This window comes from Actinoplanes sp. NPDC051537 (assembly GCF_055586105.1).
The window spans coordinates 1-84,506 of record NZ_JBVJIU010000002.1; the positions used below are offsets into that span (position 1 = coordinate 1).

Annotated in this window: 58 protein-coding genes; 19 read left to right on the plus strand and 39 right to left on the minus strand. The window is 73.1% G+C overall.

The annotated features are described in order from the left end of the window. Nucleotides 1-127 precede the first annotated feature (127 nt). The 4 genes from ACZ6TB_RS03925 to ACZ6TB_RS03940 all read right to left on the minus strand — a co-directional run bounded on the left by ACZ6TB_RS03925 (nt 128) and on the right by ACZ6TB_RS03940 (nt 5,024). Nucleotides 128-1,324: a 3-deoxy-7-phosphoheptulonate synthase gene (locus ACZ6TB_RS03925; RefSeq protein WP_465550310.1), complete on the minus strand. Its 1,197-nt coding sequence runs from the start codon at nt 1,322-1,324 to the stop codon at nt 128-130. Between the two features lie 25 nt (nt 1,325-1,349). Next, nucleotides 1,350-2,942, minus strand: coding sequence for an FAD-dependent monooxygenase (locus tag ACZ6TB_RS03930; RefSeq protein WP_465550312.1), 1,593 nt, complete (start codon nt 2,940-2,942; stop codon nt 1,350-1,352). A gap of 70 nt (nt 2,943-3,012) precedes the next feature. Beyond that, on the minus strand, nt 3,013-4,716 hold the full coding sequence (locus ACZ6TB_RS03935; RefSeq protein WP_465550314.1) for a solute symporter family protein: 1,704 nt from the start codon (nt 4,714-4,716) through the stop codon (nt 3,013-3,015). Further along, nucleotides 4,713-5,024, minus strand: coding sequence for a DUF485 domain-containing protein (locus ACZ6TB_RS03940; protein WP_465550316.1), 312 nt, complete (start codon nt 5,022-5,024; stop codon nt 4,713-4,715). The genes ACZ6TB_RS03935 and ACZ6TB_RS03940 overlap by 4 nt, the downstream gene beginning before the upstream one ends. 196 nt (nt 5,025-5,220) lie before the next feature. Between ACZ6TB_RS03940 and ACZ6TB_RS03945 the strand changes: the two genes are divergently transcribed. Then, nucleotides 5,221-5,958 carry a DUF6081 family protein gene (locus ACZ6TB_RS03945; protein WP_465550318.1) on the plus strand — a complete coding sequence of 246 codons (738 nt, stop codon included), beginning with the start codon at nt 5,221-5,223 and terminating at the stop codon, nt 5,956-5,958. Here the strand turns inward: ACZ6TB_RS03945 and ACZ6TB_RS03950 are convergent. Genes ACZ6TB_RS03950 through ACZ6TB_RS03990 form a run of 9 tightly spaced genes read right to left on the minus strand, consistent with a single transcriptional unit; the run spans nt 5,951 to nt 14,681 of the window. Continuing rightward, nucleotides 5,951-6,652 carry an SDR family NAD(P)-dependent oxidoreductase gene (locus ACZ6TB_RS03950; RefSeq protein ID WP_465550320.1) on the minus strand — a complete coding sequence of 234 codons (702 nt, stop codon included), beginning with the start codon at nt 6,650-6,652 and terminating at the stop codon, nt 5,951-5,953. The two genes, ACZ6TB_RS03945 and ACZ6TB_RS03950, sit on opposite strands and share 8 nt — an antisense overlap. 2 nt (nt 6,653-6,654) lie before the next feature. Then, a complete protein-coding gene (locus ACZ6TB_RS03955) occupies nt 6,655-7,296 on the minus strand; it encodes an isochorismatase family protein (protein WP_465550322.1) in 642 nt (213 codons plus the stop codon). 19 nt (nt 7,297-7,315) lie between these two features. Beyond that, nucleotides 7,316-8,101: a 2,3-dihydro-2,3-dihydroxybenzoate dehydrogenase gene (locus ACZ6TB_RS03960; RefSeq protein ID WP_465550324.1), complete on the minus strand. Its 786-nt coding sequence runs from the start codon at nt 8,099-8,101 to the stop codon at nt 7,316-7,318. Beyond that, complete coding sequence (locus ACZ6TB_RS03965) at nt 8,102-9,283, minus strand: FAD-dependent monooxygenase (protein WP_465550326.1); 1,182 nt, start codon at nt 9,281-9,283, stop codon at nt 8,102-8,104. Between the two features lie 14 nt (nt 9,284-9,297). Then, the gene (locus ACZ6TB_RS03970; RefSeq protein WP_465550328.1) at nt 9,298-10,614 is read right to left on the minus strand and encodes a phenylacetate--CoA ligase family protein; all 1,317 of its coding nucleotides are present in this window, start codon (nt 10,612-10,614) and stop codon (nt 9,298-9,300) included. Further along, entirely contained in the window at nt 10,611-11,369 is a 759-nt protein-coding gene (locus ACZ6TB_RS03975; RefSeq protein ID WP_465550330.1) for an amidohydrolase family protein, read from the minus strand. Before ACZ6TB_RS03975 ends, ACZ6TB_RS03970 begins: the two co-directional genes overlap by 4 nt. Continuing rightward, nucleotides 11,369-12,472, minus strand: a complete 1,104-nt coding sequence (locus tag ACZ6TB_RS03980; protein ID WP_465550332.1) for a 3-dehydroquinate synthase II family protein — start codon at nt 12,470-12,472, stop codon at nt 11,369-11,371. Before ACZ6TB_RS03980 ends, ACZ6TB_RS03975 begins: the two co-directional genes overlap by 1 nt. Nucleotides 12,473-12,500: 28 nt before the next feature. Beyond that, the gene (locus ACZ6TB_RS03985; protein ID WP_465550334.1) at nt 12,501-13,325 is read right to left on the minus strand and encodes a 2-amino-3,7-dideoxy-D-threo-hept-6-ulosonate synthase; all 825 of its coding nucleotides are present in this window, start codon (nt 13,323-13,325) and stop codon (nt 12,501-12,503) included. 15 nt (nt 13,326-13,340) lie between these two features. After that, the gene (locus ACZ6TB_RS03990) at nt 13,341-14,681 is read right to left on the minus strand and encodes an aspartate kinase (protein ID WP_465550336.1); all 1,341 of its coding nucleotides are present in this window, start codon (nt 14,679-14,681) and stop codon (nt 13,341-13,343) included. Between the two features lie 147 nt (nt 14,682-14,828). On the opposite strand from ACZ6TB_RS03990, the gene ACZ6TB_RS03995 reads away from it, so the two are divergent. Then, nucleotides 14,829-16,829 carry an anthranilate synthase family protein gene (locus ACZ6TB_RS03995; RefSeq protein WP_465550338.1) on the plus strand — a complete coding sequence of 667 codons (2,001 nt, stop codon included), beginning with the start codon at nt 14,829-14,831 and terminating at the stop codon, nt 16,827-16,829. Here the strand turns inward: ACZ6TB_RS03995 and ACZ6TB_RS04000 are convergent. Together ACZ6TB_RS04000 and ACZ6TB_RS04005 are read right to left on the minus strand one after the other, a co-directional pair. After that, nucleotides 16,768-17,469: a response regulator gene (locus ACZ6TB_RS04000; RefSeq protein ID WP_465550340.1), complete on the minus strand. Its 702-nt coding sequence runs from the start codon at nt 17,467-17,469 to the stop codon at nt 16,768-16,770. The genes ACZ6TB_RS03995 and ACZ6TB_RS04000 overlap by 62 nt on opposite strands. Continuing rightward, nucleotides 17,466-18,692, minus strand: coding sequence for a sensor histidine kinase (locus ACZ6TB_RS04005; protein WP_465550342.1), 1,227 nt, complete (start codon nt 18,690-18,692; stop codon nt 17,466-17,468). Before ACZ6TB_RS04005 ends, ACZ6TB_RS04000 begins: the two co-directional genes overlap by 4 nt. A gap of 200 nt (nt 18,693-18,892) precedes the next feature. On the opposite strand from ACZ6TB_RS04005, the gene ACZ6TB_RS04010 reads away from it, so the two are divergent. Continuing rightward, entirely contained in the window at nt 18,893-19,339 is a 447-nt protein-coding gene (locus ACZ6TB_RS04010; protein ID WP_465550344.1) for a DUF6220 domain-containing protein, read from the plus strand. Further along, nucleotides 19,336-21,264, plus strand: a complete 1,929-nt coding sequence (locus tag ACZ6TB_RS04015) for a multicopper oxidase family protein (protein WP_465550346.1) — start codon at nt 19,336-19,338, stop codon at nt 21,262-21,264. The genes ACZ6TB_RS04010 and ACZ6TB_RS04015 overlap by 4 nt, the downstream gene beginning before the upstream one ends. Before the next feature lie 22 nt (nt 21,265-21,286). On the opposite strand, the gene ACZ6TB_RS04020 is transcribed toward ACZ6TB_RS04015, so the two are convergent. Then, on the minus strand, nt 21,287-21,751 hold the full coding sequence (locus ACZ6TB_RS04020) for a DUF6069 family protein (protein WP_465550348.1): 465 nt from the start codon (nt 21,749-21,751) through the stop codon (nt 21,287-21,289). A 129-nt stretch (nt 21,752-21,880) separates the two neighbouring features. Here ACZ6TB_RS04020 and ACZ6TB_RS04025 point away from each other — a divergent pair, with 129 nt between their 5' ends. Both ACZ6TB_RS04025 and ACZ6TB_RS04030 read left to right on the plus strand, forming a co-directional pair. Continuing rightward, a complete protein-coding gene (locus ACZ6TB_RS04025; RefSeq protein ID WP_465550350.1) occupies nt 21,881-22,948 on the plus strand; it encodes a sensor histidine kinase in 1,068 nt (355 codons plus the stop codon). Continuing rightward, nucleotides 22,945-23,628 carry a response regulator gene (locus tag ACZ6TB_RS04030; protein ID WP_465550352.1) on the plus strand — a complete coding sequence of 228 codons (684 nt, stop codon included), beginning with the start codon at nt 22,945-22,947 and terminating at the stop codon, nt 23,626-23,628. Before ACZ6TB_RS04025 ends, ACZ6TB_RS04030 begins: the two co-directional genes overlap by 4 nt. Here ACZ6TB_RS04030 and ACZ6TB_RS04035 read toward each other — a convergent pair. Genes ACZ6TB_RS04035 through ACZ6TB_RS04075 form a run of 9 tightly spaced genes read right to left on the minus strand, consistent with a single transcriptional unit; the run spans nt 23,571 to nt 32,774 of the window. Beyond that, nucleotides 23,571-24,371, minus strand: a complete 801-nt coding sequence (locus tag ACZ6TB_RS04035; RefSeq protein ID WP_465550354.1) for a polyprenyl synthetase family protein — start codon at nt 24,369-24,371, stop codon at nt 23,571-23,573. The genes ACZ6TB_RS04030 and ACZ6TB_RS04035 overlap by 58 nt on opposite strands. Next, nucleotides 24,368-25,258 carry an aromatic prenyltransferase gene (locus tag ACZ6TB_RS04040; RefSeq protein WP_465550356.1) on the minus strand — a complete coding sequence of 297 codons (891 nt, stop codon included), beginning with the start codon at nt 25,256-25,258 and terminating at the stop codon, nt 24,368-24,370. Before ACZ6TB_RS04040 ends, ACZ6TB_RS04035 begins: the two co-directional genes overlap by 4 nt. 29 nt (nt 25,259-25,287) lie before the next feature. After that, entirely contained in the window at nt 25,288-26,463 is a 1,176-nt protein-coding gene (locus ACZ6TB_RS04045; protein WP_465550358.1) for a hydroxymethylglutaryl-CoA synthase, read from the minus strand. 2 nt (nt 26,464-26,465) lie between these two features. Continuing rightward, nucleotides 26,466-27,527 (minus strand): hydroxymethylglutaryl-CoA reductase, encoded by a 1,062-nt coding sequence (locus tag ACZ6TB_RS04050; protein WP_465550360.1) that lies wholly within the window; start codon nt 27,525-27,527, stop codon nt 26,466-26,468. After that, complete coding sequence (gene fni / locus ACZ6TB_RS04055) at nt 27,524-28,597, minus strand: type 2 isopentenyl-diphosphate Delta-isomerase (RefSeq protein ID WP_465550362.1); 1,074 nt, start codon at nt 28,595-28,597, stop codon at nt 27,524-27,526. Before fni ends, ACZ6TB_RS04050 begins: the two co-directional genes overlap by 4 nt. Further along, nucleotides 28,594-29,691 carry a phosphomevalonate kinase gene (locus ACZ6TB_RS04060; protein WP_465550364.1) on the minus strand — a complete coding sequence of 366 codons (1,098 nt, stop codon included), beginning with the start codon at nt 29,689-29,691 and terminating at the stop codon, nt 28,594-28,596. Before ACZ6TB_RS04060 ends, fni begins: the two co-directional genes overlap by 4 nt. Further along, nucleotides 29,688-30,698, minus strand: a complete 1,011-nt coding sequence (gene mvaD / locus ACZ6TB_RS04065) for a diphosphomevalonate decarboxylase (RefSeq protein ID WP_465550366.1) — start codon at nt 30,696-30,698, stop codon at nt 29,688-29,690. The genes ACZ6TB_RS04060 and mvaD overlap by 4 nt, the downstream gene beginning before the upstream one ends. Further along, complete coding sequence (gene mvk, locus ACZ6TB_RS04070; protein ID WP_465550368.1) at nt 30,688-31,686, minus strand: mevalonate kinase; 999 nt, start codon at nt 31,684-31,686, stop codon at nt 30,688-30,690. Before mvk ends, mvaD begins: the two co-directional genes overlap by 11 nt. Next, a complete protein-coding gene (locus ACZ6TB_RS04075) occupies nt 31,686-32,774 on the minus strand; it encodes a polyprenyl synthetase family protein (RefSeq protein WP_465550370.1) in 1,089 nt (362 codons plus the stop codon). Before ACZ6TB_RS04075 ends, mvk begins: the two co-directional genes overlap by 1 nt. 333 nt (nt 32,775-33,107) lie before the next feature. Here ACZ6TB_RS04075 and ACZ6TB_RS04080 point away from each other — a divergent pair, with 333 nt between their 5' ends. Further along, complete coding sequence (locus ACZ6TB_RS04080; protein WP_465550372.1) at nt 33,108-34,427, plus strand: helix-turn-helix domain-containing protein; 1,320 nt, start codon at nt 33,108-33,110, stop codon at nt 34,425-34,427. 23 nt (nt 34,428-34,450) lie between these two features. Here the strand turns inward: ACZ6TB_RS04080 and ACZ6TB_RS04085 are convergent, their stop codons facing one another. Then, the gene (locus tag ACZ6TB_RS04085; protein WP_465550374.1) at nt 34,451-36,493 is read right to left on the minus strand and encodes a LuxR C-terminal-related transcriptional regulator; all 2,043 of its coding nucleotides are present in this window, start codon (nt 36,491-36,493) and stop codon (nt 34,451-34,453) included. A gap of 492 nt (nt 36,494-36,985) precedes the next feature. Here ACZ6TB_RS04085 and ACZ6TB_RS04090 point away from each other — a divergent pair, with 492 nt between their 5' ends. The 6 genes from ACZ6TB_RS04090 to ACZ6TB_RS04115 all read left to right on the plus strand — a co-directional run bounded on the left by ACZ6TB_RS04090 (nt 36,986) and on the right by ACZ6TB_RS04115 (nt 45,884). Then, the gene (locus tag ACZ6TB_RS04090; protein WP_465550376.1) at nt 36,986-39,163 is read left to right on the plus strand and encodes an MMPL family transporter; all 2,178 of its coding nucleotides are present in this window, start codon (nt 36,986-36,988) and stop codon (nt 39,161-39,163) included. A gap of 148 nt (nt 39,164-39,311) precedes the next feature. Next, on the plus strand, nt 39,312-40,358 hold the full coding sequence (locus tag ACZ6TB_RS04095; RefSeq protein ID WP_465550377.1) for a polyprenyl synthetase family protein: 1,047 nt from the start codon (nt 39,312-39,314) through the stop codon (nt 40,356-40,358). Further along, on the plus strand, nt 40,358-41,317 hold the full coding sequence (locus ACZ6TB_RS04100; protein WP_465550379.1) for a UbiA family prenyltransferase: 960 nt from the start codon (nt 40,358-40,360) through the stop codon (nt 41,315-41,317). Before ACZ6TB_RS04095 ends, ACZ6TB_RS04100 begins: the two co-directional genes overlap by 1 nt. Further along, complete coding sequence (locus tag ACZ6TB_RS04105) at nt 41,301-42,905, plus strand: AMP-binding protein (protein WP_465550381.1); 1,605 nt, start codon at nt 41,301-41,303, stop codon at nt 42,903-42,905. Before ACZ6TB_RS04100 ends, ACZ6TB_RS04105 begins: the two co-directional genes overlap by 17 nt. 1 nt (nt 42,906) lies before the next feature. Beyond that, a complete protein-coding gene (locus tag ACZ6TB_RS04110) occupies nt 42,907-43,686 on the plus strand; it encodes a transmembrane-type terpene cyclase (RefSeq protein ID WP_465550383.1) in 780 nt (259 codons plus the stop codon). An 11-nt stretch (nt 43,687-43,697) separates the two neighbouring features. Further along, nucleotides 43,698-45,884 (plus strand): MMPL family transporter, encoded by a 2,187-nt coding sequence (locus ACZ6TB_RS04115; RefSeq protein WP_465550385.1) that lies wholly within the window; start codon nt 43,698-43,700, stop codon nt 45,882-45,884. 165 nt (nt 45,885-46,049) lie between these two features. On the opposite strand, the gene ACZ6TB_RS04120 is transcribed toward ACZ6TB_RS04115, so the two are convergent. Further along, the gene (locus ACZ6TB_RS04120) at nt 46,050-46,694 is read right to left on the minus strand and encodes a dihydrofolate reductase family protein (RefSeq protein ID WP_465550387.1); all 645 of its coding nucleotides are present in this window, start codon (nt 46,692-46,694) and stop codon (nt 46,050-46,052) included. A gap of 107 nt (nt 46,695-46,801) precedes the next feature. Between ACZ6TB_RS04120 and ACZ6TB_RS04125 the strand changes: the two genes are divergently transcribed. Continuing rightward, a complete protein-coding gene (locus ACZ6TB_RS04125) occupies nt 46,802-47,746 on the plus strand; it encodes a LysR family transcriptional regulator (RefSeq protein ID WP_465550389.1) in 945 nt (314 codons plus the stop codon). On the opposite strand, the gene ACZ6TB_RS04130 is transcribed toward ACZ6TB_RS04125, so the two are convergent. Then, complete coding sequence (locus tag ACZ6TB_RS04130) at nt 47,730-49,259, minus strand: vanadium-dependent haloperoxidase (RefSeq protein WP_465550390.1); 1,530 nt, start codon at nt 49,257-49,259, stop codon at nt 47,730-47,732. The genes ACZ6TB_RS04125 and ACZ6TB_RS04130 overlap by 17 nt on opposite strands. 114 nt (nt 49,260-49,373) lie before the next feature. Further along, nucleotides 49,374-49,757 (minus strand): VOC family protein, encoded by a 384-nt coding sequence (locus tag ACZ6TB_RS04135; RefSeq protein WP_465550392.1) that lies wholly within the window; start codon nt 49,755-49,757, stop codon nt 49,374-49,376. A gap of 123 nt (nt 49,758-49,880) precedes the next feature. Here ACZ6TB_RS04135 and ACZ6TB_RS04140 point away from each other — a divergent pair, with 123 nt between their 5' ends. Beyond that, nucleotides 49,881-53,096 carry an AfsR/SARP family transcriptional regulator gene (locus tag ACZ6TB_RS04140; RefSeq protein WP_465550394.1) on the plus strand — a complete coding sequence of 1,072 codons (3,216 nt, stop codon included), beginning with the start codon at nt 49,881-49,883 and terminating at the stop codon, nt 53,094-53,096. A 7-nt stretch (nt 53,097-53,103) separates the two neighbouring features. Here ACZ6TB_RS04140 and ACZ6TB_RS04145 read toward each other — a convergent pair whose 3' ends face one another. After that, entirely contained in the window at nt 53,104-58,713 is a 5,610-nt protein-coding gene (locus tag ACZ6TB_RS04145; RefSeq protein WP_465550396.1) for an RHS repeat-associated core domain-containing protein, read from the minus strand. A 17-nt stretch (nt 58,714-58,730) separates the two neighbouring features. Beyond that, nucleotides 58,731-65,339, minus strand: coding sequence for a LamG domain-containing protein (locus ACZ6TB_RS04150; protein ID WP_465550398.1), 6,609 nt, complete (start codon nt 65,337-65,339; stop codon nt 58,731-58,733). Between the two features lie 171 nt (nt 65,340-65,510). Here ACZ6TB_RS04150 and ACZ6TB_RS04155 point away from each other — a divergent pair, with 171 nt between their 5' ends. Continuing rightward, nucleotides 65,511-68,222: an ATP-binding protein gene (locus ACZ6TB_RS04155; RefSeq protein ID WP_465550400.1), complete on the plus strand. Its 2,712-nt coding sequence runs from the start codon at nt 65,511-65,513 to the stop codon at nt 68,220-68,222. Between the two features lie 4 nt (nt 68,223-68,226). Here the strand turns inward: ACZ6TB_RS04155 and ACZ6TB_RS04160 are convergent, their stop codons facing one another. The 3 genes from ACZ6TB_RS04160 to ACZ6TB_RS04170 are packed head-to-tail and all read right to left on the minus strand — an operon-like array spanning nt 68,227 to nt 72,462. Next, on the minus strand, nt 68,227-69,408 hold the full coding sequence (locus ACZ6TB_RS04160) for a Dyp-type peroxidase (RefSeq protein WP_465550402.1): 1,182 nt from the start codon (nt 69,406-69,408) through the stop codon (nt 68,227-68,229). Next, nucleotides 69,405-70,595, minus strand: coding sequence for an EfeM/EfeO family lipoprotein (locus tag ACZ6TB_RS04165; protein WP_465550404.1), 1,191 nt, complete (start codon nt 70,593-70,595; stop codon nt 69,405-69,407). The genes ACZ6TB_RS04160 and ACZ6TB_RS04165 overlap by 4 nt, the downstream gene beginning before the upstream one ends. Nucleotide 70,596: 1 nt before the next feature. Then, nucleotides 70,597-72,462 carry a cellulose binding domain-containing protein gene (locus ACZ6TB_RS04170; protein WP_465550406.1) on the minus strand — a complete coding sequence of 622 codons (1,866 nt, stop codon included), beginning with the start codon at nt 72,460-72,462 and terminating at the stop codon, nt 70,597-70,599. Nucleotides 72,463-72,645: 183 nt separating this feature from the next. On the opposite strand from ACZ6TB_RS04170, the gene ACZ6TB_RS04175 reads away from it, so the two are divergent. Next, nucleotides 72,646-74,967: a sialidase family protein gene (locus tag ACZ6TB_RS04175; RefSeq protein ID WP_465550408.1), complete on the plus strand. Its 2,322-nt coding sequence runs from the start codon at nt 72,646-72,648 to the stop codon at nt 74,965-74,967. A 46-nt stretch (nt 74,968-75,013) separates the two neighbouring features. Here the strand turns inward: ACZ6TB_RS04175 and ACZ6TB_RS04180 are convergent, their stop codons facing one another. Beyond that, complete coding sequence (locus tag ACZ6TB_RS04180) at nt 75,014-76,978, minus strand: cellulase family glycosylhydrolase (RefSeq protein WP_465550409.1); 1,965 nt, start codon at nt 76,976-76,978, stop codon at nt 75,014-75,016. A 79-nt stretch (nt 76,979-77,057) separates the two neighbouring features. Between ACZ6TB_RS04180 and ACZ6TB_RS04185 the strand changes: the two genes are divergently transcribed. Continuing rightward, nucleotides 77,058-79,505: a glycoside hydrolase family 94 protein gene (locus tag ACZ6TB_RS04185; RefSeq protein WP_465550411.1), complete on the plus strand. Its 2,448-nt coding sequence runs from the start codon at nt 77,058-77,060 to the stop codon at nt 79,503-79,505. Between the two features lie 4 nt (nt 79,506-79,509). On the opposite strand, the gene ACZ6TB_RS04190 is transcribed toward ACZ6TB_RS04185, so the two are convergent. The 4 genes from ACZ6TB_RS04190 to ACZ6TB_RS04205 all read right to left on the minus strand — a co-directional run bounded on the left by ACZ6TB_RS04190 (nt 79,510) and on the right by ACZ6TB_RS04205 (nt 82,590). After that, complete coding sequence (locus ACZ6TB_RS04190; RefSeq protein WP_465550413.1) at nt 79,510-80,529, minus strand: synaptic vesicle VAT-1 family membrane protein; 1,020 nt, start codon at nt 80,527-80,529, stop codon at nt 79,510-79,512. A gap of 68 nt (nt 80,530-80,597) precedes the next feature. Next, the gene (locus ACZ6TB_RS04195) at nt 80,598-81,251 is read right to left on the minus strand and encodes a fasciclin domain-containing protein (RefSeq protein WP_465550415.1); all 654 of its coding nucleotides are present in this window, start codon (nt 81,249-81,251) and stop codon (nt 80,598-80,600) included. Nucleotides 81,252-81,335: 84 nt separating this feature from the next. Further along, nucleotides 81,336-82,058, minus strand: coding sequence for an anti-sigma factor (locus ACZ6TB_RS04200; RefSeq protein ID WP_465550417.1), 723 nt, complete (start codon nt 82,056-82,058; stop codon nt 81,336-81,338). Continuing rightward, nucleotides 82,012-82,590, minus strand: coding sequence for an RNA polymerase sigma factor (locus tag ACZ6TB_RS04205; RefSeq protein ID WP_465550419.1), 579 nt, complete (start codon nt 82,588-82,590; stop codon nt 82,012-82,014). Before ACZ6TB_RS04205 ends, ACZ6TB_RS04200 begins: the two co-directional genes overlap by 47 nt. A 163-nt stretch (nt 82,591-82,753) precedes the next feature. Between ACZ6TB_RS04205 and ACZ6TB_RS04210 the strand changes: the two genes are divergently transcribed. Continuing rightward, a complete protein-coding gene (locus tag ACZ6TB_RS04210; RefSeq protein ID WP_465550421.1) occupies nt 82,754-84,421 on the plus strand; it encodes a DUF1996 domain-containing protein in 1,668 nt (555 codons plus the stop codon). Nucleotides 84,422-84,506 lie beyond the last annotated feature (85 nt).

The following is an 84,506-nucleotide window of genomic DNA, read 5'->3' on the forward strand; positions in this document are numbered from 1 at the left end:
ACCCGCACCCTACGGTCCGCGGATTGGCGACCTGTCCTACGCCTTCATCCAGCGCAAGAGGAGCGGCAAGCGCCCACACCCCCCCGCCGGCTGCCGGCGACGCCCGCGGGCGTCGCCGGCAGCTTTGTCAGTGGCTGGTCCCCTTCGCCCACGCCTCGACGACCTCGACCGCCTGGTTGGGATTGAGCCGCGGGTCGCAGAGCGAGGTGTAGTGGCGCGCCAGCTCGTCCTCGCCGACGGTGCCGCCGACGCATTCCGTCACGTCGGCCGCCGCGACCTCCAGGTGGAGACCGGCGGCGTACCGGCCGTTCTCCTCGAGGATGTCCCGGGCCAGCAGCGCCTCGGCGACGATGTCGGCGAGGTGGCGGGTCTTCAGGCCGCCCGGCGACTTCACCGTGTTCCCGTGCATCGGATCGCACAGCCAGATCACCGGGTGGCCGGCGTTCGCCACCCGGCGCACCAGCGGCGGCAGCGCCTCCCGCACCCGGTCCCGGCCCATCCGCGGGATCAGGACGAGCCGGCCGGGCTCGCGGTCCGGGTCGAGCGCCTCGCACACCTTCACGATGTCGTCCGGGTCGGCCGTGGGCCCGACCTTGCAGCCCACCGGGTTGGCCACGGCCGCGAGCAGCGCGACGTGCGCCTCCCCCGGCCGGCGGGTCCGCTCGCCCACCCAGGGCAGGTGGGTGGAGCTCAGGTACCGCTCGCCGGTTTCCGGGTCGCGGCGGATCAGCCGGGACTCGTAGTCGACGACCAGGGCCTCGTGGCTCGACCAGGGCCCGGCCGCGCCGTCGCGGCGCCGGGCCGCCCGCATCACCCGCTGCACCCGGTCGGCGGCCTCGTAGGCCCACACCATGCGCCGCGGGTCGGCCCGGCGCGTGTCCGGCGTGGCGAGGTCCGAATTGATCAGGTGGCCGCGGAACGACGGGATGCTGATCGCGTCCAGCAGCTCGGTCGGCTGCGAGCGGGGCTTGGCGAACTGGCCGGCCATCCGGCCGATCCGGAGGACGTCGCGGCCGGCCAGCTCGCCGAGGCGGCCGCCCAGCCAATCCAGTACCCCCAGCTTCTCGGTCGTGTGCCGGGGCGTGCATTCGTAGAAGCTCTCGGCGCAGTCGCCGAGCTGGAGCACGAGTGAGCCGGTCGTGGTCAGTCCGGCCAGGGACGCGCGCAGCTGCCCGATCTCCGCGGCCGTCACCAGCGGCGGGGCCGAGGCGAGCGCGGCGCAGGCGTCGGGATGGGCCGGGTGGTCCTGCCAGTCGGGTTGCTGGACCGCCGGCATGCCGTCCCACGGCTCGTCGAGGGCGAGCGTGGGGCTGTGGTGCAGCATCTGTCCTCCAGTCGAGAGATCTCAGCTAGGCGCCCCGGACGCGCTCGATGACGGCGTCCATGTCGGATCCGGCCCGGTTGCCGCGCCAGGCGACGTGGTGGTCGGGCCGGACGAGCACGAGGTCGCGTTCCCAGACCTCGCGGGCGCCGGGGTCGGTCACCGGCACGTGCCGGACCGGCACGCCGGCGGATGCGGCCGCCGCCAGCAGCGGCGCGGCCCGCCCGTCGCCGGCGAAGTCGATCAGCGTGAAGGACCGGCCGAGACGATCGAGGATCGGCTCGCCGCCGGTGAGGTGGACGCTCGGCGCCCGGCCGCCGGGCCAGGTCGTCGGGGTGTACCGGTCGGGGCTCCACGGTGGCTCGGGCCCGTCCGGGCAGACGACGGGCGAGTCCCGGTAGCGGTAGCCCAGCTCGATGCCGCGGTACTCGTTCTCCCCGCGGGCGGCGGTGAGGAACGCGGCCACGCCCGCGGGCGGGGTGCCCCCGCGCAGGAGCTCGCCCGCCCTCAGGTGCACGGCGAGGTGCCGATGTGACGTCTGCATGGTGGTCCGGCCGACCGGGCGGCGCTCGGCCTCGTAGCTGTCCAGCAGGGCGGGGCCGCCGAAGCCGCGGAGCAGGGCGACGACCTTCCAGGCGGCGTCCATCGCGTCGCCGATGCCGGTGTTCATCCCGTACGCGCCGGTGGGGAACATGCGGTGGGCCGAGTCGCCGGCGAGCAGCACCCGCCCGGCCCGGTAGCGGTCGGCGAGCAGGAAGCCCGGCCGCCAGCGGGAGGTCAGCAGCACCTTGTCGATCTTGAGGTCGGCGCGCATGGTGTCCAGCAGGTACGCCGCCGGGTCGGCCGGCAGGGAGTCGAACTCGTTCGCGTCGATGCCGTTGACGTGCGCGGTCCAGGTGTCCACCTCGTCCTGCGCGATGATCACGTAGCGGAACGCGAAGTAGTGCCAGAAGCGGCCGTGCCGGTGCAGCGTGCCGAGATCGCGGCTCTTGAAGTGGACCATGAAGGCGCCGGGCAGCCCGGGGACGTCGAAGCCGTCCGCGCCGATGCCGACCGTCTCGCGCACCCGGCTCGACGCGCCGTCGCACCCGATCAGGTAGCGGACGCGCAGCCGGGTCTCCTCGCCGGTCAGCACGTCGGCGAGGCGGGCGGTGACCGCGTCGTCGTCCTGGGTCAGATCCTCGAACCGCAGGCCCTGCCTCAGGTCGATGAGCGGGTCGCGCCGGCAGGAGGCGCGCAGCACCGGCTCCAGGTCGACCTGGGATATCCGCTGCCCGGGCTCGGCCGGCTGGGTGCCGTCGTTGTGCTCGGCGATGCGCCGCCACTCCTCCGCCACCGACGGCAGCTCCCAGCGGGTGATCGGCTCGCCGGCGAGGCCGGTCGACCAGATGACGTCGGACCGGTGCCCGGGAGCGACCCCGGCGGCCCGGACCGCGCCGGCCAGGCCGAGCTGCCGGAGGAACTCCATGCTGCGGGCGTTGACGTAGTCCAGCTTGGGGTGGACGGAGGTCTCGAAGCCCTGGTCGGCCAGGACGCAGGGCACGCCCTGGCGGGCGAGCGCGAGGGCGGTGACCATGCCGACCGGGCCGGCGCCGACGACGAGAACGGGTACCGGATCCACGATGGGCCTCCCGACGGGGGTGTGGGGCGGCTCGGGCCGCCCCACACGGTTCACGGTTGATGGAGAGTCGTCAGCCGGAGGTCAGGCTCTCCCGGTCGCGCGGGAGCTCCGGCTCGGGCTCCGGCGGCAGGTCCCGGCCGGGTGGCAGGATCGCGCCGGTAAGGGCGCGCACCTGGGTCTCCGCGAAGCGGGCGTCGTTGCGCTCCTTGCTGCTGAGCGAGCCGAGGAAGCCGAACAGGAAGCCGAGCGGCACCCCGACCATGCCCGGCTCGAAGTCGACGATCTTGAAGTCGGCGTCCGGGAAGATGGCGGTCGGGTCGCCCGAGACGCCGTTGGAGAACACGACCATCAGCACGGTGACGACCAGTCCGCCGTAGACCGTCCAGAGCAGGCCGGCGGTGTTGAAGCGCCGCCAGAACAGCGAGTAGATGACCGACGGCAGGACGCACGCGCCGGCCAGGTCGATCGACGTCGGGATGAAGATGTGGGTGAGCTGCGTCAGCATCGCCATGCCCAGGACGAGCGAGACGATGCCGACCACCAGCACGGTGCGCCGGATGTCCTTCAGCTCGGCCGCCGCGTCGAGCTTCCGGCCGCGGGCGACGTTGATGTCCTTGACCACCGTCGTCACGGCGTTGAGCAGCAGCGTCGCGAAGATGACGCCGACCGACAGCAGGGCGATCCCGCCGAGCAGGCCGGACGCCCAGGAGCCGCCGAGGTCGTCGACGATCCGCGGCAGCGTGATGTCGCGGTGGGCGGAGATGACACCGATGCCCTTGCCGCCGAGGATCGCCACCGCGCCGAGGCCGACGACGATCATGCAGGCCCAGAACGCGACCGTGATGATCGAGGCCCAGCCGGCCGAGCGTCGCGCCTCGCGCCCGTTGGTGGCCACGAAGTAGCGGGTGAAGATGAACGGCATGGCGACCGCGCCGGCCGCGATGGACAGCGTCTTGGAGAGGTGGACCCAGGGGTCCTGGCTCGAGTGGTAGGTGGAGTTCTCGCCGAAGAGCCGCCCGACGCTCAGCAGCCCGTAGCCGCGCTTGTCCGGCGCCGCTTTGGCCTCGGCGTCGTTGAGCAGGTGGACCAGGTTCAGCTTGTACTTGGCCAGGATCACGATGGTCAGCACCACGATGAACGCGATCATCAGGCTGACCTTGAGGACCAGCATCCGGGTGACGCCGACCATGCCGCCGACGTACACCAGCGCGATCGCGATCAGCCCGACGACCGCCACCATGATCGCCACCAGCGGCTTGTTCACGGTGGACTGGGTGCTGAACATGCGGGTGGCCACGAAGCCGACCGAGGCCAACGCGATGATCATGAACATCGTGTAGATGAGCAGCGTAATCACGGCCGAGGCGATCCGGGCCGGCCGCTCGCGGGCCCGCAGCGAGAACAGGTCGGCCATGGTGTGGCCGCCGACGTTGCGCACCGGCGCCGCGTAGTAGAGCACCGCGGCGATGGTGGAGATGGTGAACGCGGTCAGCAGGAAGATGGCGTCCAGGCCGTTGAGGGCGACGTGGCCGACGATGATGATCACCGTCGAGTACATGACGCCGCCGGCGACCATCGCGAGCGCGTTCTGGCCGACGCCGACGCGCCGGCCGGCGAGCAGGAAGTCGTCCGGGTTGCGGATGCGGCGACGGGCCGTGAACACCAGGGCGGCCACGGCGACGGCGAGAATCAGCGCCGCCGCGGTGGCGATCCCGGGCGCGGCCCAGTCGTTGTCGACCGGTGGCGGCGGCGGTGCGGCGAGGATCCCGCTCATCGGCTCGCCCCTTCCAGCTCGGCTCGGATCTGCTCGCTGACCGGGTCGAGCCGGGTGCGGGCGAATCGCATGGTCACCGCGGCCGCCGTCACCACGAGGGCGAGCGACAGGACGATGAAGAGCAGCCCGACCGTGAACGGGCCGCCCAGGCCGGTGCGGAAGAAGCCCGGAGCGAAGGCAGCCAGCAGCACACCGAGCACCCACCACCCGTAGAAGGCGATGCTCGCCCACCGGACGAAGGCATTCGATCGGCGCCGCAAGGCCTGGAACTGGGCGCTGTCATACACGGCGGCATAGGGGTCGCCCATCACACCTCCTCGGTTCGAGACGTCGTGCTGACGACGTCGTGGCGTGGCGGTACAGCCGCAGTCTCGGGCGTCGCGCGTACCCCGGTCATGGCTTGTTCACGGGGTTTCCGCCACGCTCGCGCGAATTGGCGTGCCGCCGGTCGAACCCCGTGAACTCGTGATGTCACCGGCGGGAGGCGGCGCGGATGGTGGTCCCATGACGGCCGCGCTCGAGACCAGCTGGACGTACGACGACTTCACCGCGCGCGAGCTCGACCCGGCGCGCTGGCGGATCATGTCGATTGCGGGCGCCGACGGGCGGATCCACCAGTACCGGGACCGCAACGCCCGGGTGCGCACGGGCGACGGCCGGCTGGAGCTGACCGTCCACCCGTTCAGCCGCTTCCACGACACCGATCCCCGGCAGAACAACGCCAAGCAGATGTACCGCTCGACGCGCCGATTCGGCGTCCCGGCCGCGGGCCGGCTCACGTTCGAGGCCGAGATGGCGGTGCGCACCTACGGCCAGGTCCCGTACGACCTGCTCGACGCGTTCGGCACGGTCAACCTCTTCGACCTGGAGACCGGCGTGGTGCTCAACGCCGCCGCCACCAACGACACCCTCTACGCGGTGGTCGAGCGGCTGGTGCTGCCCGGCGTGAGCCGCCCGGACGAGCACTTCATCCACCGCGTGGTGCTGGACGTGCCGACCGAGCCCGGCCAGACGCACCGCTACGCCCTCGGCTACCGGGCCGAGACGGCCGAGGTGGAGTTCCGGGTGGACGGCCGGCGCGCGTACTGGACGCGGCTGCCGGTGCCGGTGACCGGCTTCACCGCCGGGATGGCGCTGTTCTCGGCCCGCGACCTGGCCCGCTTCCCGCGCGCGCAGCGCGAGCACGGGCAGGGCGCCACGGGCCGGTGGGGCCCGTGGCGGATCACCGCCGGGGTCAGATGAGGACCTCGCCCCCGTCGATGGCCAGGTTGACCCCGTTGATCGCCCGGTTCCGCAGCAGGAAGTCGATCGCCTCGGTGCAGTCCCGCGTCGTCACCGGCCGCCCGGTGAGCGCCCGGCTCGCCGCGGCCTCGCGCGCGGCCGGCTTGTCGCTCCAGAACGGCGTGTCGGCGACGATGCTCGGGTGCAGCGCGTTGACCCGGATCGGCGCCAGCTCGGTCGCCAGCGTCCGCACCATCGCGGTGACGCCGCCGTTGGCCGTGGTCACGGTGGTCGAGCCGGGGTAGGGCCGGTGGCTGGCCAGGCCGCCGAGCAGCACCACCGCGCCGTCGCCGGTCATCCGGGAGGCGAGGGCGCCCAGGACGGCGGTGTAGCCGACCAGCTTGACCGTCAGCAGCCGGACGGCGTCGCCGGGACGGTATTCGCGCACCGTGTTGTGGTCGCGGTCGAGTGCCGCGAGCACCAGGTGGTCGACGCGGTCCACATCGGCCAGCGCGGCCGCTATCCGGTCGGTCTCGGCCAGGTCGAGGACGAGCCCGCGGGTCCATCCGCCGATCTCGTCGGCGACGTCCTTGGTGCGCCCGGCCGACCGGCCGGTGATGATCACGTCGTCTCCTCGCTCGGCCCGGGAGCGGGCGAAGTCCCGCCCGATCCCCGACGTTCCCCCGATGACGACGACTTGCAGGCGATCGGACACGGTCAGAGCCCTTCCAGTTCGGCCAGGACGGCGGCGGTGGACAACGGCACGGCGCAGCGGCTCGCGGCGTAGCGCAGGGCCATCAGGTGGTCGTCGAGCGACAGGTCGGCCAGCGCGTCGGCCACCAGGAACGGCTGGATGTCGCGGCTGAAGGCGTCGGTCGCGGTGACCAGGCAACCCATGTGCGCGTACACGCCGCAGATCAGCAGCTGGTCCCGGCCGGCGCGACGCAGCCGCTCCTCGAGGTCGCTGCGGAAGAAGGCGCTGTAGCGCCATTTGGTCAGCACGGTGTCGCCGGGCTCGGGGGCGAGGTCGACGGCGATGCCCCGGTCGGCCTCGTCGCCGCTCATGCCGTCGCCCCAGAAGTCGCGCAGCAGGCCCCGGTCGCCGGTGCTCATGCCGCCCGGCTGGGCCGTGTACAGCACCGGCATCCCGGCCGCGCGGGCCGCCGCGAGCAGCTTCATGACGTTCGGGATCAGCTCGGCCAGCGGGGACTGCCCGGCCGGGAACGGGCGCAGGAAGTACCGCTGCATGTCGTGCACCAGCACGGCGGCCCGGCCGGCGCGCGGGCGCCAGGCCACCGCCGCGCCGGGCAGGTCGCCGTCGCCGGGCATGCGGTAGGGCGCGATCGGGGTCATGGCCATGGTCTCGCCTCCTCAGGGGTCAGACGTGCAGGGCGGCGCCGCCGTCGACGTACAGGTCGTGCATGGTGACGTGGCCGGCCTGGTCCGACACGAGATAGGCGACCGCCTCGGCCACGTCCCGCGGCCGGGCCAGCTTCCGCAGCGGGATGCCGACCTTGTACGCGGCCGGCGACCCGTCGATCAGGGCGCGCGGGTCGGCGTCCTCGCCGAGCATCGCGCGCAGCATCGGGGTGTCGGTCGAGCCGGGCGAGACGACGTTGCAGCGGATGCCGTAGCCCGACAGCTCGAGCCCGAGGCAGCGGGTGAACTGGGCGGACGCGGCCTTGGAGGCGGCGTAGGCGGCCATCTCGGTGCGCGGCACGCCGGCCGCGTTCGAGGCCACGGTCACGATCGCCCCGCGGCGGCGGGCGACCATCCGGCGGGCCACCGCGCGGGACACATGGAAGACCCCGCCGGCGTTGACCGCGAACGTGTCGCTCCACTGCCGGTCGGAGAGGTCGACGACCCGGCCGGTGTGCAGCACCCCGGCCGTGTTGACCAGGATGCCGATCGGGCCCAGCTCCTCCTCGACCCGGCCGACCAGCGCGTCCACCGCCGCGCTGTCGCACACGTCGACGGGATAGCCGCGCGCGGTCTCGCCCTCGGCCTCGAGCTTGGTGACGACGGTGGCGAGCGCCTCGGCGTTGCGGTCCACGGCCGCGATCCGCGCGCCGGCGCCCGCCAGCACCCCCGCCACGGCGGCGCCGATGCCCTGCCCGGCCCCGGTGACCAGGGCGACGGCCGACTCTATTCCGGTCAGTTCCATTCATGCGCTCCCGCTGATCGTGGTGGCCTGCTCGGCGTCGTACCCGAAGAGCCAGTCGTGCCGGTCCAGGCCGGAGGTGGCCCGGGCGGCGGCGTCGCGGTGACGCTGCGCGTCGCCGTCGGCGAGGTGGAAGGTGGTGGCATTGGCGCGGGATCCGTTCTGGATCCGGGTGGTACGCGGCAGGCGGAGTCGCTCGTAGCGGAGCAGCGCCGCCTCGACGCCGCCCGGGCCCGCCGCGGCCAGGCAGCCGGCGAGCACGAAAGCGTCCTCGATCGCCTGGTTCGCGCCCTGCGCCTGGAACGGCAGCATGGGATGCGCGGCGTCGCCGATGACCACCACCCGGCCCGCGCTGAGCCGGTCGATGCCGTCCCGGTCGTGCAGCGCCCACCGGCCGACCGTGTCCGCCGCCGCGATCAGCCGGGTGACGTCCGGATGCCAGTCCGCGTAGGCCGCGGCGAGGGCGGCCACGTCGCCGCGGGCCGACCAGGACTCCTCGCCCCACTCGGGCTCGGCGACGGTCGCGCCGAAGCTCACCCATCGGCCGGCCGCGACCGGGTAGCACACGCAGTGCCGGCCCGGCCCGAGCCAGAGCTGCACGCGCGGCTCCGCGAGCAGGTAGCGCACCCGCTCGGCCGGAACGAGGCCGCGGTAGATGGTCTGCCCGGAGTAGCGCGGCTTGTCGGTGACGATCTGCTCGCGGGCGATCGAGTGGATGCCGTCGGCCCCGACGACCAGGTCCGCGGTCACCGTCGTCCCGTCGGCCAGGTGCAGCCGCGCCTCGTCGCCGTCCTGGGTGACGGCCGTCAGCCGCGCGCCGAGGCGCACCCGGCCCGGCAGCGACATCGCCAGCAGGGCGCTGTGCAGGTCGGCGCGGTGCACGGCGAAGTACGGCGCGCCGAACCGGTCGCGGCACAGCTCGCCTAGCGGGGTGCGGTCCAGCAGCCGCCCGTCGTCCCAGCGGCGCATCTCGATCGCCCGCGGCGTGACCGCCACGGCGCTCAGCCGATCGCGCAGGCCGAGCCGGTGCAGGAGCCGGGTGGCGTTGGGCGCGAGCTGGACCCCGGCGCCGACCTCGGTCAGCCGCTCGGCCTGCTCGTAGACGTGACAGTCGATCCCGGACCGGTTCAGGGCGGCGGCAAGGGTGAGGCCGGCGATCCCGGCGCCGGCCACGGCCACTCTCATCAGGTGGTCGCCTCTCAGTAGTAGAGGAGCGCTTTGCCCCAGTCCTCGCCGGGCCCGAACAGGCTGCGCGGCTTCACCACGTCCGGCATGCTGGTCAGCGCCTCGTGCGGGATGAGCGATCCGGGCGGCAGGCCGGTCACCTCGCCGCCGATCCCGAAGGCGTCCCGCACCGCCGCCGTCAGCTCGGCCTCGGCGGCGGCCCGGTGCTCGGCGGCCACCTCGATCTCGATGCGCAGCGCCGCCGGCTCGGCCTTCGCCCGCCAGAACATCACCCCGTAGGACTCGGGCAGCGAGAAGACGACCTCCTCGAGGCGGTGCTGGGTGACCGTCGCGGCGCCCACCCGGTAGCCGAACGCCGCCCGCCCGAGCACGCGGACGGTGGGCAGCTCCCAGCCGCACGCGCAGTCGTCGTACGACACCGAGACGTCGTCCTCGAGGTTGTAGCGCAGCAGCGGCATCGCCTCGCGGTACAGCGGCGTCACCACGAGCTGCCCATCGCCCTCGGCGCGGACGTCGCCGGTCGCCGGGTCGTACACCTCGAACAGCGCCCGGTCGGCCCACAGGTGCATCCGCCCCTGCGGACACTCGCCGGCCAGGCTGCCGGTCTCGGTCGAGCCGTACTCCTCGATCACCGGAACGTTCCAGAGCCGGCCGATCCGGCGGCGGCGGGCGTCGGTGAGCGGCTCGCCGCCGACGAAGAGGGCGCGCAGGGCGGGAAAGTCGGCGCCGGGCCGGTGCCCGGCCGCGGCCGCGGCGGCCGCCCAGATGAGGCATTCGGTGGGTACCGACCAGGTGAGCGTGACGTCCAGGTCGTGCAGGACACGGACCACCCGGGCGTACGGCATGGCCAGCGACCGGTTGTCGCCCGGCACCACGGTCGCGCCGTGCAGCCGTCCCGCGGCGTGCGCCAGGTGGCCGGTGAGCAGCAACGCGTACGGCGTGCGTACCAGGAAGACATCGTCGGCCGACATGCCGATCCACTTGCGGGCGAAGCGCTCGGCCAGGTCGACCCAGTCCTCGGCGGTGTAGTAGGACGGCGTCGGCCGGCCCGCCGTCCCGCTCGACTCGTGGTAGGTGACCAGCCGCTTCTTGTCGACGGCCAGCATGCCGAACGGATAGTTGTCGCGCAGGTCCTGTTTGGTCGTCAGGGGCAGCCCGGCGAGGTCCTCGGCGGTGACCGGCAGCGCGGCCCCGCCCAGCCGGCCGCGGTAGAACGGCGAGCGGGCGGCCCAGCCGACGGTCTGCGCCAGCTGCTTCTCCTGAAGGCGCCGCAGGTCTTCCGGCCCATGCCACTGGCCGAGCCGGGGCAGGCTCGAGTGCGGGTCGTTCACGGCCTCTCCTCTCCTAGCAGTCGATGCCCGTTGTCCCAGGCGACCCGCCGCCATCGCTCCGGCGGCAGGTCGAGCGCGCGGAACTTGGCCAGCTCCACGGACGGGTGCTGAAGCGGATACTCCGAGCCGAAGACGACCCGGTCCGGGCCGAGGCGGTCGAGCGCCGCCCCGGCCACGCAGCTGTAGCCGCCCGAGGTCTCGAGCACGATGGTGGGCACGTCGCGGATCAGGCTCAGCGCGTACAGGTCGATGTTGCCGATGCCGCTGTGCCCGAGGACGAAGCTCACGTGCGGGAACTTGCCGGCCAGGCCGCAGAGGTCGGCGACGCCGGCGCCCGGCCGGTCGAGGCAGACGACGTAGACCGCGTGGCCGGTCTCCCCCGCCACCTCGACGAGGCCGGCCACCCGCGGATCGTCGAGGCCGACGCCATGGACGGCGGGCGAGATCTCCAGGCCGCGGAATTCGTGGGCCCGGCGCCGGTACTCGGAAGGCGGCCGGTGCGGGTTGGCGAACCAGAACGGCACGAGACGGTCGCCGGTGCCCGCGCAGGCGTCGAGCACGGCGTCGTTGTCGGCGTCGGTCTCGACGTGCCCGCCCTCGATCAGCTGGCGGGACAGGCGGTCCAGGTCGATCGTGCCGCCCGCGCAGACCACCGCCCGGGTCAGCCCGCACGCGTCCATCATGGACAGCAGCCGCTCCCGGGCGCCGGGCCTCGGCGCCAGGCGCACGTGGAAGTCCAGGACCGGGACGGTCATCACTTCTCGATGCAGAACTCGTCGATCGGGTAGCCGACGTGCCGCTGCTCGACCGGCAGGCAGCCGAGCACCTTGGTGCCCTCGGTCAGCTCCGTGACGTTGAGGACCGTGCCGCCGGGGCCGAGCACCCGCACGTGCCAGTCGTCCTGGACGATGAGGTTGACCTTTACGCCGGAGGGCGCCACCGCGTCGATCGCGAGCAGCGGGCGTGTCTCGATCTTGACCCGGCCCACGGTGACCACCCGCGACCGGCCCTGCGAGTCGACGGCGAGAACCCGGCCGCCCGAGGTCAGCTCGCTCAGGTAGTTGGTGCGGCCGCCGGCCGACAGCGTGTACGAGTGCAGCGCGCCGGCGTTGACCCGGAACGGCCGGGTCGGCATGTAGGGCAGCGGATGGGTCTCGCTGCAGCACAGAATCATGCCGGTGGAGTGCGAGCCGACCAGGATGCCCTCGTCGAGCCGGAAGTTCGTGCAGGTGTCCACGCAGGCCCGCTCGCCCATGCCGACGCGCCGGATCCCGGTGACCTCGAGCTCGACCAGCGACAGGTCGGCGGCCGTGCTCAGCGCCGCCGTCCGGAGCTCGGTCGCCTCGCCCGGGATCCGCGGCGCCAGCATCACCCCGTCGGACCCGTGCTCGAGGACGCCGAAGACGATCTGCGCCTCCTCGACGTCGGCCACCTGGGTGATGATGCTGCCGTCGGCGGCGGCCGCGGCGGCCAGCACGATCTCCAGCGGGATCTTGGTGGGGTCCCGGAAGTACAGCAGGCTCCAGCGGTCGAGGCGGGCCGCGCGGCAGGCGTCCTCGAGGCTGCCGGCGTCGGTGATCTCCACGTACCGGCCGAACTCGACGTTCGGGTACTGCTCGGCCAGCACGGCCGGCTCGCCGTGCCGCTCCGGTTCGACGATGACCAGGTCGGCGAGCTCGACCTTCTCCGGCAGCGGCAGGCCCCGCGGGAACAGCACCTTCTTGACGGTCGGCGGCAGCGGCTCGAGGTCGGCCGGGTCGGCCGCCACGATCGCGTCCACCCTCTGGTGCAGGGCCTCTTCGACGATGGCCTCCTTGGCCTCGCCGAGGTCACGGATGTCCAGCCAGCAGAGCTTCACAGGGGTCTCCTTGAGGACGGTCGATGGGTCAGGACGTGAAGGCGAGCCGCTCGCCCACGGAGTACTGGTTCGGGAGCGGACGCGACTCGTGCACCCGCTGGGCGAGGGTGGCCGCCATCCAGCCCGGCCGGTCGGCCTGGAAGACGTTGCGGCCCATGGCGACCCCGGCCGCCCCACCGCTCAGCGCGTCCGAGACGTAGGCCAGGACGGTCTCGGTGTCGGCCGCGCGCGGACCGCCGGCGACGATGAGCGGGATCGGGCACGCCTGGACCACGTCGGCCATCAGCCCCGGCGTACCGGGATAGTCGGTCTTGACGATGTCCGCGCCGAGGTCGGCGGCGAGCGTCGCGGCGTGCGCGATCAGCTCCGGGGCGCGCGGGTCGGCGATCTTCGGGCCGCGGGCGTAGATCATGGCCAGCAGCGGGACGTTCCAGCGCTCGCACTCCCCCGCCACCGCCGCCAGGTCGGCGATCTGCCCGGCCTCCTGCGGCGAGCCCAGGTTGACGTGCACGCTGACCGCGTCGGCGCCCAGGCGCAGCGCCTCCTCGGCGTGGCCGACCAGGTACTTGGCGTTCGGGTCGGGCGCGTGCCGGGTGCTCGCGCTCAGGTGCACGATCAGCGACATGTCGCCGAACCAGTCGTGGTCGACGTGGCGGAGCGTGCCCTTGTGCAGGACCACGGCGTCGACCCCGGTACCGGCGATCTCCCCGAGCAGGGCGTTGAGACCGGCGCCGCGCAGCGGCCCGTCGGTGACGGAGTGGTCGAGCGGGACGACCAGCAGGCGCCCGTCGTCCTGCCCGAACAGCCGGCGCAGGCGCAGCTGACGGGCGAACGGTGCATTCAGTACGGCCACGTTGTCCTGCCTCTCTCAAGCGCGGCCGGCGATGACGGCCGTGGTCCCGGCCGGCTCGTGCCGGTCGAGCTGGAACTCGCGGTGCAGGGTCTCGACGGCATCGACGACGCGCTCGCGCGGCACGATCACCGACAGCCGCATCTGGGACGTGGAGATCCAGCTCGTCGGGATGCCGGCCGCGGCCAGGGCCGCCATCAGCCGGGCCGTGTACTCGGGACGGCTGAGCAGCCCGATCCCGACCACGGAGACCTTGCCGACGTTCTCGTCCAGATGCACGCCACCGCCGAAGGCCGTCGTCAGCTCGTGCAGCGCGTCCCGCACCGGGCCGGCCTGGCTGCGGCGGATCGTGAAGCCCATCCGGAACTCGCTCTCGTACGGCCCGGACCGCGCCACCAGATCGACCACCGTCCCGTGCGCGGCCAGCACCGCGAACACCTCCGGCGCCAGGTCGCGGCTCGCGTCGCGGCAGTGCACGAGCACCCGGGCCACGTCGGTGTCGTGGGTGACCGCGACGACGGCCCGCCGGGTCTCCAGCGGCCGGTCGTCCGGGTCGTTCGTGACGATCGTTCCCGGCGCCTCCGTTGACGCGTTGCGCACGCACACGTCGACCCCCTCCATGACGGCCAGTTCGATGCAGCGGGTGTGCAGGATCCGGGCGCCGGCGAAGGCCATCTCCGCCATGACACCGGGCGGGATGCGCGGCAGGCGGCGGGCCGCGGGAAGGATCCGGGGATCGGCCGTGAAGACGCCGTCCACATCGGTGTATATCTCGCAGGACGAGGCCCGCAGCCGGGCCGCCAGCGCGACCGCGGTCGTGTCGGAGCCGCCGCGGCCGAGCGTGGTGACGTCGCCGGCGCGGTCGATCCCCTGGAAGCCGGTGACCACCGCGACCGAGCCGCCGTCCAGCGCGGCCTGCACGCGGGCCGCCCCGATCCGGGAGATGAGCGCGTCGCCGTGCCGGTCGGTGGTCTCGATGCCGGCCTGGTGCCCGGTCAGCGAGATGGCCGGAATCCCCAGATTGGCCAGGGCCAGGGCCATCACCGCCGCCGACTCGAACTCCCCCACCGCCAGCAGCTGGTCGAGCTCGCGGGAGGGCGCCGACGCGCCGACGTCGGCGGCCAGGCGCAGCAGATCGTCGGTCCGGCTGCCCCGGGCCGAGACCACCACGGCCACGGCCGAGCCCCGCTGCCGGGCCGCCGCGACGCGCACCGCCGCCCGGCGTACGCCGTCAAGGGTTTGCAAAGAGGTTCCGCCGTATTTCTGAACCAGCACATCCACGGTCGTTTTCGCCGCCCTCGTCGAACTGGTATTGCCGTCGACAGTAGGTGGCCACGCGGCTACCGGGCCACTACTCACGCGAGTAGTGGCCCGGCCGTTGGGCCGTTCACGCCAAAGGCGCCGGGCGCGTTACCGGAAATACGGGATGGTGCTTTCACGTCATGCGCGGCGCCAATTTCTCACCGCACTATCGGCAGGGTGAGCCGATCGGAGAAGAGGAGCGATATGGACGGGACCGAGACCGGCCTGGCCGGGCTCGGGGCGGACGGGCAAGCGTTCGCCCTGCTGTACCGGCCCGGCACGGACCCGAACCACGTGGAGATCCTGACCGGCGACCTGGTCGGCGCCGACCGCCTGGCCGACCTGCCGCTGCCCGGCGCGCCGGGGCCCGGCGAGGGCCACGACCTGCTCGTGGCCGTCCCCTACCGGCAGGTCGCCGAGCGCGGGTTCGCCTGCCACGACGACGGGGCGCCCCTGGTCGCGCTGCGCGTGCGCGACCAGGCCCGGCTCGGCCGCGACCAGGTGCTGGCCGGCCTTCCGACGCAGCGGGCACGGGTCTCCGACGCCGGGTTCGACCTGAGCGACGAGGACTACGCCACGATCGTCAAGCGGGTGCTGGCCGACGAGATCGGGCAGGGCGCCGGGTCCAACTTCGTCATCCGCCGCACCTTCACCGCGCGGCTGGACGGCTATTCCGCGCGGACCGCGCTGGCGATCTTCCGCCGGCTGCTGGCCGGCGAGGCCGGTTCGTACTGGACCTTCCTCGTCCACACCGGCGGTGAGACGTTCATCGGCGCATCGCCCGAGCGGCACGTCAGCATGATCGGCGGAACCGTCTCGATGAACCCGATCAGCGGCACCTACCGGCATCCGGAGAACGGCCCCGACATTTCCGGGATCCTGCGGTTCCTGAACGACCCGAAAGAGGCCAATGAGCTTTATATGGTGGTCGACGAGGAACTGAAAATGATGGCGCGAATGTGCGCGGACGGCGGACGCGTGCACGGGCCATTTCTCAAGGAAATGGCGCGGCTCACCCACTCCGAGTACATCCTCACCGGCCGCAGCGACCGGGACGTGCGCGACGTCCTGCGCGAGACCCTGCTGGCGCCGACCGTCACCGGAAGCCCGCTCGAGAACGCGTTCCGGGTCATCACCCGCCACGAGGCCACCGGCCGCGGCTACTACGGCGGCGTCCTCGCCCTCATCGGTCACGACGCGACCGGCGGCCGCACCCTCGACTCGGCGATCATGATCAGGACCGCCGAGATCGACGTCGCCGGCCGGCTGCGCCTCGGGGTCGGCGCGACCCTGGTCCGCGACTCCCACCCGGAGTCCGAGGTGGCCGAGACCGAGGCCAAGGCCGCGGGCGTGCTGGCCGCGCTCGGCCTGACGCCGGGCGGCGCCCGCGCCCGCCGTGCCGCCCTCGCGGCGCGACCCTCGCCCACCGCCGACCCGCGGGTCCGCCGCGCGCTCAACGACCGCAACGCCACGCTGTCGCGGTTCTGGCTCGACGGGACCGCGCGCACCGGCCCGGACCCGGCGCTGGACGGGCGGCGGGTGCTGGTCGTCGACAACGAGGACCTCTTCATGGGCATGCTCGGCCACCAGCTGGACGCGCTCGGCCTGCACACCACGATCCGGCGGTTCGACCAGCCGCTCGAGCCGGACGGCTACGACCTCGTCGTCGTCGGTCCCGGACCGGGCGACCCCGGCGACCCGGCCGACCCCCGCATGCGCCGGCTGCGCGCGCTCACCCGGGACCTGCTCGCCGGACCGGTCCCGTTCCTGTCCATCTGCCTCGGCCACCAGGTGCTGGCCGCGCGGCTCGGCCTGAGCCTGGTCCGGCGGGCGGTGCCCAACCAGGGCGTGCAGAAGCGGATCAACCTCTTCGGGCGGCCGGAGCTGGTCGGCTTCTACAACACCTACACCGCCCGCTCGGACCGGGACGCCCTCGGTCCGGTCGAGATCAGCCGGAGCCCGATCACGGGCGAGGTGTACGCCCTGCGCGGTCCCGGCTTCCGGTCGGTGCAGTTCCACCTCGAGTCGATCCTCACCCAGCACGGGCCGCGGATCCTCGCCGACCTGCTGACCTCGCTGCTGGAGGAGCGGGCCGCCACCGGTGGGGCGGAGCGGGCCGCCACCGGCGGGGAGGAGCGGGCCGCTACCGGCGGGGCGGCGCGTCGTCCGGGTGCGGGCTCACCAATCCCGTCTGGAAGGCGATGACCACCAGCTGCGCGCGGTCCCGGGCGCCGAGCTTGCCCATCGCGTGGCTGACGTGGGTGCGGGCGGTGGCCGGGCTGAGATACAGCTCGGCGCCGATCTCGTCGTTGCTCAGCCCCTGGCCGACCAGGGCCAGCACCTCCCGCTCGCGCTGGGTCAGCACCGTCAGCCGGTCCTCGCCGGCCTTGGTGACCGTGCGGGCCGCGGTGTACTCGGCGATGAGCCGGCGGGTGATCCGGGGCGCCAGCAGCGCCTCGCCGGCGGCCACGACCCGGATCGCGTGCAGCAGCTCGGCCGGTCCGGCGTCCTTGAGCAGGAAGCCGGACGCGCCGGCGCGCAGGGCCTCGAAGACGTACGCGTCGGTCTCGTAGGTAGTCACGATCAGCACCCGGACCTTCTCCAGCCCGGCCGTCCGCGCGATCTCCCCGGTGGCCTGGATCCCGTCGAGCTTGGGCATCCGGATGTCCATGAGCACGACATCCGGCCGGCTCGCGCGCACCAGCTCGACGGCCTCGATCCCGGTGGTGGCCTCGCCGACCACCTCGATGTCGTCCTCCATGTCGAGCAGCAGGCGGAACCCCGAGCGCACCAGTCCCTCGTCGTCGGCGAGGAGCACCCGGATCGGCGCGTTCTCCACCCTCACCGATGCACCGCCTCGGCCGGCGCCAGCGGCAGCCGGGCCTTGACCTCGAAGCCGCCGCCGGGCAGCGGGGTGGCGGCCAGATCGCCGCCGAGCAGCAGGCAGCGCTCGCGCATGCCGAGAATGCCGCGGCCGGGCGCGGCCGGCACCACGGCATGCGCCGCGGCCAGGCCGGCGAGCTCGTCCCGGCGGGCCTCGTTGGTCACCCGGACCTCGAGCGAGTCGATGCCGTAGTTCAGCGCCACCGTCACCCGGGTCCGGCCGACGTGCCGGATCACGTTGGTGATCGATTCCTGGAGGATCCGGTAGGCCGCGCTGCTCACGGCGCTCGGCGGCGGCGAGGGCGGCGGCGACACCTCGAGCTTGACGTCCAACCCGGCGTCGCGGGCCTTGCTGGTCAGCTCGTCGATCTCCTCGAGGCCGGGGTTCGGCGCCCGCTCGTCGTCGGGGTCGCGCAGCACCATGAGGATCGCCCGCAGCTCACGCAGCGCCTGCGAGCTCATCTGCTCGATCGTCTTGAGCGCCTCGCGGGCCCGCTCGGGCCGCTTGTCGAGCACGTGCGCGGTGACGCCGGCCTGCACGTTGATGATGGCGATCGCGTGGGCGACGGTGTCGTGCACCTCGCGGGCGATCCGCAGCCGCTCGGCGTCGGCGCGGGCTCGCGCCTCCTCCTCGCGGGTGCGCTCGGCCAGCTCGGCGCGCTCGACCGCCTCGGCCGCGATCACCCGCCGGGAGCGGACCGACTCGCCGAGGGCGGCGCTCATGATGCTGGCCCCGATGCGGAAGAACACCCAGCCGATCGCGGCGCGGGGCTGGAGGTCGGTGGCGGCGCTGAGCCAGCACACGGCGAGGGCGGCGATGCCGAGGCCGGCGATCCAGAGCGAGCGCTTCCCATCCCCGTACGCGGTGAGGGTGTAGAGCGCGACGAACAGTCCCAGCCAGCCCGGCCCGTCGGGGAAGTCCAGGGTGTAGTAGATCGCGCTGGCGACCGCGGTCGTGGCGAACACGGCGACCGGCCACCGGCGGCGCACGGCCAGGACGGCGCCGCTCACGATCAGCAGCACGAAGCCCAGATGCCCGAGGTCGGACAGCGGGCGCATGACCGTGTCGGGCTCGGCGGACACCCGGCGGAGCGACCCCTGCACCTGCATCACCGTGATGAACGCGGCGATGATCAGATCCTGGGCCGGCGCGGGCAGGCGGAGCGGCAGGGTTCGTTCCGGCATATCGCCATCGTAGAGAGCCGGGCCCCGATGCGGCCTCCCGTCACACGCGCGGTCATCTACGACGAGAAGCGCGGTTCGGGCCGGGTGGTCTACGTCGGAACGCGTAGCCGGTCCCCATCCGTCGGCGGAAGACCGGCGTCCGCCGCGCCGCAAGGATGAAAAGCGGCACGAAGACCCTCCCCGACTCGAAGGGCTCTCCCATGCGCAAAGCATTCGTCGGACTGGCGGGCTTGTTGATGCTCGCCATCGTCGGGCAGTTCTTCCTCGCCGCCTCCGGCGCCTTCGACACGGCGCCCACCGATGAGGCGTTCCGGCCGCACCGCATCCTCGGCATGGTCACGCTCCTGCTGGCCGTGCTGCTGACCGTGGCCGCCGCCCTGTCCCGGATGCCGGGCAAGGTCATCGGCCGGGCCGGCCTGATCGCCGGGCTCGGCGTCCTCCAGGCCGTGATCGCGATCATCGCCAAGGCGTTCGACGACGGCGGCCAGACGACCACCGCCGGCCAGCTCATCTTCGGCCTGCACGCGGTGAACGGCCTGGTCATGATGGCCCTGGCCCGCAACGTCATGCAGCACGCCCGCGGCCGGGCCACGACCGGCCCGGCCGAGGCCGCGCCCGCCGCGTCGTCGGCGCGATCGGCGTCATGACCACGGTCCAGTGGATTCTGCTGGATGACGTCGTTGCCCTGCTGAGCGTCGCCGCCTGCTTCGCGGCCGCGGTGCTGGCCGCCACCCGGCGGCCGGGCCCGGCCGCCGGGCTCCTCGCCGGGGCGGTCGCGATCACGCTCGCCCGGGTGGTGACGGTGGCCGTGCTGGCCGGCCGGGGCTGGTGGTTCGTGCAGGAGAAGGTCCTGCTCGGGCTTCCGCTGGCCGCGGTCGCGCTGGTGATCGCCGTGCTCACGGCCGGGCGCCGGCTGTGGCCACCGGCCCGGCGACCGGTGGACGGGCCGCCGGCGGGCGACCTCGTCGCGCTGTTCACCACCGGGTACGCGACGCTCGCCGGCCTGCTGGTGACGCTGCTGGCCGGCTACCCGCTCGACGGGAGCACGGCGCTGATCACGGTGTCGCTGGTCTGCGCCGCCACGCTGCTGACCGCACGGGTGATCGCGGCGCCGGCCGAGCGGCCCGGCGGCGCGGGCTCCCCGGCCCTGTCCCGGCGGCGGCTGCTCGGCGCCGTAGCCGCCGGCGCCGGGCTCACCGGGACCGGCCTGCTCTTCCGCGCCCCACCCCAGGTGACCACCGGCGGCGGACGCCCCGCCGCCGCCGGTGGTCGGGGCACGCCCGTCTCGGTCGCCGACCTGCGTGGACCCACCACGCCGGCCGCGGGGGGCGTCATCCGGCGGCACACCGTCACCGCCCGGACCGCCCGGGTGCGTCTCGCGTCCGGCCCCGACGTCGACGCCTGGACCTACGAGGGGCAGCTCCCCGGCCCCGAGATCACCGCGACCGAGGGCGACCTGGTCGAGGTCACGCTGCGCAACGCCGACATCGAGGACGGCGTCACCGTGCACTGGCACGGCTACGACGTGCCGTGCGGCGAGGACGGCGCGCCCGAGGCCACCCAGCACGCCGTGAAGCCGGGCGGCGAGTTCGTCTACCGGTTCCGCGCCGACCAGGTGGGCACCTACTGGTACCACACCCACCAGGCCTCCCACCTGGCCGTGCGCAAGGGGATGTACGGCACGCTGGTGGTGCGCCCGCGGGCGGCCGGCCCCGAGGTCGATCTCACCCTGCCGGTGCACACCTTCGACGGCGTCACCGCGATCGGGGACCGGGCGGGACGCGTCGAGCACGAGGCCGCGCCCGGCGCCTCGGTGCGACTGCGGCTGATCAACACGGACTCCGACCCGCACTGGTTCGCGCCGGCCGGCGCCGCGTTCCGGGTGGCCGCCGTCGACGGCCGCGACCTGAGCCGGCCCGGCGAGGTGCGGGAGCGGCGGCTGCGCCTCCCGGCCGGCGGCCGCTACGACATCGACCTCACCATGCCGGCCACGCCGGTCACGGTCGTCGTCGACCATCGAGCGGACAGCGGCGTGCTGCTGCGCCCGCCCGGCGCCGCCGACCCCACCGTGCCGGACACCGAGGGCTGGCCCGAGCTCGACCTGCTCGGCTACGGCGAGCCGGCCGCGGTGCCGTTCGACCCCCGCGCCGCCGACCGGCACTTCACCTTCGTCCTGGACCGGTCACTGGCCATCGTGGACGGCACGCCGGCGTTCGCGCCGACCGTCGACGGCCGGGGCCACCCGTCGATCCCCGACCAGCTCGTCACCGAGGGGGACGTCGTCCGCTACACCGTGGTCAACCGGGGCGTCGAGACCCATCCCTGGCACCTGCACGGCCACCCGGTGCTGCTGCTCTCCCGGGACGGCAAGCGGTCGACCGGCAGCCCGATCTGGGTCGACACGTTCGACGTGCAGCCGGGCCAGGTCTGGGAGGTGGCGTTCCGGGCCGGCAACCCGGGAGTCTGGATGAACCACTGTCACAACCTGCCCCACCAGCACGACGGGATGATGCTGCGTCTGGTCTACGACGGCGTCACCACGCCGTTCGGGGAGCCCGGCCATGGGCACTGACGTCCGGTTCCGGCGGGCCGGGTCAGCGACCGGCGTCCGGCGTGCCGAGACGCCGGGCCAGGATGGAGATGACCACTGTGGCGGCGACGACATGAGTGGCGGCCAGGACGAGCTGGGTCGACACCGCGGTGTCCCGGGCGAGAGCGGGCGCGATCAGCGAGAGCGCGGTGAACACGACGGTGGCCCGGACGAAGGTCGCGGCCGGGTGGCGCGCCCAGCGGTCGAGGGCCACGGCCAGCAGGATCCCGCCGAGCGACCACAGCACGACGCTGCGGGCGATGTATCCCGGCGGAATGTGCTGGGCCGCCTCTTCCCAGACGCCGGCCGCCTCCATCGGGACGCCGACCGCGCGGGCGATGAGTGTGAACGCCTCGGACGCGAGCGCGGCCAGGACGACGGCCACCACGCCGACGAGCCAGACCGGACGGCTGAGCAGGGACCGGTCGGCGCCGGTCGGGGACGGGGAGCTCGGAACGGCCGAGGTCACGGCGGCACCTCCTGGTCGGATGAGCGAACCGTAGGCGGGCCGCGACCGGGGCGTAAATACCGCGGTCGCGGTAGCGCGGCCCTGGCCGGGGCGTGGGCCCGCGCCCGCAACTGGGCCGTCGCGGTCGCCGTGACGGCGGCGCTGCTGATCACCGCGGCGGCCGCGGACCACGCGGCCGCCCGGCTCACCGGGCTCGGCTACGCCCTGGTGGTGACGAGCGGGCTGGCGCTGGCCGCCGCCCGCCGCGCGCCGGTGACCGTCCTGGTCGTGACGGGACTGTGCGCGGCCGGGTACAACGCGATCGGCTTCGCCGTGCCGGCCGCCGCCTTCCTGTTCGCCGTGTACGCCGCCGTCCGCTCCGGCCACCGGCTCGTCACGCTGGGGTGGAGCGTGGTCATGCTGTTCCTGCTCCCGCTCGCCATCCTGCTCTCCCCCGCCGACGAGGCGCCGCAGGAGGCGCTGGCCCAGGCCCGCGACGTCCTCGCGCTGGCCTGGCTGATCGCGGCGGCCGCCGCCGGCGAGGCGCTGCGGCAGGCCGAGCGGCGGGCGGACGAGGCCGAGCGCACCCGCGAGGAGACGGCCCGGCTGCGCGCGAGCCAGGAGCGGCTGCACATCGCGCGCGAGCTGCACGACTCGCTCACCTACCAGATCTCGATCGTCAAGGTGCAGTCCGAGGTCGCGGTCCACCTGGCCCGCAAGCGCGGCGAGGAGGTGCCGGAGGCGCTGCTGGCGATCCGGGCGGCCGGCCGCGCGGCCTCCCGCGAGCTGCGGGCGACGCTCGAGACGCTGCGCGACGTGAAGCTCCCGTCGTACGGGCTCGACCACCTGCCCGAGCTGCTGGACCGGGCCCGCGGCATCGGCCTCGTCACGACCCTCACCATCGAGGGGGAACGCCAGGACGTGCCGGACGCGGTCGACCGCACCGCGTACCGGATCGTCCAGGAGTCGCTGACCAACACGGCCCGGCACGCGGCCGCCGCCACCGCCTCGATCCGGATCGACTACCGGCCCGACCTGCTGGCGATCCGGGTCGACGACGACGGGACGGCCCGGCCCGGCGCCGCCCCGGTTCCCGGCGTCGGGCTGATGGGCATGCGCGAGCGGGTCGCGGCCCTGGGCGGCCGGCTGCGGGCCGAGCCGCGCACCGAGGGCGGGTTCACCGTCCAGGCCGAGCTCCCGGTGGTGCCCGTCCCGTGATCCGGCTCCTGCTGCTCGACGATCAGCCGTTGCTGCGCAGCGCGTTCCGCGCGCTGCTCGACGCCGAGGACGACATCGAGGTGGTGGCCGAGGGCGCCGACGGCGAGGAGGGCCTGGCCCTCGCCCGCCGGCACCAGCCCGACCTCGCGCTCGTCGACATCCAGATGCCGGTCATGAACGGCATCGAGACGACCCGCCGGATCACCGCCGACCCCGGCCTGGCCGGGGTGCGGGTGGTCATCCTGACCAGCTACGGGCTGGACGAGTACGTCTTCGAGGCGTTGCGCGCCGGGGCCGCCGGGTTCCTGGTCAAGGACATCGAGCCGGACGACCTCCTGCACTCGGTGCGCGTCGCGGCGCGCGGCGACGCGCTGCTCGCCCCCTCGATCACCCGGATGCTGATCAGCCGGTTCGTGGCGCAGCCACCGGGCCAGGACGTGCACCCCGGGCTCGAGGAGCTGACCAACCGCGAGCGTGAGGCGGTCGCGCTGGCCGCGCAGGGTCTGTCCAACGACGAGATCGCGGACCACATGGCGATCACCCCGCTGACCGCGAAGACCCACGTCAACCGGGCCATGCTGAAGCTCCGCGCCCGCGACCGCGCCCAGCTGGTGGTCTACGCCTACGAGTCGGGCCTGGTGACACCCCGCGGCCGCGGCCCGGCCGGCCCGGACGCCTGACGGTAGGCGACCCGGACGGCGACCCGCGCCAGCTCGTCGCGCCAGCCGGGCTCGACCGGGGCGGTCGCGATCGCGGCCTCGGCCTGCTCGACCAGGTGGTCGATCCGGCGCTCGATCTGCCCGCGGACGTCGAGGTCGGTGATGACCTGGGCGAGCGTGGCGTGACCGGCGCCGGTGCCGGCCAGCGACAGGGCGTTCAGCAGCGTCATCCGGCGCGGCACGGTACCGTCGTCGCCGTACGCGTCGATCAGCTCGCACCGCAGCTGGAACGCCTCGCCCAGCGCCGTGCCGTAGCGCTCGAACGCCGCCGCGACCCCGGGCCGAACGGCGATCGCCGCGCCCAGCGCGAGCGGCCGGTGGATGGCGTGGCGCCCCGACCGGCACGGATTCCGGTGGTCCCGGTAGCGGCCGACGGTGGTCTCGGTGCGCAGCTCGTGCCAGATCGTCATGCCGGCCGGGGGCAGCGCCCGTACGAGCCGATCGGCCTTGGTGTTCGCCGGATCCCCGGCCGACACGGCGACCGCGTGCAGCAGTTCCAGCGCCGCGGCGGCGTCCACCGCCGTCGGCGCCCGGGCCGGATCGCCGCCCGCGGCCAGGAACCCGTTCAGGCAGAACGCCGCGCGGATCGGCCCCTCGCCGCCGGCCGGGCAGGTGGCCGCCGCGTGGGGCGCGACCGCGCGCAGCCGATGCTCGACCTCGCCCAGCAACGCGGTCCGGGCCGGGGCCGGCGCGGCGCGGATCAAATGAAGTTCACCGCCCCGGTCCGCCACTTGTAGTGCGACTCGAGCTTGTAGTACTCGCCCTTCGGGGTCAGGGCGACGCCGTAGACGAACTTCCGGTCCTCGCCGCCGTACGGGACGCTCTGCACGAACTTCTCGATCTCCGGCTCCACCGGCACCGGAAGCGTCGTCAGGTCGGTGGTGGCGGCGGCGTAGCAGACACGCTCGATCGCCGGGGAGTCCCAGCCGAGCGTGAGGTAGAGCCCGAACGACTTCTCGCCGAGCTTCAGCATCTGCTCGCTCGGCACGGCCATGCCGCACTCGCGCAACGTCGACCGGATGGTCGCCGGCGCGAAGCAGTCCGCCGGCACGTCGTTGAAATACACGTTCACCGTACGGGCGGGATAGTCCAGCCCGACCACGCCGACCTTGTCGGCGAGGCCGAGCCGCTCGACCAGCCCGGCCTGCGCGGCCAGGCCGGGCGGCATGCCGGGCAGCGAGGCCAGTTCCGCCGCCGACTGCAGCTCGCCGGGGGCGAAGGCCGCGTAGATCTTCTTGAAGCCGCCGGCCACCCCGAAGTCGACGCCGCGGCTCTCCACCGGACATCTCCGCTCGAGCTCGGTGAGCAGCGAGCCGATCAGGTGGTCCGGCTCCGGGGTGAGCCCGTTCGCCCGCGCGGCGCCGTACGGGTCGCGGTCGTCCGGATGGGTGCGGAACCGGCAGTCGAGCTCGCCCGCGTGGCGCAGCGCCGTCGCGACCCGGAACGCGACCACCGCGCTCGGGTGGGCGAAGGCCTCGGCATACGTGGACAGGACCGGCCACACCGTGTCCCGCGAGCAGGGCACGCCGAGCAGCCGCGCCGACTCCTCGAGGGTGGCGTAGAGCTCGTCCGCCGCAGACGTTCCGGGCATCGATCCTCCAATGTGTCGGTACGGATGGTTCACCGCGGCTCGTAGATGCGCTTGTGGCCGGACAGCCCGGCCAGGCGGTACGGGCCGGTGGTCTCGCGCGGCACGAAATGGTCGCCGCCGTCCGTCGGGAAGGCGTGCTCGTGCAGCTCGCGGTAGCGGGCGTAGCCGACGTCCTGCCGGCGGGCGATCGCCGCCCGGTGCGCGCCGGAGCGCAGGTGCGCCCGGTACCCCGGCGTGACGGTGCCGGCGAAGAGCTCGGCGACGCTGCCCGAGCCGTAGCTGAACAGGCCCACGGTGTGGCCGTCGAGGTCGGGGCCGTTGTCGAGCAGGGCGGCCAGTCCGACGTACATCGAAGCGGTGTAGCTGTTGCCGATGACGGAGTTGTAGTCCGTCGTGCGCTCGACGGCCCGGGTGACGGCGGCCTCGTCGACCTCGTGCCCGCAGTGCTGCAACAGGTGGCGATGCGCCTTGTACGCCATCCGGGTGAACGGCTGGTGGTAGCAGAACGCGCCGAGGTCGTCGAGCGTGCGCCCGCCCCGCTCGGCGTAGTCCTTCCAGGCGCCCTCCACGGCCTGGAGGTACGCGGCGATCGACTCGTGCCCGTCGACCAGCGCCGTGGTGCGGTAGTTGGGCCGCCAGAAGTCCATGATGTCGGCCGTGAACACTCCGGACGGGTCGTCGATCCGCATGATCGCCGGGTCCGCGCCGACCAGCATCGCGACTGCCGCCGCGCCCTGGGTGGCCTCGCCGGCCTCGCCCAGCTCGTACTTCGAGACGTCGCTCGCGATCACCAGCACCTGCTGGGCCGGGTCGCGGTGCACCAGGCCGATCGCGAACTGCAGCGCCGCCGTCCCGCTGTAGCAGGCCTGCTTGAGCTCGACGACCCGGGTCGCCGAGGGCAGGCCGAGCAGCGAGTGCACGTGGATGCCCGCGGCCTTGGCCTGGTCGACGGCGGTCTCGGTGGCGAAGACGACGGTCCGGATCCGGTCGGCGCCGTGCCGGGTGACGACGGGCGCGGCCGCGGTCGCCGCCATGGTGACGATGTCCTCGTCCGCGGCCGGGACGCTCATCGACACCTGGCCGATGCCCCGGTGGTACTTCGCGACGTCGGCGCCGTTCTCGGCGGCCAGGGTCCGGTGCGTCAGCACGTACTCGGTCGTCGCGATCGAAAGGTCGTGAATGCCGATCGGCACGTCGAGGGTCATGGTCAGCCTCCGATCGTCGTCGTCTTGGTCTCACGTTCGAGCCGCAGATGCGCGCGCATCAGCTCGCCCGGGTTGGTCTGGGCCGCGAGCAGGGACAGCTCGCCGCAGAGCACGGTGGCGGCGACGATGACCGCGAGCCGGCGCGCGTTCTCGCCCGGCTCGCGGTCGGCCCGGCAGCCGAGCCGGGTCAGGTTCTCCTCGACGAAGCCGAGCCCCTTGCCGTTGCCGACCGTGCCGAGGATCAGGTTCGGCAGCGTGCAGGAGAAGTAGAGGTCGCCGTCGCGGTCCTCGGCCACGGTCACGCCCTGCGAGCCCTCGACGATGTTGGCGGCGTCCTGCCCGGTGGCCAGGTAGAGGCCGAGCAGCATGTTGGCGTAGTGCGCGTTGGCCGACCGGATGCCGCCCGCCAGCAGCGTGCCGATCATGTTCTTGTGCACGTTCAGCTCGGCGATCGCGGCGGCCGTGGTGTGCAGCCGGTCCCGCACGACGTCCCGCGGCACCAGCAGCTCGGTGACCACGTTCTTGCCGCGGCCGAGGATGCCGTTGATCGCCGTGGCCTTCTTGTCGGTGCAGTAGTTGCCGGAGATCGAGCCGTAGGCGACGCCCGGGATCGTGGTCAGGATGTGGCCGAGCAGGGCGTCGGCGGCCAGGGTCACCATGTTGTGCCCGGAGGCGTCGCCGGTGGTGAAGCTGAACCGGAGGAACAGCAGGTTGGCGGTGATCTCGTGGTGGAAGCCGATCAGCTCCACGAACCGGCCGCAGCCGCGGACGATCTCGCGCAGGTCGTCGAAGCGCGCGTCCACCTCCAGCGAGGCCAGGTACGCGGTCTGCGCGTCCCGGGCCCGCACGTACACCGACCGGGTCATGCGCTCGTCGACCAGGGTGGCGACGATGCCCTCGTCGACCATCCGGGAGATCCGCGCGCCGCGGCCGACCGAGGGCCAGAGCGGCGACTCGTAGGTGGCGAGCGGCACCTCGGTCTCGACCGCCGCGACGTTGCCGGAGATGCGGACCGGGCCCACCCATCTCATGGGGACGCCGGCCACCGGGTTCAGGTCGGTCATCGAGTTCCTCCGAAGCTCTCGTGTGATCGGGTGGCGAGGTCGCGGGTCTCGATGCCGCGCTCGGCGCAGAACTCCTTCAGGCCGCCGCGCACGAGCACGTCGCACCGGGCGAGGTCGGCCGGGGTCCGCGCGCCGAGCGCGGTCATCAGCGCCTCGATCTGGTCGAGCCAGAGCGAGATCAGGGACATCAGCGCCGGTACGCCGCCGTCCAGCACCGTCTTGAGGAACAGCCCGGAGACGCCCGCGGCGGAGGCGCCGAGGGCGAGGCCGCGCACCACGTCGAGCGGGTTGCGGACACCGCCGGAGGCGATCACCGGGATCCCAGCGCTCCGGGCGTCGAGCAGGCAGGCGGCGGTGGACTGGCCCCAGCCGGCGAGGAAGGAGTAGTCGGGGCGGTCGCGGCGGTCGTTCTCGATCCGCGCGAAGTCGGTCCCGCCGCGGCCGGCGACGTCGGCGACGCGTACGCCCATCTCCTCGAGCCGGACCAGGGTCTCCCGGCTCAGCCCGAAGCCGACCTCCTTGACGATGACCGGTACGCCGACGCCGGCCACGATCCGCTCGATGCCGGGCGCCCAGGCCGAGAACGACCGGTCGCCCTCGGGCATCACGGTCTCCTGGATCGTGTTGAGGTGGATCTGGAGCGCGTCGGCCCGCAGCAGGTCGACCGCCCGCCGCGCCCGGTCGACGCCGGCGTGGGCGTTGACGTTGGCCATGATGAACCCGTCCGGGTTCTCGCGCCGCATCACGCCGAAGGTGTCCGCCACCGACTCGTCGGCGAAGTACGCGCTCATCGACCCGGTCGCGATCGGCACGCCGGTCTCCCGGGCCGCGATCGCCAGATCCCGGTTGATCAGGCCGGTCTTCGCGCTTCCGCCGGTCATCGCGTTGATGCAGAGCGGCACCGGCCAGGCGATGCCGCCGAACCGGGTGGCCAGCGAGACGTCGGACCGGTCGATGCCGGCCAGCGCGTGGTGGACGAAGGCCACGTCGTCGAACTCGTTGTGCCCACCGAGGTGGCGTTGCTGCTCGGTGGCGTACCGGACGTGGTCGTCCTTGCGGTCGGCGATCATGCGGCGCTCCCCTTCGCGAGCTGGATCCGGATCGGGACGGGCAGCACACCGGCGGCGGCCCACTTCTCCCGCAGCTGCCGGCCCTCCCAGCGCGCCGCGGCGTCGAGCAGCGCGATCCCGCAGTCGCCGCCGCCGGCGCCGGACGGCTTCGCCGCGCCGCCCACCGCCTCGGCCGCGTCGCAGAGCGCCGTCAGCCCGGGAGTGAAGATCCCGAGGCCGGTCTCCTCGTCGAGGTCGGCGAGCACGTGCCGGGCGCCGCGGATCTGGCGCAGGAGCGCGGCGTCGTCGCCGTGCTCGAGCGCGCGGATCGCGGCGAACACCCGCTCGTCGCTGCGGGCGAGGAAACCGCGGGCCGGCGTGCCCAGGCGGGCGGCAAGCGAGGAGGTGCTGGCCGGCTGCCCCGTCCAGCCCACCTCGACGGCGAGCCGGCGGGGCGGGGGGAGCCGGCGCAGCCCGAAGCCGGGCCATGGCGCCCGCAACGCCTCCTCGATGCCGCGGCGCCGCGCCATGTCCACCACGGCGGCGCGATCGGGTGCCCGGTAGGCGATCCAGCCGCCCCAGGCGCTCGCGGCGAGGTCGCCGCCGGACGGGCCGGGGTCGTGCCGCGCCGACGCCAGCAGGGCGAGGCGGAACCGTTCCTCGGGCGACAGCCGCACGCCGTGGTAGGCCGCCACCGCGCTCACCGTCGCGACCGTCACGGCGCCGCTGGAGCCGAGGCCGAGCTTGAGGCCGTCGTGGTGCAGGCGGCTGCGGATCGCGAGGTGCATCGGCGCCGTGCGCCGGCCCCGCTCGGCCAGCAGGCCGGCGGTCACCTCGATCGCCGAGACCACCGGGCGCAGGAGGTCGCGCGCCCGGCGGGTGTCGTCCGAGCCGAGCCCGGCGAGCTCGTCGCCGCGCCAGCGCAGGAAGGCGGGCGCCGGGCAGAGGTCGGAGTCGATGGTGACGCCGGTGGCGACCGACTCGGCGACGGTCACGCCGATCCGGCGCTCGACCGCCACCAGGACGGCCGGGTGGCCCGGCTCCAGCACCGCGTACTCACCGGCGATGAACAGCTTGCCGGGCGCCTGCCGGCTGACCGCGGCCGGGCCGGTCACGACGCCACCGCCGATCGCAGCCGGGCGCCCGGCCCACGCCGGGCGACCACGACCGAGCAGCCGGGCGCCGCGCCGCGCACCGCCCCGGTCACCCGGGCGACGTCGGCAGGGTGACAGAGCACCTTCACGTTCGGGCCGGCGTCCATGGTGGCGTAGGCCGGCACGCCGGCGGCCCGCAACCGCAGGACCTCGTCGAGCACGGCCACGGTGGCGGGCGAGAGATAGCGGACCGCGGGCCGGGCCGCCAGCATCGTGGCGTGCATCCCGAGGGCGTTGCGCTCGGCGATCTCCCCGACCGCGTCGAGGTCGCCGCGGCCGAGGGCCACCCGCATCTCCGACAGGTCGGCCCGGCTCGAGTCCACCCAGGACCGGTAGAGCGGCGACGTCTCGACCGTCCGGCGCATGGCCGCGCGGCTCGACACCGCCTTCGGGCCGGCGTTCACCAGGGCGATCACCATCGCGGGGTCGAAGTCCGGCACGGCTACCGGCTCGGCGTAGGAGCCCCGGTCGGCCTCGGCGCCGCTGCCGCGGCCCGCATGGCCGACGGCGAAGCCACCGAAGATCGAGCGGGACGCGGACGCCGACCCGCGGCGTGCCAGGCGGGACAGCGCGGTGAGGTCGAGATCGAGGCCGTACGCGGCGGCGCCGGCGACGGCCAGGGCGGCGAACCCACTGGCCGAGGACGCCAGGCCGGCCCCGGTCGGCACGGCGTTGCGGGTCTCGACCGCGGCCGGGTCGGTGCTTCCGGACATCGCCCGGATCAGGTCCAGGAACGCGGTGACCCGCCGCCGCGTCTCGTCGTCCGCGGGCCGGCCGTCGAGCGAGACGCGGTCGTCGCCGGCCGCGGGGTCGAGCCGGACGGTCGTCGTGGTCGGGAAGATGTCGAGCGTCATGGACAGGCTGTCGGCGTACGGGATCATGAGTTGCTCGTCGCGCTTGCCCCAGTACTTGATGAGCGCGATGTTGGGATGCGCGACGGCCACCTCGCGCCGCTGGTCAGCCGGCACGGCTCGTCCTCACCACCGGCACGGTCCAGGTCCGCGTGGCGCCCGCGTCCCGCAGGCGTCGCGCGATCGTCGCCGCCGCCTCCGGATCCCCGGCCAGCGCGACCAGGCAGCCGCCCAGCCCGCCCCCGCTGAGCTTGGCGCCCAGCGCGCCGGCCGCGAGCGCGGTCCCGACCAGCCCGTCGAGGCGGTCGGTGCTGATCCCGAGCTCCCGCAGCACCTCGTGGTTCTCGGTCAGCCGGCGGCCGAGGCCGGCGATCCGGTCCTGCTCGAAGTCGCGGACGGCGGCGTGGGTCAAGCGCGAGACCCGGCTCACGAAGGCGTCACGGCCGGCCTCGTCGCGCTCGAACCGGCCGCGCAGCAGGTCGACGGCCTCCTTGGTGCTGCCGTGCACGCCGCTGTCGGCGAGGACGAACCATCCGTCGAAACCGGCGGTCAGCTGCCGGGCGGCGCCGGCGTGGAAGACGAGCGGCGCCGTCGCCCCGGTGGTGAGGGCGTCGATGCCGCTGGCCCGGCCGTGTGCCACCTTCTCGGAGACCTGCACGATGTCGAACACCGCGCGGGGGTCGAGCTCGCGGCCGAAGAGGCCGGCCAGCGCCAGCACGGCGGCCCGGGCGCACGCGGCGCTCGAGCCGAGCCCGCATCCGGGCGGGATCGCGCTGTCGATGACCACGTCGGCGCCGGCCGTCCCGTCGACGGCGGCGCGGTCCCGGAAGGCGGTGACCAGGCCGGTCAGGCCCTCGGCGGCGAGCGGTGTCATCGGCGCGGCGCTGGCGCCGGCCATCGCGAAGGAGACCGTCCCGGCGCCGTCCCCGAGGTCGGGCAGCCGCGTCGCGGTGGCGGTGGCGGTCAGTTGCGGGACGGGGATGGCCAGGGCCGGGGCGCCGTACACCACGGCGTGCTCCCCGGTCAGGATGGCCTTGCCGTGGGCGCGCCCGGCGCCGGTGCGGTGGAAGCCGGCGGCGATCGCCGGCGAGTTCGTCGTCGTCATCACAGGACCCGCTGCGTCACTTTGATCGCCATCTCGGCGAGCTGATGCTTCGCGGCGCTGGTGACGGCGCTCGCCTCGAGCGCGGCCAGGGCCCGCTCGGTCCGGGCCGCGATCTGCCCCTCGATGTGCTCGACGGCGCCGACGTCGGCGAGGATGGCCCGGAAGCGGGCCAGGTCCTCGGCCGAGAGGTCGGTGCCGATCCGCGAGCGGAGGAAGCCGGCCGCCGCCGGGTCCCGCTCGTCGGCCCGCCGCAGCGCGGTCGCCAGCAGAACCGTGCGCTTTCCCTCGCGCAGATCGTCGCCGGACGGCTTGCCGGTCACCGCCGGATCGCCGAAGACGCCGAGCAGGTCGTCGCGGAGCTGGAACGCGATCCCGACGCCGGCGCCGAAGGCCCGGTAGGCGGCCATCAACTCGGGACCGGCGCCGGCGATCGCGGCACCGAACTGCAGCGGGCGCTCCACCGTGTACGACGCCGTCTTGTACTGGTTGACCCGCAGCGCCGCGTCCTCGTCCTCGTTGTCGCTGGCCTGGCTGATCAGGTCGAGCAGCTGGCCGTACATGACCTCGGAGCGCACCGCCGACCAGACCGGCGAGACCCGGGTCTGCGCCTCGGCGGGCAGGCCGGACGCCCGGACGAGCATGTCCGACCAGATCAGGGCGAGATCGCCGATCAGGATCGCGGCGCCCATGCCGAAGGCCTCGGAGTCGCCGGAGAACCGCCGCGCCCGGTGCCGGTCGGCGTACAGCACGTGCGCTGCGGGATGGCCGCGCCGGGTGCGGGAGGCGTCGATGATGTCGTCGTGGATCAGCCCCGAGGCGTGCAGCAGCTCGAATCCGGCGCACGCGCTCAGCACCGAGGCGGCCTCCGGGCCCCGCGGGTCGCCGCCCGCGCCGATCCAGCCCAGCCAGGCGAAGGCCGGCCGGATCCGTTTGCCGCCGCGGAGCACATAGCTTTCGAGCTCGACGACGGTCGCCGCGAAGTCCGGGCCGAGCGCCTCGGCCTCGGCCCGGCGCTCGGCGAAGAAACCGGTGAGCGCGGCGTCGACGGCGGCGGTGTCCACGGCCGTTCCGAGAGAGCTGACGGTCATCGTTGTGGTCCCTGCAACTCATGCATCTCGGGCTCCGATGAATTCGACTTCGAGCACGGGAAATTTGCATTGCGTACGCACAATGGGGAAGCGACGCCGATTCGGCACGGACGCTTTCGCGCCGCTCGAATCGCGAATCGGCTCGGCCCGACAGTAATCGCGATAAGCGAGCCTGGACACTACTCACGCGAGTAGTGCGAGCTGACCGGCCATTTCCCGCGCCGCCGCCCGGAAGTCCCGTATAACTGGGTGTGGCTCGAGGAGCGTTCAACCGTCCGATCCGGACAGTCGAACGCCGCGACGACGATTCTCCGAATCCGCGGGGCGGTAACCATGAATCCATTGACCGGGCGGGAGCTCATCCTCGCCTCGCTGAACGGCCGGATGGAGGCGGCGCTGCGCGGAACGGGCGGCTGCGTCATCGTCGACGGTCCGTTCGGCGTGGGCAAGACCCATCTGCTGAAGGCGGCCGGCGCCCGCGCGGCCGAGCTCGGGCTCACCGTGGTGGCCGGCCGGGCGAGCATCACGGACCGGCCCATCCCCGTACACCTGCTGATCAATTTCTTGCGGCACACGACGCCCGGCTTCGAGGAGCTGTCCCGCCCGGACCGCAATCCGTTCTGGCTGATGGACCGGGTCGGCGAACTGGTCGCCACGGCGACGCGCCGGCATCCGGTCATGGTCGTCCTGGACGACGCGCACCGGATCGACGACGTCAGCGCCCTGGCCCTGCGCGAGCTGGTGCAGTCGCTGGCGTCCTCGCCGGTGCTGTGGCTGCTGGCCCGCCGCCCGGTTGCCACCCGGTCGCTCGCCCAGCACGCCCTCGACTGGCTGATCGACCACGCCGCCGAGCGATTCCGGCTCGGGTCGCTGGACGACGCGGCGATCGCCGAGCTCTGCGGCCGCCTCCTCGGCGCCCGTCCGGACGACTCCGTGCTCGGCTGGGCGGCCCGCTGCGGCGGCAACCCGTGGCTCATGGAGAACGTCTTCAGTGCGCTCATCAAGGCCGGGCAGATGATCATCGCGGACGGCAGCGCCTCGGTGGTGGCCGAGCGGCTGCCGGACGGCTTCCTCGCCGCCGTGCTCGGGCTGCTCGACGAGATGCCGCCGGAGGTCCGGCGCCTGCTGGTCGACGGTCCGGGCGTCGGCCGCACCTTCACCGTCGAGCAGGCCGCGACGGCGCTCGGCAAGCAGGTCACCGAGCTGTCCCCGGGCGTCGACGAGGCGGTGCAGGCCGGCCTGCTGCGGCGGGAGGGCCCGGCGCTGACGCTCGCCCATCCGGTCGTCGGCGACGCGCTTCACCAGGCCGCGGGCCGGAGCGGCGCGCCGGCCGCCCTCGCGGTCGTCCGCCCGGCGGCCGCCCTCGAACCGGCGGCCCCGGCGCCCCCGAGGCTGCGCAGTGTGGTGACCCCGCTGGGCGCCGAGCGGCCGAAGTCGGGGTGGGACAGCCTCACCGGCGCGGAGCTGCGGGTCATCCGGGCGATCGTGGACGGCAAGACCAACCGCGAGGCCGCGAGCCTGCTCTTCCTGTCGCCGCACACCGTCGACAGCCATCTGCGGCGGGTGTTCTCGAAGCTCGAGATCAACAGCCGGGTCGAGCTGACCAAGCACTTCATCAGCGCCGCCGGGCAACGGAACGGGTCCGCCGCCTGACGGCCGGCGGACCCGCGCTCGCCTCAGTCGAGATCGCCGGGAACGTGGACCGCCTCGGGCCGCTCCCCGTCGCCCATCGAGTAGATCGCGGCCCGGCTCGAGTACGTCGCGGCCGCGTGCGCCAGCTCGACCCGGGTGTTGATCTCCAACTTCTTGTAGACCTTCCGCAGGTGGTAGTTCACCGTGTGCGCCGACAGATGCACCTGCTTGGCGATCTGCCGGTTGGTCATCCCCACGCTCACCAGATAGGCGATCCGCTGCTCCATGTCGGACAGATTCGACCAGCAGGTCGCCGGCCGGCCGAGCGGCTCGGCCGGCTCCGCCGCATCGCCCGTGCTCGCCTGCCGGCGCCCGGCCGGGGCCTTGGCGGCGTAGATCTTGGCGAGCTCCTCGGTCGCCAGCGCCACCGAGATCGGGTCCGGGGACTGCACGATGATCAGCGACAGCGCGGCCGGGGCGCTGTTGGCCAGGGCGTTGGCATGCATGCCGGTGAGGCCGACGACCGAGATGCCCGGGTTGTCGGCGGCGAGCCCGTTCACCGTCTCCAGCACCGCCCGCTCGAGGGTCCGGTCGCCCACGTCCCGCGCCAGCAGCACGAGGAACGCGGCCGCGCTCGGCACCTCGAGGTACAGGCCACGCCGCAGCGGCAGGTGCCGGTACTTGCCGGAGAGCAGGCGCGCGGCCGCCCCGGGCCCCTCGGTCTTGATCGCGATGAGGATCTCCGTCCAGGCGTACTGGACGGACTCGAGGGCCACGTTGCCGGCCCGGTCACCCTGCGACCGCCGCAGGTACTCGACGGCCGCCGACAGGTCCTCCATGTAGAGCGAGGCGGTGCTGAGCACGGCGTACGCCAGGGGCCGCACCATCGGCACCGCGTCCTGGCCGACGGCCGACGTGGCCACCGCCGCCTCCCGCCGTGCGTCGCCGATCCGGCCCGCCTGCAGGAACAGCCGGGACCGTGCCGCCGCCGGCGCGGCGGTCCAGACCGGCCGGGGCAGGCCGCGCAGCCCCGCCTCGGCCTCGTCGATCAGCGCCTCGGCCTGGTCGAACTCGCGCAGATCGGCGAGCTTCGCGGCGAGACAGAGCAGGATGTGCAGCCGCCAGGTCGGGTCGGCGTCCGCGCTGTGCCGCACGGCGCCGCGGCCCAGGCTCAGCGCCTCGGCCACCTCGCCTCGCCGCCAGAGCAGGTTGGACCGCACGGTCAGGGCCATCAGCGCGGCGACGTCGCCGTGCCGCTCGCCCCGGTCCCGCCCGATCCGCCCGGCCATCCGCTCGGCCATGCGCTCGGCCTCGTCCCTCCCGAGCAGGAAGAGCCCGAACATCAGCGAGGCCTCCGCGTCGCGCCGGACGGCGAGCGAGACGCCCGTGCCGGCGAGCACACGTTCGGCCAGACGTACGCCGCCGGCCGCGTCCCCGCTCATGATCAGGCCATGCGCCGGCGAGCACGTTCCGCGCGCGCCGGGCGTGGCCGCGCCGCCCGGATCGGCCGGGAGTCCGGTCGCCGCCGTGTCCCGCTCCCCCGCCCACGGATCACGCCCGGAGAGACCGGCCGCCTCGCGCCGCAGTGCCTCCCGGGCCGGAGCGGGGATCGACTCGATGACGCCGCGGACGAGGAAGTCGCTCGGGAACGCCAGCTGGTTCCCGGTGGCGACGACGAAGCCGGCGGCCATCGCCTCGTCCAGGGAGGACAGCAGGGTGGCCGACGACCGGCCCAGCATCCGGGCCACGTTCTCCAGCATGAAGGAATGCCCCAGCGCCGCGGCGACCTTCAGGAACTGCCGGCAGTTCATGCTCAGTTCGCTCAGCTGAGCGCTCACGAATTCGAATACGCGAGCCGGAATCCGCCGCGCGACCAAGTGGAATGCACCGTCCTCGGCGCGTACCAATCCTTCTTCGGAAAGTCCCATCGCGAATTCGGCGAGGAGGCGTGGATTGCCGCCGGTGCCGGCCGCGAAGTCGAGCAGACCACGGTTGATGTCAGCCCCGAGGATGTCCCGCAATACCTGCTCGCGGGCCTCCTCGTCCAGAGCGCCCGACCCCAGACCGGTGGCAACATACACCGCCACCGCAATGGCTTCGGGCTTCTGGCACTCAAGCGTCGGTCTCGTTGTCATAATCCCCCCGAGATTATGCGCACACACGAACAGAGAGCTCGAAATTTCACAAACGATACCACACGACAATGTCACTCATCGATCCTGTTTCCGCTCGTCAGGCGGCCTCGCCGAACGGGATTCACGGTCGATGTCATACAATTTCGGGCACCCCGGTCGACGGTGATTCCGACCCGTTTTGTCTACGACTCACGAGTAACCACCGGACCGTTTTCCCAGGTCGCGGCCGCGCACCCGGCCGAGCCCGCCCGGCCGGCCGAACCGTGGAACTGACCGAAAGTTGATTCCCACGGAACGGCGTCTGTGAATATGACTCACGACTACCGCGGACGGAGTACTGCGACCGCGGTAGCGGAATCGGGAAACTGCCGCCGCCCGCCTGTCGACGGAGCGGAACGCGATCACGAGCATTGAGTGGAAGGCTCAATAATTGAGGAGAAGATGATGGCCACGGAGACTCCCCGTGCGGATGGAGCCCTGGCAGGGCTGGCCCGGTTCAGTTACCGCCGTCGCCGGCTGGTCCTCCTGGTCTGGATAGTCGGCGTCATCGCGTTGGGCTTCGCCGGCTTCCGGTTCGGGGCCGCCGCGGACAACTCGTACGCCGGCGGCGACACCGGATCCGCCAAGGCACAGGCCCTGATCGAGCAGCATTTCCCCGAGCAGCAGGGCGACACGCTCACCCTGGCCATCAAGGCCGACCGGGGCATCGACGACCCGGCCACCAAGGCAAAGATCGAGAAGGTCATCGCCGACCTGTCCGCGTCCGCCGTGACCGGGCCGGTCGTCTCGCCCTACGAGGACGAGAGCCTGGTCACCAAGGACCGCCGCATCGCCCGCACGACGATCCCGCTGACCAGCGTGGACGTGGCGAAGGCCGACGTCGTGCCGCTGGTGGACGTGGTCAAGGAGGCCTCCGGCGACGGGCTGACGCTCGGGCTCGGCGGCGAGAAGGCGGAGAAGGCGGAGACGCCGCCGCAGGGCCCGGCCGAGGGCATCGGCCTGCTGACCGCCGCGATCATCCTGTTCATCGCCTTCGGCTCGCTGGTGGCGATGGGCCTGCCGATCGTGACCGCGCTGATGGCGGTCATCGCCGGCATCGCGCTGATGAAGCTGATCGGGCACATCGTGCCCGCACCCGACTTCACGTCGCTGGTCGCCGTGCTGATCGGCCTCGGCGTCGGCATCGACTACGCGCTGTTCATCCTGACCCGCTACCGCGACAGCCTGCACGATGGCGACGAGCCGGAGACCGCGACGGTCAAGGCCATCACCACCGCCGGCCGGGCCGTGCTGTTCGCCGGCACCACCGTCGTGATCGCGCTGCTCGGCCTGATCGCCATGGGCCAGAAGATGATGACCGGCGTGGCCATCGGCGCCTCGGCGACCGTGCTCGTCACGATGATCGCCGCGGTCACGCTGCTGCCGGCGTTCCTCGGGTTCGCCGGCCGCAAGATCGACGCGCTCCGGCTGCCCCGCCGGGTGTCCCGCCGGCAGGCCACGCACGGCAGCCCGTCGCGGGAGCGCCGCACGCCCGCCGAGCGCTGGGCCGGCGTGGTCCAGCACCGGCCGTGGACCGCCGCGCTGCTGTCCGGCGCCCTCCTGCTGCTGCTCGCCTGGCCGGCCCTGTCGATGCGGCTGAGCCTGCCCGACGCCAGCGTGCAGCCGCACGACCGGAGCAGCTACACCTCGTACACGATCCTCTCCGAGGGTTTCGGGCCCGGCTACGGCGCACCGATGATCTTCGCGACCGAGATCGGCTCGCGCGACACCGACCTCGGCCCGGTCGTCGACGCGGTCCGCAAGACCGACGGGATCGCCTACGCGACGCCGCCGGTGGTCAGCAAGGACGGGCAGGCCGCCATCTTCATGGCCTTCCCGAAGACCGGCTACCAGGACGAGGCGACCGCCAACCTGGTGCACGAGCTGCGCAACGACGTACTGCCGGCGACGCCCGGCGGCGAGAGCGTCTACCTCGGCGGCCCCAACGCGGGGGCGATCGACCTGGCCGAGGAGACCAGCTCCCGGCTGCCGTTGATGATCGCGATCGTCATCGTGCTGTCCCTGCTGCTGCTGGTCGTGCTGGTGCGGTCGGTGACGATCGCCGTCCAGGCCGCCGTCATGAACCTGCTGTCGATCGCCGCCGCGTACGGCGTGCTCGTCGCGATCGTGCAATGGGGATGGCTCGGCAAGGCGCTCGGCTTCCCGACCACGATGCCGATCACCACCTGGGTGCCGATGATGATGTTCCCGCTGCTGTTCGGGCTGTCGATGGACTACGAGGTCTTCCTGATCTCACGGATCCGCGAGGAATACGAGCGGACCGGCGACACCCGCCGGGCGGTCACCCGCGGCCTGGCCCGGACCGCCAAGGTCATCACGGCCGCCGCCGCCATCATGATCGCCATCTTCACCACCGGCCTGCTCGGCCCGGACGTCTCGGTGAAGCAGATCGGCCTGGGCATGGCCGTGGCCGTCCTCGTCGACGCCACCATCATCCGGATGGTGCTCGTCCCGGCGGTGATGGAGCTGTGCGGCAACGCCAACTGGTGGATGCCCGGCCGCCGGAAGCCCGCGACGCCCTCGGCTCCCCCGGCCGAGGTCGAGGAAGGGGCCGCGGTCTAGCTCCCTCCTCGTGACGGAGTGCGGGGAACTCTCCGCCCGTTCCCCGCACTCCCCGGACCTGACGTTCTCGTCTTTCTTCGGTTCACCGCGGCGCCCACCGGCGGCAGGCTGTTCGCGTGCTCACCGCGGACCGTCGCAGGGAGATGACGTGACCACCATCAACGCCGAGCCCGCCTCCATCACCACGATTCGAACCCGCCTGATGGAGCTGGCCGAGCATCGACTACAGGCATTCCTGACCCAGGAGCGGGACCGCTGGTCCCGCGAACAACCACGCGGATCGGAACTGGTCGCCGCCATCGCCGGCCTGGTGGCCGCCGGCGGCAAGCGGATCCGGCCCGCGTTCTGCATCAGCGGCTTCCTCGCCGCGGGCGGCGACCCGGACGACCACCAGCGGGTGCTGACCGCCGCCACCGGCCTCGAGCTGCTGCATGCGTGCGCGCTGATCCACGACGACGTCATGGACGGCGCGGCGCACCGGCGCGGCACGCCCACCGTCCACCAGCAGCACTCGGCACTGCATCGGCAGCTCGGCCGGCACGGCGACGACATCCGGTACGGCGAGAGCGTCGCGATCCTGGCCGGTGACCTGGCCCTGGTCTACGCCGATCAGTTCATGGCCGCCGTGCCGCTCGCCGACGCGCTCTGGGCGGAGCTGCGCTCGGAGCTCATCGTCGGACAGTTCGCCGACGTCTCGGCGGCGGCCGAGCTGGCCGTCGACGTCGAGACGGCACGGTGGGTCGCGGTCGCGAAGTCGGGCCGCTACACCATCCAGCGACCGCTCCAGCTCGGCGCCGTCATCGCCGGGCGACCCGACCTGGCGGACGCGTTCGAGGCCTACGGCACCGCCGTCGGCGAGGCGTTCCAGCTGCGTGACGACCTCATCGGCGTCTTCGGCGACGCCACCGTGACCGGCAAGCCGGACGGGCTCGACCTCGAGCGGCACCGGATGACGCTCCTGCTCGGCCTCGCGCTCGACCGCGACGCCGGCATCCGGGAGCTGCTGTCGGCCGGGGCCACCGCCGGGCGGCTCCGCAGCCGGCTCGAGGAGACCGGCGTGCGGCGCACCGTGGAACGGCACATCGACGAGCTCGTCGAGCAGGGCTGCCGGGCCATCGCCGCCGTCCCGCTCGCGGCCGGCTGGCGCGAGGAGCTGACCACCATGGCCCGTCTCGTCGCGTACCGGGACCGGTGATGGGCTACCCGACGGCGGTCACTGCGCCGCCGCCCGCGTCCGCCCGGCAGGTCGCCGCCGGGCTCGCCCGGATCTCGAAGATCTCCGTGTACCTGCACTTCTTCCCGTGGGCGCTGGCGGCGCTGCTGCTCACGCCGGACGCGCTGGCCCGGCCCGGAGCGATCGCGGCCCTGGCGCTGCTCCTGCTGGCCTCGGCCGGCATCGTGGCCGCCACCGCCACCGTCGACGACATCGTCGGCTTCCGCAACGGCAGCGACGCCGCCAACTACACCCGGCCCGGATTCCGCCGCGACATCCGGCGCAAGCCGCTGCTCAGCGGCAGCGTGACGGTGCGCCAGGCGGTCGTCTTCGCCGTGCTGGCCGAGGCGTTCGCGGTGGTCACCGGGTTCGCCGGCTTCGCCGCGCTGCACTGGGACGTCCCGCTCTCGGCGGTGATCATCTTCATCGCGTGCGCGGTGCTGGGCCCGCAGTACTCGGGCGGCCTGCGCTTCAGCTACCACGTCGGCGGCTCCGAGCTGCTGCTGGGCGTCGGCACCATCGGCGGGCTGCTGTTCCCGTACCTCGCGGTGCAGAACCACTGGACCGGGGCCGCGGTGCTGCAGGGCCTGCTGATGGGCCTGTGGCTGGTCATGCTGGTGTCCTGCTCCAATGTGGGCGACGTCGAGGGCGACGCGAGCGTCGGCCGGCGGACGCTGCCGGTCGCCGCCCCGCGCTGGGTGGTCAAGGCGGCGCTCGTGGCCTACCTGGCGATCTCGGTCGCCACGATCGCCGCGCTGCCGGGGGCCCGCTCGGCGCCCTGGTGGACGGCGCTGTTCCTGCTGCCGGCCACGGCGCTGCACGTCGCTCAGATCCACTTCGCCGTGCGGCACGACCGGTGGCGCCGGGCGCGCGTCGCCGCCTTCGTGGCCTACGACCTCGGCTTCCTGGGATTGGTGGTGCTCGATGTCGTCGCGCGCTGACACCATGCCGTACCACATCGGACGGGTCTTTCACTGGCACGCCGAGCGTGCCCGGCAGACGGTGGTCCACCTCGACCGGCCGATGGACGTGGCCCCGTCGGGCGGCACCGGGTACGACGGCGCGGCCCTCGCCCGGATGGTGGACGAGCTCTCCGGTTGCCTGCACGCGGCCGGGCTGCGCGCCGGTGACCGCGTGGTCGTGGCCAAGGACAACCATTTCGACATGCCGCTGCTGGCCGCCGCGGCCGCGCGTCTCGGCGCCCTGCCGGTGATGCTCGCCCCGATCGAGTCGGTGGAGACCGTCCGGACGCTGGTCGCCCGGGCCCAGCCGGCGTTGCTCGTCGCCGGCACCCGGCTCCTGGCCCGCGCGGGGGCGCCGCTCATCGACCCCGCCGCCCGCACGATCGCGGTCGGCGAGCCGGCCGGCGACCTGCCACCGGGCACGCTCGCCCTGGACGACCTGCGCGGCGGTCCGCCGGCGCCGGTCCGGCCCGGCGGCGCCGACGACCCGATGATCGTCACGCACACGTCCGGCACCACCGGCGTGCCCAAACTCGTGCTGCACACCGCCGCGACCGCGGTCGGGCGGTTCCCGGCCCGGATGGAGCGCTGCCCGATCCCGTTCCTGACCACCCGGCACAGCGACGTGACGGCCGCCGCGGTCTCGTTCGCGCACATCCGCGTGGTGGCCTGGACCGCCTCGCAGCTCAAGATGGCGCCCGAGAAGCTGGTGGCCATCTCCGACCCCGGGCTGCCGACCGTCGAGCGGATGCTCGACGAGCACCGCCCCACCACCGTCGAGGCGATGCCCAACATGCTGCAACGCTGGGAGGAGCTCGCCCACCGGCGGCCGGAGCTGTTCGCCCGGGTGCGCCTCTATGTCACCACCTTCGACGCGGTGCACGCCCGCACCATCCGCACGCTGCTGAACGCGTCCACGCGCCGCTTTCCGGTCTGGGGCTGGGGACTGGGCCAGTCGGAGATCACCGGCATCGTCGTCAACCTGTTCACCCGCCGGACCGTCCGCACCCGCGCCGACCTCACCTCGACCGGCTGGCCGGCGGCGATGGTCCGGGTGCGCGTCGTCGACCCGGTGACCGGCCGCCGCTCGCCGCGCGGCGAACCGGGCCTGCTCATGGTGGCGACCCGGGCCCGGTGCCTGACCTATCTGGGCGAGGACGACCGCTACCGGGCCAAGCTCAGCGGCCGCTGGTGGAACAGCGGCGACCTCGGGGCGCGGACCGGCTTCGGCCGGATCCGGCTGCTCGACCGCGAGGTCGACATGATCCCCGGGCACAGCTGCATCGACCTCGAAAGCATCCTGCTCGACCGGCTCCCGCAGGCGTCCGACGTGACCGTCCTGGCCCGGCCGGACGGTCTCCCGGTGCCGGTGCTGTGCATGCCGGACGACCGGCTCGACCCGGCCGACTGGGCGCGGGCCACCGCCGGGCTGCCCGAGCTGGCGCCGCCCCGGCTGCTCCGGTGGGAGGACGTGCCCCGGACCGCCACCTGGAAGGTGCGCCGGCTCGCCCTCCGGCAGCAGGTCCTCGGCACTGCCGACGTCATCGGATCCGGAAGGTGGACCTGAGATGAGCCTGGATTGGCTTCCCCCGGCGCTGTTCGGCCTGCCCGCGAACGCGCCGTCGGTCTCCGCGCCCGGGGACTTCCGCAACGGCTGGTTCTGGGCGATCGTCGCCGGCATCGGGCTGTTCTGGGGCCTCGCCTACGGGCTGGCGATCCACCGGGCGTACATCGACAAGTTCGTCGGCATCCCGGTCGTCGTCGTGGCCATCAACTTCGCCTGGGAGTTCGTGCACTCGGTCGTCATCGACCAGGAGCCGGCGCAGCGTCCGGCCAACTTCCTCTGGTTCCTCATCGACATCATCATCGTCACCCAGGTGGTCCGGTACGGGAACAAGGACTTCCCGGGCCTCTCCCGCCGGCTGTTCCTCCGGCTCTTCTTCGGCCTGGTCGCCGTCGCCGCCGTCCAGGTGTTCCTGATGGCCCGCGAGTTCCGCGACATCCTCGGCATGTACAGCGGCTGCGCCCTCAACGTCGGGATCAGCGCGGCCTTCATCGTTACCCTCTACAAGCGACGGTCGTCGGCGGGACTCTCGCTGCACGCCGCGATCTGCAAGATGCTGGGCTCGCAACTGGCCGGGCTGAACGTTCTGATCCTGTTCCCGGGCCGCTATCTGGTCCTGTCCTGGTTCGTCATGATGCTGATCCTGGACCTGACGTACATCCGCCTGCTGTATCGCCGGATCCGGGCGGAGGGCCAGTCGCCGTGGGCGCTGCGCCGCCCGCGGGTCTTCCCACCGGCGACGGCGCCGGCGATGACCCCGGCGGCCGTCCCGCTATCGCACTGAGAGGCGCATCCATGTTGGAGAAGCTGTCGGGCCTGATGCTGCGGCGCCGCCGGGCAGTCCTCGTCCTCGCCGTCCTGCTGGCCCTGGCCGGCGGGGCGGCGAGCGCCACGTTGTTCGGCAAGCTGACCGCCGGTGGCCTGTCCGACCCGAACGCGGAGTCGGGCCGGGCCGCGCAGATCCTCGACGCGGCCGGGCAGGGCCCGCCCAACCTCACGCTGGTGGTCGCCGCGCCCGGCACCGTGGACGAGCCGGCGGCGGCCGCCGCCGGCACGGCGCTCAGCAACCGGCTCGCCGCCGAGCCGGGCATCACGGGAGTGACCTCCTACTGGACCGCGGGGCGGCCGTCGCAGCTGCGCAGCCACGACGGGCGGCAGGCGCTGATCGGCGCCACCGTCCGCGGCGACGAGACCGCCGTCAACAAGATCCTCGACGACCTCACCCCGCGCTACGAGGGCGCCCGCGACGGCCTGACCGTACGGGTCGGCGGCTCCGCCATGTTCTGGAAGGAGACCACCGAGCTGAGCCAGGCCGACGGCACCAAGGGCGAGACGATCGCCTTCCCGGTGACGCTGATCGCGCTGGTCATCGTCTTCGGCACGCTGATGGCCGCGCTCGTCCCGCTCGCCGTCGCGCTGGTGACCATGCTGCTCGGCATGGGCGTGCTGTGGGTGGTCGCCTCGATCACCGACCTGTCCGTCTTCGCCGTCAGCGTGGTCACCCTCCTCGGGCTCGGCCTGTCCATCGACTACAGCCTGCTGATGGTCAACCGGTACCGGGAGGAGCTGGGCAACGGCCGCGACGCCCCGGAGGCGTTGCGCACCACGGTGACGGTCGCCGGGCGTACGGTCGCGTTCTCCGCCGTCACCATCGTGCTCGTCCTGTCCGGGCTGCTGTTCATTCCGCTGCCCGCCGTGCGCAGCCTCGGCATCGGCGCGATGATCACCGCGGCACTGGCCGCGATCGGCTCGCTCACCGCGCTGCCCGCGCTCCTGGCCGTGCTCGGCCCGCGGATCGACCGCGGCCGGGTCCTGCGCCGCCGGCGGCCCGCCACCATCGCGGCCGACCCGGAATCCGGCTTCTGGCACCGCCTGGCGACCGTCGTCATGCGCCGCCCGGTGCCGATCGCGACCGCCGTCATCCTCCTGCTGCTCGTGCTCGGCATCCCGTTCCTGGGCATCCGGCTCGGCATGCCGGACGAGCGATCGATGCCGGAGTCGTCCCAGGCGCGCCAGGTCACCACGCTCATCCGGCAGAACTTCGACGGCGCCGAGCTGAACGCGTTGCAGGTCGTGGCGCCCCGGGGGGACCCGGCGGCGGCCGAACTCGACGCGTACGCCGCCCGGCTGTCCCGTCTCCCGCACGCCGGCCGGGTCGACACCGCCGGCGGCAGCTACGTGGGCGGCTCGTTGCGGATTCCCGCCGGCGAGGCGAACCAGCGGTTCCGGATCGGCGACGGCGTCTACCTGTCGGTCGTGCCCGACACCGCCGACCCGGACGCGGCGCTGCGGCTGGTCGACGCCGTGCGGGCCGAGCCGTCGCCCGTTCCCGTGCTGGTCGGCGGCACGGCGGCGGTCAGCGCGGACACCACCGCGGTGCTGGTCGACCGGCTTCCGTACGCCCTCGGGCTGGTCGCCGTCGCCATGCTGGTCCTGCTGTTCCTGATGACCGGCAGCGTCCTGCTGCCCGTGCTCGCCCTGCTGCTCAGCGCCCTGAGCCTGACCGCCACCTTCGGCGCGCTCGTGTGGATCTTCCAGGACGGGCATCTCGCCGGGCTGCTCGGCGGCTTCACCGTCACCGGCACGATCGCGTCCACGATCCCGGTGATGCTGTTCGCGCTGTCGTACGGGCTGGCCATGGACTATCAGGTGTTCATGCTCTCCCGCATCCGCGAGGAGTACGACCGCACCGGGGACGGCGAGGCCGCCGTCGCCATCGGCCTGGAACGCATCGGGCGGATGGTCTCGGCGGCCGCGATCCTCATCTCGATCGTGTTCCTGGCCTTCACCGTCTCCGGGATCACCTACATCAAGGCGTACGGCATCGGCCTGCCCCTCGCGGTGCTGGTGGACGCGACGCTGATCCGCGGTGCGCTGCTGCCCGCCCTCATGCGGCTGGGCGGCCGGGCGACGTGGTGGGCGCCGGCCCCGCTGCGGCGCCTGCACCGCCGTTTCGGGCTGCGCGAGGCGCCGGCGGTCTAGGGCCTGTCCTGTCGATCACGCGGGAGTGAGGCGAGGTCCAGGTGGTGGCTGACGTCGGCCGCGAAGCGGCCGCATCCCGGTGTTGGATTCGGGCGTTTCGCGGACGCCGTCAGGCGCCGCCTGGGCCACGCCGCAGCCCCTCGTGATCGACAGGACAGGCCCTGGTCAGACGCCGGCGCGGGTGAAGGTCAGATGGGTGACGCCGCTGGGCGAGGCGGTGGCCTCGATCCGGTAGTCCTTCTCGAGGCCCTCCAGCCCGGTCCAGAGGGGCACCCCTCGGCCGAGCAGGATCGGGACCACCGCGACGTGCAGGTGGTCGATGAGCCGCGCGGCGAGGAAGTCGCGGATCACGGTGGGGCCGCCGCCGATGCGGACGTCCTGGCCGCCGGCGGCCTCACGGGCCGCCTCGAGCGCCTCGGCGGGCGAGGCGTCCAGGAAGTGGAAGGTGGTGCCGCCCTCCATCTCGATCGGTGGACGCGTGTGATGGGTGAGGACGAAGACCGGTGTGTGGAACGGCGGGTTCGGACCCCACGCGCCCGTCCAGTCCGGATCCTCGTGCCATCCGGGGTGGCCCCACTTCCCGGCCCCCATGATCTCGGCGCCGATCCCTCGCTCGAACTGCCGGGCGAAGACGTCGTCGACGCCGCCGCTACCACCCGGCTCGCCGGGCCCGTGCCACCACCTGGTGGCGAACATCCACTCGTGCAGGCTGTCCCCGGCGTGGCCGAAGTGCGCGTCGCGGCTCTGACCTTCGCCGGTACCGAAGCCGTCGAGGGAAATCGAGAAGTTCTGGACGCGGGCGAGTGCCACGGCGCTGCTCCTTCGCTGCTTGGGTGGGTTGTGACCTGATGATGACCGTCCCGACGTCATGACGTCCAATGTCAAATTCGCCATGATCTCATCGATAAACTCGATGAATGCTGAACCTGACCCAACTCAAGGTTCTGGAAGCGGTCGCCCGCCACGGATCGGTGACCGAAGCCGCGAAGGAACTGCACTACTCGCAGTCGTCGGTCAGCCACCATCTGGGGCGGCTGGAGGCCGACACCGCGGCCAGGCTCATCCAACGTGTGGGCCGCGGGATCCGGCTCACCCCCGAGGGGGTACTCCTCGCGCAGCGGGCGACCGAGATCCTCGGGCGGCTGAACGCCGCATCGGTCGAGCTGGCCGCCCGGGTGGGCCTTCGCGCCGGCCGGGTACGACTCGCCGGCTTCCAGACGGTCCTCAGCACGCTCGTGCCGAAGGCGGCCGCCGAGCTGTCCCGGTCGCACCCGGGCATCGAGCTGAACCTCGTCGACGCCCATCCGGACGTGGGCCTGGACATGCTGCGTTCCGGACAGGTCGACATCGCACTGATCTTCCGGAACGCCGACCCTCCGCCCGGCGAGGACGACGGATTCCGGCTCACCCACCTGCTGGACGACCCTCTCTACCTCATCACCGACCGGCCCCATCAGCGTCTGGAGGACCACCGTGACTCCGCCTGGGTCGGCGGCTGCGAACGCTGCAGAGCCGCCACGATCGCGGCCTGCGAACGCGCCGGCTTCTCCCCGCGCATCGCCTTCACCTGCGACGACACCGTCATCGCCCAGGCCGTGGTGGCCGCCGGCATGGGCGTCGCGATCGTCAACGGACTCGCGTTGCATGCCCACCGGGCGCCGGAGGTTCACGCCACCGCACTCACCGACCGCCCGCGCCGGATCTACGCCGCCACGTATGGCGACCCGCCGGACCCACCCGCCACGACCGCGCTGATCGAGATCCTGGCCGCGGCCGCGAAGGATCTCGGGCAGCACGACAGCCGGGAACCGGTGGTGGCGGCGGGCGCCGCCACCACCGTACGACTCAGACGTTGCCGTTGATCTGCTTCTGCGTCCACGCGTAGGCCAGATCCCCGAACTGCTCGCCGAATACGATCGAATTCTCGACGGTCTTCCGGAAATGCACGCCGCCCCACACCCGGCTCATCGCGCAGGTGTGCACGAAATCGGTCCAGGTGGCGTATTGCAGCTTGATATTCCCGCCCGGGGTGACGCCCGGCTCCCGCACACTCGAACCGGCCGCCGCGAAATGCGTCAGATTCAAGGTGTCGTCGCCGAGGTAGCGCCGCGCCGCCTGGGCCTGGGCCGAGCACATGGTGGTGGATCCGGACGGGTAGTCCGGGTGGTCACCGACGTTGAGGTAGCTCGCCCACTCGTCGGCCGGGATGTCGCTGACGGTCCCCTTGCCCGGCCCGCCCCAGGCGGTCACCCGGCGGTGGCCGTAGACGTGCCGGACCGCGCTGAACGGCCGCACCGCGTCGAACTTCCGCTTCTGGTACCAGAGCGCGACCATCGCGTCGAACATCGCCACCGCGGTGGTGAGGCCGAGGTGGATGGTGTCGTCCAGGCTCAGGTCGGGGTGGGTCAGGGTGGCGAAGCCGACCGACTGGGCCAGCGCCATCGTCTTGTCGTCGAAGTACTCCGCGGCCATTTTCTGCTCGTCGGTCAGCGCGGCCGAGACCTCGAGCATGTCGTCGACGGACCGCTTGTAGTCGGCCGGCCGGGTGTGGTCGGTGTGCCGCGGCGGCGCCAGCCGGAACTGGGCCGGGTCACGGAAGGTGTGCGCCTTGACCTTCGCCAGCTGCGGGGTGGCGAACTGCTGGACGACGAAGATGCCGAGGTCGCCGCCGGTCCCGTCGAGACGCCGGGTGTGCGGGCCGAGCTTCGGCTGCCAGCGTGACGGATCGGTCAGGTCGAACGCGCTGTTGACCGGCTGATATCCGGTGTAGTCCGCGTACGGCCGGGGGTTGTACCGCCGTCCGATGTCGCCGGCCTGGTTCATGCCGTCCTTGAGCGCGGCCGCGACGACGGCCTTGCCGGCCAGGTTGCCGATGCCGACCGGGCTGGTGGGGTCCTCGGAGGCGTCGTCCGGGTTCAGGCCGACCGAGACCATCAGCGCTCGGAAGTCCGGCGCCCGCCGCGGCTCGACCCCGTTCACCACCTGCCAGTTGGCGTGCAGCGCGGCGATGGTCTTGTTCCGGTTCGTGGCGGCCTCGCTCGCGGGACGGCGGGCGAGGCGGGAGTGCACGCCGACGGCGGTCGGGTGATAGGGAGCGATCGCGTCGAACCAGGAGGTGATCGACAGGTGCACGAACCGGTGCAGCACGGTCACGTCCATGGGGGCGATCACGTTCTGCGCCGGCTGGAAGGGCGCGATCAGCTCGCGGACGAAGTTCCCGGTGTCGAAGTCGAAATCGGCCGCGGCCGCCGCCGGGGTGGCCGCGGCCGCCGGGCCGCCCACCGTGAGCGGCGCCAGGGCGGCGGCCGACGCGGTGCCGAGGCCGCCCAGCAGCAGCGATCTCCGGCGCGGCGAGAATTCCGATAATGAGGTCACAGGGGTGCTCCTTCGCCAAATCCATTGATGGTTCGAATCGCTCTTCGAACCAAGGATTGGCGAGCACATTCACGCCGTCCACTACCTGCCCGAGTAGTCGGCGAGCAGCAATTGTTATTGTCCCGCCGGCTGGAACAACTCGACCGGATTGCCGGCCGGGTCGTCGAGCACGATCTGCCGGCCGCCGGGCCCGCTGACGACGTCGCTGCGGAACACCACTCCGGCCGCGCGCAGCCGGGCGACCTCCGCGTCGATGTCGTCGACGATCAGGTGGATCCGGTTCCAGCCGCCGGGGCCGGGCCGGCGGCCGTCGGGCATCGGGCGGCCGGCCGAGCTCTCCGGCCCGGACAGCAGCAGCCGCAGGCCGCCGCGCCGCACGTCGGCGAACGCGGGCGGGAAGGTGGTCTCCCCCGGCACGAACCCGAGATGCGTGGTGTAGAAGTCGATCGCGGCCTGGACGTCGTCCACCAGGTAGCGAACGTGCACGGTGTCGGTCAAGACGCCTCCTCCGCCGGTGAGCCCCGCTTCGTCACCGATGGTAATGCCCGAGCCGGTCGGTAATGCGACAAGGCGCGGGAAAGGGGCACCGGAGCGGCACGCGCGTCGATATCGTCGTTGCCGGTGAATACGGGGTACTGGTTCGGCCTGCTGGGCAGCCTCGAGGTTCGGCGGGACGGCGCGGCGATCCCCCTGAGCCGCAGCAAGCTGCGCGTTCTGCTCGTCACGCTGCTGCTGGAGGCCAATCGCACGGTGCCGTTCGACCGGATCGTCGAGCGGCTGTGGGGCGAGGACGCGCCGGCGTCCGCGCGTAGCACGCTGCACGTCTACGCGGCCCGGCTGCGCCGCGTTCTCGGTGACGGGCTGATCCGGACGCACGCCACCGGCTACCGGCTGGAGGTCGACCCGCGCCGGATCGACGTGCTGGTGTTCGAGGACCTGCTGGAGCGGGCGCGCCGGGCCGAGGGGGATCCGGTCGGCGAGTCGGCCCTGCTCGCCCAGGCGCTCGAGCTGTGGCGGGGCCCCGCGTTGCAGGACGTCCCGTCCGAGTCGCTGCACCGGAGCGTGGTCCCGCGCCTGGCCGAGCGGCGGCTCGGCGCCGTGGAGCGCCGGCTCGAGCTCGACCTGTGGCTCGACCGGCCGGCCGGGCTCGTCGGCGAGCTGCACGACCTGACCCGGGAGCAGCCGACCCGGGAACGGTTCTGGATGCTGCTGATGTCCGCCCTGTGCCGGCTGGGCCGCCAGGCCGAGGCGCTGGAGGCGTACCAGCGGGCGCACCGGCATTTCCGCGACGAGCTCGGCATCGACCTGTCGGAGCCGATCCGGCGTCTGCACCAGGAGATCCTGTCCGGCCGCCACGCGACCGGCGAGGGGCGCGCGCCGGTCGTTCCCCGGCAGCTGCCGCCCGGCTCCGGCGTGTTCCTCGGGCGGGCCGCCGACATCGACCACCTCACGGCGGAGCTGCGCGGGCCGGCGATGCCCGTGGTGGTCCTGTCCGGGCCGCCGGGCGTGGGCAAGACCGCGCTGGCCCTGCACGTGGCGCACCGGGTCCACGCCGGCTTCCCCGACGGCCAGCTCTACGCCAACCTCCAGGGGTACGCGGCGGGCTCGCCGCTCGGGCCGACCGTGGTGCTCGCCCGTTTCCTGCGCGCCCTGGGCGTGCCCGCCGGCCAGGTGCCCACCGACCCGGAGGACCAGGCCAGCCTCTACCGCAGCCTGCTGGCCGGCCGGCGGGTGCTGCTGGTGCTCGACAACGCCGCCGACCCGGACCAGGTGCGGCCGCTGCTGCCCGGGCACCCCGGTTGCGCCGCGCTGGTGACCAGCCGGGCCGATCTCCGCGGGCTGGTCGCGCTGGACGGTGGCCGCCCCCGCACGATCGGGCCGCTCTCCACCTCCGACTCCCGGGCGGTGCTGGCCGCGCTGATCGACGACCGGGTCGGCCGCGAGCCGGAGGCGGTGGACCGGCTGGCGGCCGCGTGCGCCGGCCTGCCGCTGGCGCTGCGGATCGCGGCGGCGAACCTGCGGGCCCACCCGCACCAGACCATCGCGGACTACACCGAGGCGCTTCGGGTACGCGGCCGGCTGGTGGAGCTCGAGGTCCCCGGCGATCGCCAGGCGGCGGTGCGGGCGGCGTTCGACCTCTCGTACGACCGGCTCGACCCGCCGGCGGCCCGGTTGTTCTGCCTGCTGAGCGTCGTGCCCGGGCCGGACTTCGACGCATACGCCTGCGCCGCGCTCACCGGCGGCGACCAAGAGGCGGAGCGGTCGCTGGAGGCGCTGGTCGCCGCGAGCCTCGTCGTGCCCCGCTCGGCCGGACGGTGGCAGTTCCACGACCTGATCCGGGAGTACGCGGCCGGCCGCGCCGAGGCGGAGGGGGTCACTCACGACGCCCGGCAGCGCTTGTGGGCCTTCTACCTGCGCCACACGTGGCACGCGGCCCATCTGCTCTACCCGGAGTTCGCCCGGCTGCCGCGGCCGTCCGGTGTGGACGGACCCGCGAGCGAGGCGGACGCGCTCGAGCTGCTGGACGCCGAGCTGCCGAACCTGGTCGCCGCGGTGGCGCGGGCCGCTGCCGAGCCGGCCCTGCGGCACTACGCCTGGCGGCTCGCGGACGCGCTGTGCGGCTACTTCTGGAGCCGGGCCACCGCCGTCGAGGGCCTGGCCACCGCCGAGACCGCGCTGGCCGCCGCCCGCCAGGCCGGCGATCGCGGCGCCGAGGCGGTCATGCTCGACGTGATCGGGATGGTCTCCTTCGCGCGGAGCCGGTACGACGTCGCCCGCGGGTACCACGTCCGGGCCCTCGCCATCCACCGCAGCACCGGCGACCTCGACGGGCAGGCGCGCAGCCTGCACTACCTGGGCCGGATCAGCACCCAGGTGGGCCCGCCGGAGCTGGCCATCCGCTATCACCGGCAGGGGCTCGAGCTGGCCGAGCGCACCGGCGACCTGGACGCCCAGACGCTGAACACGAGCTTCCTGGGTGTCGCCCTGCTGTCGGCCGGCCGGGTCGAGCAGACGATCCAGTCGCAGATGCGCGCGCTGGAGCTCAACCACCGCACCGGCAACCAGACGATCCTGGCCCGCATCCTGGGCGGGCTGGGCAACACGGCCTGGTACACCGGGGATCTGGGGCTGGCTCTCGCGTTCTACCGGGAGGCGGCCGAGACGTCCCGCCGGCTCGGCGTCCTGCCGCTGACCGCCAACTGCCTGATCTGCCAGGCCGAGGTCCGATGCGACCTCGGGCAGTACGAGCCGGCCATCGCCACCGCCGAGGAGGGCGCGGCGCTGGCCCGGCGGGTGGGCGAGCGGCGCATCCAGCTCGGCGCCATGGAGATCATCGCGACCGCCCGGCTGCGCGCCGGGCGGCGGACCGGCGTCATCGACGAGCTCGGCCGGGCGCTGGCGATCGCCCAGGAGATCAACTATCGGTTCGGGGAGATTTCCATCCGTACGGCGCTGGCCGCCGCCCACCGGGCCGAGGGCCGGCCGGCGCACGCCGTGGAGCACGCCGAGTGGGCGCTGCGCCGGATCCGCCGCACCGGCATCCGGGCCAACCTGGAGTGCCGGGCCCTGGTCGAGCTGGGCCTCGCCCGGCTCGACCTCGGTGACGCCGCCGACGCGACCACCTGCCTGAGCGCGGCGGTGCAGGTGTCGCGCCGCAACGGGATGCGCCTGCTCGAGGCCCGGGCGCTGCACGCGTACGCCCGGGTGATGCGGGTGAACGAGGGCGCCGGGGCCGCCGCGCCGTATTGGCACGCCGCGCTGGAGACGTTCGACCGGATCGGCACGCCGGAGGCGGTGGAGGTCCGCGCCGAGTTCGGCGCGGCCCTCCACCGCTGATCCCTCGCTAACAGAGGAGACTGACCTCGCAGCTCGATGCGGGGCCCGGGTAGGTCTTCGGGATCACTCCGCTCGCGTCGCTGGTGTCGATCGACAGCGAGCCGATCGATGACATGACCGCGTGGGCGCGTGGCGCATACGAGGCCACCTTGGCCATGCCCCCCACGATCCGGCTGCCGTTCGCGGCCAGATCGGCGCCCTTGAGCCAGAGGTCGGTGGCGGCTTTGCCCCCGACCCCCGCCATCGCGCCGAGCCCCAGGGATGCCGCCCCCGTCGCGCAGTCCAAGCCGCGGCCGTTGCCGAAGAAGGCGTTGCCGCAGTTGGTGGCCGTCGCCGCGATGTTCATGCCCATGCTGACCAGGCCGCAGACGGCGCATCCGAACAGGGCCATGACGCCGAGCCCGACCCCGATCCACTTGTAGGCGTCGCTGTTCGTCACCGCCTTGAGGTTGTTCCACACGCCGCACAGGAAGTCGCAGTCCTCCTCCGCCGGCGCGGGTGGCGGGGTCACCTTCCGGTTCTCCTCCCACGACACCCGGTCGGCGCGGCGGGCGAGCTCCTCGATGCTGGGACCCTTGACCCCGACCCGGCAGTCGCCGAACTTGTTGCAGTTCGGCACGGGCCCGGGCGTCTTGCCGCGCGCGCCGACCCGGCAGTCGCCACCCTTGTCGCTGCAGGACGGCTGGGTCGCCGGCTTGTTGCGGGTGCTCGCGGCGGGCGGCGCCCCGGCCGGCGGCGGCGTCCACACCTCCGGCCCCTTCTTGCCGACCGTGCAGTCGCCGAAGTTGTTGCAGGACGGCGCGTACAGACCGGTGGGATCGGACTTGGTGACCGGGTTGTTGCCGGCGTAGGCGTACCCGTTCAGCTGCTGCGGATCGCCCAGGTCCAGCACCGGGTCGACGGAGAGGAACCGGCCGGCCGCCGGGTCGTACTCGCGGGCGCCGAGGTGGACGAGGCCGGTGGAGGCGTCCACCGTGCCGCCGGCGAAGCCCTTCTGCCCCGGGAAGGTGACCGCGTCGCCACGGGCCGCGCCGAACGGCGTCTGGCGCCGCTTGGTGACCCGCTGGGAGGCGTCGTCGACGGCGACCAGCGCGGTCCCCTGGTGATCGCCGGCCAGCCAGGTCACGCCGGTTCCCGTGCGCACCGCCACGGTGGTGCCGGCGTGCTGGTAGTACCGGGTGCCGAGCAGCTTGCCGGAGGCGCCGTCGAGCCGCAGCTCCTGCCCGTCGAGGTAGAGGGTGCGGCCGGCCGGGTCCCGGCGGACCAGGCGGTTGCCGTCGGCGTCGTACACGTACTCGGTCGTCTTCCCGGCCTCGCCGACCTTGGTCAGCTTCCCTTCCGGGTCCCAGTCGAGGGTCTGACCGGCACGGGTGAGGACGTTGCCGGTGGCGTCGTAGGTGAGCTCGTCCCTGGTGGTGCCGCCCGGCGCGGCGGTCGTCACCGAACGCAGCTCGCGGGGGTCGTCCGCCGGGTAGGTGTAGGTGCGGACGGTGTTCCCGGCGGCGGCGTGCCGGGTCTCGGTCAGCCGGTTGCCGACCGCGTCGTAGCCGAACGACTGCCAGTACGGCGCGGCGCCGGCGAGCAGGCCGGTGCCGGGCGCCGGGGCGCAGTCGGCCGCCGGTGTCCAGGCCTCGGTCAGCCGCTGGAGGTGGTCGTAGCGGAAGCACTGCACGTCGGCGGCGCCGTCGGCCGGCGTGTCGGCGACCGAGGTGACGTTGCCCGCCGGGTCGTACGTGTAGTGGGTGTCGGCCTGCACCGGGCGGGGCACCTCGGCGTCGACGACCGTGCGGTCCAGCCGGCGCGTGTCGGTGTCGTAGTAGTAGGACTGCCAGACCCGTTTGCCGGTCGCGCCGAGCTGCACCCGGGCCAGTTCGCCATACTTGGTGTAGTCGGTGGTGTTCACGTAGGCGCTCGCGCCGGTGAGCGTCGTCGGGTCGGCGAGGTCGTCGTAGCCGAGGCTGACGGTCTCGGACGGCAGGTCGCCGATGGCCGGCAGCGTCCGGGCGTACAGGCTTCCGTCCGGGTTGGATTGTGCATAGGTGGTGTAGGTGCCGCCCAGGCCCGTCTCCGTGCCGGGGATCGTGACGGTCGTGTCCACCGGAAGGTAGAGCGCCGAGTAGGCGCCGATCGTGCGGGTGTAGGCCGCCCCCGCCACGTACCGCGTCGACGAGGCCAGTTGGCCCTTGCCCTTGGTGGCGGTGTCGTACGTCCAGGCGGCGAGCGTGGTCGCGCCGGACTTCACGGCCGTCCGGCGGCCCAGGTCGTCGTAGCCGAACGACAGCGTCACCTTGCGGGCGTCGGTCGAGGTGCTGAGCAGCCCGGCGTCGTCGTAGGTCAGGGTCGACGTGCCCTTGTCCGGGTCCTTCGCCTCCACCAGGTTGCCGCGCAGGTCGTACGTGTTGCGCCAGGTGTTGCCGGCCGGGTCGGTGACCGATTCGAGATCACCCGCTTTCGTGTACGTGTATCCGGTGGTGTCGTAGTCGCCGACCGGTGCGCCGCCGCGGTACTGCCGCAGCTCGGTGGTGTGCCCGAGCGCGTCGGTGACGGTCGTCGTCGCGGTGCCGCCGAGGGGCGGCGTCACGGTCACCCGGTCGCCGCCGTACGCGGTCGTGGTTCGCCGCAGCTCATCGCCGCGACCGTAGATGATCTCGGCGATCTCCCGCCCGGCGCCGTCGAACCGGGTCACCGTCTGGTCGTGGATGGCGGAGTCCGGGGCCAGCCAGAGCTGGTCGTCGACCGGGGAGTCGTTGAAGTACGGCCGGCTCGTCTTGAAGGCCCGCCCCTGCGAGTCGTACCGGGTGTCGGTCAGCAGCCGGCCGCCGCCGGCCGCCGGGGCCTGCCGCTGCCGTTGCCGCAGCAAGCCGTCGAACAGGTTGTTGACGGTCGTGTAGTTCCCGTTCGGCCCCACACTCGTGGTGCTGACCACCGACGGGGCGTCCCGGTTGATCGCGTACGCGAACGTGGAGCTGGCATCGTTGTCCGCGCGCGGCCGGTTGGGCAGCCAGACGGCGGCGGCCCGGCCGAGCGGGTCGTAGGCGGTCTCGGTCCGCCGTTTGTTGGCGTCGTCAACGAGGATGTCGTTGCCCCAGGCCGGTTCCAGCGTCGAGGTGACGATGTGGCCGAGCGGGTTGGTCACGACCGTCCTGGTCGCCGGTCCGCCGAGCGCCGGGGTGTAGGCCGTCGTGGTGACCTTCCCCCGGGCGTCGGCGGCGCTGGTGACCCGGCCGTTCGCGTCGTACCCGGCGGTGCTCGTGGTGACGTACTCCGGGTCGGCGCCGGCCGCGTGCGCGGTCAGCTCCTCGGTGCGGGTCCGGTTGCCCGCGGCGTCGTACGTGTACCGGGTGTCCCCGATGGCGTCCCGGGGAAAGGCCGGGGTGGCGTCGCAGCCCACGCCCACGGTCTCCACCCGCTTGGGCCGGTCGGCGCCGGCGACGTACGTCGTGGTGGTGCAGCGGTCGTCGGCCGCGAGCGAGGTGTCACCCTGATCGTCGGTCTCGGTCGCCAGCCCGCGGTCGTCGTAGATGGTCGCCGTGCGGGTGGTGCGCCAGCCGGTGGCCAGCGCGGTGTAGTGGCGCACCCCGCCGGTCCGGACCAGATAGGCCCGGTACGCGCCCCGGGTGGCCAGCGGCCCCCGCCAGAACGGATCGCTGATCGTCTTCTCGACGACCTGGTCGGTGTCGCCCAGGTACGTCGCCGACTCCAGCTCGAAGCCCTGGAGCCAGTCCTCGTCGGGCCGCTTCTCCCCCTCGCTCGGGTCGACCGAGGCCGACCGGACGCCGCCGGGCAGCTTGTCGCCGTTCATGCCGCGGTAGAACCGGTGCCGGGTCTTGCCGACCGGGCCGCCCGGGTCGCCCGGCGTGCCGGTGCGGACGGTCACGTCGCCGAAACCGCGGAACTCGTCCCAGCTGCGCTTGTCGTCCTTCATGAACTCCGCGGTGTTGTAGTGCCAGGCGGCGTCGCCGTACGAGTAGGCGGTGACCTGCTCGGTGCTGCTGCTGATCCGGTCGGACTGCTTGACCTCGGCCACCACGTACTTCTGGAAGTAGTCGGTGCGCGGGGTGTGGAGCCTGGTGCTCCAGGTCTGCGGGTAGCAGCGCAGGGTGTTCGTCTGTGGATCGGCCGGCATCGTGCCGCCGGCGACGCAGTTCGGCGGCGCGTAGGTGACCGTGATGACGCCGCCGCTCTCCGAGACGATGCCGGTCACCCGGTAGCGGATCAGCGGCGCGTAGCCGTCGGTCTGGTAGACCCGGTTGGCCATCTTGGTGCCCTCGAAGGTCACCGCGGGCAGCGCAGCCGAGCCGCCGACCAGCCCGGTGTGGGTGATGCCGCGCAGCCACAGCGCGGCCCGGCCGCCGTCGCCGGGGTCCGGGTACTGCTGGTCGAGCGTCCACCGGTCGACGTCGGTGAAGGAGCTGCCGCGCCGGACCTGGGTCGTGATCTGGGCCAGGCGCTTCGTCGACCAGAAGCTCGGCGAGTGCTTGTCCACGCACGGGGTGGCCGCGCAGTTGTCGTCCCACGAGACGTCCGGCCAGTTGTCCTTCTTCTCCGGCACGCAGTCGCTGCCCGGCACGCATCGGTCGGCGACGGTGAACTCGACCCGGCCGGTCGCCGGGACGGAGGCGTCGGCGGCCCGCAGGCCGTACTCGACCCGGCGCAGCGTGCCGCCCCGCACGTACGGGACGGCGGCGTCACCGTTGTTCAACCCGTAGGCGTTGGTCTCCGCGTCGTAGGTGTAGACCATCATGTTGCCGTTCCGGTCGACGACCTTGTCCAGGTTCCAGCGCCACGCCTGCGCGCAGTGCGAGGCGGCGAACCCGGCGGTGGCGTGGCACGGCTCGCCGGTGTCGTCGCCGTAGACCGGCACCGTCCAGGTCGACTTGGCCTCGGCCCGGGAGCCGAAGAAGTACTGCGTCCCGTCGAGGGTGGTGATCTTCCAGTACTCGCCGTCGTCGTCGCCGTTGCCCGCGCCGGCGAGCAGCTCGATCTTCGAGCCGTCCTCGCTGCGGTTGTGCCACACCTTGGTCGCCTCGTCGCGGATCAGCATCCCCGCGCCGCCGCCGTAGGACGCGGTCGCGTTCCAGCTCCCCCAGCAGAGGTCGCCGACCGCTCCCGGCTTCACGTCGCCCGCGTCGTCCTCCGCGCACGGCCGGTAGGCCCGCTCGACGAAGCCCGGCGACAGCGTCCAGCCGTCGCCGATCCACGACGCCTGGTTGTTGGTGGCGCTGGTCCGGCCGTCGACGGCCGAAGATGCGTACGACAGCGCCAGGTCCGGCTCCTGCCCGCCCGGCGCCGGCGGCACCCGCAGCGGGTACGACCAGCTGAAGTCGCCGGTCTGGCGGGAGACCTGCCAGGTCGCCGACGGCGACAGCGGCGTCGCCTCGTTGGTGCCGGCGCCGTCCTTGGCCTGTGCGGCCGGGCCCTGGTTGCCGTGCAGCGCGTTCTGGCCGGCCTGGTCCGGCGGCTCGGCCCGCATCGTCTGCTTCTCCACCGGGGTGGAGGCGACCGGGGGCAGCGGCACCGACGGTCCACCGGCGGCGAGCGCCGGCTGCGGCCGCACCACCCCGTTGATCAATGGGACGACGAGCAGCAGGGCCAGGGCGAAGCGGATGGATCGCATGAGGGTCTCCCGTCCGGTCACGATGAGAACACCGCCGTCACGGCCGGCACGCCGGTCAGGACGTAACCGAGCTGCTTGTCGACGACCCGGCCCTCGCAGTCGGCGGCCGTCGACACGAAGCTGTCGGCGCCGAGCCGGCATCGGTAGAGCGGCCGGCTGTCCACCCCCGGCGGCGCCTCGGGCCAGATCCGGCCGACCGAGGTGAGCACGGTCTTCCCTTCGCAGGCGGTGTCGGTGGAGAGGAACTGGTCGATGCCGTCCTGGCAGTTCAGCAGTTGCCGGGTGGCCGGGTCGGCCGCGAGCAGCGCCAGGCCCTGCGCGCCCTCACCGCCGTACGACGGTGGCGGCCCGTCGGTCGTGCTGACGTGGTCGAACCCGGGAAGGGCGTACCGAGTCAGCGTCCCGTAGGCCACCGTGTAGCCGAGCAGGCCCTCGCTGGTCGCGCCCTCGCAGGTGGCGGCCCGCGACTCGAACCGGTCCGGCCCGCTCACGCAGCGGTACACGGCCATGGTCGGGATGTTGACCGGCGGCTGGGTGTAGACCAGGCCGACCTCGCCCACCTTCTCGGCGCCCTCGCAGTCGTCCCGGGCCGAGGTGAAGCGGTCGGCGCCGGCCCGGCAGGCGTACAGCATCCGGGTGTTCGGCCCCTCCGCCGCGGCCGCGCCGAGGGCGCCTTCGAAGTGGTAGCCCTCGCGGACCTGGTCGGTCGGCCCGGTGTAGTGGTCGCCGGCGCCGTCGAGGAACCGGCCGATCTGGCCGCCCGGCGGGGTCGCCCAGCCACCGCGCGCGGTCTGCTGATCGTCGGGCACGACGCCGTCCGCGATCCGCACGTCGTCGATCGCGCCGGCGAACCAGCCGGACGGCGCGCCGCCGGCCTTGGCCCGGCCGATCACCACCTTGCCCGTCGCCCGCCACAGCACGACCCGGTCGCGGACGCCGGCGAGCTGGCCGTCGACGTAGAGCCGCAACTGCCGGGCCGGGTAGTCGTAGACGCCGGTGAGGTGCGTCCACCGGTTGAGCACGGCCTGTTCCGGCGCGGCCGCGTAGGCCTGGGGCGCCCCGTCGCTGTCCGCGGCCGGCGCCCCGAAGACCCACCGCTTGAGGTCGGGGCGGTACTGCAGCGCGTAGCCGCTGACCCGGTCGCCGTCCTGACTGATCACGGTCGCGACCTGGTCGCCGCGCGTGAGCCGGGCCCAGCCCGACACCGTGAAGGTGTCCAGCATCTGCAGGCCGAAGGGCGCGGTCGCCCCGCCGGAGGCGCCGTCGAGCTGGAGCGCCTGCCCGCTGATCGCCGGCGCGCCGACGTTGCTGCCGGCGACGATCGTGGCGTCGGACTTGCGCCAGGTGAGGTCCGCGCCGGTCCCGTTGTCGAACCGGTAGAAGCCCCACCAGTCCTCCGGGGTGTCGTCGTGGATCCGGCGCACCTCGCCGTCGCCGAGCGCGCGGGCGTAGACCCGTACGTCGTCGATGGCGCGCGGGAAGAAGCCGGCCTTCACGCCGTTCCACTTCGCCCGGCCGATCGACATCGGGCCGGTCGAGGGCAGCACCGTCACCCCGACCTTCGTCGCCGAGAGCAGGCCGTTGACGTAGAGCCGCAGCTGGTGCAGGTCGGCGTCGTAGACCAGGCCGAGGTGGGTCCAGGCGCCGGCCGCGGCGGGCTCGGTGGAGTTGAGGATGCTGACCGCGGTCCCGGGGTCGTCCTTGTCGACCATCGGCGCGAGCGCCATCCAGGTCTTGGTGGTTCCGTTGTAGCCGAGCGAGAAGGCGCTCAGCCGGCCGGCGTCCTGGGCGAGCACGGCGGTGTTCGCGGTGCCCGCCTGGGTCAGGTAGACCCAGGCGGTGGCGGAGAAGCTGTGCGTGGTGTCGAGCACGGCGCTCGCCGTCTCCGCGTAACCGGAGGTGCCGTCCAGCCACGAGCTGTAGGCGTTGCGGCCGCCGACCCAGGTCGCCCCGCCCTTGAGCGTCGCGGTGCGGCCCTTGCCGCTGCTGTCGGTGGCGCTCGTGCCGGTGTTGTCGTCGAACTTCCACCAGGCGGCGTCGGCCTCGGGCAGCGCCGAGGCGGCCTGCGCCGGGTACGAGTGGAAGAGGCCCTTGATCCGGTCGGTGTCGAGCGGTCCGGTGTAGAGCCGGACGTCGTCGACGCTGCCCGGCCAGTACTCGGCGGGGGCGTCCTGCACCCGGCCCCGGCCGATCGCCAGGCCCTTCGTGGCCGGCCACGGGGTGTTGATCGTGCCGTCGCCGACCCGGTCCCCGTTGACGTACAGCCAGATCTTCTTCGTCGGCTGGTCGTACACCCCGACCAGGTGGGTCCAGGTGTCGAGGTCCGTGCGCTCGGTCGACACCGCCGCCTTGGTGACCCGGGCGCCGGGCGCGTCGGACTCGGGCATCTCGAACAGCCAGGCGCCGTACGTGTGGTTGAGGTCGTCGACGACGTGGCCGAGCCGGAACTTGCTGGTGTGCTCGCCGTCGACGCTGACCGCGTCCACCTTGCAGGACGACACCGCGTCCAGGTCGCAGTCCTTCTGCCGGAGCTTGACCCAGGCCGAGACGGTGAACGACTGGTCCAGGCGCAGGTCCACGCCGGAGGTGACGGCCGCCCCGCTCGTCCCGTCGAGGGTGATCGCGTTGCCGACCCGGCCCGCCCCGAACGAGGCGCCGCCGGTCACGCTCGCGCCGCGCGCGCCCACCCCGTCGGCGGCGTTGCGGCCGCCGGACTCGTCCAGCGCGTAGTTGTGCACGAGGGTCAGGTCGCGGCCCGCCATCGTCTGGATCTCCGAGGCGAACAGGGCTCGCGAGTACGCGGCCACGTCGTCGACGGCGCCGGTGAAGTACTCCACCGGGGCGCCGCCCCACTTGGCCCGGCCGATCTGGAAGCCGCCGGTGGCGTTCCAGGTCTGGGTGTGCGCGACGGAGCCGGCCAGCACGCCGTTGACGTAGAGCTGCATCTCGTGGGCGCCGGCGTCGTACACCGCGGCCAGGTGCGTCCACTGCCCGATCTGGATGGCGTCGCCGACCGCCTCGTCCCGCTTGGTGCCGTCGTCGACGGCGTCGCTCGCGAACATGACGAAGCCCCACCGGCCGTCGGAGCGGGCCCGTACCTTGAACCCGCTGATCTGGTTGCCGTCCTGCGACAGCAACGACGGGAGCGAGCCGAGCTTGTCCACCCGGGCCCAGGCCGCCACCGAGAAGCTGCGGTCGATGTCCACCGCGTGCGGGGCCTGGACCCACTTGGCCGAGCCGTCGAGGCGCAGCGCGAGGTCGCCGGGGTCGGGCATGCTCGCCTGGCCGCCGGTGTAGTCCGGGCCGTTGACCGCGGTGGCGTGCAGCTTCTTCGGCGACGAGTCCTGGGTGTTGCCGTCGAGCTTCCAGTTGCCGGTCATCACGCCGTCCCGGCTGACCAGGCCGCGGATCTCGTCGGCCGACAGCACCCGGTTGTAGGCCCGCACCTCGTCCACCGCGCCGCTCCACTGGTTGCCGACGGTCCCCTGCCACCGCCCCTGCCCGAGGACGAGCGGGCCGGCGCCGTCGAATCCGGCGGTGCGCGGGGCGGTGCCGGCGAGCGTCCCGTCGACGTAGAGCCGGATCTGCCCGGCCCCCGCGTCGTACACGCCGGTCAGGTGTGTCCATTCGCCGGTCTTGGTGATCTTGCCGCTGCGGACCATCGAGTCGGCGGGCCGGGACACCGCGTCGGCTGAGGGCAGATAGAACTCCCACATGCCGCCGCCACCCGGATCGCCGCGGTACTCCAGGAAGAAGGCGCTGTTGACGGCGCCGTCCTGGGACACCACGGTGGCCGCGTCGGCGCCGCTCGGCCCCCGGTCGAGCCGGGCCCAGGCGGACACCGAGAAGCTCCGGTCGGTGCGCAGGACCGGTCCGCTCGTCGTCACCGAGTCGCCGGCGCCGGCCAGCCGCACGGCGCCGTTGACCGCGCCGCCCTCGACGAACCGCGCGCCGCCGCGCAGCACGCCCATCTCGCCGCCGGTGGCGTTCCGGGCGGTCGTGCCGGCGGTCTCGTCCAGGTTCCAGTAACCGGCCTGCACGTTGTCCCGGCTCACCGCGGCCCGCACCTCGCCCTCGGTGAGCGCCCGGTCGTAGACCTTGACCTCGTCCACCGAACCGACCAGGCCGTACCCGGCGTAGAGCGCGCCGGTCCCGTTCCAGGGGGTCGGGCGGGACACCGAGCCGGCCAGCTCGCCGTCCACATAGAACCGAACCTTCTGGGCGTACGCGTCATAGACGCCCGCGAGGTGCGTCCACTGCCCGGCCAGCGGCGCCGCCGGGGCGTTCACGAAGTCCCACTCGGTCGGCGTCTTCGTGTCGGTCCGCGGCATCGCGAAGACCCAGCGCTTCCGGTCGCCCGCGTACTGCAGGACGAAGGCGGACTGCTCGGCGCCCTTCTGGCCGACCGCGTTGACCCAGCGGTCGTCGACGTTGTCGAGCTTCACCCAGGCCGAGACCGAGAAGCTGGCGTCGGTCCGCACCGCGGTGGGCGCGGTCATCTCCCCGGTGCCGTCCATCCGCAGTCCCGCGCCGACGGCGCCCCCGGCGTAGGTCGCGCCGCCGGTCAGCGTGCCGTGCCGGTCGCCCAGGAACGCGGTGTCCTTCGCGTTGCCCTCCATCGACCACTGGGCGAGCGGTCCGTTGCCGGCCCGCACGTGGAGGGGCACCTCCCGGACCGGGCTCGGGTGCCCGGCCCGGTCGACGCTCTGCACGTACAGGGTCTGCACGCCGTCCGCGATCGGGGCGATCGGCACGGTCGCCTTGCCGCCGAGCGCGTCGGCGTCGACCTTCTTGGCCGTCGGCGGGCTGACCCAGTCGTACACGTAGTGGTCGATGTCGTTGACGCCGGCGGCGTCGAAGGTGAACGTCCCGGGCACGCCCACGCCGCCGTGCCAGCGATTGTCGTCCTGGTAGAGGTCGGCGGTGACGCCCGGCTTGACGGTGACGCCGGTGAGGTCGACGACGAACGGGCCGGGACCGTTCTTCCAGTCGCCGCCGTCCGGGCCGTCGCGGCCCCACAACGTCCAGCTGACCGTCTGGTTCTCGCGCCCGCTCAGGTCGACGGTGGTGCTGAACATGTTGCCCGAGCCCAGAGCCGGCCCCTCGCGGTGCTCCTTGGCCGGGCCGCCGTAGACGTCCCAGATGGCGGTCAGCTGGTCGTTGTCCGGGTCGGAGAGCCGGCCCTGGAGGCGGATCGACTTGTCACCGAAGTACGAGACGCCGCCGCACCACTTGCACGGCGGGTCGATCGGCGGGTCGGTGGTCATCGCCGCCGGCGGGTTCGGGCGGGTGTTGAAGTTGACGGTGATCCGGGTGGCGGCGCCGTCGTACTTGCGCCACGCGAGCTTGGCGTTCGCGTCGCCGGTGTTCTCGTTGGCCGCCCGGACGTAGAACGTCGACCAGCCCGAGGTGTTGAGCGCGCCCGCGACGTTCCACCCGATGCCCTTGTAGCCCTCGCAGCCGGTGTAGTTCGACCCGGCGGACGCCGTGCCGACCTCCCACCCTTGCGGGGCGTTGTTCCAGGTGGTGCCCGCGCCGATGCCGCCGGTGGCGAACAGCTTGTGGTCATCGGTACGGCATTGCGGGCCGTACGCGATGGTGGCGTCCAGGCTCGCGCTGAGGATCCGCCTGCCGTTCAGGAAGCTGGTGTCGAAGGTCCAGTAGGTGCGGGCGACGCCGATGCCGTTGCAGCCGGCCCAGTCGCAGTAGCCGACCTTGGCCCAGGTGTCGAGGTCGTTGCCGCCGTTCCAGTGGGCGCTGTCCGGCTTGCCGGAGAAGACCTTGGTCCACCCCTGCTGGCCGAAGGTCCGCCAGTCCGGGTCGATGGTGACGGGAAAGCGGGTGGCCGTCCCGGTGAGCAGGCGGCGATCCGGGGTCAGCGTCAACGCGGTGACCCCGGCCTCGACCCCGACGGCGGCGTGCGTCCCGGCGGCGTCCCACATCGTCGGCGCCGCCGCCGCGAAGACGACCTTGCCGGCCCGGTCGCGGGCCTCGATCCGGCCCGACGCGGTGACCCGGACCCGCAGGCCGTCGGTGGTCAGGCCGAGCCGGATGCGCTTCAGCGCCGGGGCGCGGGCGGCCGCGGCGTCCTTGACGACCAGGTGCTGGACGTAGCCGTCCGCCTCGGCCCGCATGACCAGGTCGACGCCGGGCAGCACCGCGGGGTAGGTGGCGGTCGCTCCGGCCAGGACCGGCGCCGGAAGCACGCCGGGCCAGGTGAGCGCGAACGACGCGCCCGGCGCCCCGAACCGGACCAGCGGCTCGCCCCGGCCGCCGGACGAGAAGGTCAGGGCGGCGCCGATCGCCCGGGGCGCCACCAGGCCGTCGGCCCGGCGCTCCAGCGTCGGATCGGTGCCGGCCGGCTGGAGGGTCAGCACCGCCTCGAGGGTGCCGTCCGGCTTGGCCGACACCGTCCGGGTCCGGGTGGACAGCTCGTTCACCACCACCGGCGTCCGCTGCCGGCGGGCCGCCACGAAGGCGCCCCGCGCGTCGGCCGCCGCCACGACCGGCGTGGGCGGCTCGGCCCCGCGTGTCCGGGCGTGCGGAACCGCCCAGGCCAGGGCGCCCATCACCACCAGCGCCCCGACCGCGGCGAGCCATCGCTTCGAGCCACGTGACCGATTCATTACCGTCCCCCCAGAAGACCTACCGCCGCGTGTGGACGCGGCGGGCCGACAGCATGCGCGCGGCCGCTTACCGTTGCCTTACCGTCGATGACCGCCCTGGCCGGGACATCCGTGGCGGCCACGTGTCCACCACCCGCCCGCCACCTGCCGCACGCCCGGCATGATGGGCGGGTGATCGGAACGACCGAGCCGTCCGGCCGCGAGGCGGAGGTTCTCGCCGCCCTCGGCGACGGCCTGTCCAACGCCCGGATCGCGAGCCGGCTGCACATCTCGGTCCGCACGGTCGAGGGCCACGTCTCGTCGCTGCTGCGCAAGTACGGTGTGGCCGGTCGCGCCGAGCTGGCCGCGATCGCCGGCGCCGCGAGCGACGGACGGCCCCCGGCGCCGGGCGCCGTCAGCGGCGTGCCGGTCGCCCGCTCCTCGTTCGTCGGGCGGGTGCGGGAGCGCGCGGAGATAGCCGGCCTGCTGGCCGCGGAACGGCTCGTCACGCTGGTCGGGCCGGGCGGCGTCGGCAAGACCCGGCTCGCCTGGGCGGTGGCGGCCGAGACCGGGCCCGGATTCCCGTTCGGCGGCGCGTACGCCGACCTGGTGCCGGCCCGCGACGAGTCGGTGCCGCAGGCGGTCGCGGCCGCGCTGGGGGTCGCGGAGGGCCCGCGCCAGTCGCTCGAGACCGCGATCGCCGCCCGGCTCGCGCGCGGCCGCAGCCTGCTGGTGCTGGACAACTGCGAGCACGTGGTCGACGGCGTCGCGTCGTTCGTGGACGGTCTGCTGACCCGGTGCCCGACGGTCACGATCCTCGCCACCAGCCGGGAGCGGCTGTCGGTTCCCGGCGAGCGCACCGTGCCGATCGGGCCGTTGCCGCTGGGCTCGGACTCCGAGCGTCTCTACCGGGAGCGGGCCGCCGCCGCGGGCGCCGGGCCGGACGCCGATCCGGCCCTGGTGGCCGACCTGTGCGCCCGGCTCGACGGGCTGCCGCTGGCGATCGAGCTGGCCGCCGCGCGCAGCCGCACCCTCGGCGAGCTCGGCCTGGCCGCCGGGCTCGGCGACTACCTGCGCCTGCTCGCCGGCGGGCGGGGCGCGACGGTGCGGCACCGGTCGATGCGCTCGGTGATCGGCTGGAGCCACGACCTGCTGGCCGACGACGAGCAGACGCTGTTCCGGCGGCTGGGCGCGTTCGCCGGCGGGTTCGACGTGCCGGCCGTCGCCGCGGTCACCGGTTTCCCGCCCGCGGCCGCCGCCGACCTGCTCGGCCGGCTGTCCGAGAAGAACCTGGTCGCCCTCGACCGGGTCGACGGCCGCTGGCGTCTGCTCGCGACCATCCGGGCCTACGCGATCGACCGGCTGCACGCCCGAGACGAGTACCAGCCGACCCGGCAGCGGCACCGGCGCTGGGCCCGGGAGGTGGCCGGCGGGCTGCGCGGCCGGTCCGGCGACTGCTGGGAACGCGACTTCGACGCGATCGCCGATGACCTGCGCGCGGCGCTGGACGGGGCCGGCGCCGACGCGCACGCGCTCACCCGGCTGCTCGGCGCCCTGACCTTCGCGCGCCGGTTCTTCGCCGAGGCGCAGGGGCACTACCTGGCGGCGGCGCGGATCGCTCCGGATCCGGCCGAGGCGCTGACCGACACCCGCAACGCCGCTGCCGCGGCCCTGCGCGTCTCCGGGCGGGCGACCGGATACCGGCAGCTGGTGGCAGTGGCCGACCGGGCCGGCGACCATCCGGTCACCCGGGCCCGGGCCCTGGCCCACGCGGTGGTTCTCGCCCACCGGTTCGTCGCCGAGCCGCTCGACGTGTCCGCCGACCGGACGAGGTCGCTGCTCGCCGAGGCGGGGAAGCTCGCCGAGGCCGGGAAGCTCACCGGGCGGGCCGACCCGGGCACGGCCGCCCTGCTGGCCTCGGCCCGGGCCTGGGCGGCGGCCCCGAGCACCGACCAGCCCGCGCCGGACGCCGAGCTGGCTCGCACGGCGGTGGCGGACGCTCGCGCGGTGGACGATCCGGTGCTGCTGCTCGGCGCCCTCGACGCCCTGGGCGTCGCCGAGGCCCGCGCCGGGCGGATGCGGGCGGCGCACCGGATCGCCCAGCAGCGGCTGCCCCTCCTGGCCCGGATTCCGCGGCACGAGCCGTACGCGACCGTGGAGGTCATGGACGCCTACCTGATGGCGTCCGCGCACGCGGTCGGCGCCGGCGACCTCGACGCCGCCGCCGGCGAGGGCGGCGCGGACGAGGACCAGCGCGGCGCCTACCCCTATCTCGGCACCCGGCGGGTGCTGGCCCTCGCCCTGGCCGGCCGCTTCGACGAGGCGCTGCGCCGGGCCGACGCGGCCTGGGCGGAGTGGCAGCGCAACGGCCTGCCGCCGATGCGGTGGGTGGCGCCGCAGGCGTACGCCGCCGCCCTGGTGCACGGCCTGCGCGGGGACGGCCGGTACGCGACCTGGCGGCAGCGCGCGCTGGACATCGCCGGCGAGCCGGACTCGGACTTCGTCGCCGCTGTCGCCGCGTACACCGATGCGCGGCTCGCCCTGCACCACGGCCCCGACACCACCGCCGAGGCGCTGGTGTGCCGGGCCGTCGCGGAGCTGCCCGAGCCCTGGTACGCGCCCTATGCCCGGGCCGCCGGCGCCGAGCTCGCGGTGGCCGCCGGCCTGCCCGGGGCGCCGGACGTGCTGCGTGCGGCGGCCCCGGCCGGCGACGAGAACGACTTCGCCGCCGCCACCCTGGCCCGCGCCCACGCCCGGCTCGCCGGTGACCCGGCCGGATTCCTCGACGCCGCCGGGCAGTTCGAGCGGATCGGCGCCCGGTTCGAGCGGGCGGCGACCCTGCTGCTCGTCCCGGGCCGCGCGAACGACGGCCGGGGCGAGCTCGCCGCCCTCGGCGTCCGGTGAGGCCTCAGGTGAGCAGCCCCCGGCCGTACCAGTCCTCCGCGGACGTCACGCCGGGCAGGGCGAAGAAGTAGCCGCCGCCGAACGGGCGGATGTAGTCGTTGAGCGGGTCGTCGGCGAGTCTCTTCTGGACCGCCTCGAAGCCGCGGCGCAGATCCCGCTGGTACGCGCAGAAGATCAGGCCCGCGTCCAGGTCGCCGCCGGGGACCACGCCGTCGTCGTAGTTGTACGGGCGGCGGAAGATCCGGCTGGTGGCGGTCTCCGCGGTCCGCGGGTTGGCGAGCCGGATGTGCGCGTCGAGCGGCGTGAGCACGCCCGCCGGGTCCCGCTCGAAATCGGGCCGGTCCGTCTCCCGTACGCCGTCCAGCGGCGAACCGCTGTCCCGCCGCCGGCCGATGATGGCCTCCTGCTCGGCCAGCGACACCCGGTCCCAGAACTCGATGTGCATCCGGATGAACCGCAGCGCCTGATAGCTGCCGCCGGCCGCCCACTCCGGCTCGCCCGCGCCGGCCCAGACCAGGGCGGCGCCCTCGGCCTCGGTCGGGTTGCTGGTGCCGTCCTTGAAGCCCATCAGGTTGCGCGGGGCCCCGGCCGGCCGGGGCGGGCTGAGGAACCCGGTGCGGCGGTACCGCAGCAGCAGGCCGCCGCGAGTGTTCCGGGCGATGTCGCGCAGCGCGTGGTGGACGGTGTCGGCGTTGTCGGCGCAGATCTGCAGCAGCAGGTCGCCGTGGCACCAGGCGGGGTCGAGCGCGTCGCCGGGAAACACCCCCATCGCGGTGAGCGAGCGCGGCTTGCGGGCGGCCAGGCCGAAGCGCCCGTCGAACAGCGAGGCGCCGACCGAGACGGTGATGGTCAGCCGGTCGGCGGGGACGACCGGGCCGAGCACGCCGTTGTCGGCGGGCGGGGTGGTGATCGGGCCGGCGGCGGGCTCGCCGCCGGTGGTGAGGAAGCGGGCCCGGGCGGTGAGGGTCCGCAGCGTCACCCGGAGAGCCTCGGCCGTCGGCGCGGCGACGTCGAAGGCGGCGAAGATCGCGCTGCGCTGCGGTGGCGTGAAGATCCCGGCCTGGTGCGGCCCGTGGAAGGACGGCGTCTCGTCGGGGGCCTTCGCCGGCTGCGCCCCGGGCAGGGCGACGACCGCGGCCGCGCCGACCGCGATGCGTTTCAGGGCCTCGCGCCGATTGACGGTCATGATCCGGTCACCTCCAGCAGGCCGGGGGCTTGGGCAAGGGTTTCCAGCACACCGCCGAGGGCCGCCTCGACATCACGCCGTACGGCGATCGCGTGCCGGAGCCGGTCCAGTCCCTCGTGGATGGACCGGCGCAGGGCCGGGCGGCGCTCGTCGAGCAGCGGGCCGAACAGGTCGAGCAGCGCCTCGGTGGCGTCCACGCCGGCGGTCGTTTCGCTGAGCCCGGCGCCCGCGCCCAGGTCGGTCAGGCCGGTCAGGTGGAAGCGCAGCGCGTCCTCCAGGATCTCGTGCACGCGCAGCGGCAGGTCGATCGCGTCCGGGGTGGCGCCCGGCAGGTCGGCCCGCAGCGCGGTCACCCGCTCGGCGACGACGTCGACCATCGGCCGCAGCGTGGCGAGCGGCTCGTCGTGCCAGAGCCCGTATTCGATCCGGCGCAGGCCGGCGAAATCCGGATCCCGTACGCCTCCCGGCAGCCCCTGCGGCAGACCGTCGATCGCGTCCGCGTAGTCGCCGAAACTGCCGTAGGCCGCGCCGACGCGGTCCCAGGTCAGCTGCGCGGTCAGCCAGGCGGCGCGGGCCTTCGCCCGGTCGGGCCCGCCGACCGCCGTGCGCAGCGCCGCCAGGTCACCGGTCAGCCGGCCGAGCACCTGCGCCACGTACCCCTGATAGGCCTCGCGTACCGAAGCCTGCTCCTCCGGCAGGACCGGGGGCGCCGGCGTGTACGGCAAGGTCAGGCACGGCGAGGAGACCACGAGCAGCAGATAGCTCGCCGCGCGCTGGCTGATGCCGACCCGGAAGCCGGTGGCCGGGTCCTCGGTGAGCAGTTGCGAGTTCTGGCCCGGCACGTCGGTGACGACGCGGTAGCCGAGGTCGGACCAGTGCTGCCGCAGCGCGTCCACGGCCGTGGCGCCGACCGGGGCCGAGGGCGGCATCATGCTGTAGCGCGACGAGATCGTGTAGGCGCCCGCCGGATCGGCGCACCCGCTGATGGTGCCGATCGCCTCGGCGTACCGGATGTCATGGGAAATGCCCGCGGCGGCGTCGGACCGATATTGGTCGATCAGGGCCCTCGCCTCGCGTTCGGTCGGCACCGGGACCGCCGCCTCGGCCCGGACGAACAGCGCGGCCGCCGCCGCGACGGCCAGGGCGGTCGTCGCGGCGGCGAGCATGGCGATGCGGGAGCGCTTCATCTCAGTACGTGAAGGGGTAGCCGGCCGAGGAGACGCCGCACGCCGAGACGTACAGCGTGTAGGCGCCGCGCGGCAGGCCGGACGGCAGGGTGAAGTCGGCCGTCTGGGCCTCGCCCGCCCGGCTGGTGATCATCGAGCTGAAGTTGAAGCTGCGGGCGAAGTAGACGTGCCCGGCGCTGTCCCGGAGCGAGACGATCGGGTAGTTCTGCGGGTTCTGGTAGTCGTCCTCCCCCACGCTCACCATGCCGCTGAGCTGGGTGCCGGAGAGGTGGTAGGTGCCGCTGCCGGTGACCGAGGTGACGGTCGGCCGCCAGGCGTCCCGGGGCCCGCCGATCGGCGTGTAGACCCAGTTGCGGCTGCCGGCCGCGGCCAGCACCTGGCCGTTGGGCAGGTTGATGAAGTTGACCGGCGCACCGCGGGAGTCCGGCGGCTTGCTGATGATTGCGATGGTGTTGGTGGCCGGGTCGAACTCGTTGATGTTCGCGCCGGACGCCGACCCGCACTCGTTGGTCAGCCAGCTGCACTGCACCGAGTCGAAGATGACCTTGCCGTTGCCCTCGGGCGTGGCGTACACGTCGTCGGTGAACGAGCCCTGCGGGATGGCCGGGCCCTGCTGCCACGAGCCGGGGTCGCTCGGCCGCGCGCCGGGGGTGTAGATGACCGACGTGTTGTGGCCCATGGCGAGGATCCGCCCGTCGTACATCAGGGTGACGGTCGAGGTGTCGACGCTGCCGTTGGCGTACGAGGAGGGCGGTCGCGCCACGGTGTACCAGGCGTTGGCGGCCGGGTCGAAGCGGTACGCGCCGCCGTTGCTGATCGAGACGATCGAGCCGTCGGGCAGCGGCACCCAGCCGTCCTCGGCGGCCGGCGCGGGCCGGTTCGGTCCGGCCGTCCACTTGTTCGTCCTGCCGTCGAAGATCTGGGTGCGGGCCTGCCGCTGGTCGCTCGAGACGATCCGGCCGTCCTTCAGGTGGGCCGTCCCGGTGTCCCAGAGGTTGCCGTAGAGGCCGGACTGGCCGAGCGTCCAGGTGTTGGCCACCGGGTCGTACAGCTGCACGCCGTTGTGGTCGTTCGACGAGCTGCCGGACGGCCACTGGTACACGTACTCGCCGCCAGCCTGGTAGAAGCGACCGTCGGGCAGGATCTGCTCCTGCGCGGCGCCCACGCCGTACGGGCTGGTGGCCAGTTGCTTCCAGGTGCCCTTGGTGTAGTCGCCGAACTGGTCGGGCACGAGCTTGACCCACTGGTGCAGGTCGCTGCCGTTGGACAGGATGCTGCCGTCGGTGAGCAGCCACATGAACGTGCCGGCGCCGCCGTTGTACGGGTTCACCGGCACCGCGGTCCAGGTGCCCGGCGTGCCCGGGACGCCCGGGGGCGCACCGGTCGGGCCGGTGGGCGGCGGGGTTGTCGGGGTGGTGGGCGGATCGGTCGGCGGTGAGACCGTCGTGGGCGACGTGGTCGGGGTGACGCCGCCGGTGCACGCGACGCCGTTGACGGTGAACGCCGTCGGAACCGGGTTGGAGCCGGTCCACGACCCGTTGAAGCCGAACGACGCGCTGCCGCCGGTGGCGAGGGCGCCGTTGTAGCTCACGTTGGTGGCGGTGACCGCGGCGCCGCTCTGGCTCACCGTCGCGTTCCAGGCCTGGGTCACGGCCTGCCCGGCGCCGTAGGACCATCGCAGGGTCCAGCCGGTGATCGGATCGCCCAGGTTGGTGACGGTGACATTGGCGCCGAACCCGCCGCTCCACTGTGAGCTGATCGCGTAGTTCACCTGGCAGCCGGCGGCCGCGGCGTGCGCGACGACCGCGCCGGTCACCGCCGTTGTCGTGCTCGCCGCGACGAGCACCGCAACGAGTCCTTTCCGCATGGTTTTCTCCTTGCGGCTCGATGGGGGGCCGCGATGTCCCACGCATCGACGGTTATAACTACCGACATCCTGTAGGACGAAAACCTTTTCGGCAAGAGCTCTCCAAGGCACGTCTAGCTGTGCGGCTCTGCCCGAAAGGTTTTCGGCAACCGATCGACGGTAGTTGCCCTGGCCAAATGGTCGATGCTGATCGATCTCGCCGCGGGCCTGGCGTCGGCTAGGCCCTCCGCCCGCACGTTCGGCTACCAGCAGCTCAACAGCATCCAGAAGCGACTGGCCTCCGGGCTCCTGACGTCCGAGCTGGGCGCCCCGGCCGCCCTGCGCCAGGCGGCGCCGGCCACGGGACCGTTCCGGCCGGCGAGCGCGGCCTGCACCGGCCGCTTCGGCACGAACGTCAAGGTCAACCAGAACTGCCTGAACGTCACCGACCCCGACCTCCAGGGCCGGGCGCAGGCGCAGAACGAGACCTGGGTGGCGGTCGACCCGGCCGACGCCAACCACGTGATCAGCAGCTACAACGACTACCGCCGCGGCGACGGGACGTGCGGCGTCTCGTACTCGGTGGACGCCGGCCGGACGTGGGCCGACTCCACCACCCCCAACGGCTTCACCCAGGGTGGCCCGTTCGGCGCGGCCCGGCAGTACTGGCAGGCCGGCGGCGACACCTCGGTCGCCTGGGACACCCGCGGCAACGTCTACCTCTCGTGCCAGACGTTCCTGCGCGGCCCGGCCGCCTCGCCCAACCCCGACCAGTCGAGCGCGTTCTACGTGTATCGGTCCATCGGCACCAACGGGGCGTCCTGGAACTTCCCCGGGCGGCCGGCGGCCGAGCACAACGACGTCGCCGGCGCCGGTGACTTCCTGCTCGACAAGCAGTTGATGACCGTCGACAACAGCCGCGCCAGCCGGTTCCGCGATCGGGTCTACGTCACCTGGACGACGTTCGCCGCCGACGGCACGGGCTACATCTACGAGGCCCACTCGGCCGACTACGGCGAGACGTTCAGCGCGCCCGTCGTGGTGAGCACCACGAGCCCGTTGTGCGACAACACCTTCGGCCTGCCGACGCCGCAGGGCACCTGCAACGAGAACCAGTTCTCCCAGCCGTTCACGGCGCCCGACGGCGCTCTCTACGTGGTCTACGCGAACTTCAACAACGCGGTCGTCGCCCCGGAGAACCGCAACCAGATGCTGCTGTCGAAGTCCACCGACGGCGGGGTCAGCTTCGCGCCGCCGGTCCGCGTGGGCTACTACAACGAGCTGCCGGACTGCGCGACCTATCAGAACGGGGCCGACCCGGGCCGGGCGTGCATCCCGGAGAAGGGCCCGTCGGCCAACTCGATCAGCACCGATCCCTACACCGACGCGCAGGCGCAGCATCAGAGCGAGGTGGAGCCGGACACGTACGCGTTCGGCAGCACCATCGTCTCCGCGTTCCAGGTCGGCCGGGTCTCCGGCGGCGGCGCCTCGAACATCGGCTGGGCCCGCTCCGGCGACGGCGGCGCGACCTGGACCAACGGCTTCCTGCCGGGCATCACCACCAACGGCGGCGGCACGTTCGGGCAGGCCAGCGACGCCGCGGTCGCCTTCGACGCCAAGCACAACGTGTGGCTCATCTCGAGCCTCGGCATCAGCGGCTCGACCGTCAACGTGCTGACCAGCCGGTCCACCAACGGCGGCCTGACCTGGTCGAACCCGGTCACCACGGCGACCGGCTCGCTGGACAAGAACTGGATCGTCTGCGACAACACCGCCGCCAGCCCGTTCTTCGGCAACTGCTATACCGAGTACGACATCACCAACGCGGGCGACTCGATCCGGATGCGAACCTCGACCAACGGCGGCGCCACGTGGGGCGCGGCCCTGGCGCCGGCCGGCGGGCTGCGCGAGGAACCGCTGCCCAGCGCCGAGGCCGACGCCGCGGGCACCGTCTACGTCAGCTGGTCGGACTGCCGGTTCCGCAGCGGCTGCCCACGCAACGACATCGTGATCGCCAAGTCGACCGGCGAGACCACCTGGGCCGCGCCGACCCGGGTGCCGATCGACGCCACCACCAGCACGGTCGATCACTTCGTGCCCGGGATCGGCGTCGATCCCGCGAGCTCCGGCGCGGCGGCCCGGATCGGGCTGACCTATTACTACTACCCGGCCTCGTCGTGCACCGCGTCGACCTGCCGGCTCGACGCCGGCTTCATCTCCTCGACCAACGGCGGCGGCTCGTGGAGCGCCTTCACCGCGCTGGCCGGGCCGATGAACCTGTCCTGGATCCCGAACACCTCCCAGGGGCGGATGTTCGGCGACTACATCTCCACGTCCGTGCGTGCGGGCGGCAACGCGTACCCGGTCCTCGCGGTGGCCACCGCACCGACCGGAAGCACGCTGCATCTCGGCATGTCGGTGCCGACCGGCGGCCTGGCCGTCACCGGCGGGACGAACACCGCTGTCGGTTCCGCGGCCGCCGCGGCCACCGTCGCGAAGCGGCCGGTCGCCGTCACCGCCCGATAGAAAGGCGCGGCGCCCGCGGTCGGGATGATCGCGGGCGCCGGCCCGGTTACTCGAGGCGCACGTTGTCCAGGTCGACCGTGCCCGGGTTGATGTAGACCCAGAGCACGCGCACATCGCTGAGGGCCGCACTGTCGCAGGACATCGCGGTCTGCAGGTCGATCGACGCCGTCGTCGTGGTGTCCTGGTTGATCCAGGTGAAGCCGGACTGGCACCAGGCGTACCCGTCGCCGGTCTGCACCGCGATCGCCGCGTTGGTGCCGGCGGCCGGGCTCGTGCGCAGGTCGTACTTCAGCGCCGAGCGGTTCGACATGTCGATCGGCTCGGGGAACGTGACGCCGAACCAGCCGCCGTCGGCCGCCGCGACCCGCAGGCCGTGCGTGCCGAGCGTGGCGAACTCGGTGGTCTGCCCGACCGTGCCGGCGTTGGTCTGCCAGGACGCGGACGCCCAGCCCTCGACGCCGTCCTCGAACGAGTAGAGCACCTGGGTCGCGGCCGGGTCGGGCTTGACCGTGACGGTCACGGTCGCCACGTTGGACCATCGGCCGGCCTGGTCCTGGATCACGTACGAGGCCACCGCCTTTCCGGCAAATCCGGCCGCCGGGGTGAAGGTGACCGCGCCGGCGCCGCCCGACGTGAAAACGCCACCCGTGACGGTCACGCTGGTCTGCCGCCCGGCAACACCCGGGTCGAGGTCGAGGCTGGCCGGACGGATCTTGGTGCGGTACGCGATGTCGTTGGCCGCCGCCGGCACGGTCACGGGCGTGTCGGCCGGCGTGATCGCGGTGTCGTTGTCGGCCACCGGCGGCAGCGACCGCTGCCCGGACGAGATCTCGGTGGTGGCGTTCGAGATCGTGGTGCAGACGGGGCTCGGGCAGTAGACCGTGAACCCGTCGTAGTCCGGGTAGAGCGTGCCGTCGTCCTGCGAGCCGGAGAGGATCCAATACAGGAAACCGCTCCCGCCCGTACGGGCAAAGGTGTTGAGCCAGTCCTGGTACACCGGGTTGCGGGTGGCCTTGTCCTTCCAGCCGAACTCGCCGAGCATCACCGCCTTGCCCAGCTTCCTGGCGGCCACGTTGTGCCGGGTGATGTAGTCGTCGGCCCACTGCGGGGTGCGGTTGCCCCAGCTGTCCGGGTAGAGGTGGTACGACATCACGTCGACGGCGGGCAGCGACGCCAGCGCAATGCTGTCCACGCCCTCGCCGCAGTTGTCGATCCAGTCCGGGGAGTCCGGCCCGTCGCAGAAGAAGCCCTCGTCGCCGACGCTGACCAGGTGGTTGCGGTCGAGCGACTTGAGGTACGAGGTCATCTCCCCGGCCCAGCTCGTCAGCGTGTCGGTGGTGCAGTGATCGCTCTGCGGGTAGACGCCCGAGCCCTTGCACCGCGGCTCGTTGCCCAGCTCCCACGTCATGATCGTCGGATCGTCCTTGTACCGCACGCCGGTGATCGTGTTGACGCGATTCAGCACGTGATTCAGGTAGTCCTTGTACCAGCCCTTGATCACCGGATCGGTGTAGAAGTCATCGTGATACGAGGCCCCCCGCCACCGTACGTATTGATCGATGCCCCCGAAGTCGGACCAGTTGTTGGTCAGCGCCAGCACCAGCCGCTGGCCCGAGCGCCGGGCGGCGTCGATCACGTAGTCGAGGCGCTCGAGGCCGTTCGCCCCGTCGTTGAAGGCCGGCTTCTCGCCGTCCCAGTACTGGAAGTAGACGCCGTCCGGCGCCGGCGCCACCGAGTTGCTGCCGTCGGCGTTGCCGATCAGGCCGAACGCCCAGGTCCGCATCACGTCGAAGCCGGCCGTCTTGGCGTCGCCGAAGACGTCGTCGACCATCGTCCGGCTCTTGTAGAACAGGTAGTAGTTGTTGGTGCCGCCGAAGCGGAACGGCTTGCCGTCGAGCTTGAGCGTGCTGCCGGAGCGGGTGACGAAGGCGGGGTGGGCCGCGGCGGCGGGCGCGGCCAGGCCGACCGCGCCGGTCACGGCCGCGAGGACGGCGACGAGAAATCTCCGCATGCGGAGCCTCCTGAGAGCGATCGACCAGAGCCGATGCTCAAGCTAGCATTTCGGGAGCGCTCCCAAAATGGAGGACCTCGTGAAGTACGGACACTTCGACGACGCGCGGCGCGAGTACGTCATCGACCGGCCCGACACGCCCCTGCCCTGGATCAACTACCTGGGCACCGATGAGTACTTCGGCATCATGTCGAACACCGCCGGTGGCTACTCGTTCTACCGCGACGCGAAGCTGCGCCGCCTCACCCGGTACCGCTACAACAACGCGCCGTTCGACGTCGGCGGCCGCTACCTCTACGTGCGGGACGACGACACCGGCGACTTCTGGTCGCCGTCCTGGCAGCCGACCCGCACACCGCTGGACGAGTACGAGTGCCGCCACGGCCTGTCGTACACCCGGATCGCCTCCGCCCGCGGCGGGATCCGGGCCGAGACGCTCTACTTCGTGCCGCTCGGCGAGACCCTCGAGGTGTGGCGGGTCCGGGTCACCAACGACCGCGACACGGCGGCCGAGCTCTCCCTGTTCTCCTCGGTCGAGTTCTGCCTCTGGGACGCTCAGGACGACGCGACGAACTTCCAGCGCAACTTCTCCACCGGCCAGGTCGAGGTGGTCGACGGGGTGATCTACCACAAGACCGAGTACCGGGAGCGGCGCGACCACTTCGCGTACTTCGCCTGCTCGGAGCCGCTCGCCGGGTTCGACACCCAGCGCGACACGTTCCTCGGCGCCTACCGCGGCTGGGACCGGCCGGAGGCGGTCGAGCGCGGCGCGGCGTCCGACTCGGTGGCGCACGGGTGGGCGCCGATGGGCAGCCATCACGTGCGGCTCGCGCTGGCGCCGGGCGAGAGCCGCGAGGTGATCTTCGTGCTCGGCTACGCGGAGAACCCGCGGGACGAGAAGTTCGACCCGCGCGGCTCGCAGACCCTCAACAAGCGGCGCGTGCGGCCGGTCATCGAGCGCTGGCTGCGGCCGGCGGCGGTGGACGAGGGGTTCGCGGCGCTCGGCGAATACTGGGAACGGCTGCTCGGCGGCCTGCGGGTGTCGACGCCGGACGCGGACACCGATCGGATGGTCAACGTCTGGAACGCGTACCAGTGCATGGTGACCTTCAATTTGAGCCGATCGGCGTCGTTCTACGAATCCGGGATCGGCCGCGGCATGGGCTTCCGCGACTCCAACCAGGACCTGCTCGGCTTCGTGCACATGATTCCGGGGCGCGCCCGGGAGCGGATCCTCGACATCGCGGCCACCCAGATGACGACCGGCGGGGCGTACCACCAGTATCAGCCGCTGACCAAGCGCGGGAACAACGACATCGGCCAGGGCTTCAACGACGACCCGCTGTGGCTGGTGCTCGGCGTCTCGGCGTACCTCAAGGAGACCGGCGACGAGACGATCCTGGACGAGCCGGTGCCGTTCGACAACGCGCCCGGCAGCGAGGCGCCGCTGTACGAGCACCTGCGCCGCTCGCTGCGCTACACGCTCGGACGGCTCGGCCCGCACGGCCTGCCCCTGATCGGGCGGGCCGACTGGAACGACTGCCTCAACCTGAACTGCTTCTCCGACACCCCGGGCGAGCCGTTCCAGACCACCGAGAACGTAAGCGGCGGAACGGCCGAGTCGGTCTTCATCGCCGGGCAGTTCGTGCTGGCGGCCAAGGAGCTGGCCGCCATCGCCGACCTGCGTGGGCTGGACGGGGAGGCGGGCGAGTACCGGGCGGCGGCGGAGAAGATGACGGCGGCGGCGGTCGAGCACGGCTGGGACGGCGCCTGGTTCCGCCGCGCGTACGACTTCCACGGCAACCCGATCGGCTCCGGCGAGAACGACGAGGGGCAGATCTTCATCGAGCCGCAGGGCATGTGCGTGCTCGGCGGGATCGGCCTCGAGGACGGCCTGGCCGTGCGGGCGCTGGCGAGCGTGGAGGAGCGGCTGGCCACCCCGCACGGCGTCGTCCTGCAGCAGCCGGCGTACTCCAGCTACCGGATCGAGCTCGGCGAGATCTCCTCCTATCCCCCGGGATACAAGGAGAACGCCGGCATCTTCTGCCACACCAACCCGTGGATCATGATCGCCGAGGCGATGGTCGGACACGGCGACAACGCGTTCGACTACTACCGGCGGATCAACCCGTCGGTCCGGGAGCCGATCAGCGAGGTGCACCGCTGCGAGCCGTACGTCTACGCGCAGATGATCGCCGGCCGGGACGCGCCGACCCACGGCGAGGCCAAGAACTCGTGGCTCACCGGCACCGCGGCCTGGAACTTCGTCGCGATCACGCAGTGGATCCTCGGCATCCGGCCGGAGCTGACCGGGCTGCGCGTCGACCCGGTGCTGCCAACGGACTGGGACGGATTCCGGGTCACCCGCTCGTTCCGCGGCGCCACCTACGAGATCAGCGTGAGCAAGACACCCGGGGCGTACGGCCGGGTGGCGCACCTGATCGTCGACGGCGAGCGGGTGGCGGGCTCGGTCGTGCCGCCGGCCGCTCCCGGCGCCACGGTCCGGGTGGAGGCCGTCATCGGCTGACCGCTCAGGGCACCAGGATCACCTTGCCGACGTTGCGGCGCTCGCCGAGCCGGCGATGCGCCGCCGCGGCCTGGTCGAACGGGAACACCCCGTCGATGCGCGGCCGGATCGCGCCCGCCTCCCACAGCTCGAGCAGGGTCGCCAGCTCCTCGCGCAGCAGGTCGGGGCGGTCCCACAGGTGGCCGAGGTTGACGCCGCTCACCGTCCGGTTGCGGTTCATCAGCGCGAACGGCGTCAGCACCGGCACGCCGGTGAACTGGCTCGCGAGCCGGCGGAGGCTGCGCCGTTCGCCGGTGCTGAGGTTCGCGAAGCCGTACGCGATGAGCTGCCCGACCGGCCGCAGCAGCCCGAGGCCACGTTTCCAGTCGCGGCCGCCGAGCGGGTCGAGGACGAGGTCGACGCCCTCTCCCGCGGTGAGCTCCCGCACCCGGGCCGCGTAGTCCTCGGTGCGGTAGTCGATCGGGTGGGTGCACCCTTCCTCGCGCAGCACCGCGTGCTTGCCCGCGGACGCCGTCCCGAACGTGACGACCCCCGGAACCGTGCGGCACAGTTGCAGCACCGCGAGCCCGACCCCGCCGGCGGCCATGTGCACCAGAACCCTGGCGCCGGGCCGGAGGTTCGCGACCCGAAAGAGCATGTGGTACGCCGTGAGGTAGTTGACCGGCAGCGCGGCCCCGTCGTGGAATCCGAGGTCATCGGGCATGGCCAGCACCCGCTCGACCGGCGCGCAGACCTGCTCGGCGTGCCCCCCGAACCGCACGAGCGCGATCACCCGCTGCCCGACCGCCAGTCCCGCGACCCCGTCGCCGAGCGCATCGACCTGGCCGGCCACCTCATAGCCGACGACGCACGGCGGCCTGGGCGCGTCCGGATAGAGCCCTTGCCGAGCCATGACCTCGGCGAAGTTCAGCCCGGCGGCCCGCACGGCGATGCGCACCTCGCCGGCTTTCGGCTGCGGTGCGGAGCTCTCCCTGACGGCCAAGACCTCGGGCCCGCCGGACTTGGTGATCCACACAGAACGCATCGACGAAGCCTCCCACAGGGTCGCCGGGCGCGGTGGCTCCGCGCCCGGCGGCCGTTCCCGGGAGGAGGTCAGGGCAGGTCGATCGGGCGCAGCACCCGGTCGATGCCGTGGGCGATCTGGCGGTTGCCGCGGTTGATGTCGAAGCGGATGACGCGCGGGTCGCGGTCGCTGCGGTCGGCGTCGATCAGGCGGACGCGCTTCCAGCAGAAGCCGTAGACGTCGACCTTGATCGACGAGCCGGCCGCGGTCTTGAGGGACGCGCCGTCGGCGCGCAGGGCGGCGGAGCGGGTGATCGTGGCGCCGGGGACGACGTGGTAGAGCAGCACCGCCTCGACCGTGTTGATGCCGAGGCCGGCCACGGCGGTGAACGCGGCCTTCTCCGACGGCAGGCGGCGAGAGTGCTGGATGTCGGCGACCAGCAGCTCGAAGGCGCGGTCGTTGGGCAGGAACGCGGTCAGCGCCGTCTTCCCGTCGGTCAGCACGCCGACCGGACTGGACGGCTTGGCCTTGAGCACGGCCAGGACGGCGGCGGTCAGGATGTCGTAGTCGCCACCCTTGCGATCGAAGCCGCTCTTGTCGGCGGTCAGCACCGCGGCGAGCGACCGGGTGCCCAGCGGCTTGGTCGTGCCGTGCGCATCGGCCGGCGCGGCGGCGAGGGCGGAGGCGACGATCGTGGCGGCCGCGACGGCGGCGGCTCGCCGGCCGAATCGGATGAACCTCATCTTCGTGCGTCCTTTCCGAGTACGGGGTGGTGGCGTCGATGCCACCACCCGGTCCTTCGCCCGGATCGCCGGCTATGGATGCACCTACGAGGTGAGGGTTCCGCGCAGCAGGCTGTGGCCCGAGTGCGCGGCGTCGCCGTCGTGCGGCTCGTCGCTGACGTCGACCAGGCGGTACCGGTTCATGTCGACGCCCGGCGGCACCGGCAGCACCACCTCCCGCCGGCCGGTCAGGTTGCCGATCGACACCATCTTGGTCGCGTCGTCCGGGTCGATCAGCCACACCTCGTGGAAGCCGGTGGTCAGCGGCAGGTTCCGCACATCGATGCGCATCTCGCCGTCGGACAGCACCCGGACCGTGCCACCGGCGGCGGGCGGCACGGCCGGCAGCGGCGCGAGCGTCGCCCGTGCCGTCACCCGCTCGGCCGGGCCGCGGTGCACGAACCGGTCGACCGCGACCGTGCCGGCCACCGCGAGCACCGCGGCGGCCGCGGCGCTGAGCGCCGGAACGAGCCAGCGGGGACGCTCACGGCGCGGGCGAACGGCGCGGGCGAGCGGGCCTTTAGCGGGGGCGGGGGCGGCGATGTCGTTCTCGATGCGCTGCCAGAGGCGCTCGGGCGGCGGCGGCAGGTCGCGCAGCTCTTCGCTCTCGGCGCCGAGGACGGCGACGGTGCGCAGCGCGTCGAGCTCGTGGCGGCAGGCGGCGCACTCGGCCAGGTGGCCGGACTCGGCGGGCGCCTCGACCTCGTCCGAGAGGGCAAGATCAGAGAGCGCGAGAAGGGCCAGCCGATCGGGATCCAGGTGCTCCACCGTCCACCTCCCATCGACGTCGCAGGTTCGCCAGGCCACGCCGGATGTGGCTCTTGACCGTGCCGAGCGGCAGTCCGGTCACGGCCGCTATCTGGGGGTGGGTCAGGTCGTCGAAGAACGCGAGCTCGAGCGTGCGGCGCTGCTCGGCGGGCAGCCGGCCGAGCTCATCGGCGACCACCAAGCGGTCGACGATCCGGTCGGGGCGTTCCGGTTCCTCGGGCGGGGCGGGCTGGGCGCGTACGGTCTCGGCCACCCGAACGTCTCTCGCCACCGAGCGCAACCGATCCACCGCCTTGCGCCGGGCGATCCCGAGCAACCAGCTCAGCATCGAGCCACGCTCCGGGTCGAAGGAGTCCCGCCCGGACCAGGCCGCCACGAACGTCACCTGGGTGACGTCCTCGGCGTCGGCCCGGTTGCCGAGCATGCGCTGGGCCAGGTAGAGCACCGCGGCGCCGTGCCGGTCGTACGCCGCCCGGAGCGCCTTCTCGTCGCCGACCCGCAGGCGGTCGGCGAGCTCGTGGTCGGAACTCATCACCCTTCCTTCGTCCGGCGAGGCCCCGGCGGATGCGGTTGCGGCGAATTCTTACCGGTCGATGACGTGCCCTCGGTCGCCCCGTCCACACCGCCCGGACCGCCGTATCCCACCCTGCCCGGCCGGAGTGGCCGGCGCCGGAGAAGCAGGCGAGGAGACAGCGATGAGGATGCGAACCGGGAGACCGGCCAGGCTGGCCCTGGTGGCGGCGCTGCTGGCGGCGACGGGCGGGCTGACCGCCACGTTCGTCTCCGGCGGCGGCAAGAACACCGCGGGCGCGGCCACCAGCCTGTCCGACTTCGTGCCGATCGAGCGGGTACGGCCGAACGTGACCCGCCCGCGGACCGGGCCGCGGGCCGCCACCGGGCGGTTCACCGTGAACTGCGGCACCAACGGCAACGGCAAGTTCAGCCCCGACAACCCGGTCGCGCAGCCCGGCATCAAGAACGGCGCCGAGCACCTGCACGACTTCGTCGGCAACCTCGCGATCACCGCGAACTCCTCCGACGCCGACCTCGCCGCCTCGGGCACCACCTGCCGCAACGGCGACCGGTCGGCGTACTTCTGGCCCGTGGTCCGCATCGACCGCTCGGTGCGCGCCTCCGGCGACGACGTCCGGCGGGCGCTCGCCGCCACCTCGGGGACCGTGGTCTGCCCGTCCGCGCGTGCTTCGCTGCCGGCCGTGCCCGCGCCGGCGAAGGCCGAGGTCGACCGCCGGCTGGCCGAGCTGGACCGGATGGAGGTCACCGCCGACCGGCGGATTCTCGCCACCCGAGGGGTGGACGCCCGGCTCAACGACCAGGTTCTCCGCTGGCTGCGCACCAACCGGGCGGCCACGCTGGCCCGGATCGGCGACGCGATCGGCGCCGCCGGTGGGCAGCGTCCCCGGATGGTCTCGCTGACCGAGTGCGACGTCAGCTATGACGGCATCCACGCCGGCCTGCACGCGGGCCACGGCGCGCCGTCCGCTACCCCGCAGGTGCAGTGCCCCACCGTGCGGGACAAGCTGCCCGGCGTGCCGCGGTCCGCCCTCGCCGAGGTCGACCGCAACCTGGCCGAGCTCGACCGGCAGATCTCCGAGGCCAACCAGCGCCTGGTCACCGAGCAGGGAAAGGTCGACGTTCTGGGCCCGCTCGAGGCCAAGCGCGCCGCCGTGCTCGACCGCATCGCGATCGCCATCGGCCGCACCGCCGCCCGCCCCGAGGGGCTGGACACGCTGGCGGGCTGCACTCTGGGGGACAACGCCGGCCCGAAACCGCTGCCCGATCCGCAGGGCCCGAACCGGGAACTGCCCGGCAACACCGGCGGCATCGTCCGCCCGGCGTCCGTGCTCATCGAGTACCGCGGCAACCCGGTCGCCAAGGTCGTGCCCATGCCGAAGTTCCTGCGCGAGCTGACCGGCGACGCCAAGCCCACCAGCCGCGGCCCGGCCAACGCGCGCGCCACCTGGACCTGTTCCGGCTTCCCGGACCGGCTCTCCGACAAGTACCCGATCTGCCCGGCCGGTCGCCAGGTTCAGCGGGTTCAGGACTTCCCCGGCTGCTGGGACGGCAAGAACATCGACAGCGACAACCACCGCGCCCACGTCGCGTTCGCCGACCGGAAGACCGGCGCCTGCCCGGCCGGCTTCGTCGCCATCCCGCAACTGCGGATCACCATCTCGTACGAGATCCCGCGCGACGTCCAGCTCAAGGGGCAGTACGCCCTCGACTCGTTCCCCGAGGAGAACCACAACCCGTTCTCGGACCACAACGACTTCGTCAACGTGAACTCCACCGGCACGATGCAGCGGATCGCCGCCTGCATCAACCGGGGCCGGAGCTGCCGCTGAGGTCCGGGGGGGGGGGGGGGGGGGCCCCCCCCCCCCCCCCCTCCCCCCTCCCCTCCTCCCCGCCATCCTTCTTTCCGTCACCCAC

Coding starts and splice junctions, on each gene's coding strand:
- ACZ6TB_RS04090 (WP_465550376.1), top strand. CDS start 36,986: ATGGCCACGGAGACTCCCCGTGCGGATGGAGCCCTGGCAGGGCTGGCC.
- ACZ6TB_RS04165 (WP_465550404.1), bottom strand. CDS start 70,595: ATGAAGCGCTCCCGCATCGCCATGCTCGCCGCCGCGACGACCGCCCTG.
- mvk (WP_465550368.1), bottom strand. CDS start 31,686: ATGACGACGACGAACTCGCCGGCGATCGCCGCCGGCTTCCACCGCACC.
- ACZ6TB_RS04125 (WP_465550389.1), top strand. CDS start 46,802: ATGCTGAACCTGACCCAACTCAAGGTTCTGGAAGCGGTCGCCCGCCAC.
- ACZ6TB_RS04210 (WP_465550421.1), top strand. CDS start 82,754: ATGAGGATGCGAACCGGGAGACCGGCCAGGCTGGCCCTGGTGGCGGCG.
- ACZ6TB_RS03935 (WP_465550314.1), bottom strand. CDS start 4,716: ATGAGCGGGATCCTCGCCGCACCGCCGCCGCCACCGGTCGACAACGAC.
- ACZ6TB_RS03925 (WP_465550310.1), bottom strand. CDS start 1,324: ATGCTGCACCACAGCCCCACGCTCGCCCTCGACGAGCCGTGGGACGGC.
- ACZ6TB_RS03940 (WP_465550316.1), bottom strand. CDS start 5,024: ATGGGCGACCCCTATGCCGCCGTGTATGACAGCGCCCAGTTCCAGGCC.
- ACZ6TB_RS04170 (WP_465550406.1), bottom strand. CDS start 72,462: ATGCGGAAAGGACTCGTTGCGGTGCTCGTCGCGGCGAGCACGACAACG.
- fni (WP_465550362.1), bottom strand. CDS start 28,597: ATGATCGCCGACCGCAAGGACGACCACGTCCGGTACGCCACCGAGCAG.
- ACZ6TB_RS04015 (WP_465550346.1), top strand. CDS start 19,336: ATGACCACGGTCCAGTGGATTCTGCTGGATGACGTCGTTGCCCTGCTG.
- ACZ6TB_RS04195 (WP_465550415.1), bottom strand. CDS start 81,251: ATGAGGTTCATCCGATTCGGCCGGCGAGCCGCCGCCGTCGCGGCCGCC.
- ACZ6TB_RS04110 (WP_465550383.1), top strand. CDS start 42,907: ATGAGCCTGGATTGGCTTCCCCCGGCGCTGTTCGGCCTGCCCGCGAAC.
- ACZ6TB_RS04180 (WP_465550409.1), bottom strand. CDS start 76,978: ATGCGGAGATTTCTCGTCGCCGTCCTCGCGGCCGTGACCGGCGCGGTC.
- ACZ6TB_RS04045 (WP_465550358.1), bottom strand. CDS start 26,463: ATGACCCTCGACGTGCCGATCGGCATTCACGACCTTTCGATCGCGACG.
- ACZ6TB_RS03955 (WP_465550322.1), bottom strand. CDS start 7,296: ATGGCCATGACCCCGATCGCGCCCTACCGCATGCCCGGCGACGGCGAC.
- ACZ6TB_RS04115 (WP_465550385.1), top strand. CDS start 43,698: ATGTTGGAGAAGCTGTCGGGCCTGATGCTGCGGCGCCGCCGGGCAGTC.
- ACZ6TB_RS04100 (WP_465550379.1), top strand. CDS start 40,358: ATGGGCTACCCGACGGCGGTCACTGCGCCGCCGCCCGCGTCCGCCCGG.
- ACZ6TB_RS04160 (WP_465550402.1), bottom strand. CDS start 69,408: ATGACCGTCAATCGGCGCGAGGCCCTGAAACGCATCGCGGTCGGCGCG.
- ACZ6TB_RS04175 (WP_465550408.1), top strand. CDS start 72,646: ATGCTGATCGATCTCGCCGCGGGCCTGGCGTCGGCTAGGCCCTCCGCC.
- ACZ6TB_RS04040 (WP_465550356.1), bottom strand. CDS start 25,258: ATGCCCGGAACGTCTGCGGCGGACGAGCTCTACGCCACCCTCGAGGAG.
- ACZ6TB_RS04050 (WP_465550360.1), bottom strand. CDS start 27,527: ATGACCGACCTGAACCCGGTGGCCGGCGTCCCCATGAGATGGGTGGGC.
- ACZ6TB_RS03975 (WP_465550330.1), bottom strand. CDS start 11,369: ATGACCGTCCCGGTCCTGGACTTCCACGTGCGCCTGGCGCCGAGGCCC.
- ACZ6TB_RS04150 (WP_465550398.1), bottom strand. CDS start 65,339: ATGAATCGGTCACGTGGCTCGAAGCGATGGCTCGCCGCGGTCGGGGCG.
- ACZ6TB_RS03995 (WP_465550338.1), top strand. CDS start 14,829: ATGGACGGGACCGAGACCGGCCTGGCCGGGCTCGGGGCGGACGGGCAA.
- ACZ6TB_RS04145 (WP_465550396.1), bottom strand. CDS start 58,713: ATGCGATCCATCCGCTTCGCCCTGGCCCTGCTGCTCGTCGTCCCATTG.
- ACZ6TB_RS04205 (WP_465550419.1), bottom strand. CDS start 82,590: ATGAGTTCCGACCACGAGCTCGCCGACCGCCTGCGGGTCGGCGACGAG.
- ACZ6TB_RS04005 (WP_465550342.1), bottom strand. CDS start 18,692: ATGCCGGAACGAACCCTGCCGCTCCGCCTGCCCGCGCCGGCCCAGGAT.
- ACZ6TB_RS04010 (WP_465550344.1), top strand. CDS start 18,893: ATGCGCAAAGCATTCGTCGGACTGGCGGGCTTGTTGATGCTCGCCATC.
- ACZ6TB_RS04075 (WP_465550370.1), bottom strand. CDS start 32,774: ATGACCGTCAGCTCTCTCGGAACGGCCGTGGACACCGCCGCCGTCGAC.
- ACZ6TB_RS04080 (WP_465550372.1), top strand. CDS start 33,108: ATGAATCCATTGACCGGGCGGGAGCTCATCCTCGCCTCGCTGAACGGC.
- ACZ6TB_RS04190 (WP_465550413.1), bottom strand. CDS start 80,529: ATGCGTTCTGTGTGGATCACCAAGTCCGGCGGGCCCGAGGTCTTGGCC.
- ACZ6TB_RS03945 (WP_465550318.1), top strand. CDS start 5,221: ATGACGGCCGCGCTCGAGACCAGCTGGACGTACGACGACTTCACCGCG.
- ACZ6TB_RS03960 (WP_465550324.1), bottom strand. CDS start 8,101: ATGGAACTGACCGGAATAGAGTCGGCCGTCGCCCTGGTCACCGGGGCC.
- ACZ6TB_RS03965 (WP_465550326.1), bottom strand. CDS start 9,283: ATGAGAGTGGCCGTGGCCGGCGCCGGGATCGCCGGCCTCACCCTTGCC.
- ACZ6TB_RS04105 (WP_465550381.1), top strand. CDS start 41,301: ATGTCGTCGCGCGCTGACACCATGCCGTACCACATCGGACGGGTCTTT.